This window comes from Sulfuricurvum sp., from assembly GCF_023229695.1.
GTDB lineage: Bacteria > Campylobacterota > Campylobacteria > Campylobacterales > Sulfurimonadaceae > Sulfuricurvum.
Map to the genome: position 1 here is coordinate 57672 of NZ_JALNYS010000005.1, position 114361 is coordinate 172032.

The 114361-nt window shown below is 41.3% G+C and carries 115 protein-coding genes and 1 pseudogene (1 of these 116 running past the window's edge); 59 read left to right on the forward strand and 57 right to left on the reverse strand.

Translation table 11 applies throughout. The annotated features are described in order from the left end of the window. Nucleotides 1-1548: the 5' end (the start) of a type ISP restriction/modification enzyme gene (locus M0P91_RS04465; protein ID WP_295065033.1), read on the reverse strand. It extends 3300 nt beyond the left edge of the window; only the first 1548 of its 4848 coding nucleotides appear in the window; its start codon is at nucleotides 1546-1548; its stop codon lies beyond the left edge, outside the window. 141 nt (nucleotides 1549-1689) lie between these two features. Here M0P91_RS04465 and M0P91_RS04470 point away from each other — a divergent pair, with 141 nt between their 5' ends. Further along, complete coding sequence (locus M0P91_RS04470) at nucleotides 1690-3042, forward strand: hypothetical protein (RefSeq protein WP_295065035.1); 1353 nt, start codon at nucleotides 1690-1692, stop codon at nucleotides 3040-3042. A 141-nt stretch (nucleotides 3043-3183) separates the two neighbouring features. Here the strand turns inward: M0P91_RS04470 and M0P91_RS04475 are convergent, their stop codons facing one another. From M0P91_RS04475 to M0P91_RS04530, 12 genes are all read right to left on the reverse strand, one after another. Continuing rightward, complete coding sequence (locus tag M0P91_RS04475; RefSeq protein ID WP_295065037.1) at nucleotides 3184-3906, reverse strand: abortive infection system antitoxin AbiGi family protein; 723 nt, start codon at nucleotides 3904-3906, stop codon at nucleotides 3184-3186. Then, on the reverse strand, nucleotides 3897-4271 hold the full coding sequence (locus M0P91_RS04480; protein WP_295065039.1) for a hypothetical protein: 375 nt from the start codon (nucleotides 4269-4271) through the stop codon (nucleotides 3897-3899). Before M0P91_RS04480 ends, M0P91_RS04475 begins: the two co-directional genes overlap by 10 nt. Before the next feature lie 99 nt (nucleotides 4272-4370). Beyond that, nucleotides 4371-6314, reverse strand: coding sequence for a type IV secretion system DNA-binding domain-containing protein (locus M0P91_RS04485; protein ID WP_295065041.1), 1944 nt, complete (start codon nucleotides 6312-6314; stop codon nucleotides 4371-4373). 3 nt (nucleotides 6315-6317) lie between these two features. Next, nucleotides 6318-6953, reverse strand: a complete 636-nt coding sequence (locus tag M0P91_RS04490) for a hypothetical protein (protein WP_295065043.1) — start codon at nucleotides 6951-6953, stop codon at nucleotides 6318-6320. A gap of 12 nt (nucleotides 6954-6965) precedes the next feature. Then, on the reverse strand, nucleotides 6966-7949 hold the full coding sequence (locus M0P91_RS04495) for a hypothetical protein (protein ID WP_295065045.1): 984 nt from the start codon (nucleotides 7947-7949) through the stop codon (nucleotides 6966-6968). Next, nucleotides 7946-8371 carry a hypothetical protein gene (locus tag M0P91_RS04500; RefSeq protein ID WP_295065047.1) on the reverse strand — a complete coding sequence of 142 codons (426 nt, stop codon included), beginning with the start codon at nucleotides 8369-8371 and terminating at the stop codon, nucleotides 7946-7948. The genes M0P91_RS04495 and M0P91_RS04500 overlap by 4 nt, the downstream gene beginning before the upstream one ends. A 389-nt stretch (nucleotides 8372-8760) precedes the next feature. Next, a complete protein-coding gene (locus M0P91_RS04505; RefSeq protein ID WP_295065049.1) occupies nucleotides 8761-9006 on the reverse strand; it encodes a hypothetical protein in 246 nt (81 codons plus the stop codon). 11 nt (nucleotides 9007-9017) lie between these two features. Further along, the gene (locus M0P91_RS04510) at nucleotides 9018-9428 is read right to left on the reverse strand and encodes a hypothetical protein (protein WP_295065051.1); all 411 of its coding nucleotides are present in this window, start codon (nucleotides 9426-9428) and stop codon (nucleotides 9018-9020) included. Between the two features lie 289 nt (nucleotides 9429-9717). Further along, nucleotides 9718-10197, reverse strand: a complete 480-nt coding sequence (locus M0P91_RS04515) for a hypothetical protein (protein WP_295065053.1) — start codon at nucleotides 10195-10197, stop codon at nucleotides 9718-9720. 10 nt (nucleotides 10198-10207) lie between these two features. Then, nucleotides 10208-10384 carry a hypothetical protein gene (locus M0P91_RS04520; RefSeq protein WP_295065055.1) on the reverse strand — a complete coding sequence of 59 codons (177 nt, stop codon included), beginning with the start codon at nucleotides 10382-10384 and terminating at the stop codon, nucleotides 10208-10210. After that, complete coding sequence (locus tag M0P91_RS04525) at nucleotides 10374-10811, reverse strand: type IV pilin protein (protein ID WP_295065057.1); 438 nt, start codon at nucleotides 10809-10811, stop codon at nucleotides 10374-10376. The genes M0P91_RS04520 and M0P91_RS04525 overlap by 11 nt, the downstream gene beginning before the upstream one ends. Nucleotides 10812-10898: 87 nt before the next feature. Continuing rightward, nucleotides 10899-11273, reverse strand: coding sequence for a hypothetical protein (locus M0P91_RS04530; RefSeq protein ID WP_295065059.1), 375 nt, complete (start codon nucleotides 11271-11273; stop codon nucleotides 10899-10901). A gap of 209 nt (nucleotides 11274-11482) precedes the next feature. Between M0P91_RS04530 and M0P91_RS04535 the strand changes: the two genes are divergently transcribed. The 19 genes from M0P91_RS04535 to M0P91_RS04625 all read left to right on the forward strand — a co-directional run bounded on the left by M0P91_RS04535 (nucleotide 11483) and on the right by M0P91_RS04625 (nucleotide 26089). Next, nucleotides 11483-11668, forward strand: a complete 186-nt coding sequence (locus tag M0P91_RS04535; protein ID WP_295065061.1) for a hypothetical protein — start codon at nucleotides 11483-11485, stop codon at nucleotides 11666-11668. 946 nt (nucleotides 11669-12614) lie between these two features. Next, nucleotides 12615-13439, forward strand: coding sequence for a replication initiation protein (locus M0P91_RS04540; RefSeq protein ID WP_295065063.1), 825 nt, complete (start codon nucleotides 12615-12617; stop codon nucleotides 13437-13439). Between the two features lie 374 nt (nucleotides 13440-13813). Further along, nucleotides 13814-14245, forward strand: coding sequence for a type II secretion system protein (locus tag M0P91_RS04545; protein ID WP_295065065.1), 432 nt, complete (start codon nucleotides 13814-13816; stop codon nucleotides 14243-14245). 72 nt (nucleotides 14246-14317) lie between these two features. Continuing rightward, nucleotides 14318-14641, forward strand: a complete 324-nt coding sequence (locus M0P91_RS04550) for a hypothetical protein (RefSeq protein ID WP_295065067.1) — start codon at nucleotides 14318-14320, stop codon at nucleotides 14639-14641. A 3-nt stretch (nucleotides 14642-14644) separates the two neighbouring features. Then, the gene (locus M0P91_RS04555) at nucleotides 14645-15034 is read left to right on the forward strand and encodes a prepilin-type N-terminal cleavage/methylation domain-containing protein (RefSeq protein ID WP_295065069.1); all 390 of its coding nucleotides are present in this window, start codon (nucleotides 14645-14647) and stop codon (nucleotides 15032-15034) included. Continuing rightward, the gene (locus M0P91_RS04560) at nucleotides 15031-15441 is read left to right on the forward strand and encodes a type IV pilin protein (RefSeq protein ID WP_295065071.1); all 411 of its coding nucleotides are present in this window, start codon (nucleotides 15031-15033) and stop codon (nucleotides 15439-15441) included. The genes M0P91_RS04555 and M0P91_RS04560 overlap by 4 nt, the downstream gene beginning before the upstream one ends. After that, the gene (locus M0P91_RS04565; RefSeq protein WP_295065073.1) at nucleotides 15438-15896 is read left to right on the forward strand and encodes a type II secretion system protein; all 459 of its coding nucleotides are present in this window, start codon (nucleotides 15438-15440) and stop codon (nucleotides 15894-15896) included. Before M0P91_RS04560 ends, M0P91_RS04565 begins: the two co-directional genes overlap by 4 nt. Next, entirely contained in the window at nucleotides 15881-16345 is a 465-nt protein-coding gene (locus tag M0P91_RS04570; RefSeq protein WP_295065075.1) for a type II secretion system protein, read from the forward strand. The genes M0P91_RS04565 and M0P91_RS04570 overlap by 16 nt, the downstream gene beginning before the upstream one ends. Before the next feature lie 40 nt (nucleotides 16346-16385). Beyond that, nucleotides 16386-16835, forward strand: a complete 450-nt coding sequence (locus M0P91_RS04575) for a type II secretion system protein (protein ID WP_295065077.1) — start codon at nucleotides 16386-16388, stop codon at nucleotides 16833-16835. 12 nt (nucleotides 16836-16847) lie between these two features. After that, nucleotides 16848-17276 carry a hypothetical protein gene (locus tag M0P91_RS04580; protein WP_295065079.1) on the forward strand — a complete coding sequence of 143 codons (429 nt, stop codon included), beginning with the start codon at nucleotides 16848-16850 and terminating at the stop codon, nucleotides 17274-17276. Further along, nucleotides 17273-17746, forward strand: a complete 474-nt coding sequence (locus tag M0P91_RS04585) for a hypothetical protein (RefSeq protein ID WP_295065081.1) — start codon at nucleotides 17273-17275, stop codon at nucleotides 17744-17746. The genes M0P91_RS04580 and M0P91_RS04585 overlap by 4 nt, the downstream gene beginning before the upstream one ends. 13 nt (nucleotides 17747-17759) lie before the next feature. After that, nucleotides 17760-18173: a hypothetical protein gene (locus tag M0P91_RS04590; protein WP_295065082.1), complete on the forward strand. Its 414-nt coding sequence runs from the start codon at nucleotides 17760-17762 to the stop codon at nucleotides 18171-18173. A 235-nt stretch (nucleotides 18174-18408) separates the two neighbouring features. Next, nucleotides 18409-22143, forward strand: coding sequence for a conjugal transfer protein TraG N-terminal domain-containing protein (locus M0P91_RS04595; protein WP_295065084.1), 3735 nt, complete (start codon nucleotides 18409-18411; stop codon nucleotides 22141-22143). 124 nt (nucleotides 22144-22267) lie between these two features. Beyond that, entirely contained in the window at nucleotides 22268-22525 is a 258-nt protein-coding gene (locus tag M0P91_RS04600; protein ID WP_295065086.1) for a hypothetical protein, read from the forward strand. Nucleotides 22526-22527: 2 nt separating this feature from the next. Beyond that, on the forward strand, nucleotides 22528-22767 hold the full coding sequence (locus M0P91_RS04605; RefSeq protein ID WP_295065088.1) for a hypothetical protein: 240 nt from the start codon (nucleotides 22528-22530) through the stop codon (nucleotides 22765-22767). A 2-nt stretch (nucleotides 22768-22769) separates the two neighbouring features. Continuing rightward, complete coding sequence (locus M0P91_RS04610; RefSeq protein WP_295065090.1) at nucleotides 22770-23153, forward strand: hypothetical protein; 384 nt, start codon at nucleotides 22770-22772, stop codon at nucleotides 23151-23153. Nucleotides 23154-23399: 246 nt separating this feature from the next. After that, complete coding sequence (locus tag M0P91_RS04615; protein WP_295065092.1) at nucleotides 23400-23933, forward strand: hypothetical protein; 534 nt, start codon at nucleotides 23400-23402, stop codon at nucleotides 23931-23933. Then, complete coding sequence (locus M0P91_RS04620) at nucleotides 23911-25575, forward strand: hypothetical protein (RefSeq protein ID WP_295065094.1); 1665 nt, start codon at nucleotides 23911-23913, stop codon at nucleotides 25573-25575. Before M0P91_RS04615 ends, M0P91_RS04620 begins: the two co-directional genes overlap by 23 nt. A gap of 10 nt (nucleotides 25576-25585) precedes the next feature. Then, nucleotides 25586-26089: a PH domain-containing protein gene (locus M0P91_RS04625; RefSeq protein WP_295065096.1), complete on the forward strand. Its 504-nt coding sequence runs from the start codon at nucleotides 25586-25588 to the stop codon at nucleotides 26087-26089. A gap of 109 nt (nucleotides 26090-26198) precedes the next feature. Here the strand turns inward: M0P91_RS04625 and M0P91_RS04630 are convergent, their stop codons facing one another. From M0P91_RS04630 to M0P91_RS04660, 7 genes are all read right to left on the reverse strand, one after another. Beyond that, a complete protein-coding gene (locus M0P91_RS04630; RefSeq protein ID WP_295065098.1) occupies nucleotides 26199-26711 on the reverse strand; it encodes a hypothetical protein in 513 nt (170 codons plus the stop codon). 12 nt (nucleotides 26712-26723) lie between these two features. Continuing rightward, nucleotides 26724-27191 (reverse strand): hypothetical protein, encoded by a 468-nt coding sequence (locus tag M0P91_RS04635; RefSeq protein ID WP_295065100.1) that lies wholly within the window; start codon nucleotides 27189-27191, stop codon nucleotides 26724-26726. Nucleotides 27192-27284: 93 nt separating this feature from the next. Then, entirely contained in the window at nucleotides 27285-27686 is a 402-nt protein-coding gene (locus tag M0P91_RS04640) for a hypothetical protein (protein ID WP_295065102.1), read from the reverse strand. Nucleotides 27687-28013: 327 nt separating this feature from the next. Beyond that, nucleotides 28014-28511 (reverse strand): hypothetical protein, encoded by a 498-nt coding sequence (locus M0P91_RS04645; protein WP_295065104.1) that lies wholly within the window; start codon nucleotides 28509-28511, stop codon nucleotides 28014-28016. 117 nt (nucleotides 28512-28628) lie between these two features. Further along, nucleotides 28629-28892, reverse strand: a complete 264-nt coding sequence (locus M0P91_RS04650) for a hypothetical protein (protein ID WP_295065106.1) — start codon at nucleotides 28890-28892, stop codon at nucleotides 28629-28631. Between the two features lie 428 nt (nucleotides 28893-29320). After that, nucleotides 29321-29524: a hypothetical protein gene (locus tag M0P91_RS04655; protein WP_295065108.1), complete on the reverse strand. Its 204-nt coding sequence runs from the start codon at nucleotides 29522-29524 to the stop codon at nucleotides 29321-29323. Next, nucleotides 29508-29948: a hypothetical protein gene (locus tag M0P91_RS04660; protein WP_295065110.1), complete on the reverse strand. Its 441-nt coding sequence runs from the start codon at nucleotides 29946-29948 to the stop codon at nucleotides 29508-29510. The genes M0P91_RS04655 and M0P91_RS04660 overlap by 17 nt, the downstream gene beginning before the upstream one ends. 120 nt (nucleotides 29949-30068) lie before the next feature. Here M0P91_RS04660 and M0P91_RS04665 point away from each other — a divergent pair, with 120 nt between their 5' ends. Further along, on the forward strand, nucleotides 30069-30548 hold the full coding sequence (locus M0P91_RS04665; protein ID WP_295065112.1) for a hypothetical protein: 480 nt from the start codon (nucleotides 30069-30071) through the stop codon (nucleotides 30546-30548). Between the two features lie 179 nt (nucleotides 30549-30727). Here M0P91_RS04665 and M0P91_RS04670 read toward each other — a convergent pair whose 3' ends face one another. The 6 genes from M0P91_RS04670 to M0P91_RS04695 form a co-directional block, all read right to left on the reverse strand. Beyond that, nucleotides 30728-31576, reverse strand: coding sequence for an ArdC-like ssDNA-binding domain-containing protein (locus tag M0P91_RS04670; protein ID WP_295065114.1), 849 nt, complete (start codon nucleotides 31574-31576; stop codon nucleotides 30728-30730). Nucleotides 31577-32004: 428 nt separating this feature from the next. Further along, the gene (locus M0P91_RS04675) at nucleotides 32005-32373 is read right to left on the reverse strand and encodes a hypothetical protein (RefSeq protein WP_295065116.1); all 369 of its coding nucleotides are present in this window, start codon (nucleotides 32371-32373) and stop codon (nucleotides 32005-32007) included. A gap of 9 nt (nucleotides 32374-32382) precedes the next feature. Beyond that, entirely contained in the window at nucleotides 32383-32691 is a 309-nt protein-coding gene (locus tag M0P91_RS04680; protein ID WP_295065118.1) for a hypothetical protein, read from the reverse strand. A gap of 85 nt (nucleotides 32692-32776) precedes the next feature. Then, complete coding sequence (locus M0P91_RS04685) at nucleotides 32777-33229, reverse strand: hypothetical protein (protein WP_295065120.1); 453 nt, start codon at nucleotides 33227-33229, stop codon at nucleotides 32777-32779. Further along, entirely contained in the window at nucleotides 33226-33957 is a 732-nt protein-coding gene (locus M0P91_RS04690; protein ID WP_295065122.1) for a hypothetical protein, read from the reverse strand. The genes M0P91_RS04685 and M0P91_RS04690 overlap by 4 nt, the downstream gene beginning before the upstream one ends. Nucleotides 33958-34020: 63 nt before the next feature. Continuing rightward, nucleotides 34021-34455, reverse strand: coding sequence for a hypothetical protein (locus M0P91_RS04695; protein WP_295065124.1), 435 nt, complete (start codon nucleotides 34453-34455; stop codon nucleotides 34021-34023). A gap of 115 nt (nucleotides 34456-34570) precedes the next feature. On the opposite strand from M0P91_RS04695, the gene M0P91_RS04700 reads away from it, so the two are divergent. Beyond that, nucleotides 34571-34894, forward strand: coding sequence for a hypothetical protein (locus tag M0P91_RS04700; RefSeq protein ID WP_295065126.1), 324 nt, complete (start codon nucleotides 34571-34573; stop codon nucleotides 34892-34894). A gap of 55 nt (nucleotides 34895-34949) precedes the next feature. Here the strand turns inward: M0P91_RS04700 and M0P91_RS04705 are convergent, their stop codons facing one another. The 4 genes from M0P91_RS04705 to M0P91_RS04720 form a co-directional block, all read right to left on the reverse strand. Further along, complete coding sequence (locus M0P91_RS04705) at nucleotides 34950-35351, reverse strand: hypothetical protein (RefSeq protein ID WP_295065128.1); 402 nt, start codon at nucleotides 35349-35351, stop codon at nucleotides 34950-34952. A 2-nt stretch (nucleotides 35352-35353) separates the two neighbouring features. After that, nucleotides 35354-37177, reverse strand: a complete 1824-nt coding sequence (locus M0P91_RS04710) for a hypothetical protein (protein ID WP_295065130.1) — start codon at nucleotides 37175-37177, stop codon at nucleotides 35354-35356. Between the two features lie 69 nt (nucleotides 37178-37246). Further along, nucleotides 37247-37489 carry a hypothetical protein gene (locus M0P91_RS04715; RefSeq protein WP_295065132.1) on the reverse strand — a complete coding sequence of 81 codons (243 nt, stop codon included), beginning with the start codon at nucleotides 37487-37489 and terminating at the stop codon, nucleotides 37247-37249. Nucleotides 37490-37545: 56 nt separating this feature from the next. Beyond that, nucleotides 37546-38193: a ParA family protein gene (locus M0P91_RS04720; RefSeq protein WP_295065134.1), complete on the reverse strand. Its 648-nt coding sequence runs from the start codon at nucleotides 38191-38193 to the stop codon at nucleotides 37546-37548. Between the two features lie 198 nt (nucleotides 38194-38391). Between M0P91_RS04720 and M0P91_RS04725 the strand changes: the two genes are divergently transcribed. Then, nucleotides 38392-39051, forward strand: coding sequence for a hypothetical protein (locus M0P91_RS04725; protein ID WP_295065136.1), 660 nt, complete (start codon nucleotides 38392-38394; stop codon nucleotides 39049-39051). 214 nt (nucleotides 39052-39265) lie between these two features. Here M0P91_RS04725 and M0P91_RS04730 read toward each other — a convergent pair whose 3' ends face one another. Further along, nucleotides 39266-41230, reverse strand: a complete 1965-nt coding sequence (locus M0P91_RS04730) for an FIST N-terminal domain-containing protein (protein WP_295065138.1) — start codon at nucleotides 41228-41230, stop codon at nucleotides 39266-39268. A 183-nt stretch (nucleotides 41231-41413) separates the two neighbouring features. Here M0P91_RS04730 and M0P91_RS04735 point away from each other — a divergent pair, with 183 nt between their 5' ends. Further along, nucleotides 41414-42157 (forward strand): DUF3800 domain-containing protein, encoded by a 744-nt coding sequence (locus M0P91_RS04735; protein ID WP_295065140.1) that lies wholly within the window; start codon nucleotides 41414-41416, stop codon nucleotides 42155-42157. Nucleotides 42158-42401: 244 nt separating this feature from the next. Here the strand turns inward: M0P91_RS04735 and M0P91_RS04740 are convergent, their stop codons facing one another. From M0P91_RS04740 to M0P91_RS04770, 7 genes are all read right to left on the reverse strand, one after another. Beyond that, a complete protein-coding gene (locus tag M0P91_RS04740; RefSeq protein ID WP_295065142.1) occupies nucleotides 42402-44981 on the reverse strand; it encodes a chemotaxis protein CheW in 2580 nt (859 codons plus the stop codon). 197 nt (nucleotides 44982-45178) lie between these two features. Continuing rightward, nucleotides 45179-46615, reverse strand: a complete 1437-nt coding sequence (locus tag M0P91_RS04745; protein ID WP_295065144.1) for a YdiU family protein — start codon at nucleotides 46613-46615, stop codon at nucleotides 45179-45181. A 71-nt stretch (nucleotides 46616-46686) separates the two neighbouring features. Beyond that, nucleotides 46687-48501, reverse strand: a complete 1815-nt coding sequence (locus M0P91_RS04750; RefSeq protein ID WP_295065146.1) for a hypothetical protein — start codon at nucleotides 48499-48501, stop codon at nucleotides 46687-46689. Nucleotides 48502-48509: 8 nt separating this feature from the next. After that, nucleotides 48510-50219, reverse strand: coding sequence for an efflux RND transporter permease subunit (locus M0P91_RS04755; protein ID WP_295065148.1), 1710 nt, complete (start codon nucleotides 50217-50219; stop codon nucleotides 48510-48512). Then, a complete protein-coding gene (locus M0P91_RS04760; protein ID WP_295065150.1) occupies nucleotides 50219-51808 on the reverse strand; it encodes an efflux RND transporter permease subunit in 1590 nt (529 codons plus the stop codon). Before M0P91_RS04760 ends, M0P91_RS04755 begins: the two co-directional genes overlap by 1 nt. Before the next feature lie 9 nt (nucleotides 51809-51817). After that, entirely contained in the window at nucleotides 51818-52603 is a 786-nt protein-coding gene (locus M0P91_RS04765; RefSeq protein ID WP_295065152.1) for an efflux RND transporter periplasmic adaptor subunit, read from the reverse strand. Next, nucleotides 52603-53967: a TolC family protein gene (locus M0P91_RS04770; RefSeq protein WP_295065154.1), complete on the reverse strand. Its 1365-nt coding sequence runs from the start codon at nucleotides 53965-53967 to the stop codon at nucleotides 52603-52605. Before M0P91_RS04770 ends, M0P91_RS04765 begins: the two co-directional genes overlap by 1 nt. A 202-nt stretch (nucleotides 53968-54169) precedes the next feature. Here M0P91_RS04770 and efp point away from each other — a divergent pair, with 202 nt between their 5' ends. The 4 genes from efp to M0P91_RS04790 all read left to right on the forward strand — a co-directional run bounded on the left by efp (nucleotide 54170) and on the right by M0P91_RS04790 (nucleotide 58506). After that, nucleotides 54170-54736, forward strand: a complete 567-nt coding sequence (gene efp / locus M0P91_RS04775; RefSeq protein WP_295065155.1) for an elongation factor P — start codon at nucleotides 54170-54172, stop codon at nucleotides 54734-54736. Between the two features lie 262 nt (nucleotides 54737-54998). After that, nucleotides 54999-56897 carry an RNA-binding domain-containing protein gene (locus M0P91_RS04780; RefSeq protein ID WP_295065157.1) on the forward strand — a complete coding sequence of 633 codons (1899 nt, stop codon included), beginning with the start codon at nucleotides 54999-55001 and terminating at the stop codon, nucleotides 56895-56897. A 303-nt stretch (nucleotides 56898-57200) separates the two neighbouring features. After that, on the forward strand, nucleotides 57201-57767 hold the full coding sequence (locus tag M0P91_RS04785; protein WP_295065159.1) for a DJ-1 family glyoxalase III: 567 nt from the start codon (nucleotides 57201-57203) through the stop codon (nucleotides 57765-57767). Next, nucleotides 57754-58506 (forward strand): DUF1566 domain-containing protein, encoded by a 753-nt coding sequence (locus M0P91_RS04790; protein ID WP_295065161.1) that lies wholly within the window; start codon nucleotides 57754-57756, stop codon nucleotides 58504-58506. Before M0P91_RS04785 ends, M0P91_RS04790 begins: the two co-directional genes overlap by 14 nt. Before the next feature lie 111 nt (nucleotides 58507-58617). On the opposite strand, the gene M0P91_RS04795 is transcribed toward M0P91_RS04790, so the two are convergent. Together M0P91_RS04795 and M0P91_RS04800 are read right to left on the reverse strand one after the other, a co-directional pair. Continuing rightward, on the reverse strand, nucleotides 58618-59574 hold the full coding sequence (locus M0P91_RS04795; RefSeq protein WP_295065163.1) for a methyl-accepting chemotaxis protein: 957 nt from the start codon (nucleotides 59572-59574) through the stop codon (nucleotides 58618-58620). A gap of 155 nt (nucleotides 59575-59729) precedes the next feature. Then, complete coding sequence (locus tag M0P91_RS04800) at nucleotides 59730-60113, reverse strand: PAS domain-containing protein (RefSeq protein WP_295065165.1); 384 nt, start codon at nucleotides 60111-60113, stop codon at nucleotides 59730-59732. A 265-nt stretch (nucleotides 60114-60378) separates the two neighbouring features. Here M0P91_RS04800 and M0P91_RS04805 point away from each other — a divergent pair, with 265 nt between their 5' ends. The 7 genes from M0P91_RS04805 (at nucleotide 60379) to M0P91_RS04835 (ending at nucleotide 69677) form a co-directional block, all read left to right on the forward strand. Continuing rightward, the gene (locus tag M0P91_RS04805; protein WP_295065263.1) at nucleotides 60379-61086 is read left to right on the forward strand and encodes a response regulator transcription factor; all 708 of its coding nucleotides are present in this window, start codon (nucleotides 60379-60381) and stop codon (nucleotides 61084-61086) included. Further along, nucleotides 61083-63962: a PAS domain S-box protein gene (locus M0P91_RS04810; protein WP_295065167.1), complete on the forward strand. Its 2880-nt coding sequence runs from the start codon at nucleotides 61083-61085 to the stop codon at nucleotides 63960-63962. The genes M0P91_RS04805 and M0P91_RS04810 overlap by 4 nt, the downstream gene beginning before the upstream one ends. A 105-nt stretch (nucleotides 63963-64067) precedes the next feature. Further along, the gene (locus M0P91_RS04815; protein ID WP_295065169.1) at nucleotides 64068-66113 is read left to right on the forward strand and encodes an EAL domain-containing protein; all 2046 of its coding nucleotides are present in this window, start codon (nucleotides 64068-64070) and stop codon (nucleotides 66111-66113) included. A gap of 113 nt (nucleotides 66114-66226) precedes the next feature. Next, nucleotides 66227-67537 carry a DEAD/DEAH box helicase gene (locus M0P91_RS04820; RefSeq protein WP_295065171.1) on the forward strand — a complete coding sequence of 437 codons (1311 nt, stop codon included), beginning with the start codon at nucleotides 66227-66229 and terminating at the stop codon, nucleotides 67535-67537. Between the two features lie 56 nt (nucleotides 67538-67593). Then, nucleotides 67594-68859 carry a malic enzyme-like NAD(P)-binding protein gene (locus M0P91_RS04825; RefSeq protein ID WP_295065173.1) on the forward strand — a complete coding sequence of 422 codons (1266 nt, stop codon included), beginning with the start codon at nucleotides 67594-67596 and terminating at the stop codon, nucleotides 68857-68859. Nucleotides 68860-68922: 63 nt separating this feature from the next. Further along, entirely contained in the window at nucleotides 68923-69228 is a 306-nt protein-coding gene (locus M0P91_RS04830; RefSeq protein WP_295065175.1) for a DUF3147 family protein, read from the forward strand. Further along, complete coding sequence (locus M0P91_RS04835) at nucleotides 69228-69677, forward strand: YaiI/YqxD family protein (protein WP_295065177.1); 450 nt, start codon at nucleotides 69228-69230, stop codon at nucleotides 69675-69677. The genes M0P91_RS04830 and M0P91_RS04835 overlap by 1 nt, the downstream gene beginning before the upstream one ends. Before the next feature lie 42 nt (nucleotides 69678-69719). Here the strand turns inward: M0P91_RS04835 and M0P91_RS04840 are convergent, their stop codons facing one another. The 3 genes from M0P91_RS04840 to M0P91_RS04850 all read right to left on the reverse strand — a co-directional run bounded on the left by M0P91_RS04840 (nucleotide 69720) and on the right by M0P91_RS04850 (nucleotide 71645). Beyond that, the gene (locus M0P91_RS04840) at nucleotides 69720-70238 is read right to left on the reverse strand and encodes a hypothetical protein (RefSeq protein WP_295065179.1); all 519 of its coding nucleotides are present in this window, start codon (nucleotides 70236-70238) and stop codon (nucleotides 69720-69722) included. Then, the gene (locus M0P91_RS04845) at nucleotides 70238-71344 is read right to left on the reverse strand and encodes an AAA family ATPase (protein WP_295065181.1); all 1107 of its coding nucleotides are present in this window, start codon (nucleotides 71342-71344) and stop codon (nucleotides 70238-70240) included. Before M0P91_RS04845 ends, M0P91_RS04840 begins: the two co-directional genes overlap by 1 nt. A 70-nt stretch (nucleotides 71345-71414) precedes the next feature. Beyond that, nucleotides 71415-71645: an addiction module protein gene (locus M0P91_RS04850; protein ID WP_295065183.1), complete on the reverse strand. Its 231-nt coding sequence runs from the start codon at nucleotides 71643-71645 to the stop codon at nucleotides 71415-71417. A gap of 111 nt (nucleotides 71646-71756) precedes the next feature. Here M0P91_RS04850 and dnaE point away from each other — a divergent pair, with 111 nt between their 5' ends. From dnaE to M0P91_RS04875, 5 genes are read left to right on the forward strand one after another with little or no spacing between them, the layout of a single operon-like run. Then, nucleotides 71757-75293 carry a DNA polymerase III subunit alpha gene (dnaE, locus tag M0P91_RS04855; protein WP_295065185.1) on the forward strand — a complete coding sequence of 1179 codons (3537 nt, stop codon included), beginning with the start codon at nucleotides 71757-71759 and terminating at the stop codon, nucleotides 75291-75293. 44 nt (nucleotides 75294-75337) lie between these two features. Further along, nucleotides 75338-75583 carry a type II toxin-antitoxin system Phd/YefM family antitoxin gene (locus tag M0P91_RS04860; protein WP_295065187.1) on the forward strand — a complete coding sequence of 82 codons (246 nt, stop codon included), beginning with the start codon at nucleotides 75338-75340 and terminating at the stop codon, nucleotides 75581-75583. Next, nucleotides 75577-75846 carry a Txe/YoeB family addiction module toxin gene (locus M0P91_RS04865; protein WP_295065189.1) on the forward strand — a complete coding sequence of 90 codons (270 nt, stop codon included), beginning with the start codon at nucleotides 75577-75579 and terminating at the stop codon, nucleotides 75844-75846. Before M0P91_RS04860 ends, M0P91_RS04865 begins: the two co-directional genes overlap by 7 nt. 25 nt (nucleotides 75847-75871) lie before the next feature. Next, nucleotides 75872-77110 carry a M18 family aminopeptidase gene (locus M0P91_RS04870; RefSeq protein ID WP_295065191.1) on the forward strand — a complete coding sequence of 413 codons (1239 nt, stop codon included), beginning with the start codon at nucleotides 75872-75874 and terminating at the stop codon, nucleotides 77108-77110. After that, complete coding sequence (locus M0P91_RS04875) at nucleotides 77110-78096, forward strand: HAMP domain-containing sensor histidine kinase (protein WP_295065192.1); 987 nt, start codon at nucleotides 77110-77112, stop codon at nucleotides 78094-78096. Before M0P91_RS04870 ends, M0P91_RS04875 begins: the two co-directional genes overlap by 1 nt. Here M0P91_RS04875 and M0P91_RS04880 read toward each other — a convergent pair. From M0P91_RS04880 to murJ, 14 genes are all read right to left on the reverse strand, one after another. Continuing rightward, entirely contained in the window at nucleotides 78093-80303 is a 2211-nt protein-coding gene (locus M0P91_RS04880; protein ID WP_295065194.1) for an EAL domain-containing protein, read from the reverse strand. The genes M0P91_RS04875 and M0P91_RS04880 overlap by 4 nt on opposite strands. Nucleotides 80304-80382: 79 nt before the next feature. After that, a complete protein-coding gene (locus M0P91_RS04885; RefSeq protein ID WP_295065196.1) occupies nucleotides 80383-81060 on the reverse strand; it encodes a YggS family pyridoxal phosphate-dependent enzyme in 678 nt (225 codons plus the stop codon). Continuing rightward, complete coding sequence (rseP, locus tag M0P91_RS04890) at nucleotides 81057-82109, reverse strand: RIP metalloprotease RseP (protein ID WP_295065198.1); 1053 nt, start codon at nucleotides 82107-82109, stop codon at nucleotides 81057-81059. Before rseP ends, M0P91_RS04885 begins: the two co-directional genes overlap by 4 nt. Beyond that, nucleotides 82106-82660 carry a CDP-diacylglycerol--glycerol-3-phosphate 3-phosphatidyltransferase gene (gene pgsA / locus M0P91_RS04895; RefSeq protein WP_295065200.1) on the reverse strand — a complete coding sequence of 185 codons (555 nt, stop codon included), beginning with the start codon at nucleotides 82658-82660 and terminating at the stop codon, nucleotides 82106-82108. Before pgsA ends, rseP begins: the two co-directional genes overlap by 4 nt. A 153-nt stretch (nucleotides 82661-82813) precedes the next feature. Beyond that, the gene (locus M0P91_RS04900; RefSeq protein WP_295065203.1) at nucleotides 82814-83149 is read right to left on the reverse strand and encodes a type II toxin-antitoxin system PemK/MazF family toxin; all 336 of its coding nucleotides are present in this window, start codon (nucleotides 83147-83149) and stop codon (nucleotides 82814-82816) included. Further along, entirely contained in the window at nucleotides 83136-83390 is a 255-nt protein-coding gene (locus tag M0P91_RS04905; protein WP_295065205.1) for a hypothetical protein, read from the reverse strand. The genes M0P91_RS04900 and M0P91_RS04905 overlap by 14 nt, the downstream gene beginning before the upstream one ends. 153 nt (nucleotides 83391-83543) lie before the next feature. Then, nucleotides 83544-84311, reverse strand: coding sequence for an enoyl-ACP reductase (locus M0P91_RS04910; RefSeq protein WP_295065207.1), 768 nt, complete (start codon nucleotides 84309-84311; stop codon nucleotides 83544-83546). 3 nt (nucleotides 84312-84314) lie between these two features. Next, complete coding sequence (gene dapA / locus M0P91_RS04915; RefSeq protein WP_295065209.1) at nucleotides 84315-85208, reverse strand: 4-hydroxy-tetrahydrodipicolinate synthase; 894 nt, start codon at nucleotides 85206-85208, stop codon at nucleotides 84315-84317. Further along, nucleotides 85205-86464, reverse strand: a complete 1260-nt coding sequence (locus M0P91_RS04920) for a pitrilysin family protein (RefSeq protein ID WP_295065211.1) — start codon at nucleotides 86462-86464, stop codon at nucleotides 85205-85207. The genes dapA and M0P91_RS04920 overlap by 4 nt, the downstream gene beginning before the upstream one ends. Before the next feature lie 42 nt (nucleotides 86465-86506). Further along, nucleotides 86507-87562, reverse strand: coding sequence for a quinone-dependent dihydroorotate dehydrogenase (locus M0P91_RS04925; RefSeq protein ID WP_295065213.1), 1056 nt, complete (start codon nucleotides 87560-87562; stop codon nucleotides 86507-86509). A 101-nt stretch (nucleotides 87563-87663) separates the two neighbouring features. Next, entirely contained in the window at nucleotides 87664-88755 is a 1092-nt protein-coding gene (locus M0P91_RS04930) for a glycosyltransferase family 9 protein (RefSeq protein WP_295065215.1), read from the reverse strand. Between the two features lie 115 nt (nucleotides 88756-88870). After that, a complete protein-coding gene (locus M0P91_RS04935; RefSeq protein ID WP_295065217.1) occupies nucleotides 88871-90649 on the reverse strand; it encodes an ABC transporter transmembrane domain-containing protein in 1779 nt (592 codons plus the stop codon). Further along, nucleotides 90646-92043 carry a cysteine--tRNA ligase gene (gene cysS, locus M0P91_RS04940; RefSeq protein ID WP_295065219.1) on the reverse strand — a complete coding sequence of 466 codons (1398 nt, stop codon included), beginning with the start codon at nucleotides 92041-92043 and terminating at the stop codon, nucleotides 90646-90648. Before cysS ends, M0P91_RS04935 begins: the two co-directional genes overlap by 4 nt. 16 nt (nucleotides 92044-92059) lie before the next feature. After that, on the reverse strand, nucleotides 92060-93463 hold the full coding sequence (gene murJ / locus M0P91_RS04945; protein WP_295065221.1) for a murein biosynthesis integral membrane protein MurJ: 1404 nt from the start codon (nucleotides 93461-93463) through the stop codon (nucleotides 92060-92062). Between the two features lie 305 nt (nucleotides 93464-93768). Here murJ and M0P91_RS04950 point away from each other — a divergent pair, with 305 nt between their 5' ends. The 19 genes and pseudogenes from M0P91_RS04950 to M0P91_RS05040 form a co-directional block, all read left to right on the forward strand. Then, nucleotides 93769-95670, forward strand: coding sequence for a flagellar assembly protein A (locus M0P91_RS04950; RefSeq protein WP_295065223.1), 1902 nt, complete (start codon nucleotides 93769-93771; stop codon nucleotides 95668-95670). Beyond that, complete coding sequence (gene ruvA / locus M0P91_RS04955) at nucleotides 95667-96230, forward strand: Holliday junction branch migration protein RuvA (protein ID WP_295065225.1); 564 nt, start codon at nucleotides 95667-95669, stop codon at nucleotides 96228-96230. The genes M0P91_RS04950 and ruvA overlap by 4 nt, the downstream gene beginning before the upstream one ends. 15 nt (nucleotides 96231-96245) lie before the next feature. Next, on the forward strand, nucleotides 96246-97283 hold the full coding sequence (locus M0P91_RS04960) for a D-alanine--D-alanine ligase (RefSeq protein WP_295065227.1): 1038 nt from the start codon (nucleotides 96246-96248) through the stop codon (nucleotides 97281-97283). A gap of 2 nt (nucleotides 97284-97285) precedes the next feature. Next, on the forward strand, nucleotides 97286-98020 hold the full coding sequence (locus M0P91_RS04965) for an alpha/beta hydrolase (protein ID WP_295065230.1): 735 nt from the start codon (nucleotides 97286-97288) through the stop codon (nucleotides 98018-98020). A 51-nt stretch (nucleotides 98021-98071) separates the two neighbouring features. Then, nucleotides 98072-99451: an AAA family ATPase gene (locus M0P91_RS04970; RefSeq protein WP_295065232.1), complete on the forward strand. Its 1380-nt coding sequence runs from the start codon at nucleotides 98072-98074 to the stop codon at nucleotides 99449-99451. Nucleotides 99452-99462: 11 nt separating this feature from the next. Then, on the forward strand, nucleotides 99463-100113 hold the full coding sequence (locus M0P91_RS04975) for a DUF4276 family protein (protein ID WP_295065234.1): 651 nt from the start codon (nucleotides 99463-99465) through the stop codon (nucleotides 100111-100113). A 27-nt stretch (nucleotides 100114-100140) separates the two neighbouring features. Then, nucleotides 100141-101583 (forward strand): UDP-N-acetylmuramoyl-tripeptide--D-alanyl-D-alanine ligase, encoded by a 1443-nt coding sequence (murF, locus tag M0P91_RS04980; RefSeq protein ID WP_295065236.1) that lies wholly within the window; start codon nucleotides 100141-100143, stop codon nucleotides 101581-101583. Nucleotides 101584-101717: 134 nt separating this feature from the next. After that, nucleotides 101718-102212 carry an HIT domain-containing protein gene (locus M0P91_RS04985; RefSeq protein WP_295065238.1) on the forward strand — a complete coding sequence of 165 codons (495 nt, stop codon included), beginning with the start codon at nucleotides 101718-101720 and terminating at the stop codon, nucleotides 102210-102212. A 197-nt stretch (nucleotides 102213-102409) separates the two neighbouring features. Beyond that, nucleotides 102410-104149, forward strand: coding sequence for a YgiQ family radical SAM protein (locus M0P91_RS04990; RefSeq protein WP_295065240.1), 1740 nt, complete (start codon nucleotides 102410-102412; stop codon nucleotides 104147-104149). Between the two features lie 78 nt (nucleotides 104150-104227). After that, nucleotides 104228-106483, forward strand: a complete 2256-nt coding sequence (locus M0P91_RS04995; protein WP_295065242.1) for a response regulator — start codon at nucleotides 104228-104230, stop codon at nucleotides 106481-106483. A gap of 90 nt (nucleotides 106484-106573) precedes the next feature. Beyond that, nucleotides 106574-106822 carry an RNA-binding S4 domain-containing protein gene (locus M0P91_RS05000; RefSeq protein ID WP_295065244.1) on the forward strand — a complete coding sequence of 83 codons (249 nt, stop codon included), beginning with the start codon at nucleotides 106574-106576 and terminating at the stop codon, nucleotides 106820-106822. Continuing rightward, a complete protein-coding gene (gene trpD, locus M0P91_RS05005) occupies nucleotides 106819-107799 on the forward strand; it encodes an anthranilate phosphoribosyltransferase (protein WP_295065246.1) in 981 nt (326 codons plus the stop codon). The genes M0P91_RS05000 and trpD overlap by 4 nt, the downstream gene beginning before the upstream one ends. Further along, entirely contained in the window at nucleotides 107799-108206 is a 408-nt protein-coding gene (gene tsaE / locus M0P91_RS05010; protein WP_295065248.1) for a tRNA (adenosine(37)-N6)-threonylcarbamoyltransferase complex ATPase subunit type 1 TsaE, read from the forward strand. The genes trpD and tsaE overlap by 1 nt, the downstream gene beginning before the upstream one ends. Beyond that, the gene (gene lptB / locus M0P91_RS05015) at nucleotides 108199-108921 is read left to right on the forward strand and encodes an LPS export ABC transporter ATP-binding protein (protein WP_295065250.1); all 723 of its coding nucleotides are present in this window, start codon (nucleotides 108199-108201) and stop codon (nucleotides 108919-108921) included. Before tsaE ends, lptB begins: the two co-directional genes overlap by 8 nt. Before the next feature lie 6 nt (nucleotides 108922-108927). Then, on the forward strand, nucleotides 108928-110196 hold the full coding sequence (locus M0P91_RS05020) for an RNA polymerase factor sigma-54 (RefSeq protein WP_295065253.1): 1269 nt from the start codon (nucleotides 108928-108930) through the stop codon (nucleotides 110194-110196). Further along, entirely contained in the window at nucleotides 110193-110936 is a 744-nt protein-coding gene (locus tag M0P91_RS05025) for a TIGR02757 family protein (RefSeq protein ID WP_295065255.1), read from the forward strand. The genes M0P91_RS05020 and M0P91_RS05025 overlap by 4 nt, the downstream gene beginning before the upstream one ends. A gap of 94 nt (nucleotides 110937-111030) precedes the next feature. Next, nucleotides 111031-112290 carry a TrkA C-terminal domain-containing protein gene (locus M0P91_RS05030; protein ID WP_295065257.1) on the forward strand — a complete coding sequence of 420 codons (1260 nt, stop codon included), beginning with the start codon at nucleotides 111031-111033 and terminating at the stop codon, nucleotides 112288-112290. Nucleotides 112291-112525: 235 nt separating this feature from the next. After that, nucleotides 112526-113587, forward strand: coding sequence for a 3-dehydroquinate synthase (aroB, locus tag M0P91_RS05035; protein WP_295065259.1), 1062 nt, complete (start codon nucleotides 112526-112528; stop codon nucleotides 113585-113587). Then, nucleotides 113584-114361: pseudogene (locus M0P91_RS05040) on the forward strand (mechanosensitive ion channel family protein); the annotation flags it as partial. The gene aroB and the pseudogene M0P91_RS05040, both read left to right, overlap by 4 nt.

Below are 114361 nucleotides of genomic sequence, written 5' to 3' on the forward strand. Positions count from 1 at the left end.
AATGTCGGTCACTTCGTTGAAAGAGGTGGTGATATGTTTTGAGATTTTGATATTTTGGCAAAATGCAACCGCTCTCTTCATTGGTTCAGGGTCGCTGCTTTTAATAAGTCCTTCATCTCCTAAAACTTGTTTTGAAAGAGCATTGATACAACCAATAAGTTTTGAAGCATCATCCGCATTTATCTCATGGTCTTCATTAGCAACCATTGCTTGCATGGTCGGTGAAATATCTTTATCACTTAGAGTTAAAATGAGAACTTTGTAATCGGTAAGAAGGTCTCTTTCGACTGCTTCACCGAAACCGATACGGTAGATTTCGTCACCATAAGTTTTCTCATCATCCATTGAACAAATGATTGCATCATTTTGTGCTGCTTTTGATTTTGAATCATCAGAATAAAGACGAGGGGTAGCCGTCATGTAAAGACGTTTAGAGGCTTTTATGAAGTTATTATCATGAACTTTGATGAATGAAGAGGAATCTTCTTCAGTTAAAGCAGCTCCAGTAGTTCTATGAGCTTCATCACAAATAATTAAGTCAAAAGTTCCATAGGTCGGGTCTTCTGCTAAAAGTCTTTTTTGGGCTTCAGCGATTACTTCGATGGATTGATAAGTTGAGAAGACAACCGCCATTCCGTCGTTTTTATTATTTCTGATATATCTGAATTGACGAATAATATTATTTATATCGGTTGAGGCTGGCATTGCTAAATCAACAACTGACATACTCTCAGAATCTTCATTTTTAGAAGATTTTTTTGTAATTCTTGAATCAGAACAAATACAAATAGGTTTGATAGGTTCTTTCGCATCGGCTGACCACTCTCTGAGTGTTTGTCCTAAAAGTGCAATGGATGGAACTAGGAAGAGAATTAAACCGTTTCCGTTGGTTTCATTTTCAGCGATTCGGAGGGAAGTAAATGTTTTACCAGTTCCGCAAGCCATAATAAGCTTTCCTCGGCTCTCAACTTGAAAATGGATATTTGTTTTTGTAAGAGCTTCTATTTGATGCTCTCGGAGTTCTTTTTTGGCTGTTCGGGCTAATTCTCCAGAAATTCCGTTTTCTAGTTTCTCCCAATCTACAGGAGCTTCCTGAAGCTCTAAAAGATTTAGGCGTGTAAGGGGTGGTTTTTGGTTTTGGATGGCTTCTAGGGCATTTAAACCCCATTTGTTAGTGGTTGAAATCCAGAGTCTTTGAGTGAAACCAATTGTTTGAAGATTTTCTCCTATAAACTCTCGGCTTGAAGTTGAGAGAAATGAATCTACAGACTTTTTATCAATGGTAGCACTCGCTTGATAACATTTGCATTGGATAGCCCAATAATCGCCTTCATGGGTTAGGGCTACAAGGTCGATTCCAGTGTCTTTTCCTCCAAAGTCTCCCTTTTGAGGAAATTCGTTCCAGAGCCAAACATTTTTAAAGAGGTAAGCGTATTTTGGGTCGGTGTGAAGATAGGCTTGCATGAGCCTTTCGAAGCGGTCTCCCTTGTCTCTTTCTGAAAATGAATATTTTCGATATTTCTCTAAAACATTATCAAAATCAACCACTGCAAAACCCCTAAAATATATAAGTCTATAATAGTATTTAAAAGAGCATAAGCAACGACTTAATTAACGATAAATAGCGGATTTAGCTAATGATTATGTGTTGGAGAGTATTATTATTCATATTTTTGAAGGAATAACTATATGAAAGCCACAACTCAACAAATAGCCGAATTGTTACAGACTGAAATGTTTGAAGATATTGAAAATGTCTTGGAATCAAATATTGGAAGATTCGGAATGATGGAATATCTCAGAAACGAGATAACATCAGCAGAGTTGATTCGAGAGCTTCCACAATTGATAGATATTATAAGAGCAAACACTGCCGAAGAAAGTGTATATTTTGACACTCTTCCTTACAGTGCAAGACAGAATATTTATACTGTTTTAACGGAAATAAATGCTCTTCTTGTTCAAATGACTCAAGGAACAAATAGTTTAGCAACTTTAATTGATAGATATGATTCTTTAAGGGCTGTTGTTTTATCTTGGAGACTTGATTTTAAATCCAAAAAAATACCTTTATATGATTCGAAAATCAAGCAATATAATGAATTAACAAAAAGATTAAATAACCTTATTAAGGAACTTGAAGAGACTGAAGAGAATAGAACTGTTTACAATGAATTGATTGGAAGAATCGAAAAAACAGAAGAGAATCTTCGAGGAATAGAGGATAGGTCTGAAGCAGCTTTGCTGAAAACAACGGAAAATAAAGAGCAAACAGATACAGATTCTGAAGAAATAAAGATTTTAGCTCTTGAGATTAAAAAAATACTAGAACAATCCAATGAAGATTATAAAGAGATTGATGAAACTAAGGAATTTATTACTGAATTTTTTGGAAAAATTGATAAATATTTAAAAAATATGGATGATACTTCACTTAAAATAGAAAAAAATGTAAAAGATTATTCTGATAAAACGACTGAAATCATTAGAAAAAATGAGGAACAAACAAAAGAGATTGACAATCAACTTGGAAAAGCTACAGGTGTAAGTTTGTTCAAATCGTTCCAGGCTAGAAGAAAAGCCTTGAATACAGGTTTGAATAATTGGTTGATTGCGCTGGGAGTTTCGACTGCTGGATTTATTGGTGTTTCAATGTGGATTTTTTATGACGTATCGAATAAAGTATTTGACCCTCTTTATTTCGGAATGAAAATAGCAATTTCTCTTCCATTGTTGTTTGTAATAGGCTTTGTATCGAGTCGATATACAAAAGAGAGAAGACTTGTTGAGGAATATGCGTTTAAAGCCTCTGTAGCTCTTGCATTGAAACCGTATGCAGATTTAATTGAGAATGATAGTTCTGACGAGAAATATAAGGATTTCTTGATTAAAACCATTGAAAATATTTTTGATGCTCCAACTGATAAAGTTTTTGGTTTGGATAAAAAACATCAAGTTAAAGAAGACAAATTTAATTTAGCTGGATTGAATGAAATGGTGGATACAGTTAAAAAAATCAAAGAAACGTTAAAAAGTGAATAAATTCCTTTTTTCGTTTTTGAATTATATTCTCGTTTTTTTGAAAAGTTTGGGTCGGCTTTTTCTCCAGATACTCTTTATTAGAGTTCATCGATTTAAACGAAAATAGAGTAATGTTTTAATTTCCTCCGAAGAGGAATATTTTTAGAAGTCTTCTTTGATTTGTTCTGTAGTTAGGATTCTAGTGGTTAGCCTATCAACATCGTGAGAGCTGTATTTTCCCTTTACATCCCTTAAAAAACTAAAAAACTCACGAATTTCACTATCGTCTTTGATGATGATATATTTTATGTCATTCGGCTCAAATGTCAAAAATATATCTGAAATCATAAAATCATAAGCATCTTTAGTCTCTTCATCTTCATACACTTCTTTGCTGAGGGTGAATTCATTTTTATCTGTATTTTGTGGAACATATCTCCATTCTCTTTCATCTGAAAATCTGTAATTTGGAACAGGGTCTTTACCTTTTCTTTGAAGTGTATTTTCATAATTTTTTATGTAACTATAGACTGTTAGAGCATTTGCCGATGCTTCTTTGTTTTTTTCAGTTGAACGCAATAATTCAAGAATGTTTTCCGAAAAATAAGAATTGCCTTCAATGTATATTACGGGATTTAGTTTCTGTCGAATCGCCCACTCCTTTGTTAATCCTATTCCATAGGAGCCATAGCTATCAATATGCTTTTTGACCTCAGAGAGAGGAATGTCACAAAAGCTAACCATTGGAGCAGCATAAGCTCTTTCTTTTCCTGCAATTTCTATTGTTTCGGTGCAATATTTAATTTTGAAATTATTTTTCAAAATCCCTTTTAAGCTATCTTTGCTTGCGGTGAAATGAATAATTGAACTTGAACTCAATCCCATGGAAATCTCGCTTTATTGGATTTTTGATTATCTTGTTTTATTGGAGGCTCGGACGAATGATGAAACGATATTTGAGGATATATAGGATTGAAAAATCTATCATGAATGAAAGTGTTTTGTTGTGGTGACAATAAATATCCCAAACCAGTATTTTCAAAATAATTGTTTGATTCATTTTGGGAAAGTTTATCAAAAATGTCCTTCATGGCTTGAGATATACTTAATGGTTCAATAGTTTTTTGATACAGTTCTTCGCTGCTCATTCTTGCTAAGGCTTGTATGGTAGTTTCCATTGAAGACGGCATATAGCTCTTTAAATGCTCCGAAATGGAATCTATTTTAATATTGTCAAGTGTTACTTTCACGACAAATCCTTTTGAATTGGAATGTAAAATTATACACCGAAAAAATAAGCCTCTTTTTCGCACCTTAAAAACCTCATACAAGCCCTAAAAAAGGGCTTCTTATGGATTTTGATTCATACTCGCTTTTAACTTCTCTTCAAGAGCTTTTTGATTTTTTTGTTTAATCAATTGCTCTCTTATTTGTTCTTCGTCTGCTAAATTTGAATAGAAACGTCTCATTTTTAAAATCGTTTCATGGTCAAGGTCTGGAAGTTTTCGAGGTATCAATCCTTCTGTTATCAGGTCGGGTTGTCTGTATGTAAAATTGATTTTTGCTACAGGATGCTCACCAACGATTAAGAAAGCTTCGAGAGGTTTTAAAGTATTAAATTCTCCAGGAAGAACAATACGTTTTAATTTCTCTTCATCGGATTCTTGAAGTCTATCTTGACTTACATCCGTTGCAGCACTTGCTCCTTGAGAGTGAGACTGTTTAATACGTCTTATCTCCATTTCGTTTAAGAATCTTGAGAGGAATTCTGCACCATCTGGTTCATTATATTGAAGCAATACTTTTGTTGATAGATGCTGGAATAATTCTCTCATTCCCTCTTTTTTAACTAGCTTTTCTAACTGAGGAAGTGATTGTGTTGCTACTGTTACAGAGTATCCATAGGAACGAGATTCCCCCATAAAGTTTCCTAATTCTTCAATAATCTTTTTCCCTAAAGCATGATTTCCATCACTTCCTAGAGATTGAACTTCATCGAATAACATAAAAATTCTTCTGTCGGAAGGTTGAGATAATGTTGTTCCGATTTTGAAAATTAAAAGAATTAGTTGGGAAAAATATGTTGTATATGCTCCTGCCATTTCTTTTGTATTTACAATGAATAATCTTCTGTCTGGAAATTGGTCAATTGTATTGATAAACCATCTTACGCTGAAGTTTCCTTCGTCATAATAAAACTCTCTTCTACATAATCCTCTTATTGCTTTGTTGATAGAAGCCATAACTGAATTTCCTTGACTATCAAGCCCTCCAACTCCTAATGTAAGTGCATTTAAAACTCCCCCTTGTAATCCATATTTGATAACTGTTTTATCAACTGAAAGAACATTTCTTAGTTGTAATCCCTCTCCGTTGGCTTGAAGAAAGTCAATTAAAACTTTGTTGCTTGGGTTTTTCATTCCTGCAATTTTGATAAGAATTGCTTTCATTACTGCTTGAGCCTGGTCTATAAAGTGCGCTGATTTTGAGTCTGGGTCGGAGGGTACAATTGCTTGAGCAAAGAAATCAACCATTGTTTCATCTATCTCTTCTCCTGGCTTTAAATCATCAAATATGTTCCATCTTAAAGAGTCTTTGTCTCTTGGGTCGAATAGAAAATCTTTACCTGAACCTCTTCGATATAAGAGTTGTGTAAAGTCTGGTTTTCGGTCGTAAACTATCATTGTGCAGTTCATATCTACAATCCCTTTTGAAGTTTTTACTGGTAATCCATTTACCATGTGATAACCTCCAAAAATCTCATTGAAAATGGCTTGTGTCTTGCCTGAACCGACTTTTCCTAAGAAGAGAAAATTTCTTGGAACTTCTTTTGAAGGAATAGGTATTTCTTGCTGTCCGAATATGAAAGTTGCTTCATCTCCTTTCTCTTTTATTGCTTTTTCAATACGAGCTTTTAAGTCTTTTGCCTCAACTCTTTTTGTTCCTCTTTTATGAATAATTTCCTCATCTGCTGTATTGAAAAGCTTTCCGTATGCGTAATAGCTAATAGCTAAAGATGGAAAAAAATATGTTACAAAAGCGGATAAATTATAAAGTAAAAAACCTTTTATTGAATCTCTCCATAGCGTTTCCTCAATTGGTGGCATAGTATCTGGCAGCATATTTTCAAAGTGAATAAAAGGGATTGGGATAATGTCTCTTGTTGTTAATATTCCCAGAAATAACGCTACAAAAAGTGAGAAAATGGACGAGACTTTAACTCGTCTCATCACTTTAATAATGTTCTTTCTGTCAAACCTATTTGACTGTTCTTCGTCTGTCATTTCTTCCATTTTTTACTCCTTATCGAATGGAGTTTTATCCCCTTGTGGAACAAAACCTCTGGTATAATCAATTTCAAATTCGTCTGTATCTTCTTCAAAATCTTCCTCTTCCATTTCTTCAACTATCTCTTTTTGCATGACTTGAGTTTTTAAAATGTCAATTCCATCAGCGAAGGTTTTCCCCTTTGGTTCTTCTTGAAGTTCTGGAGCTGAAGCTTTCACTTCTTCAACTTCTTCCCATTCGTATTCTTTGATTTCTCTTGCTATTTCAACTGCTGCAATTGCCGTTGCTGTTGTTGCTGTTGCTTTTACTGCAAAATTATCTAACTCATTTTTTGGAACAAAATTTTGAGGTTGTGGAACTGATTGTCTTTGAAAATAATTCTCTTCATCGGTTTGGAAAGTGCTTGTTTCATCGGTGGAAGTTTCTTTCTTTTTGAGTAATAGATTTACTAAAACACTTAGAAAAATTATTGTCAATATTAAACTCTCCGCTGCTAAAGCTTCTCTCGTAAAAAAATCTTTTGGATTCTCAAAAGTTGCAAAGAAAACTATTGAGCAAACGATTCCTAAACCTCCAAAAATTAAGAAATTATAATCATCGAAAAACGTGTTTGTTTTGTCTATCTTGTCTTTTATATATTTCATTTTATACTCCTTTTATAGTGATAAACCATCATTTGATTTTCTGCTTTGAACGGCTTCAATTGCTTTTGAAATATCATCTTTTTCACTTGAAGTAGATTTAATTTCATTATGTTTATCGTCAAGCTTACCGTCCATAAGTTTGTCGATTTGTTGGTTGAGGGTTAAGCCTTTTTCGTGAGTTGACTCTTTTGTTTTTGCTATTTCTTTATTGATTTTAGTATTTAGATTTTTATTCAAATCGTGTCTTTGCTTATTGTCTAATGTTTCTTTGACTTGTCTTCCTGCGATTTGCTTAAAGTCTTTCATTTGGTCTTTTGTCATGTTGATAGAACGAGAAGAACCATAGGCTACAACGTGTGCGTGTATGTTTCCTCCAGTTTCTACTTTATCGGTATGAATAGCTATTTTATATTTAAAATCTGCTCCTGTTTTTTCTTTATATTCATCAACTGTTTTTATCACCATCTGAACCATTTCTTCTCTTGAAATGTTGTCTTGTTGTCCTGGGTCAATGACGATTCTTCGGAGTGCTGAAAAGTCTTCATTGTTATCCATTTCCTTTCTTAGTTCATACAGCTCTTCTTTTGATAATCTCTCTCCGTCTTCGTTATAAACATTACTTAAAGACTCGTCTTTTATGTCTTCTGCTCCATGATTATCCATATAATTTATTGATGCTGAAGCGTGTTTTCCGACTGAAGCTTTTGTTGCTCTGTTCCCATCTTTTCCTTTTCGTCCTGCCATAGAAAAATTGGATTTGACAATTACAGTTTGTCCTTTAACGACAACACCTCCTTTGCCTCCTCCCATATTTTGAGCATTAGAAAAACCTCCTGAAGCTTTTCCTCCAGAAGAAGATTTAGAAGAAGAATGTATATGAGGAAGATGTGTTTCTTGGCTCTTAGTTTGAAGAGCTTTGATACCTGATTTTTTAGATTCAATATTTAATTTTGAATGACTTTCTTCTTGTTTTTTAAAAAAATTGTTCGGTTTCATTCAATCTCCTCACCTAAATTATCTTGTTTATATTTCAAGTCTTTCATAGCTTTTTGTATCCCAATTTTTTCAATCTCATAAATATTGTTTTCTTTGAGTTCTTCATTTTGAAAAGCTTTTACTCTTATAAAACCTAGTAGATTTATAGAATAGATTTTTCCCATAAATCGTGTCATATTTATTAAAAGTCCAGCTATTCTATCTGTGTTTTGTCTGTTCTCTTTTCGTATTTCTTTAAGTTCATTTCGTATTGTTTTAGATAGATTTTCTGCTAATAAAATATTGTCTAATCCTCTCATGATTAAGCTCTCAGCTGCATTCGAAAAGTTCTCTCCTGAAACACCAGCATATCCTTCAATCAACTCCATAGTTGATGGTGTAAGCCATACAGTTTTTCCAATTTTATTGTCTTTTTTTGCCATTATATTTTTTCCTTGTTTTGTGAATTTTGACCCAAAATTATGGTATAATTAAGGTTCATTTAAGAATTGTATCTATTACTATGATTTTTTTGTTTTTTTACAGAATAAGGCGTAGCGCAATTCGAAGAGAGTCCCTATAATAAGGGGTTTTAATAGCCTTTCGAGGTGCTATAAGCATCGAAAAGGGCTTAAATGAGGCGGTATCGCCTCGTAGAAAACGCCGTAGGTATCGGGACCCTCTGGGGTAAGCAAACCGTTTACGGGTCGCCTTTATCTGTGCATTAAAAAATAATCCAATCCCCAATAACCCCCTCTCTCCCTCTTCTTTTTTGTATATAAGACAATTTCATAGGAAGAATGGAAGTGTTGGCTATCTAAATAAATTTCACTTACTCAAATATGCTTTGTACATTATTTTTTTTGAAAGAGATTTGTAAAAAAATCGCTAGGACACTAAATGAAATCAGTGAAGTAAAAAATACAAAATCTGATTTCAAAAACTGAAAAAACATTGAGTGATTTTCTTCTCCACTTCCAAAAATAAATGGAAACATATTTTCTAAGAAAACTCTATGCTCTCCTGCAAGATAAACAAACATAGCCCAAGCTATCATGAACGGTAATAATTTTTTCATTTTCTTTCTCCTTAATTGTTGTTGTGGTTCCAAGAGTTGTTAAAAACAATTTCTTCCATGCTTCTATCAGCCTCACTCAATTCTTCTGTCTCAACTCTTTCAGTTTCCAAAACTTTTTCTTCTTCAATTTTCTCTAAACTTTGTTCAGGTTTTTTTTCAATAACAATTTTATTTTTTATTGCAATTAACACAATCGCTTTTGAAATAGTTTTGTCTTCCAATGAAGATTTTTTTTCAGAAAATTTATTTTTAATTTTTTGAATCTCTTCAGCTTCTTCTCTTGATAAAACTTCTAAATCTTTTTTGATTGAACTGTCTAAGTCTCCTAATTGTAATTCTAAAATTGAGTTGATAGCAAAAAGTTGTTTTGCTGTTCCTCCACCCAAAACTTTTTTTATAATGTTTGTTGTAATTTTTTTCATAATTTTTTTCCTTTTTGTTGAATTTGTTGAATGATGATAATTAAAATTTATTCTCATCAAAATGACTAAAATGTTTTAAACCTTTTGTTTAACTCTTTGATTTATTTTCATAAGCATCCTCTTTAAATTTTAAAGACTTTTTTAGAAAAAAAATCTTTACAGAATGTTATAGCAACTCAAAAAAATTTTGAAGCGTTTTTTGAAAAAAGATGAAGGGAAAATTTATTTTGCAGGAAAGAAAAACTTAAAAAGTTTTGAGAGACTTTTAAAATAGTCTCCTTGGTTTTATTTATTCGAATTCGTAAAAGTTTTCATCTGAAAAATCTTCTTCGTCGATAAAAGTATATTTTGAATCAGAAGATATTTTTGTTGTGTCGTTTTCTATTGGTTCTCTTTCGTTTTTTGTTAAAAGTATTTCTTGTTCTCTTTTGTTTTTTGTTAAAAGTATTTTTAAGGCTTTTAATTTTTTATCGTCAAGATTTATTTGATAAAGTTCAATTGCTTTATCTAAAAAACTTTCAGAGTTTGGATAAGAATTTCTTAAAAAATTTTTATACTTTTTAATTTTGCTTAAGCTCAAATAATTTTTTGAGTTATCTGTTTCAGTTTTTAAAATTTTTATGAAAGAACTTGAAATATTCACTTCTTTGACAAGTGCTGCAAGTTTTAAAATTTCTATCTCAGTTTTGTGTCCATTGATTTTGAGTTGGTGAAAGCATATACTGGATTTGCTCGCTTTAAATTGATTTATTATGTCAATGACTCTCATGTATTCTCCTTTACGAATTAAGACCGTACAAGCCGTTTAAATAGCTTTGTATGTTATATAAATTTTCATCAGATAAAATTTCTTTCTCTTTTAAAATGTTTGACACTTGTGAATAATGTTGCTCTGTCTTTTTTTGTTGAGTTTGAATGTAGCCTTTTCGTGCGCTGGAGTAAATATTATTTTCCATAACAAACTCCTTTTCTTGTGATATTCATTTGACCGTCTGTATCACATTGGTCGAAATAAATGACTTCTCCATTAACTTCATCACCTGAGCAATCATCAGAGCCTTCTAAGCTATACTCTTTGTTATTATCGACTACTTCCATTTGAAAACCATACTCACCGTTTGAACATTCTGTTTGAGTTGAAACGGTGTATCCGTTTTTAGTATAAGTTTCATTTTTTAAATCGTTGATAGTTGCTATTTTTAAATTTCTTTCTGCAATTGCGAAAGCGTAGAACTCAGAATTTTTAGCTTTAACTTCAAAAGCTTTCTCTGTAATAGCTGTTCCGTTTTTAATTCCATATCCTGCTAGAATTCCAATTATTGCCGTAGCGAATAATAATTCAACTGTTGTAAAACCTTTGCTCATTTTAGTTTTTGTTTTCATTGACTTTTTTCCTTTATTGTTGATTTGATTTTTTGATATATTGTTATAGTCTTGAGTTCTCAGATAATTCAAGATTGAAAAAGAATTTCAATCTATTTTTAAATTTATTGTTTCCAATAAAAATTGGGCTTCTTTGAATAATGGTGTCAAACTTCTTTGAGTGTGTTTCGCTCCATTGATTTCAATATATTTTTTCTCAAAATACATTTTCTCTAAATTGCAATCAAGAGAAAATCTTAAAACTATTTTTAATCCAATGTTCTCATAGTCTTTTTGAGTATTGAACATTGATTCTGTTTCTCTGATTCTTCTTTTTTCCAATGACTCATAGATTCCAAATTTGTATGAACCTTTGTATTTATCTGTATGTCTGAAAAACATTGATAAAAGATTTTTCAAATCTTCTAATTCTGCTTTGAACTCTGCTAAATTGTCTTTAATATTTTTTTGAATGTATTTCATAAAAAACTCCTATTTTTTAATCTGATAAGTATTTTAATATAGTTTATTAAAATAATGTTAATTATCAGAATAAGAAACATTTTCGAAAAAAATAAAGTTTTTATTTATTTTTCCATGAAGTGAGGAAAAAGATTTTTTATTTCCAAAAAAAAGATTATCTTAATAATCTGTAATATAATCATCCAAAACAAAAAAGGAGAAAATAAAAAATGAAAAAGTATGATGAAGAAATAACGGTAACAAGTATTTCGCTGGAACAATCAGCAGTTGAAAGATTGGATAAAATAAATAAACAATTTGGTTTGAACAACAAATCTAAGGTTATTAACATTATGTTAAAAAATGCAGATGAAGAATTTTTTGTAAAATGTTTTTTATCTCAAGCTAAATCTTAAAAAATTTATAGAGTGTTTTTCGAAACTCTCTAATAAGTTTTCCTCTCCTTTTTAAAAAATCTCAAATATGACACTTTGGACTGAACCAGGACAAAAAAAATTTATTGTCCATAGTTGCTTTTCATAATTTCGATTTAAACGCCTCGAATCTTTTCAATGGACAAATACTCATAAAATGAATAAAAACGTCCTACAATCGAAAATACGATATAAATTTCAACTATTAATAGCCTTTTCTACTCTCTGCGTATGTGTGATTTATTTTTTTCCATATTTTTATTTTTTATTTCTCTTTCTGTAAAAATGTCATAGTTAGCTTTTATCGTCTTAAGATAGTTAAAAAAAAGGGTGTGAGTAATAAACCATGATAAAGAAGCTTTCGCTTCTTGAGAGGTATTGAAGATTGAGTGATTAAGTGTAAGTCGTTTCAGGTTTGAAATTTATCTTGGATAAGTCAAGAAGAATGAAGAACGTCAGTTCTTCTTCATGGCGAAAAATATTCTCCAAGAGTTAAATACAAATCGTTCCTTGGAACGAACTCGAAAATATTAAAAAATATATAAACCTGAAAACTCAAAAAAATAAAATATAAAAAAGATGAGCCTCAAAAATTGCAAAATTTTTGAAAAGACGGAAGCTATTAAAGCTATTATAATACTAGTATATATACTCTAGTAATTATAATATTATAATAAAGAAAGCTATTAGAGGTTCCGAAAACCTCGCTACCGACGAGTGTTCCAGCCACGACCTATGACACTTTCCGCAAAACCTACCTATAATTTTTTCCTGTTTTGGAAAAGAACCTATGACACTTTCCACACGACCTATGACACTTTCCACAAAAAAAACAGATGAAAAAAATCCTTATATGACAAAATAAGATTATTGTCATAGCTTGTGATATACTTTTAAAATATAAGAAATTATTAAGGAGATTTATAAAATGAAAACAGAATTATCAGATAGAAAAATAGTAAGACAATCTCACTCTTTGAACTTTTCAAAATTTAGCTTAAGTGCATTATCTATAGATATATTATTTTTATTTTTTGCTCAAATAGCAAAAGAAGATGAAGAGTTTAAAGAATTTAAAATCACTTTTAGAGAACTTGAGAAAAAGTTAAACAAGAGAATTGACAAAGATTATATTGACAAAGTTTGTGAGGAGCTTTTAACAAACCCACTTAGAATTCAAGAAGAGAAATCTGTACTACGTTGCAATTTCGTTTCATCTGCGAGATATTCGAAAGAAGAATCTTGGTTGCAACTAAAAGTAAGTGACGATTTAAAAGAGCATCTATTAAAAGTAGAAAAAAATTATGTTCTCTCTAATTATTTAAGTATTTCAAAATTAAAAGGCAGCTACACAAAAAGAATTTATTCTATATTGTCTCAATTTAAGAAAACTGGTTTTTATAAAGTTGATGTTGAAAAATTAATGTATATTCTTGACTTGGAAAACAAGTATCAAAAATATGGAGATTTCAAAAGAAGAATATTGAATTCTTCAATGAAGGAAATTAATGAAAAGTCAGACATTGAATTTTCATTTAAAGAAATTACAGAAAATCTAAAAGTTGTTAGGTTAGAATTTTTTATAAAAATAAAAAAAGATTTAGTTGATGATTCTCATGACTTTGTTGATGAATATAATCAATTAATTGCTAAATATGATAAAAAAGCTAAAGAAAAAGGATATGAAGGTTCTTTTTCTCAATATGATGATTCAGCTTATATAGATTCTCTTTTAGAAATCAGACCTTTCTGATTTCCCCCTCTTTTTCCCTTCATTTTCCCTTCATTTTCCTCAATTTTCTTAAAATTTGGACTTTTTCGCTTCAAAAAGTCCATCATTCCAAAATATCTTGAAAAAACTCCCTAAAACACTCTGAGCAAAAAAGTTTTTCTTTTTCATTGACTTTCTTTTTTGTCTCGATTTTTTGTGATATATGGAAGGTTCAGCTCTTTGCTCATTTGTCTGAACCTTTTAAACATTTCTCAAGAGAGATAGCTTCATACTCGTATTAAACTCCTAATTTAATTAAAACCTATCTCTCTTTAGAGCTGTTTTTCAAAAACACTCTGTTGCCCTTAAATTCAATTTATTCAGTCTAGGGTGCTGAAAACAAGGAGAACAAAATTATGAAAAACGTTAAAAAAGGTTTCACATTAGTGGAATTATTATTTGTTATGGCGATTATCGCAATATTAGCTGGATTTGCAATTGCAAACTTGAAAGATTCAACAAGAGTTGCTACTGAAAATAGTATGAAGAATGATGCAAAAAATGCAATCACTCAACAACAAACTTATTTTGCTGGAAATCAAGAATATACTGACTTAGCAGCTGCAAACGGAGCTTGGATTGATGCAAACAATGGTATGGTAACTTCTACCGATGGTGTTAAATTCACTGTATCAAAAGGCAATGTTATTGAAACAACTGGAAATATTGATTGTGGAGATAGCACAGTAGGTTTTTCTGTAGAAATTACAAACGCTACTTTACCAAACGCAACAACTTCTTACAATTCTTGCACAGATGGAACTATCCAAAACGGCGCATTAGTTTAAAATCCCTCCTGGTTTTTTCCAGGTAGAGAATCCTTCAAGGATTTTCTATTAAATTAAAAGAAGGAGGCGTAAATGTCTTGGTATAAATATGATAATAAATCAATGAACGTTTCGGATAAAATTAAATTTTATTCTGCGTGTGTTGGAATAAGCGTAATCGTCTCATTAGGCGTTGTTTTAGCCCCTTTTCTTTATTCTCACGACTATTTACTATCAAAAGCAAAAGAAGACGCTCATAAGGCTCTAATGGGTTTAAACAGTCCGAAGACTGAATATACGACTGAATATTCTTTTGTTGATGTAAAACCGCTTTATGATAATTGCTTTTATATTATCTCTGTTTCTAAATATGATAACTCAGCTGGATATGTAATTTCCGACTCATGCAAGGAGTAAGTCATGAAAAAGGGATTTACTCTCGTTGAAATGCTTATAGTCATGGTTTTATTAGCTGCTCTTCTCGCTTTTAGCATTGATTCTATGAAAAAAACTCCAAATGTTACTTATAAAAATTCCATGAAAAGTGACATTATAAATGCTTCTTTAAATGAACAAAATATCTATGATAATTTTTATGAATATGAATCTGTTGATTTATTTTCTGTTTCTGGAACTGGCTCTCTTGGAGGAAAATATTCTTTATCTCCTTTTAATTCAATGGAAATTGAAACTATCAATTGCTCATCAGGTACAGGATTTTTTATCACGGTTGTTAATGAGAAAATTAAAAACTTTTCTATGACTTTAAATTCGTGCAATCAATCAAAAATTCAAGAGGTGACATTATGAGAAAAGCTTTTACTATGGTGGAACTTTTAACAGTTATGGCGATTGTGGCAATTTTAACAGGTTTTGGTATGGCGTATTTTGCAGAAGCAACGCTCCAGGCTCATATCAATAATATGAGAGTTGATGCAAAAAAGAATATTGAATTTCAAGAAACGTTTTATGCTCTAAATAAATATTATGACGAAATTCCAACAACTTCATATTCAAACTCAAATCTTGGAGGTTTGAGAGGAAATGATGGAAATAAATTTTCTGTATCAGAAGATAATATTTTGTTTGTTGAGGCTTTCGTTTGTGACACTGGAATTCCTGGTTATCGAATTCTTATATCTTCTGATACCGTAACTCATACTGCTATCGAATTTAATAAATGTGAAGACGGAGCTATTCATGAGGTCGTAATATGAAAAAAGCTTTTACGTTAATGGAGCTTTTGATTGTTCTTGTCGTGATTGGTATTGCATACGGTGTCAAAGCGTACAACACAGATAAAAGAATGAGCGATGTCTCTTTAAAATTTTTATTATTGTACGACATGACGATGGCGATAAAAGCTGAAAATGATTTTAATGATGCTCATAACTCTTTTTTCACTTCTTCTACTGACCCGATTTGTGGAGCAGGGCTTTGTTATCCAGATTCTAATGGTTATATGTATGCGAAGGGATACACAGGTTATGCCTCTTATTCTGAGAAAGTGTCTCTTTCTCATGAAAGCACTTATGCTCAATTTTCAACTGTTTCTTGTTCGGATGGTTCGGATGGAGTAAGAATTAGAATGTCTAATATTTATTCTATTGAATACAATTCGTGTCTTTTTGATAAGCCATATTGGACAAATTCTTCTTGGGTGAAACTATGAAAAAAGCTTTTACTCTAATTGAATTAATCATGGTAATGTTTGTTTTAGCTATTTTGACAGGATACGCTGTTTCGAATTTAAAAGAAGTTTCTACAGGTTTAGATGAAGTAGCTATCAAAAAAAGCATGAACACTCTTATTTCTTTTGAAGAAGAGTGTGGGGTTGATAATTTTAATTATGTAAATGATGGGAAGTTTAGATTTTGCAATAATCAACTCGGAGGAGTGAGTGGAATTACTTCTGACGAATTTCCTAAAAATGGTACATTGATTTATAGTTCTAATATCATTTATGGAAAAACATATACTATAAAAAATCTACACAAAACTTTTTATAAAGTGGACTTTTATGGTGTGACTTGTGATGATGGCGAAAAAGGTTATGAAATAAAAGTAAAAAATAAATCGGGCGAAATTATTCAACTATTCAATTCTTGCGTAAATGAATAATTCTTCCTATAACAGTTAAAAAATATGGAGGAAAAGAATTATGAAAAAAGCTTTTACAATGGTTGAACTTTTATTTGTTATGGCAATAATTGCTTCGCTTACAGCGATAGCTGTTCCAAAAATTCAACAGTCAAATCAAAAAAATTTAAAACTGGATACAGAAAGTACAGTTAGAAATGCTTATATCGAAGGCTCTAAGTTAAAAAATCATTTAGATTATGAGACTATAGAAAACGGATGGACGACTGGAGGTTCATACGTTTATTCAAATACAGAAGGAGGTCGTTCTTATGAGATTTTTTTAAATGGAGAATCTTATAAAATTCCTCTTCCTTCTCCAGATACTCAAATAAATTTAAAAACAAATTATGATGGTTCTTATCTCTGTTTATCAATTTATATGAGAAATTCATCAACTCCTCCAAATTTTTATTCTTATGGATTGAATGAGTGTAGAAATTTTAAATCTCCACAGTATTTGACTTGGTAAAAGGAGGATGATATGAATTTATTTGATATTTTTAAAGCTATTTTTACAGGTATTTTAATTTTTTTCTTAATTTGGGGTTTTCAAGAATTGTACTCTTTTACTCATTCAGAAGAACCATCTTTTGAATCTTCTACTGAAATTTCTTCTGAGCCTAGTGCTGGAAATGAGGAATATTATTCAGAGGACGAAGTGGTAGTCGATGAAAATATAGAGGAGGGGGAAGAAACAATTCGTCCAATATATTTTGGAAATAATGAAGAAGGAAAACCTATTTATAAATCTTTTGATATGAGTGGAAACGAAATAAAAAAAGAAGAACAAAATTTGTCCGTTGAAAGCGAAATCAAGGAGTTAAAAGCTCAAATACTTGAACTCAAACAAAACAAAGAAATTATAGAGATAAGAAATGCTTATGGTGAAATTGTGGGAGGCTCAAGATGAAAAAAAGAGGTTTCATACAAATGGAGTTACTAAGTACAATGATTATAGTTTCGACTATGCTTCTTGGCTCCACTGGTTATTACATAATTCAAAAAAAAGCTTATGACGAAGTTGTTTTTAAAGCTGAATCTCAAGATTTCGTAAATGGGCTTCAATATTATCTCGATAAAGACTCAGTAGCCTTTAGAACGGCATTGAATAACGGTTATTCAACTTGTAATACTTTTACAACAAGTCCGACTGAAGGTAATTGTCCTATGAAGATGGGAGCGATTTACGATTGGTTAAAAAAATCAAGAAATGTAAGTCTCGCTCGACTTGCTGCCGTGACTTGTCGTGATTCAAAAACTGGTTTTGAGGTGAAATTAACAAACTCAACTTTGGCTACGTCAAAAGAGAGTTTTTATTATAGTCCTTGTAGATATTCAGAACCTGGGTTGTTTGGCTCAAGTCAATCAAGCTTATTGTAAAGGAGGAATAAAAATGAATTTAATTTTAATAATTATTGCATCTTTGATTTCTACAATGATAATAAATTCTGCGAATAAATTAAACTTTTATGCAAACAGAATTGTTCTCGAAAGTGAAAAACCTTATCTTTTTGAAAAAGAGGAAAGATTAATAAAATTTGGACAAATGGTTAAAAGAAGTGAAACAGGAACAAATTTTTTAAGCAAGTGGAATACAAACGGTTTTGTAAAACCTAATAATTCCAATTTTTACGCTTTTAAAATCGATTCTACAGCTACTAAGCCTTATATAATTCCTTTGAAGGCGGAAGAAGAAATCAGTATGAATGCTTATTTGTGCGGAAATGGAAACATTTCGTGGGGAATTGCCGTAAAAAATAATAAAATGGATTTAAACAATTATTACGAATATCAATCTCCTTGTTGATTTAACCCCTTCGAGGGGCTAGTTGGACTTTTTCGCTTCAAAAAGTCCATCATTCCAAAAACTCTCTAAACTCACCTATATAACTTCATAACTAAATTTTTACAACGGTTTTTTTATGACTTCTAAATCCTAAATTTCTCGAACAAATCCCCTTAATATCCCCTCAAATTTTTACAAACACTAACAATTTTTTTTACAAGGAAACAAAAATATAACAAAAAAGGAGACCAAAAAAATGATAAAAAGATTTTTATTTTTATTACTTATGTTGTCTATACCTGTTTTTGCTGGCTCTGATTATTTTATTACTGTATCTTCATCAGAAGAAGTAGACTGGTACTGGACTGTTTTTAACGCTATCCCTATGATTTTAGGCTCTGACTCATATATGACTTTATTACGATTAGTTTTTCTCATGGGAGGATTTCTCGTTTTAGCTCAAATGGTTTTGAATGCTGGAAAAGATGCTCAGGGAGGGCTAATCAATTTTACAAAATTTCACATCTTAGGAATGGCGGTTCTGACTCTTGCCTTTTCTGACCACAGTACAGTTATTATTAAGGCGGAATATCCAACAACTTATTATAACTCTTATTACAATGCTCCATCTGGAATAGCAATTGATAATATTCCTACGCCTTTGGCTTTTGCTTTCAAATTTTTCAATTCAATGGGAAGAGAAACTGTAGGTTTATTTGAACAAGCTTTTTCATCTGTTTCTCCTGTTCCTGGACAGGAACTTGGAGGAGCTTATTCGGCTCAAAAATATGGTTATGGTTCATCTTTAAGAAATAATCTAAAATTATTGAATATGGATATGGACGGTGCTCTTGGTATGGCACTTGATGAATTTTTTTCTGATTGCGTTTATATTCCTTATTCTTCAAAAGGGATGGATGGACAAGTACATCTTGAAGAAATAAGCAACTCAGACAATATTATTTATCTGATGGGGCAATGGATAAATGGAGGAGAAACAATCGGAGGAGTTGCTGCTGGTGATTATACTGGATACAGAGGTGGAGAACTTATGACTTGTAAAGATTTTTATAATCAACTAACTACTATAGATATTGCTCAATTTTTAGCAAAAGACCATTCTTTAGCTACAAATCCATTAGACCCTTTAGGGAAAATGACAGAACAAGATATGGGTATGTTGTTAAAAAGTAGAGCCGTTCCTGCATCTGATTTTCAACAAATTGCTCTTCAGGCTGGTGTAATGAACTCTATAGCTAGAAATGATTCTCTTCCTACTGGAGTAGTTTATGCTGCTGGAAAACAAAGAGCAGATTTTAATCTAAACAATATCAGTCAAGGATATTATTTAAGTGAAATGCTTCCAGTTATGCAGATGATGCTAAGAGGGCTTTTGTATGCAATTTTTCCATTTATTTTGGTAGTAACACTTCTTCCTGGAGGACTTAAAGTTATTGGTCAATATGGTCAAACGATGCTTTGGGTTGAATCCTGGGGAGTTTTAGCTGCTATCTTAAATCACGTTATTTGTAAATATACAGAAGTGACTGTAGGAGGTGGTTTAACTTTAAATAATTCGGCTGAAATAATGGGAACAACCGCTTCAATGGCTGGACTTGCTGGTTATCTATATGCTTCTCTTCCTGCTCTTTCATGGTTATTATTAAAAGGCTCTGGAACAATGCTTGGTAATATCTCTGGTGGTTTATCTGCTAGTTTTGCAAAAAATGCAAGCACTGCTTCAATAGCAGCTGACAGAAAAGCTCAAGCTTCTCAAGAACAAGTATCAAAAGACTTAGGAAGAGAAGTTTCGATGGCTGAGGCTATGCACTATCAATCAATAGCTTCTGGTATCAAAGAAGGGGCAAACGTAGCTGTTGATAAAACCGCAGGAAATAATAAAGTTGGAGAAAGAGCTAAATATGAAGCCTCTATGCCTTATGCTAATTATGATGAGAAATTGAAAGTTTTAAACGCAAGCAAACCTAGTGAGCTTATTGAATTTGAAAAAACTATGACAGGAAATAATATGGCAAAAGATAAGGCTTTAGTAGAAAATACTACAAGACAAAATTTTACAGATACTGGAATAAATGAAGCTACTGATAAGAAAAACAATAGCTATAACGTTAATAAATATGGGCAAGATGTTATTCAAGATGTTAAAAATTTTGATACAGACAAAAAGAATCTTACAAATCTTGAAGAAAAAAGAGTTCTTCAAGAAAGCCCTCTTGGAGTCGAAGGCGGTATTGTTGCTAAGGCTGGAATTGACAAAACAAGAGAAGTGACTGCTATTAAAGAAAAAATGAAACAAACTGGAGGTTCTACTGACGATATAGGTAAAACCGAAGGAGAAAAGGATAGTTTAGATTTCTCTAAAACTTCTGGTTTTGTTGGTGGAACTACAGTTAAGCAACAAAACGACACTGGAAAACATAATGCTGCTGGAGATAATTCAAAAGCGGAAATTATTAAAAAATGGGGTCAATCAAAAGTTGAAGATTCAAACTTTCATTCTGAAAATAAAGAGAAAGTAGAAAACTTAACAGCTGATAATTTTTACAACAAACAACCTGGTGGTCAAGACAAATATCTTGAGCAACTTAAAAAGTTTGATGTAACAGGTACAAATTCTAAATTTAAGGGAATCGATGCGAACGGAGACAATACGGTTTCAGATAAAGAAATCAAAAAATACGGTAATGTTGAGACTAAACAGAATCAAGCTGATTTTATAACTGAACAACATGAACAAAAAGAGAAAGAAGCTGCTGCTGCGAGAATGAAACACGCTAATGACCCTCGTTTGAGAAGTGGAGCCAATTCTGGTGGTGAATTTGGAAATAATTCAGGTTCAAAACTTGCTGGATATGGAAACGCTATGGTGAATGCAGGAACAACACTTGACCCTTACCAAAAAGATATTGACTTGACCACAAAACGAAATCTTGATAATGAAGGTGTAAATGTTTCAAAATTAGCAGAAAACAAAACTGTTGATGTAGTAGAAAAAACTGCACATACTGAAAATCGAGGAGAAACTGAAGCTACTGCGTTTTTAGATGAAAAAGATAGAAATTATAAAGAAGCATATCAAAAAAATTTAGATGAAGCTCATGAAAAAGGATTGAGTGGAACCGCTGCTATTAATTATGCTTCAAAAGAGACAGCAAAAGATATTAAAATGCACGACTCTGATAATGGAAAACGTCTTTACTCTTCAGAAGTTGCTCTTCAAAAAGAAGCAATAAATGAGAAAAAAGCGGCAATTACTGGAGGAGATAAAAAGGTTGAAGAGTATGCTAATAAAGCTCAAGCTTTGAATGCTTACAAAAAACAAGCAAACAAATTCCCTGCTGGCTCTCCTCAACGTAAAATGCTCGAAACACAAGCAAGTAAGCTTGAAAACGACATGAACGATATAAAAGCTCATGCTGGTGATAAAGGAGCCTTTACACAAAAAGTAAATGCTCTTCATAAGTTGAACAAGCAAGAGAGAGACGTTGAAACGAATGTAGCTAAGAAAATGGAAAGTGAAGGTCACTTGACAAGAACAAAAGACGGTGGTTTACACTTTAGTGATGCAAAAGAAGAATTTGAAAACAGTCCTCACTTGGCAAGAAAAACAGCTGCCCTCAAAGGTGCTGGAGATGCAAACAAACTTGAAACTACTGGTGACGATGGAAAAGATATTGTTAAAACAACAAACAGCAAAGGTGAGTTGGTTACAAATCATAGAGCATCCAAAAAAGGAAATGTTGAAGAAGGTGACTTCAGAAGTGATATTACTTATCATGCAAAAGATAAGCTTGATATTTCCGATGAGGCTTTACAATATTCAACAACTGGCTTAAATGTTGTAAAAGAGGTGACACAATTTGTTCCTGCTGCAAAAGTTCTAAAACTTGGTGGCAAGGTTGATGATGTTGTTGACCCTAAAGAGGTTGCGTCTGCTGCAATGAGAACTAAAATAACAAGAGGTTATTAAAAAAAGGGGTATAAAAAATCCCCTTAATCTTATAAAAATATAGAATATATTCTATATTATCTCCAAAATACTTGATATTATATAGAAAATATGCTATAATAAATAAAAAAGTAAGGAGTTTCAAATGGCTCAAGTAAATATGACTCAAAAAGAACTTAACGATATGTTGGAAAAAGCTGTAAGAAATGGTGTTCAACAAGGTATGAATAGAGGTACTTCTCAATTAAAAAACAAAATTCATCATGAAGCAAGAGGAGCTGCTGGATTCATTATCTTAGTATCTGCTGGTATCATGACTGGCTTATTTGGTTTAGACCATAACGTAATGCCTTTATTATTTGTAGGCGGTGCTTTAGTCCTCGCTGGATTCTGGGTACTTTAATCATGGAAGATAAAATACAAAAAACAAAACTTATTCAAGATACAGAAATTTCTGAGATTTTAGACTGTCATTACACTGGAATAGCAAAGAAAAAAAAGTCAAATAGTTTTGAATACGAGATTATAAGACTTGGCTCAATATGTCACAAATACAATATATCAATTGATAAATTAGAATTACTTTTAAAAGATAATAATCTTGAAAAGGTTTTAAAAATAATAAACATTATAGAGGAGAAATAAAAATGTTAGTCCAGGCTCGAATAAATGATAAAACTTTAGATTTTAAAATAGAAAACACAACCCTCACTGAAGAACAAAAAAAAATCCTCGTACCTCTTTTGCAAAATTGCTGGGATGGTATGGAGAATCCAGACGATATAGAAATTGTTTTTGAGAGAAAAATATCAAAAGATTTTTTCTTCTCCGTGTCTTTTGAAGATACTTTCTTTGCTTCAGCCACTGCAAAATTTTTAAGAGATTTAGAATTAAGAAGAGAAGAACGGTATAAACTCGAAAAACAAAAACTCTTTTCTGAAAGAGAAAAAGAGCTAGAAAAATATTCTCAAGAAGACTTAGACTTTTTAGCAAATATCACTTTTTTAGTAGATAAAGCTCTTTCTGCATAAATTCTTCGTAATTTGGACTTTTTCGCTTCAAAAAGTCCATCATTCCATAAATTCCCAAAACTCAGCTATATAACTTAAATGTAGAAGTTTTTTAATGAAAGCTTCTCGCCTTCCTTTTTTTAATCGTGCATACATGACAGTTTTAATAATAATTCCATTTTTTCTTAAATCGTTTTTTGATTGTACATAAACGCTTTTAAATCCTTCCAGGATTCCTAAATCCAAAAAGGAAGGAGGATTTAACCTATGAAAAAAATTATTATTATGTCGCTTTTAGCTTCTATCGCTGCATTTTCTGCAACTCCAAAAGAAACCGCCATCGCTGAAAAATCATTATTACTTGGTATGCACATTCAAGAGAACAAAGAACAAATTGTAGACCTTGGAAGATTCGCTGCTTTTAAAGAACTTCAAAAACAAATAGAAAACGTTGATTGCAATATAAAAGCTTCAGAAAATTCAGATAGTGAATATTTAAGAGGCTTATGTTCTTTTATCAATAAAAAACAAAATAACGAAAATCACAAAGAAACTTTAGAGGCTATGAATACTCTAGCTTATGCTGCTCTTTCTTCTAAAAAACCAAAATATTATTGTTCTTTTGCGCTTGCTCTTTATACAACAAACGAATGGAATAAGGCTGATTATATCTTAAGAAAAGTTTCGGCTTATGGAAATGATGAAGTTTGTGATATAGCTCGAAATATTCCTAAAAACGCTATCAAAAAAAGCTTGAATACAAGCAAGGACGCTTCGAATGAGTGCGCTATCCAAAAATAAATTCATTTCCCTTATCCTCGCCTTTTCACTCGCTTCTAACGCTTTCGCTGGAACAATCAACGAGGTTTGTTCTGTCTCTGGAGAAATTGATTATTTCCCAATCGGAGACGAAAGAGGTACTTCTGTTTTAACAAAAAAAGAAATCAATAGAGATTGTAATTTAACTATTGAAACTCAAGGGGCTTGTAAAAAATGGGAAACTAAAAATACAACTTTTGAGTTAAGACCATCAGATTACGATACTTACAGAAGTGAGAATCATGAAAGTGCTCTTGGTTCCATCATGGCTATTATGGGGGCTTATAATCAATTAGAGCACCTATGGAGTGGGTGGCATGGTTATTGTGAAACAGGAACTAAAACAGACTTTTCCTGGGCTTCTGACCCTATGTTTTGGGCTTCTTTAGCTATGTCCACTATGATGAGTGGGATGGAGAAAGGACAATTTTTGGCTGATACAGAAATGGCAAGTTCATATAATGCTTTCTCAGCTTCTGCTGGTTCAGGATTTAACTCTATGGCTGCTGGAACTGGAATGAAAGTAGGAGCTAACTTCGGAAAATGTCTTGTAGCTTCAGGTGTGGATATGGCTGCTAATATGTACAATTATTTTGGTGGAGACTCTGGAGACGGAGACTGTGACCCTATAGATGAATTTTGTGGAGGTTCTGGTTCTTTAAATAACTCTCAAGAGAGTGATATTATGACCTTAGACCAACAACAGTATGACGATTTAATAGCTCAACATCCAGAGGCTGCTGACCAAATAGTAATATTAGATGAAGAAAATGGAATCCTTTCTGTAAGATTTAAACAACCTTCGGAAACAGAAGGTTCTGAAGCTATGAATCAAGAAGAGATGAAAAAACTTCAACAAAAAATTAAAGATACACAATTTTTAATTTCAACGGCTGTAGTGACTATGAAAATGGCTGCGTGTGTTGGAACTGGTGGTAAAACTGGCACTACTTCCAATCAAGATACACAAAGTGGAGACCCTAGCAGATTTTCAACGAAAGATGGTATTTCTATGGCTCTTAACGCTATTCCAGCGCAATATTTAGGACCTTATGGAGCTTTGATAAAAGCAGCGTTAGCTATAGTCCTAGAGTTTGCAACTTCATTCAAAAGTGTTGATACTTGTAATGATGAAGAGGATGCTTCAGCAGCAGGAACGAGACATAAAAAGACTCAAGAAAGTCTTCCTTATAATCTTTGTAAATTGACTTCGACTTCATGCGCTGAAAAAGATTTTTTCGGTAGCGGATGCGGATTAGATGCTTATGATTATTGCTGTTATGACCAATTATTAACTCGAATATTGGTTGAACAATTAAAAGCGCAATTAGGGAGAGATTGGAAGCATTGTACAGGAGTTTCTTTAAGAGATTTGAATTATGTATCATTTAGACAATGTACAGACCATGACAAAACTTTCGGGGTAGATGGAGCTAAAGCGACTCAAAATTATAATGTGGATGGAGAATTAACAAATCCTTATAATCCTACAGAATCTTTTCAATATCAAAGAAAATGTATTGATTTGACAGAGTTCAAAGATTATCTAAGCACAACATTTAATCAAGATGTTGATTTCTCAGATTTTGATAATATCTTCTCAGATATAAAAAATCAAAAGTAAGGAGTAAGAGATGAGTTATATTATGAAATCAATTACTCCAGGGGAAAAATTAAAATATAATTTTGATTTGAGTGTTTTTAATTATACCGCCTTTTTTTGGTGGTATTCTCTCGTTTTTGTTATTGTCTTTTTTGTATTTAAAATATTTCATTGGGATATATTATCTCTTAATTTTTTTATAACAATGGTTGCTTTTTACTCGGTATCTTTTCCAAAAATGGTTTCACTGAATTCTATCGAAATGGGTGTGACAAATAGACGTTTTATATATAAAAGCGGAATAGGGGATATTAAAACTCATGAGATAAGATTGGAAGCAATCGAATCTATTCAAGTGGAACAAGATATTTATGGAAGAATGTTTAATTATGGAAATTTGTATATTACTGGAAGGGGTTCTCAGAAAATATTTTTAGAAAAAATAGATTCTCCTCTCGAAGTAAAAGCAGCTATCGAAATAACTTCAGAGGAAAGAGAAAGTAATCTTAAAAAAGGAGGAGAAAATGACTTATGATAAAAAATATAATCAAATGAAAAAAATTGTATGGACTTCTTTTTTTGCTGTTCAAACTTTAGTGATAATTGCATATATTGCAATCCACCTTCCAAAATAAAAAACCCTCTTAAAGGGCTTTTTTCGTATCGGTGACAGTTTCATCGATATTATATAAAAAGAGTCCTTCAATCGGCTCTTTCAAGTAAATAACTTTCATTTCAATTCTTCCATTAACAATAATAGTTTCTTCACCATTTCCTCCAAAAATATCAGGATTAAAATCTTCACGATTTTTCATTATTGGCACTAATCGTCCATATTGAACCAATCCTTGATAACTGTTTATTGGATAACCTACAAGATTATTCATTTTCTCATTAACAATAGCAAAATAAGAATATCCGTTTTGTTTTCCATAGGTTGAAACAGCATATAAAGTTTCTGCCATATATTGATTGTATTGTTTTTCGTATGCTGATTTTTTTAACCAAGCATCATAAATAAATGTAAAAATATTATCATCTTTTTCAAAATCAATTTCAATAACATTTGTTAATTTATCAGATTTAAAATCTATTGTATCAGCAAAAGAAGACGAGGCAAGAGTAAGAATCATTAAGATTGAGTATATAGTTTTCATGGTAAATATCCTTTATTTGTTAATTAGATTTTTGATTTCTTCATCACTGTATGAAGGGTGTTTGTTTCCTACAAAAAGACGATTTGAATAGGCAATAGAACCATCTTTAAGAGTAATTTTTTCAACTTGAACAAAAGTTTGGTCAGCGTAAAACCCCATAATAAAAGGGTCAAGTGCTCCTATGACTATTCCTATTCCAAGTCCTGCGCCCATTGATTGAACTCCAGCTTTTGTAAAACCTTTTGCAAGGCTTTCAGCTCCAGAGCTTAAACCATTTAAAAAACCTTCCGTTCCTTTTTCAGCTATATTCTTTTGAATTTCTACAACTGATTTAGAATAATTTTCAAGTGAACCGAAATACATAATTTCCATAGAAGTAACATTTTCATCTGAGAAAGATTTTGATTTCGACTTGATAATCTCATAATCAGCATGAGCCGACATAAACAATAAAGAGAGAGTAAGTAATAACTTTTTCATGTATATCCTTTTTATTTTATTATAGCATATTTTCTATAAAATATCAACTATATTGATTAAAATATAGCGTATTTGCTATATTTCTTATTTAGATTAAAAATCCAAACCTAGTTCTTGGGCTAATTTTCGAGCGGTCTCTTCAAAACCAAACCAAGCTAAAAGATTTTGATTTGATTGTTCAAGACATAAAAAGTCCGACTTATCGAATTTGTCTCCAAAAATACCAGTTATGGAATCACAACCAATAGAATCAATTGTTTCAGATACAAGCTCATTAATCTCTTCGTCGTGTTCCTTAAAGAACTTTTGAGTTTCAGTGTAATACACCAAAGAAGAAACCATTCCTGAGATGCAACCATTTCTAAAAAGGTCTTCAAAAAAGTCCTCCTCTCTATCTTCATAACAAGTTTCAATCTCTTCAATAATACAATCTTTAACAGCTTCTTCGAGCTTTGTATTTGTTTTAATATTTTTAACGTCTTCGATTGTTTTCATTTGGTTTTCCTTGAATAAAAAGTTTTTCTTGTCGAGTGGTGAGCTTTATCTTTTGCCTTTCCCTTTTTTGAAGGAAAGAACAAAACTCAACTCTCAATCAAGTTTTTCCCGTTTTCGTGTTTCGCTTATCTTGACAGTAGATTTTCAAAAAACCTGGACTAAAAATAAAACCACTTTTATTGATGGTTCATGTTTCTTTGACAATAAAATCAATGGATAGATAAGTGAATAACACTAAAAAAGAATAAGGAAAAGTTTGATGTTGAGTGTCTTGTGATTTCTGAAAGAGAAAAAAGGCGGTTTCTGGAGTCTTAAAAAGACTCTCTTTTAAAAGGGCATTTCGAAAAAAGTATTTACTCTTATGAATAATTCCCCTTTTCTTGCTATGATGAAATTTGAGTTGTCTTCAGAAAAGATAACTTTTGCATCGTACTCGGACATATTTTCAGGTTTTTTCAAATAGGAAGCGACAATCGCTGTTCCCTCGCTATCCCCTAGAAACTTGTTAAATTGTATAAAGTCTCTTAAATCTAATTGATTTAAAGATTCGGCATTGTCGAGAATGAATAAGGTTCCTTCTCCATCATAAACATCTGTAATATATTCAAAAAGTTTTGGGTCAGAAAAAACCGTGATACCTTCTTTGTATTCGAAAATCGGACTTTCGATTTTATTATCATATTTGTATTCACTGTTCTTATCAAAAATAACGACTGATTTATATCCATGTTCGATTGTTAGAATATTTTCTTCAATGAACGCTTTGCTCATCAGGTGAGCATTTAAAATTAGTGTAAATCCTTCTAAGTCTTGTTTTTTAATCATTTGTCTTCTCCTGTTTTAATTTTTTTGATAAGTTTGATTGTTTTGTTTATAAACATATATAAACCAAACAAAAACGAAACTCCCATGAATCCGACTACTAAATATCCTAAAATCATCTTATTCTCCTTGCTTGCAATACATCACTGCAAGTCTTAAATTTTTATCATTAGCTGGAAGAGTCATATCTAACTCTTCACCTGAATAAATTTCAATTTCTTCAACTTCATTCTCAGCAAAAAATATTATTTGCTTTGAATAAGCCCAAAAATCAACTAAATACGCATCTCGTCCTTTTTCTTTGATTCTCTGAATATCTATCACTTCGTTTTCAAGCATGATTTGTGTGAATTCAAAAAATTCTATAACCTCTTTAGTTTTCATTGTTTTTACCTTCCTTATTTTTTAGTAATTTGTTTTAGGAGTGGAATTCTCATAATCTTCAATCATTTTTGATATAGATAGAAGAAATTCCAAATCTTCTTTTGCAGCTTTTTTGCAAGATTCAATTTTCTCTTCATCAAACTGTATTGTTTCAATAGCTTCTTTGATGGTTTTTTCTTTTGTCTCTTTTTTTATTCTCGAAAAAGGTACTGAAAAATAATTATGATGTTCATATTGGTGGAAATAAATATTCTTATCATCATTGTCTTTATAGTTTAAAACTGTTACGCTTACTACATTTATATTTTTTGGTCTTTTTATCTTTTTGTTAAATGTTTAATCTTAAGTGTTCTTTTCTCATCTATGATTCTTCTTGTTCTGTATACTTTCATTGTTTTTACCTTCCTTATTTTTTTGTATATTTTGTTTTAAGAACAATTTTTCGAATAATTCAAGATTGAAGAAAAACTTTTAGTTTTTTCTAAATCAAAATTTATATAATCAAAAAGCTTGGCGTGAGGATATAATTTTCTATCTATTATAAAAAATAAAAATCGCTCTTCTTTTTCGATATGAACAAAAAGAGTATTCTTCTTTAAATCCCAAACTTTGCCTTCAATTTTTTTGTTCATTGTAATATTCCAATTGATTCTTAAATATTTCATGATTATTTAGTTTGACTGAAATTTTTTCAAGCTTACTAATATCTACTCCGCTATCTATTGCCATGAAATAACCATCTTCAATAGGTAATATTTCTTCTGAAAAAAGAACGAATTCTTTTCCAAATTCAAAATATAAATAATTCAAGTCGGTTGAATTGAGTCCATTGTTTAATAAGAATTTCTTTTCTTTTTGAAATACTTTAATTTTATTCATAGTTCTGATTTGTTCTTTTTGAACTTCAGCTATAAATAAATCTCTATCATCTTTGTATTTTTCAGATATTTCTCTCATATCATCCAAGAAACTTCTTGCATCGTTAAAGTTTCTTTCTTTTTTATTGTATTTAATCCCTCTCCAACACTCTATGTATTTTTCAATATCTCGTTTCATTGTTTTTCCTTTTTTTGATATTTCAGTTATAGAGAGCTAGAAGTGAAATATTTTGTTTGTAGCTTGCTATAACCATATATCTCAAAAAAATCCTATGAAAATAGGTAAAGGAAAAAAACAATGAAAAAAGAAAATAAAATTAAGGAAGTTGTGCATTTTTGGATTGAACCAATCTCTGTTTTGATGTTATTTACGGTGCCTTGGGTTATTTTTCATTTTCTCTTTTGTATCACTTACTTTGGAGAAATAAGTGGAAATGATTATTCAACAACATTAAGTAATCTTGGTCTTGACATTATTATTATGGTTTCTCTTTTATTATTTATTAAATTTTTAATAAATAATGAGATTGAATTTATTAAATTGAATTTTGTAAAAAAATATATAAAATCAAAGAAAACGTTTGAAGAAACTTTTTTAGAGAACAAAGATAAAATGATTCAATTATTTAAAAATAAAGAAAATTTTCTTAGTTGTGTAGAATCAGTTAAAAAAATAATGGAAGAAGAAAGAATCATGAAGGCTAAAATTGCTGAATATGAAGCAATTGAAGCTAAAAAATTAGAAGATAAATTTTTAGGGAAAGAAGAAGAGAGATGAGTAAAGATAGCCAAAAATTGGCTTTCTTCATTTTTACCTCTGGGCTTTTTTGGCTATACAATGACCATCCAATCATAGCCTTTGATTTTTTTGTAATCGCATATTTTACGCTCTTTTCTTAATCCCCCTGGGGCTGTGTGGTCGGGCTATATCATAAAAATAATACCTTCAAGCAGTTTTTAGGCTGCTTGCTCCTCTTCATTTTGGAGAGAGAGAAGATAATCATAAGCTTTTTGAGCCTGTGAGAAAATTTTAAATAAATCCTTCGAGGATGCTCCCTTTAACCAACTTTTCAAATATGCTGCGCTTTGTTCGAAGTGTTGGCTGTCTTTGTTTTCGATTTCCATATAAACAGAAAGAAATACTTTTGTAGTCTCTGCCACTAATTCTTCAACTTGGTAAGAAGGACTTCCAAATTTCCCTGTCATATCTCTATTTAGAGCGTTTCCTGTGCTGTGAGCGAGTTCATGAAGCAAAGTTGAGTAATAACCCTCTGTCGATGTAAAACTGTCTTTTGGTGGCATTCCGATAACGTGACGGCTTGGAAGATAATAAGCGAATGTATCTTGAATAATATCAACTCCGCAATTCTCCACAAATTCATCTACCGACGGAATTAAAGCTGTTTCAGTAAATGCTTCGATTGGTAAATCCGTTTGACTGAGATTAAAAATATTATATGTTTTTAACAGTGGAATTGTTTTTGTTTTTAATTCTCCTGTTTCATCGTCTCTCTCTGTGATTTGAATCGGTTTAAAGAAAAATACTGGAGTAGATTTTTCGCCTTTAACGACTCTTCCGCCTCGTTCTGTGATTTGTTTAAATGATAACCAATTATTAGTTTCATAATTTCTATCTTGAGCAATAGCCCATAGAATCCATGTGTTTAAACCGCTGTATGGTCTTTTTGTTATGTGATTCATAGGAAAGGTATTTTTCCAAGGTTTTATCCATGTAGCCGTTGTAGTATCGATTTTCTCGATAAGGTTGTTGAGTGTTTCAGTAAGAAGTTCTTGAGGTGTTGCCATTTTATGTCCTTTAATTTGAAAGATTGCTTTTTTTAGATTCTGAGGGGAAATCTCTTTTCCTTTTTTTTTGAAAAAGTTAAGAGAAAACCAGGCTCTTCGTCTAAAAGCTTGCTTCCTTTGAGTTCTTTCGGGTTTTATGAGTTGAAGCCAAGAAAAAATAATTTAGAAAAATCTTGATGAGAACACTTGTTCGAAGAACAAGCTAACGCAGTGAAGTGTTTATTAATAAATGTGAAGTCAATATTTTTGTCATTTATCCTTTTTCTTAACGTGTAAATGAAATAAAGCTGGAAAAGAACGGGGAAAGCTGATTTGATGATTAGAGGATTTTTTCTGGAGGAGACTTTGATAAAAGAAAGGTTTGGTTTTAAGGGGTGGTGGTCGGGGAAAGGTTGGACTCTAAAAGAGTCCGATTAAAAGAATATTTTTTAAAATCCTCTAAAAAGATTTAAAAGTTTTTGAAATTTGCTATTTCTATAAATTTCGATTTGATAAAGACTGATTTCAGTTTTTAGAAATAAATCAAAATCTATTAATAACGATAAATGATTTTGATTAAACAGGACATCATTCAAAAGAAGGTTGTAATCTTTTTTCTTTCTTTTTTTAAGTGATTCTTTTAGATTGCTATCTTCTGGTGTCATTTTTTTAATAATACTCTCATATCTTTGAAAAGGAATATCTCTTTTTGGAGATAATTTCTTCAGATAGAGAATCTTCTTATTTATCTTTTTTATAAGTGATTCTATGAGAGATATTTGAGTATATTTATCAATTTCTAGCTTTTTGTATGCCATTGGTTTTTCTTAATTATGTAATTGAAATTTTTGTTGAACATTTTTTGTGATTTTCTCAACCACCTCTTGCGTGTAAACGTCTTCCATAATCTTCTTTTGTTCTTGGTATTCATTCCAACGATTGTCTATATATTCTTTGTTTAAATAAGGATTACCAAGAAGGGAAGTCACCAGTGCAATTTTAAATCTTTTTTCTTCTGTTACTTCTTCTATCTCTATATGCATAAAGTCTAATACCATTTTTTCTTTTTCAGATATAAAATCACCTTTCTTGTCTATAATTAAAAACTCTGGTTCTTCTTTTTTAATATTTTTCATTTTGTTTCCTTTACCTTGATTTCAAGGATTTTTTTTGAGATATAAGGTTATAAGAACAAAAAAAGGGAACGAGAAGAAAGGACTCTTAAAAAGAGTCCGAAAAGTTTAAGAGTTGTTTATCTATCTCTTCAGATAGATAAAAATTAAAATCTATTTCGTCGGAATCAATATTTTTATCTTTATCTTTTAAAACCATTTCAAAAATAATATTGTCTAAACTGTAGATAGTAAAAGCTTCTGTTAGGCACGCTCTAGTTCTAATAAAATAATTCAATAAAAAATATTTGTCTTTACATTCTTTTTCTGTTAAATTTTCAATAAATGAAATAAAAGTAATATCGTTAATATTTTTTTTATGTAATCTTTCTTCAATTGATTGATGAAATTCATTTTTTGTAATTATTTGACTTTCACTAATGAAGCTATCATCTAAGAATTTTTGATATTCTTTTTTCTCTGTAAAAATAATAAAATCAATCTTATGTGATTTTCGACAATTATTTAGTTTATTTATTTTGATTTGTCTCTTAAATATCATATAATCTCCTTCTCTTCAATTTCATCTTTAATCTGTTTATAATTTAAAAAATTAGCAATGAACTGATTTTCTCTTTCTTTAAAGCTTTTAAGAGCGTATTCTTTCTCTCTTTCTGATAGTTCATCAAATTTATCAACTTCTAATCTAATAATATAATCATTGAATAATTTTTTCTTCTCTTTCTCAAATTCATCTTTTGATAAACTTTCTTCAACTAAAAGTGCATAAAGAAAATTTAGTTTTCTTTGAGTAATAAAATCTTTACCTTCTTTGAAATAAACGTCCGATTGTGCATCTATAAGTTTTAATAATTTTAGTTTTAATAAAGATGAAATCTCTCTTAAAAGCTTTTTAATTGAAATAAGATTTACATTTTTTCCATTGATTATAATTTCTTGATTCGTTTTAAATTCATCTAAAGATATATCTGCCATATATGTAATTTTTATTTCACATTTAACAAATTTATATTCTTCATAGACATTTAAAATATCAAAATGTTTTTTTTGTATTTCAATGGATTCTTTTGTTGAAAATTGTTTCCACCAAAATTCGGCAACATCTTTTTTATAAACTTCTTTCATGAAAACAAATTTTTCTAATTTTGTTTTCATTTCTTCGAGTTCTCTTTTTACATTTGAAAGAAAAAATAAACTCTCTGAGGTTTTTATTTCTTTAGCATTTTTTATGTGAATATATGATGTTTCTTCTCGTTGTATGAGAACCATCCAAAGCAATGAATGGACGGGCTACTGGCAAGGGAACCATAGAGTTTCTGAGAGATTAGGGGCTTAGGCTGATATAACCCATTGAAAGCCATTATAGGAATCTTCTCCTATTTTTTGAATAGTTTTATTATCTGCTTGTTTTTTTAGCGTTCCACTTAAAGAGCGTTGGATATTGCTAACCAATTCTTTATTTTCGTAATCTAATTTCTTCTTTTTCATAAGTTCTATTGTGATTTCATGGGTAGTTAATGGTGCTTTTGCTTTTCGTAGAGTATCTAAAATCATTGTGAAGCTCTCTCCATGCTTGAAATAATGTTTATTTCCTGTATATCGTTTAGGTTTTATCTTTTTTAGGTCAAACTCTGGGTCAAAAACACTTATAGATATATCTATCCCGTTAATAACTTCTTCTAACTGTTGGACTTTTGTCTTATGGAACTTCAATTCCCCTAATAATTCTTCTTTTTTGGTGATAAGTTGGCTTACGACATGTTGCATTTGTAGGATTCTCCTTATTGATTTATTCAAGGAAAATTATAGTAGGATATGGGCTTTTTATCCCTGTTTTAGGGGCTTACTTTTTGGTGAGTTTGCTACATAATATCGCTAAATAGTGGCTAAAGTAGAAAAAACCAAAACAGAAAAATATAAATCACATATAAAGAAATTTCAAAAAGAGAATGGTTTTGAGATGTCTATGTTGGTTTATAAAATTCTTGAAAAAGAAATAGAACATAAATTCTTTGAAGAAATTGTGAAGGGAATTTTTGACGAAGAAGATATGATTCATCAAATGATAAAAGATTACACTCAAATTCATTGGGACTGGGAAGAATTATTTGTTAATAAAAATATTTATGAGGGATTTGATAAAGAGTGCATTTGCGATATTGTAAATGCTCTTCAAAAAAATCCAAAAAATGTTAAACCCTATTGATTTTGAAGAAGTTCGGAACTTTCTTAAAAGTCCGACTTTTTTGGAGGCTTAGTTTTTAAACGCTATAGGAAATAAAGAAGTCAGCATCTGCATCTTTAATTTTTAAGAAATTTTCCATAAAACATTCTTTCCCTTCCTCGTCTTTCTCAATTATAGTAATTAAGTTTTCAATCTCTTTTTTCTTAACAGGATAAACTTTTTTTGTTTCTCCTTTTTTCTCTCCATAAAAACTAACCATGTTCATAAATTTTGCAAGGCTCTCTTCTTCCAGTTTTTGTTTAAATTCCCAATCAATGTAATGATTTCGATTTGATGTATCAAGAATTATTGTAGTTTTTCGTCTTTTATTGATTTTATTTTCTATAATCCAATCATAAAAAAGCCAATAACCACCTGCTTGAACTGTCAGTTCAATATCTTCACCTTCTTTTTTGTAAAAACTTATGAACATTCCCATTCTTATCTCTCCTTGTGTAAGTTTTCAATTGATTTAAAAAATGCTTCTCTCTCTTTTTTGCTATCTACGACTAGAATATGATAAAAATCAAAAAGTTTAGCATCCTCTCGTATTTTCTCATCCTCTATATCATCGTGATACGAATACATCTTTTCAATAAGTACATCATTGATTTTTTTAACCATAGAGTCTTTTGCTATGGCTGCTGCGATTTCCCCTTCAATAATTTCTCTAATTATTCCAGCAAAATTTTCAAAATCTTCATCAGAGCTGTTTCTTCCAAATATCAATACTTCAACTAATCTATTTCTTTCGTCTTCATCCTGAATAGGTGAATTATTTAGATAAGCTCTTAGTCTTTCAATTTTGTTGCTTTTAGATGCAAGGGTTTTTGTAACAAATTCTAGTTGATTAAAAAATTCATCTCCCTCAATTACTATTGTTTCATCATCGATTTTTATGCTCACTCCAATTAAAATAGCATATCCTTCTTTTTCTCTCGTGTTGTAAGAAATTGAAACCTCTTTTGGTTTCTCTTTGCCTTTTAAATAATTCTCCAAAACACAATTATTTAAACTTTTTATTGCTTTCTCAATTTTTTTAAGTGAACCATAATTTATGAATGCAAAATGTTTTTGATTATCATTTGCCGTAATTCTTCTAAAATCATCATTCAAATAATCTATGACTGTTTTCTTTGCTCTCTTGTTTTTTTTGATATTTTGAGAACTATCGGAGTTTGTTTTGATATTAAAATCAAAATCTGAAGAATCTCCTTTTGCCGTTCTTTTTTCAAGTTCTCTAAGATATTTTTTCTTATCCTCTTTTTTTTCAAGAGAATTGTAAAGTTCGGATATTTTTTTAAAATTGATTCCTATTGACTCTGCTCTTTTTAATATTTTTAATGCCTGAGGAGGTATAGAAGTTTCAATTTCTTCCTGCTCTGTCTCTATGTCTTCTGTGCGCTCTTCTTCCATTTCTATATCTTCATTGATATTTTCAATGTCTTCATTCTCTTCCTCGCTCTCATCTATCAATTCCATAAATGAAATGAATTGGTTTTTAAAAAACTCTTTTGTCTCTTCCTTAAAATGAAAAACAGCCAATTCTTCGAAATTGTCGATTTCATAATCATAGTGTTGAAGTGCTTCGACTTTTTCGATTTCTTCCAATATTTTATTGAAAATATTATTTGTTCCGAATGTTTGCTTTGAATCTAATTCTTGAGCAATGATTTTTATTCGTGAGAAATCCAACTCTTCTAATTTGTTTTTTTCTTTATCAGCAAGCTTTTCTAAAAGTATTTGAACTTTTGAAATCATATCAATATCTTTTTGCTCAATCTCTTTTGCGTAAAAAAGAGAAAATAGCTTTAAGAGCATTTCTAAGTCATTTGGATGAAAAGGTTTTGAGTGAAATTTTGAGAAAGCTTCTCCAAGTTCTTCAAATTTAACTTCTTTGGTGTCAATTTCGATAAGAAAATCTATCTCCCCTTTTGAATACCATTCAATAAAAAGAGCTGCTGCCTCTGGAGTGGCAAAAACATCTTCATTGTTTTTTAATTTGTTCAGAGCAGATGAAAATATTTGTTCTAAATTGCCATGAAGAGGACGAGTGTATATAGAAGAATATTCACTGGTTGTATATATGGTCAATTCTGGATTTTGTATGATTTTTTCAAGGAGTTCTTCTGGAGCAGACAAAATACCGTATTTGTCGAGGCTTCTTACTAAGAAATTGTTTATTAAATTTGATGGAAGAGCTATAGAACCCTTGCCTTCTTTTTTGAGGCTTTTGTAATTGAGGGAAGGGCGAATATAGAGCAATTTTAGCCTTTTAAATAATTTGATTTTGTATAACCATTATTTAACTAATGGTTATTTATTGGTTAAATATTATAGAAATCTATCCGCTTTCATTTGTTTCATGACCGCTTGCAGAACGTAGTCTGTAATCGCTCCTGGATAGTTGTTTCTAATAATATCATGCCATTCTTCGGGAAACTTTTTCAAAAGGACGGCTTTTGAGCCTTCTTTTTGAGTTACTGGTTTATGAACTTTTTGTTGTTCACCTGATTCTTGTAATGCTGCACTTTCGATTGCTAAATCGGTGCTTTCAATGATGCCTTTTCGTGCCATTGTATTTCTCCTTATATTTTCTATTGGTTATTTATAGTTTATATAATGGATAACCATTATATAGATAATTTGCTTTTAATTTCTTCAATTAAAGCATTGATTTCAATTGCTGCCTTGCTGTTTTCTTTGTATTCTTGAACACTTTTACCATTTGTGATTGAGCCGATAAAATCGGTTCTTCGACAAATAACAGAATCAAGAACCTGGAACGAACCGTCTTTTCCTATATAATTTTTTATATCTTCAAGGTTCTTTGTTCTCGGGTCAATGTTATTCAAAACGACAAAAGGGATAATATCTACTCCTGATTTTATTTGAATATCCTTGATGATTTTCTCATAGGTTTTTAAACCCTGAAGTTCAACTGTTGAATTGCTTAGTGGTGTGATAATCATATCAGCTGCTAGAGCTGCCAAACGATTAAGGCTTGAGTCGTAAGCTCCTGTGTCGCATATAATAAGCTTATCGTCATTGTCTAAAGCAATATACTTTTTGAATGACTCTGCATCCTTAAAAGTTTTGATATTTAGATTTTGAAGTCCGACTTGATTTCTCACATAATTTGATAAGGTAATTGTTTGTTGAACGTCTAAATCAACTACTTCGATTTGTTTGTTTAATATTTTTTGAAAAGTGATTGCAAGATTCCAGGATAGAGTTGATTTGCCGACTCCGCCTTTTTGATGATTGATTACTAAAAGCATTTATTCTCCTTCGTTTATTTAATGGTTATTCATTGGTTATCTAATGGTTATCCATTATTTAACCAAAAGTATATCAGAAGATTTTTAAAAAATCTACTTTTAATGGATAAAAGTGTTTGGAAATTTGCAATTAAGAGAAATGAAGAGCTTATAAAGTTTGTAATATAATAAGAGATAAAACAAATCGGGTGAGAATGAATGATTTCCTTTAATGATTTTATTGAGCTATTAGAAAACTATGTTTCTGTAGCCTCTGAAGAGTATTCTGAGTTCGAAAGAACACGACACTCTCATTTCGTTTTTGAAGGGCTTGAAGGTTCTCACAAGAAGTCAATCAAGCATTGGATGAAGGTTTTGGATACTGGAACTCATTCTAATGGTTTATCTGAAGAAATGATGAATATCGGTGAGAGTATTGTTGAAAGAGCTACGACTGAAATCAAAGCGTTTTATTTCGGATTATTAAGTAATGAAGATAAAGTTTTTTTCTTACAAATATTGATGAAAAAAGAGATGAAGTTATTGAAGCTCGATTTAGAGAGATATAAGAACTATAAAAATGGAACTGAAGAAGTTGTGGTTCCAAAAAAACAAGCTGTTAAAAAGCCTGTGGTTGAAAAAATTGTTGAGTATAAGAATATTGTTGATGAAGCTACGATTAAAGCTCTAAGAGCAAAAGAATTTATAACTGTTAAGGAATTTACCATTTTATATAATATGTCAACGAGAACTCAAGCTACCTTGAGGGCAAGAAGGAGAGATAAAAATCCTCTTCCATGTGTTCAATTGGCAAAAAATGGAACAGTGAAGTACAAACTATACGAAGTGGAAATTTGGTTTGAAAATGAAAGAAGATAGGGTTTTGATGCAGTTTGATGCAGAATTAACTACACAAAAACTTCACATATTTTTTTGGATACACCTTGCAAACCACGCAAAATAGGGCGTTAAAAAATGGAATACATCACCGTTATAATTTGATCCCACTTTGCTCGAAGCACCACCGCCTCGTACATGAGGGGAAAATCGCCGTTCACGGGTTTGTGATGAGTGAAGAGGGATTGCGGCTCAGTTATTCGGAGAGCTGATTCTCTTCGTTTTCAAGATTTTGTCCGATAAGAAGGGTGAAGCATGCCCCTTCGGCACTGTTTTTTAGGGTAATACTCCCTTTGAGATAGTGTTTTGCGAGACTCGAAGCGATGTACAACCCCATTCCCGTACCGTGATTTTTCCCTTTGGTCGTGAAATAGGGTTCGAAGACATTGGCAATATGCTCCTTTGAAACCCCTCCGCCGTTATCAAATATTTTGATCGCAATCTGATCGTTTTTCTGCGCGGTGGTGATGATAATCATCCCCCCTTCCTTACGATGTTCGGCAATCGCATCGATGGCATTGTAAATGAGGATCAGAAGGGCCTGAAGGAGAGCATTTTTACGGCTGCAAATCATTTGGGTGAGATTGGTTTGATCGTTAAAAAAGATGTGATGTTTATTGAGGAGTCCGGAGATCAGGGTTTTTACCTCATTCATCAACGTCGCAATGCTGAAGGTGTCTACCTCATTTCCGGGACGCATGAAATCGCGAAAATCGTCAATCGTCTGTGAGAGGTATTGCAACGCCGTATTGGCTTTTTCATAATGGGAATTCATGAGCTCATGGGTCAGCGTTCCGAACTCTTTTTTCATATAGATATCCTGAAGAACGAGGGCAATGATGTTGAGGGGTTGGCGCCACTGGTGGGCGATGATTTCGATCGTCTCTCCGATCGTTGCCTGCCGTGACTGGTGGAGCATGATCTCTTTGCTCCGTTTTTCGGCTTCAATCGCTTTTTCCATATCGGCGGTAATCTCCCGGACAAAGTGACTCATTGCACTTGAGAGGAGCGAAGTGCGGGCATGATGGTTTGTTTCTGCCGTTTTAACCCGATTCTGGGGGAACTCCCCTTCGCTCATCCCCAGTACGGTCATCGTCTGATTCAGAAAAAAATTGCATTTTTCGCACGGTGCATGGAAAAACTCTCCGTAGGTGTAAAAACCGTTGGTCGGAGCGAACCGCTGGAGACGCAGGGTCTCTTGCTCAATATCTTTACCGACCAGCGAGAGGCGGGCGATGCAGCTGTAGATAAAGAGCGATTCGACCGGCTTGTCGTTGAAAAAATCGTTATCGGTATTGGCTCCGCTGATAATCCCCTCACTGTCACCGAAACCGAAACGGACACGGCTCCCCTCCTGCATCGAACCGGCAAAACTGAGTGAGCCGTCATCGTGGCGCACCATAACGGCGCGGGCGATCGGCATCGCTTTGTCGGCGATGATGAGGGGAAATGCCAGTCCGATATCGGGGAGTTTTTCAGCGACCAGTTTCCCCAGATAGCGTTGGTAAATAGCGATAATCGGGGTGTTGTCGAGTTCCCATACCCGGTTTCCGAGGGATTTCGTGATGGTGAAGGTACGTCCGAGCCCGACCCAATTGAAATGAAACTGGTTGTAGACTTTCAGCGCTTTGCCAAAAAGGATCGCCATCACGAAACCGGCGTTGGTACTCCCCTCTTCGGTAAAAACAAAGGTCTCTTTGAAACGGTGATCGTCCGAAGCCATCCCCCCCGCAATGATCAGATGGGGTTGTATTTCGGATATTCCCCGAAGAAGGACCTCTCCGTCGATATGGAGCCCTTCGGAGAAGAGTATGGCCGCTTTCGGCGGGAGAGAGGATCGGCTACAGAGGTTTCGGGTGAGTTCGGCCGCATCTTCGGATAGGTTGGTATTGGTGTAGACGATTGCGGTCTCTATTTGGGTAGCGCAAAACCGACTGACGGTAAGAAGGGTAGGGTGGAAGGTTAAATGCCCTGCATCCACTTTGGCTCCTGCCGTTGAACCGATGATTTTTGCATGGGGAATACGGGAACGGATTCGGGCGATCAGACAATTAATGGCGTCATAGGAATCCAATGAGGTAAATACCTGTACCAAAACCGTTTCGGCCTGACAAAATTCATCACTGATACGATCCGGATCGGTAAAGGTCTGCGTTTTCATACGAGTATTGTACAGTATGAGGGAACGAGAAGTGACGAAATTGATAAAAAAGTGTAATACGATCGGTTAACTTCCTTATGCCATGACCCGGTGTAAAGGGCGGGCGTAGGGTTGAATCAGCCGGGCGGGAATAGTTTAGGAATATCTGTATTAAAATACACAAGATGAACAAATGGGGATAATATGCAATTTATTTTTATAGATGAGACGGGAAATAGTGGGTTTGACCTCGATAATGAAGAGCAACCGTTTCATATTCTCTTTGGTGTTATCATCGAACATCGGACACTTCCTACGATACAAAATGAACTTTTACGCATCGCTAAAAATCATTACGAGTCCTTCGATAAAAGTGATTTTGAGTTCAAAGGATTCGATCTCTACAAAGGTAAAGCATTTAACAAAAATAAAAAAGTAAATGAGCGGATCGCAATCACAGAAAAAGTGTTTGAAATATTTAGGAAGTATGAGCTAAAAACGATCACGATCATCATCGATAAACAGCATCTCAAAAACAAGTATAAAAACCCGATGCACCCCCATCAACTGGCATTTCGTTTTATGGTGGAAAAGTTTGAAAGCTATCTGATTAAAAACCAAAAATTCGGGTTGATGGTATGTGACGAAATCAAAGAACACGAACAAAGCCTCATCGAAGATTTGGAATCGTTCAAACGGCAGGGGACATCGATAGGGAGTTATGACAATATCGTTCCTCAAAACATTTTAGACTCGGTGCATTATGTCAAATCACATAACAGTTGGGGGATACAGCTGAGTGATGTCGGCACTTACTTCGTCAGCAAATATTTTAGATTGCTTATCAAACAAAACACACTACATGAAGAATTATCAAGAAGTGAACTACAAATAAAAGAGATGGTGGAAAAAAATCTGATAGAAAGAGAAATAAAAGTATTTCCCTAAAAGCCATCGAGTCATACGGCTATGTCAGTCCACAACCTAACCCGATGAGAAATTATACAACGAAAAATAAACTTTTAGATAAACGGAGTTAAGAAAAACCGAATTTTTGGTACAAAATTCATAAAATCTTAATTCGCTCCACTTTAGCCATCAATTAAACTCGATATCCGTAAAGGAGAGATTTAAAAGGGAAAATTGCTTCGGTCGAAGAAAAAATCGCCCGAAGCGTTCACCCTTAAAACCTTTATGCCATGACCCGGTGTAAAGGGCGGGCGTAGGGTTGAATCAGCTGGGTGTAGATTTTCGGGATATCGAGGATTGAAATCATTTCGTTTCCGAAATCTTCGGCACGGTCGGGGATAATGACCGCTTTGGTCAGAGAATTCTCATTTTTCAGGATATTATTGTAATGGCTGATGGAGCGAAGCGGAATCTCCGGGCTGCTGTAGATCGCATCGACGGCCAAACCGATATAGACCATCTGGTCGTGGATATGCGCTTTTACGAGGATGATCGTATCGTGCTCTTTGTCGTATCTCTTCTCCATGCCGAGCAATTTTGCCAGAGAGATGACGCTCACCATCCGTTTTTCATAACTGATGACCCCGAGATTGTATTCGCTTGCGTGCAAAATGGTGGTAAGCTCCTGATGGATGAGAGAACAGACGACATTTTTGGATTCGATGGCAAATACCGAACCGCCGATGAAAAAAGTGGAAATCTCACACGTCTCTTCCAAGCCGGCCGCTTTGGGATAAACGTAGGTGCGTTTGGAGGGTTTTTCAATGGATTCTGTCTGACACTCGCCGATGGGACGGTAGAGGAGGGCAATCACATCGTTCTCGTATCCGTTGGTTTGTTTGTATTCGCGGTAGCCGTTCGCGCAGGTCGCCCCTACACCGTAATACAATCCCTCATAGAGGATGATTTGCGCATCACTCTTGCCGCATGCGAGAGTGAGAAGCGAATCGGGGAGGGGAACGGTCGTCCCGACGGTGATGGAGGGATTCGTCGAGGAAAGGACGCAGCCGCTTCGGTCGATGTAGAGGGCGAATATTCCGTCTTTTACCTCATGGGTTTCATTTTTCGGGAGTATATCGTGAAGCATCGCTTTGAGTTGCGGTTCCGAGTCAAAAACGATTCCGATTCCACCGACGCTTTCGTCGTGAAAATTTCGGATGCAGGCGTTGTAGATGTAGGTTGAACGGTGGTTGTAAAACGGGCTGGATTCGAAATACGAAACGGTATACTCTTGCGTCGTTTCGAGACGGAGGGCATCGGACGCCCACGAATACCCCACCTTTTTACCGATGATGGAGGAGTCGTCCGGATTGGAAACAGCGATAACGATACCGTCACGGTTATAGATAAACATGGTGCTGTAGACGGTATAGAGGGTGTTGATATAGCTGAGCAGCTTTCCCATGCTCTCCCGGTCATGATCATCGGTATGGGGTTTGGACAAGATTTTTCTAAAGGTGGTGGTGAGCGCCCACCATCGGCAATCGTTTGCCCGTTCATACAGATTGCGGTCCATAATGTCGATGGCCAGCGAAGATTGAAACTTTAAATCTTCGAGGTAGCGGATGTGCATGGCCGTATTGAGATTGGCCACGGTATGGTCGAAAATCCGTTTGGTCTCTTCCCCCGTTTTGGAGATTTCGTTCAGGAGGGATTTCGTAAACGGATTCTCGTTGTTGGAGGCATTGGCGATTTGTACGTTTCCGTTCCAGACGGTGATGTCAAGCTCGGTTTGGATTTTTTTCGCCTTATCCAAAATGTCGGTGAGTTCTTGAGGAAAATAGGCGGTTGTTTTTGTGACGCTCTCTAAAAATCCGTTTTTTATCAACGCGGGTTTGGAGGAAGAGCGGAAAGCCAGATGGAGGGGAACCATAGCATGTCCGACCCATCCCGGACCGGTATACCCTTGGTAGCCGGTTGTTTTGAGGGCTTTATAGAGATATTCGAATCCCGCATAGTAGGTGAGGTGCGTTTCGTTGTTCCGCGCCTCCAAATTAGCACCGATCGGAACATGATGGGGGGCGGAGGAGGCGATTACCTCCCCGTGCGAATTGAGCATTTCGAGGGAAATATAGGGGTTTTCACGGTTAAGTTTATGAAAAATACTTTTTAACTCATCTTCGAAGCGGAAAACAAGGGACAAAACACCCAGCGGCGTATCGTCTTGGGGATGATTGACACGGTAGGAGTAGATCAGCGAGGGTTTGTTGTGGGTCAGATCGCTGGAACGGAACGTTTCGACATATCCCTGATGGGTTTTGAGAGACTCCTGAATCAGGGGATCTCGCGAGACGGTGAGGGGATTGGTCTCATCAAGCTGCACTAATACTTTTCCCTTGGTGTCGAGGAGGATGATATTTTCATAGACGCTGTATTTGGTGACGTATTCTCGAAAACGTGCTGCGAGGGCCCCCTTTTTTTCAATTTTAATCCGCCGTAGCTCTTCGGAGATCGAAAAATCGGAGGTACTTAAAAAGTGAAGATAGTGGCGGATATCATCATCCGTCGCCAAAAAACCGATATCGGCGGTCCGTTCAAACAAATTACGGATGAGCATGTCGATCGCGGATTGGGCTTTGGATTGAAGTTCATCCAGCGTTTTATTGAAGGTTTCCTGCGTGAGACGCATCAACGGCTCGTCCAGCAGATCTTCGAAGGCTTTGCGGGTTTCGCTGGTGTCCATACCGATATTGGACATGGACCCCAAAAGGGTGAGAAGATCCCATTTGTCCGAAAGCGAACTCATATTTTTTTCGAAATTTTGTACATCGGGCATATAGTCGATGAGGTGGTCACGTTGCATAATAGCTCCTATAAAAATAAATATATGGATTACTTGGATGACAGTATAAAGTTGAATGGAGGTAAAAAAATCGATGTGATGTCTAAAAAATAATCATAAATAGGATTTTGTGAGAAGTTTATGATGAAATCAGGGGTAAAAGTGGCTATTTTTTCATTACAAAGAGGATAAAAAACATACAGAAGTCAATGTGCCCCTCAGGAGGAGCAACTGAGTTTTAAATTTTTGAAGTGCAGCGGGGTGGGGCCGGCGTAACGCTCATATGAGGGGTGTTCGTCATACGGATTTTGCGCGATCTTTAAGAGGGTATTGACGAGGGTGAAATCCCCTTTTTCAGCCAAATCGATAGCCTCTTGGAGGATATAGTTTTTGAGGACGTATTTCGGATTGGTACGTACCATCTTTTCGTGGCGTTCGGAAGACGAAGAGGTGTTGCGTTTGAGCCGTTCATCATAGCGGATCAGCCACTCATTGAGCTGATTCGGGGCTAGCGTAAGGGCCAGTAGGGGAGCTTTGTCTCCGTTATAGCGGCTGAGTGTCCGGAAAAAGGGGGTCATATCGACCCGGCCGTTTTCGAGAACGGAAAAAAGCGATTTTAAAAGGTCGCCGTCGTCGTCTGAAATCGTATCCAGTCCCAGTTTCTGTGTCAGCAAATCCATCAGTTTTCCGGTGAAATATTCGCCGTATCTATCGAGTTCCATCTCCAGCTTATCGGCGCTAATGAGGGGGGAGAGGGCATGGGCGAGCCGGGAGAGGTTCCAATACCCGATGCGGGGCTGGTTGTCGTAGCTGTAGCGCCCTTCGTGGTCGGTATGGTTGCAGATATAACCGCTCTCAAACGTATCCAAAAAGGCGTAAGGGCCATAATCGATCGTGAGGCCCGCAGCAGACATGTTATCGGTGTTCATCACTCCGTGGTTAAATCCGACCGCTTGCCAGTGTGCCATCAATTCCGCCGTCCGCTTGACGATTTCACGAAACATCTTTCGATAAGGTTCCTCCTGATCCAACAAGTGAGGGAAAGATTCACGGAGTAAAAAATCGGCCAGCGATTCAAGCTCTCGAAATCGATGGGTATGAAAAAAATACTCGAAACTTCCAAAGCGGATCCAGGAAGGGGAGAGGCGCAGGACGATGGAACCCCGCTCCCATTTTTCCCGAGCCACGTTTTCATCCGAACTGATAATGGCAAGCGCCCGGCTGGTCGGAATCGCCAGTGCGTGCATCGCTTCGCTCATCAGATATTCGCGGATGGAGGAGCGTAAGACGGCGCGACCGTCGCCTTGGCGGGAGTAGAGGGTTTGCCCCGAACCTTTAAGCTGAAGGTTCCATCCGTTTACCCATCCCAGATTGATCGCCCTTCCGTCTCCCAGACGGGGGACGTAATGACCGAACTGGTGCCCGGCATAACACATGGCGTAGGGGCGCGAACCGTTGAGTGTCAGTGAGCCGTTGAGGAGCGCTTCGAATTCGCCGGCCGACAGGAGTTCGGGATTGAGTCCCAGAAGAGAGGCCGCTTCGGGGTTGTAGCTGACTAAAATCGGATTTTTAAGCCCGGTCGGGGATACTTCGTGATAGAAGATCGGATCCAGATCGAGGTAGGGGGTTTGGAGGGTTAGGTTATCTAGTTTCATAGGAGAGTTTTACCCCAAAAAACTGAAACCTTTCGGGGGAGAAAGACTCACCTCTCTTTTTTAAACTCTATCTAGGCTTCAATGGCGATCTCTTTTTTCTCTTCCACTTTGCGTAGGGTAATTTTGGTTGCCTGAGCATTGGGGGAGAGTGCATGCTCCTGGCGCGTTTTTGGATCGATAAAGGCGATACGGGTATGACCGTTGTAGGGTGCGTGGTGGAGGATAACGGCATGCAAATCGGCCTCATACAGTTTTGCCAGTTCGGCCCGGAGTTCCTTGATTGCTTTGTCTTGTTGGTTAAGCTCTTCCGCAATTTCCTTGAATTTTTCCGCCTCCTCTTTGTATTGCTGAACCCGTACGATATCGGCTTTCATCGGTTGGGTACCGCTTTTTTTCGCATCCATCAGCCGTTTCTGAAATTGCTTGATTCGGGCATTTCGCTCTTTAAAAGTGGTTTGACGGCTTATGAAATCATTTGTTTGTTCGGCCAGATAAGCGGTTTTTGCGGCAATGACCGATTTGATCTCATCGATCTTATCGTGATAACTGCTGATGGCATTGGGATCGATGATGAGATTGTTGCCGTCTCCTTCGATCGTTTGAATTTCGATCCGCTCAAGTGCCGTGATCGTTGCATTGGAGAGGAGGGTGTCGATGTAGACTTTACGGGCGATGATCTCACCCCCCAGCATCTGTTTGACACGGACGATTTCCGCTTCGATTTTCCCCGTTTCGAGAATCTCTATTGTCGCTTCCTTGGCTTTTAAATTACCGCGATGGAGATGAATCGTCGCATTTTCGGTGACGCTGATTTCCGATTTTTTATGGGTTTGCGCTCCGATCGTTACCTCAGTCGCCTGAATTTTGGCATGGCTCCCTACCGTTCCGCTGACATCAAGCTTTTGGACGTCGATGGTGACACCCGAACCGACCGCATCTTTGGAATGCTCCTTTTGATTGATGATGACGTGAATATCCTTTTCCGATCCCGCTTCGATGGAACCGGTCTCTTTAAAGGTGGCCGAAGTGATTTGAAGTTCCTGAGAGATAGTGAAAATTCCCTGAACTCTTCGGACGAACCCGGAGACGGTAGAATAGTAGAGGATACTCTTTTCCCCCTTTTCGGCCCGGATGGTTTTCGTGTCAAATTTGATGTATGCGGCGTATTTAATAACAGGTTTGGGGACGGAGATGAGTTCACCGGTGCAGCTGCGTCCGTTGAGCCCCTGTCTTGGGAGGATGTATTCCAAGATCAAATCGCCGGGTTCTACGGCATCGACGAGATTATTGCTCCGTTTGATTTTTTTGTAGTGGAGCAAAACGGTGTCATTGATCGATGGGCTCGGAGTGTAACACTCTCCGATCGTGAGGCGGTACGGTTTTTTGAGCGGCCCCTCTTTCTGAATCTGAATGAGCATCTTGGTGATCTCTTGGGTCAGTTTCCCCTCACACACATTGATCAGAAATCCGGATCGGAGTTTTTTGCGGCGGATGGCCTCTTTGATCCACTCCTGAACCCCTTTTTTGAGGGGTATGAGGGAAGAGGGATCGATTTGGGCGATCACTTTGGTTTTGGTTTTATCGGCAGCGATGCCGAATCGGAGGTTCAGCGGTATGGCGGAAAGCTCTGCGGGACGGATCCGTATCTCATGCTCTTGATGGATTTGAAAGAGGGCGGAGCGGATTTCCGTTTCGGTGGTGATGGTTAAAAGATCATCTCCCGTGAACTCTTTCCACTCCTTGTCCGAAATTCCTTTGTAGTAGGTTGTTGTTTTGAGAAGATCAAAATCGACCTGATCAACAGGGACTCTGTACTCCTGCGCTTTAATGAGCAGATCACTGTTAATATTGGTCGATGTTTTGGTAACCGGGGTGAATTGGGCCATTCATACCTCTAAGGCTCGAGAATTGAAACACTTTTTCGCTCATGAAAATTAAAATGACGTTCCAGATCGGAGTTGTCGATGAGTACGGGGACGACAATGAGCGAAGCGATAACTGCCGCAATTGTACCAAAAATCAATGAAACTCCAAGCCCCCCGAAAACAGCGTCGCTGGCAAGGAGGGTAGAAGCAAGGATAATGGCTGCTGCGGTGAGAAAAATCGGCTTGGCACGGGTGGCGCTGGCGTAGGCGATGGCCTCCTTTTTATGAAGCCCTTTTTCGACCATCAGCGATTTGGTAAAATCGATCAGCAGCAGCGAATTGCGTGAACTGATCCCGATGAGGGCGATAAAACCGATCAGCGACGTCGCGGTGAGAAAAAAGGTGTCGGCAGTGAAGAGATTCATAACCCAGTGCCCCGCGATCACCCCGATAATGGAGAGAAAACTCCCCAACAGAACGATCCCGCTGAGGATAAAGCTTTTGTAGTAGATGACCATCAGCAAGAAGATCAGCACCAGAGCCGCGATAAAGGCCCCTCCGAGATCGACGAAAGTATCGAGGGTCACTTTCATCTCGCCGTCCCATTTTAACGTGTAGAGTTGTTTGGTTTTTTTATCCATCAATTCGAGGTTAAAAAGGCCGTTTTTGGTAATGTCGTATTCGTCACTGAATTGTTTCAGAATTGCGGTGCGTGCCGCCATCAGCGGATAGACCTGGGAGACCATATCGGTTTCGGCTAGGACGTTTGTCATCTGATGCAGATCTTTCGACATGATCATCGGATTGGATTGGACGGGGACAATATCGATTATTTCGGTAACGGGGACCATCATCCCCATCTGATTCATCAGCTTGAGGCCCGAAAGCTTCATCTCAATCGCCACTTTGTCGTGTGAAGCGAATTTTTTCCCCTCTTGAGAGAGGGTGAGATAGATCGGGATTTGATCGGTCGCTTTTTGGGAGTTTTTAACGGCGACTTCCATCCCCTCAAACGCCAGATACAAAATATCGTTAACCTGTTTGACGTTTAATCCCGATTTGGAAATTTTATCGGTATTCACCCGCACTTCGAATTTATCGTATATCTCGTCTTGCATGATATCGATATCGACGAGGCCGTCGGTTTTTTGAAAAATCGTTTTAACCCGTTCGCTCAGATGACGGATCCCCGCTGCATCGCTTCCGTAGATTTCGGCTACCACCGCCGCCATCGTCGGAGGTCCGGCAGGGGGTTCGATAAATTTAATATTGGTTTGGGGATAAAGTGCTTCACATTTTCCCTGAATGAGCGGACGAAGACGCTGTACCATCATATAGGAAGGTTCGTCGCGATGGTGTTTTTTGGTCAGATTGAGGACGATTTCGGCAAGATTTTCGGAATTTTTAAAGTGCGATCCTTTGATAAGCCCCGCGAAATCGAGAGGAGAACCGCTCCCCAGAAAAACTTCGGCATCAAGCACCTCTTTTTCATTCTGGATGATGTCGACAACGCATTCGCTCACCTTTTTGGTCTCTTCGATCGAACTGCCGTTGGGCAGATCGATATAGATGCTGTAGGTGTCGTTGTTTTTTCCCGGAAGCATTTTGGCCAATACGAGCTTAGTCGGGATAAGGGCAACGGCAACGATAAATGCTGCCAGTGTCAACCCCAGAACCCCCTTTTTTTTGACCGGAGAGTTGAGAACATTGAACAGGTAATTTTCAAATTTTTTATACATCAGTGAGCCTCGGTATGGGGATCGGGTTTTTTGAGGAGCCGTACCGCCAGATACGGGGTAAAAATATAGGCAACGAAGAGCGATGCCACCAGTGCGACGGGGACATTGGCCGGGATCGGTTTCATAAACTGCCCCATCATTTGTCCCACAAACGCCATCGGTACCATCGTGAGGATAATGGCAAGGGTCGCAATGTTGGTAGGGGCTCCGATCTCATCGGTCGCTTCGATCATCAGCTGATCGACATTTTTTTCATGCGCATCGGGTGCATGAAAATGGCGATGGATATTTTCGATGACGATAATCGCCGCATCGACCAAAAGTCCCAGACTCAGCAAAAAGGCAAAAAGGGTGATCCGGTTGATGGTTTGTCCCGTAATGTAGGCGACAAAGAGGGTAATCGCCAAAATGGCCGGTACGGTCAGAGTAACGATCAAAGACTCCCTCCATCCGAGGACGAAGATGAGCAAAATCGCGATGATCACGATCGAAAGGAGAAGATGAAATACCAGCTCATTGACCGCTTCATTGGCCCGTTCACCGTCGTTGCGGGTGATGATGTAGTTGATCCCCTGAGCTTTCATCTGTTCTTTGTATTTGGCAAGCTCCTCTTTGACCGCTTCGGCGATAACGACGGCATTCGTCCCTTGCAGCTTGGAGACGGTGAGGGTGACCTGATTTTTGAGAGGGGTGAAGGTCCCCTCTTCGGTTTTGGAGGTGACGAGCGCCGATTTGAAGTTTTGGATATCCTCACCGTCGGTGACGGTGGCAACATCACGCAGATAGATCGCGGAACCCATGTATTGCGCGACGATGATATTGCCGACGTCTTCGACGCTTTCGATGGCGTTGCGTACCCCGATCATGACGATTTTATTATCCTGAGTTTTCCCCTTGATTTCGGGGACGTTATAGGCGAGAGATTGCACGGCCTGAACGATCTGTCCCAGAGAGAGGTTGTATCCGGAGAGGCGGTTGATATCGACTTGGACAGTGTATTGATGTTTTTTTGCCCCTTTGACATCGGTAACGGCGACGTTGGGGAGGCCGTTGATATGGTGCTGGATATTTTTAACCCGGTCGTACAGAATCGTAGGATCTATTTTAGGATCATTGGAATAAAAAGCGACCGAAACGATGGGGATATCGACATCAATGTCGAGCGGTTTGATAATCGGCTGCTGTGCTCCTTTGGGGAGGATGGAGATGTTTTGCATAATTTTGTCGTAGATTTTGAGGTTGGAATCCTCTTTTTGTTCTCCGATGTAAAAGGCGGCGTTAATCACGGCGACATTGTCCATGGCCATTCCGTGGATATGTTCGATCCCTTTTACCTCTTTGAGTTTACGCTCTAGGGGTTTAATGATGATATTTTCGACCTCACTGGCCGTGGCACCGGGGAGGGCGATAATGACGGTAGAACCGCTGACGACCATTTGCGGGTTCTCTTCTCTGGGCATCAGCATCAAGGCGATGTAGCCGATGAGAAATAAAAAAATACCGAGTATCGGGGTCAGCGGATTACGGAGAAACCCTTTTGCCAGTTTGCCGGCGGAGTCTTTAGGCTGATAGGAGTGTGATAGGTACATTGTGCTTTCCTATTCGATATCGACGGTGGCATACATCCCCGGATAGACGGCTTGTTTGGCTTTGAACGATATTTTGATTTTAAACGAGTGAGTCACCGGATTGGAACTTGGGATGACCGAACTGACCCGCCCGATCCCCACAAATCCGACCGAAGGGATGGACACTTTGACCTGTTTGCCGATAGGGACCAGTCTGAGACTGCTTTCGGCAACTTCCGCATCGATTTTCAAATCGCTCAAATCGGCCAATACGATCGCCGGCATCCCCGGCATCGCCATCTCTCCCACTTTAATGTTTTTGGAGACGACAACACCGCTGTTGGGGGCACTGACATTGAGATAGTTGTATTGGTTTTTAACCTCTTTGAGGCGCGCTTTGGCCTGATTGACCTGACGCTCCGAAATACGGATCATATTATCAAGATTTTTTCGGGCCAGTTCGAGATTTTCGACTTCGTATTTTGAGACCATGTCCTGCTGAAGAAGACGCTTGTGCCGTTCCAGATTCAGTTCCAGATTTTGGTACTGGTTTTGGTACATCTGGAGGGAGAGTTCGGCTTGGGAAATCCCCATCTCCACTTGGGTTTTGGCCGAATCGACCTCTTTGGAATCGATCGTATAGAGGACGTCGCCCCGGCGGACACGTGAACCTTCCGAGACATTAACCGAGGTGACAAATCCCATATTCCGGCTTGTAATCATTTTTTGGTTATCGCTGATAACACTTCCCGAGAGGGTCAGTGCCGCCGCGCTCAGTGATCCGCCGAGGGCAAGAAGAGTGATCCATACTTTCATTATTTGGCTCCGTTACTAAGTTTTTCGAGGGCAAATACCCGTTCGTTTCGTTGATTTTTGACCATTTGGAGGGTTAGCACTTTTTCGATCTGCTGGGATTGTTTAATAATGACGTCGTTCATCGATACCAAATGCTCATGATAGCGCCCCTCGTAATTTTTGTAAATTTGGTTTGAAAGTTCAAGCTCTTTTTCAAGGCTTTTGATCTGGGAATCGAAACTTTCGATTTCGGTACGAATTTTATCGTATTGGAGTGTGATCCCTTTTTTTGCCAGTTCCACCTGAGTCGCGGTTTTCAGTTTTTCAATGCGCGCTTTTTCCAGTGTCGCTTGATCAACATTCCCGTTGAAAAGGTTCCAGCTGAGTTTCGCACCGACGGTGAAGGCTTTATGATCGGAAAAATTTCCCAAAAGGGTGTTGTCCGCACTGCTCGCTTCTGCGAATGCCCCGATTTGTGGAAGAAAGGGGGCATTCGCCGCCTCGACCATTTTACCCCGTATTTCCAGCCCTTCGGATGCTTTTTGAAGGTCGATATTATGGGCAAGTACCTGCGACTCATCCAACGATGACGATGCCATATCATCGGCAGGAAGGGTGATTTCGCTCACCTCCTGATTCAGGAGAAAGCTAAGATAGCGGTAGAGGAGTTTTTTGTTCCCCTCCATCTCGATCAGGGTCCGTTCGACATTCGCTTTTTTGGCCTCTACTTCGAGAAGATCCACTTTTTTGGCATACCCCTCTTCAATCATTTTTTTGGTGGTACGTTCCAGTGTCGTGACGTTGTCGCGTATAATGTTCATTTGATCGATGGAGTGCTGAATCAGCGCCATGTCGTAATAGCTTTTACGCGTTTCGTAGATTTTTTCGGTTTTGATTTTTTCGGAATCGAGTTTTTTGATCTTTTCCATTTTTTCGGAGATATCGGCGTAGCTGCTCAGTTTCCCCCCGGTGTAGAGGGGGAGTGTATAGGTAAGCTTGCTTTGAAAATAGTTTTGGGAACCGGGGTAGTTTAATCTTTGGGGCGGGGTCGTGTAGTTGGGTGTCCCCGCCATAAAATTCGTCATAAACTCTTCGGCTCCGAAATCGCCGAAAGTCGCTTCCCGTGAACTGAGTTTGAACCCGAAAACATTTCCGGCGTCATTCGAACGGATGGCACTCTGGGTAAAATCGAGTGAGCCGTAGTTGTAGCCACGGGCTGCCGTGAGATCGGTATGGGCACTCTGGACCTCCAAAGCGCTTGTTTTAATTTCAAGATTTTGATTTTCAAGCAGTTCGAGTGCCTGAGGAAGTGACAACCCTGCGCCAAAGAGGGTACAAGAACTCAGCAGTAGTGAAGCACTAAGTACACGTGAAATCATAGACATCCGTATAATCCTTGAGTGAAGTATTTGTGACACTGATTAATAATATAAGTATTATTGTACATTCTAACAAGTTTAAAGTAAATAAAATAGATACAATAAGTTGATGTATCATAGCATAGAAATAGAGCTCAGGGGAAAAGGTTTGAATTTCGGTGCCGTTTCGGGTAAAATTCGCCTCAAATAAAGCTTCCAAGGAATGAGCATGGCAACAATCGGCATGGGCGATATCAAAAAAGGGGTACGCCTTGAGATTACGGGTGTTCCGTATAAAGTAGTAGAATTTCAACACGTCAAACCGGGTAAAGGGGCGGCATTCGTCCGTTGTAAAGTGAAAAGTTTTCTAAACGGCAAAGTGATCGAAAAAACGATCCATGCGGGGGATAAATTCGAAGTACCGAATTTGGTACACACAACGATGCAGTTTTTGTATGATGATGGCGAAATGCTTCAGTTTATGGATAACGACAGCTATGAGCAGCTCGGCCTTAGCTATGAGCAGTGCGACGACGCGATGAAATGGATCAAAGACGGCACCAACGTGCAGATCATTTTCCACAACGGCAATGCGATCAGTGTTGACGCTCCGGAAATCATGGAACTTAAAATCGTCGAAACTCCGCCAAACTTCAAAGGCGATACCTCAAGCGGTTCTAAAAAACCGGCAACTCTTGAAACCGGCGCCGTAGTACAAGTCCCTTACCACGTCTTAGAGGGTGATGTTATCCGCGTTAACACCGTCGAGGGCGAATACATGGAGAAAGTGAAGTAATTCATTTTTTTACCTCGTTCACCCTGAGTCAGTCGAAGGGTGTCTTGACCTCTATTCTCTCTTATTCCCGACTTGATCGGGAATCCATCTTCATTTTTTCTCATTGACATTCTTTTTCATTACTTTTGGTTTTTACGTATAATGAGGCTAAAAATATTTTGTTACTGCAATAGAGGTTTGAATCCAATACAAAATTGTGAAATAACTAGTTTGGTGGTAGAAGATGGTAAAATAACTAAAATGAAAGTAAAGAAATAAGCAGATGGATATTGTAGAGAAAAACTTAGCCATTATTGAAGAATGCATTCAGACTAAGAGTTATCAAGAAGTTGAAACTGAGCGTTTTGAACTAAAAGATTTATCAAGAGGGTGGGGTGATGATTGGCAAAAAAGTGTATGTGCTTTTTTAAATACTAACGGTGGAATAATTATTATTGGAATAAATGATAAAAATAACTCCAAGCCTCCTCATTATAAATTTATGGGGTATGTCAATAGTTCTGATCATGAAAATTATTTAAAAGATACTTTGCCAAAATTGTTTAAAGATAGAGATGGAAAAGTATTAGATTTGACTATAAATAATATTTTTAGATATGAGATTCGTCCTTTTTTAAGCGGAAACGTAGTTGTGGTTTATGTAGAAAGTCTACCGGATGATGAAAAATTTGCTTACTATCAAAATGTAGCCTATAAAAGAAGATTGACCGGCGATTATCCACTGACAAAGGGTGAAATTGAAGACTATGAAGAGCTAAAAAGAGAAATTATCACGGATAAAGAGTTGAGTATTGTTAAAAATGCGACATTGGATCAACTCAATATCGATACGTTGAATCAATATATTCTGAGATATAACAAAGGAAAAAGTAAAGGTGAGACCTTAAAGGCTGATTTGAACGGTGCTTTGTCTTTTTTAACCCGTCAAGGTTTTGTGCGTGAAAATAGCCCAACTTTATTGGGTATGCTGGTTTGTGGTAACGATGTAGAAAATTACATTCAAGGAAAATGTGAAGCAGATTGTTATGTTGTATCTCCGCATAAAGTTGCTGAGAGTAAAGAGATAATCAATGACAATATCATCGGACTGATAGAAAGAACAACTAATTATGTATGGCGTAATATTAAGGTAGGTATTGGCTATTCTAAAGGTGGAACGGCTGAACCTGAATATCCTGAAGAGCTGTTACGCGAAAGTATCAATAATGCATTTGCACACAGAAATTACAATACAGATCGTTTTATCATCATTGAAATTAGACCTAATGATAGTTTAATGATTAGAAATCCTGGTGCATTTGAACGTCGTCAGCGGATAATATTGGACTCAGAGTATGGAAAAATTAGACGAATCGTACCCATACAAGTCGCTAGAAATCCAAAATTAACGCATCTTTTGAAAAGTTTTGATTTTTGGGAAGGGAAAGGACGAGGGCTGACATCATTAATAGATGCTTGTTTAGAAAATCAAATTGATGTCCCTTATTATGTACTTTCTGACGGTGAAATTAAATTATTTATTCCAAAAGGAAAAGTATATGATAATGAAATGGATCTTTGGTTAGGTAGTTTTGCCGGTTATATTTCTAAAAAATTGGGTAGAGAATTAACGTTTGATGAAAAAATAATGTTGAGCTTTTTTTATAAATCAGAACGTCTAAATAGAATTGAGCAGTATACCATCTTACTCACTATGGATAATAATCATAAAGATGTGATTGCAACACTTGAAGAAAATAAGTTGATATTTAAAAATTCAGTAAGCCCTGAAATTTATCCAATCTATCAAGTAGATAGAATTTTAATGAAAAAAGAATTTTCGAATGAACTCAAAGAAATTTATGGTGAAGAGGAATGGAATAGTTTAAAGCAAGATTATCAGGATGTTTTGAGTGCTATCTATCGTCATAATATGTATTCATCTCCATTAGAAATAATCAATGCAAATAATATGGGAAATTTCTTATATTTCGAAAAGAACAAAGCAGTCAATGATCCGAAAGCGTTTGAAAATTATAAAAGAAGAATTAGAAATATTTTTAATCAATTGGAAATAAAGCAGTATATATATCGAAAAGACAAAAAAAACAAAGAAGAAAAAGGAAAGCCAAATTTTGTAATTAATACTGATTTTAAACAGATTGGTACGTTGTTTAATTGAGGATGATATTGTTCTATGGGTTATTTCGGCGAGAAAAGCAATCAAAAGTGAACAACAAGCCTATCATGCAAGGAGCAGAAAATGAAAAAAGTGTACGATTTAAGCAAAACTGAACGGGGGGTAGTTCTATGTACCACTCGAAGAGTTTGAAGCACCTATTTCGAAAAAGATGTAGCGGCTTTTCTATGGAAAAAGTACAGGGGGAAAAAGAGACGCTTCAAAGCGTTATTAATGAATTGTTACGGGAAGATATCTAGATTGCAAAGAAAATGTTAGTTTAAGTCGAAAAAAAGGAGATCATAAATGTCAAAAGTTCTTGTGCCGATCGCGACCGGGTTTGAAGAGATTGAAGCGGTTGCGATGATCGATGTGATGCGTCGCGGAGGGATAGAGGTGATCGTGGCGTCGCTGGATGAGCAGCTGCTGGTCAAAGGGGCTCATGGGATTATGATTCAGGCGGAGCGTCCGATAGAGGGGATAAGCGCCGATCAGATCGACATGATTGTCCTCCCCGGAGGGTGGGGCGGTACGAAAGCGCTGGCGTCGGATTTGGCGGTTCAGATATTGCTTCAGGAGATGGATAGCAAGGGGAAAGCGATCGGGGCAATCTGCGCCGCTCCGTTTGCCCTCTACACCGCAGGGGTCCTTAAAGAGGGGTACACCTGTTATCCGAGTGTTGAAGAGCAGATCGAGGTAGAGGGGTATCAGGGGAACAAACATGCCGTGATCGAGACGGAGAATATCATGACGTCACGGGGACCGGGTACAGCGATCTGTTTTGGTCTTGCCATCGTCAAAAAACTTGCGGGGCAGGAGACCTATGAGGCGCTTAGGGGCGGTTTGCTGGCGGATTACTGTGCGCATCTCTAAGATCCTCCCCCTCCTTGCCCTGAGCCTTTCAGCTCAGGCTCAAGTGCATCTCTCCTCCGACGAACACTATTCTCAGGAGCAGGCGTATGAATATTGCCGTGATCTGGGTCCCTCATGGCGGATGATGAGTATCAGCGAGCTGTACGCCCTCCCCAAAACCACTCTGTTTCAAAGCGGCTACAGTTACTGGTCCTCCGACAAAACCGGATCGGATAAGACGGAAATCGGGACGGGGAGTGAGGGGGACGGCGGCATTATCGCAATGGTCGGTTTCAGCTTTTATCCCAAAGAGCGCAATATTACCCTCTCTCCGGGGTGGAAAAAGATTGCCGCAGCCTGTAGGGACGAACCGGAAACGCAACGCAACCGCAATTACCGTCTAACCCCCGAAGGGACGCTAGACCCTGCTTCCGCCATTGTGTGGCACCCGTTCGATGCGACCGACAAGCGGGCAAAGTATACGCAGGAGCAGGCGAAAGAGATGTGCGAGAATCTTACCCTCTCGGGGCGCACCTGGCGTCTTCCGAGTACCGATGAGCTCTACGGTATCGTCGATTACGATTTCACCCGTCCCACCGTGAATATGAAGTTTTTCGGTCCGATGATGCACCGCTACTATTGGACGGCGGATTCTTTGAATGAAAAAGAGGGGTATGTAGTCGGATTCAAACTCGGCTCCGTTGCCACCGTTTCCAAAAAAGAGTCGGCGTACGCGCGGTGTGTGAGCGATAACGAGTAAAATTTTCAATCGGATACGGCTTTACAATAGGGGAAAGTGATCGGTATTTTTCTCGCTATTGTATTGACTGCTCTACAAAATCGGGAACATCGTATTTGAAAAATACCCCCTTTAGTACATTGCATCCATCGTATGGATGAGATCATACATTTGTTGATCTAAAGTTTCGACATGCTGTGTCAACATCACCATCTCATTCATATTTTCGTTTAAAGTATCACTGTTATTACTGATGGACTGAATTAAAAAATTGATGGTTTCGGAACTAGCTGCAAGACTTATTTGTGTACGTTCGGCCAGTTTTCTCACTTCATCAGCAACAACGGCGAATCCACGTCCATGATCACCGGCCCGCGCCGCTTCGATTGCGGCATTGAGTGCAAGAAGATTTGTCTGATCGGCAATATCGCGGATGGTGATTAAAATCTCTTTTGTTTCACGCGCATTTTCGGCCAACATTTGTAGATTGTCAAAAAATCGCTGTTCCTTGGATGCGACAGAGTGAATTAATGCTGAGGAGAGCCTCATTGTTTCGTTAAGCTGGAGGAATCGGGTATCTCGTAACGCTTTGAATTCTCTGATTTTGGCATCAAGAGCTTCTTTGGCTTCATGATTTTGGAGTTCCATAGAGAGCAGCGCATTTCCGAGGTCATTAACTTTTTGACATAACAATTCCATTTTTCCATGGGTATAGATTTGCAAGCGGGTTTGATATTTTCCTTCTTCAAGAGCCGTTAGAACCTGTATGATGTCATCGATACTGTTTTCGATGACATCAAGCATAGAATTCATCGTTTTTTGTAACAAATGAACATGTGGTGTTGTCGTATCATTGGTTGCCCGACATTTATAATAGCCGTTTCGTACTTTATCCGCCAGCAAAACCATTTCGCCGGCTGTTTTGATATCATTGAAAAGTCTCTCTTCATATGCGTGTGCAATCGTGTTGAATTGTTCTTCTATACTTCCTGAACGTGCCGAGATCGGGATGAAATGATTACGTTTATAATCGATAAGTTGGTGAAAACTCTCGAAGTGTTGACTAAGTTCGGGAATTTTTTGGGTCATAGGCTGATACAGTATCCAGATTGAAGTTGTGAGAGTTACAGCAGATAGAGCTAAAAGAAAGAGTGGGTTTTTGGTAAAATACCAAAAAATAATAACAATGCTACTGAACAGTAGTAAGCTGAGTGATGGAATCAATCTATTTTTCATAGGCTGCTTCATTTTTTTGTATAGTGATCGAAGGCAGTTCGGATTTCTATTGCGTTTGCTTTTCGACGGCATGAAATGTACCCGCTTTTTCCGTCTTTGTACCCGACATTTGGATATACGGTCGCAAAAACCCAATAATACCCACCATCTTTTGTTTTATTTTTGATATATCCTTTCCATATATTTCCCCCTTTGAGCGTTTTCCATAGCGCTTGGAATGCTTCTTTGGGCATATCCGGATGGCGGACGATACTATGCGGTTTTCCAACCAGTTCATGGAGGGTATATCCGGCGATTTTACAAAAATCTTCATTGGCAAAAACTATTTTTCCGTGTGCATCGGTTTGAGAAACTAGAAAATCCGTATCTTCCAATAGGTATTCTTTCTCCATGTATCCCCTTTTAATCGGTTAAGATTCAATGCAATGGTACATTTATAGAAGAGAGGAAACGGTCTTAAAAATAACCTATTTTTATTACTAGTATGTGACTTATGCAAGGTGCGCGTAATGGGTGAGCTGCGATAATACGATAAAGTCAATGGGACGGCGAGGGGTTTGGAGTCAAAAGTAATATGACCGATACATGACTAATATCATGTTAAAATCTATTGAGGTGATTACAATGCATCTATAAAAAAGAGGAAAGATTGTGACAATGGTTCAAAACATGTTGCTGCTCAAAGATAAAAATGTCTTGTATGCCGAGGATGACAATATTACCCGAAGAGAGACTTCGGATATATTGGGAATGCTTTTTGATAAAGTTTACGTCGCCTCAGATGGCGAGGAGGCCTATCGGCTGTATGAAGATGAGCGTCCCGATCTTGTTATTACCGATATCAAAATGCCTAAAAAAGACGGATTAGGTCTTGTTCGTCAGATTCGTAAAGAGAGCTATGCGATTCCCATTATCCTGATGACCAGTTTTGTCGAGCAGGAGATGCTCCTGAATGCCGCCAATCTTTCGATTGACGGCTATCTGGTAAAACCGGTAGAACTTGAAAAATTGACTTTCACGATTTGTAAGGCAATACAGCGGGCCAATAAAGAGTTGGGGTTGATTGCACTGGGCAAACAGCTCTATTACAACTCCGCTACTCAGGAGCTTTACCGAAACGGATCGGTTGTGGCGTTGGGGGGAAAAGAGCATGAACTTTTGCAGCTGCTTATCAAAAACAGACACAGAACGGTTACCAAAGAGGAGATAGGGGCGGGCTTGTGGCCGCTTGATCCGATATGCGAATCGGCGATCAAAAATATCGTGTTGAGATTGCGGAAAAAACTGGGGATCGAGATCATCATCTCCGTTCGGGGGGTCGGATATCGGCTTGACATCCGAAATCTTTCCCGTCCGGGTATATGAAACCGCTTTTTCCGGCAGGATTGCTGGTTCCCGTCGTTTTGTCCGCCCATATCACTGCCGTCGAACTTAGCTCCTGTCTGGCCGTTTTGGCATCGGGCGGGGTTCTCCTCTCGGCGTATCTTCTCTACCTTGTAAAACAGCTCAAAAAGGAGCGCGATCAGGTTCTCAGAAAACAGGAGACCGACTCGAAGATCCTTTTTCTACAGTCGCGCTACGCTTCGATGGGAGAAATGCTCGGAAACATCGCCCACCAGTGGAAACAGCCGCTCAATGCCATCGGTACGATTCAGAACAACATAAAAGCCGCCCTCATTTTTCAGGGGGAAATCTCCAAAGAGAAACTTTTGGATTCGGTTGAAACCAGTTTTAAGCTACTTCAGCATCTGGCTGAAACCATCGATACGTTTTATAGTTTTTTGGCACAACACCATAATGAGAACAAAAATTTTCTCATTACCGATGAGCTATCTAAAATCCGTAAAATAACCGAATATTCGTTTGAAAACAGCCGTATCCGCCTTTATTTCGAGCTGGAAGCGAATCCGACCATTCAGGGCAACCCTAACGAATTTACCCACGCGATACTCAACCTTATCCTCAATGCCAAGGAGGCATTTGACGGGAGAGAAACCGATGTTCCAACAATCACCGTTCGGGTCGAAGAGGGGGAAACAAAGTGTATCATCCGGGTTGAGGATAATGCGGGGGGGATTCGTATAACGCCGATCGGTATGGTTTTTGATCTCCATTTCACTACAAAAGAAGAGGGGTCCGGGCTGGGTTTGTTTATGACCAAAAACATCGTTGAAAATCGATTCGGGGGGAGTATTGATGTTTGCAACGCAAACGGCGGAGCCTGTTTTACGATAGAGCTCCCTTATGCTGAATACGGTGAGCGTTTCAGCAATACGTTCTTACCCGGTAAAAGACTCTCGCTGGAGCGGATCAATCAGCTCTCCCGTAAAATCATCGAACTCGAAGAGGTCGAAAAAACTCTCCAGAAATGGGCCGATATTTTTAAACATGCCCGTTGGGGAATCGCACTGCATATCGGGATCAGCAACCGCTTCGAAGCAACCAATGCCGCATTTAACGCACTGTACGGATACACGTCCGAAGAATTAAAAAAAATGAGTGTAGGGGAGCTCCTTGCACCGGGGTTCGCAACCGCCATTTTGGAGATTCAGAAAGAGGCTTTTGAAAAAGGGTATGCGGTATTTGAAACACTTCATAAGCGTAAGGACGGAAACCTTTTCCCCGTCATTATCGAGTTGATTGTTATCAAAGATGAAGAGGGGGAAATACTCTATCATATTGCCAACGTCTGGGATATGACGGAACAAAAAGAGGCGGAAGAGAGGCTGTTGCTGAAAAAATTCGCCCTCGATCATATCAAGGACGCCGTCTTTTTGATCGATGAAAACGGAGATTTTTATTATGTCAACGAGGGAGCGTGTCGTGCACTGGGATATACCCAGGAGGAATTCGCGGGGATGAACGTCGGAGATGTCGATCCTGATTGGCCGAAAGAGCGATGGCCGGAACACTGGGGGATTCTTAAAGAGGTCGGGAACATGACGATGGAGCTTAAACATCGACGTAAAGACGGTTCCGTTTTTCCGGTGGAGGTGAGTACCAACTACATCGAATATAAAGGGAGGCACTACAATATGGCGATCGCCCGAGATATTACTGAACGAAAAGTTGCCGAAAAAGATCTTTTAATCATCGAAAAAGCGCTGAATAATACAAACGAAGCGACCTATATCATGATGGGAAGGCGCATCGTCAAGGTGAATGAGGGGGCTTGCCGGATGACCGCCTATGCGCGCGAAGAACTCGAACGGATGAGCATATTCGAACTTGATCCCGACATAGATGAAGAGAGGCTGAGCCTCAATATCTCTCATATGCAGATAAACAATCAAAGCCTCCGTTTCGAAACCAGACATCGTACGAAAGAGGGAGTTTTCCTCGACGTTGAAATTGATACAAGTGTATTCGAGTATGAGGGAACTCTCTATTCGTTCTCGGCGGTTCGGGATATCACCGAACAGAAAAAAGTCGAAGAAACGATCCGAAATCTAAACGGTATCCTCGAAAGAAGGGTGGAAGAGCGTACCGTCGAACTTCAAAAAGCGCTGGAATTCAATGAAGGGATTATCAACGCCATTCCGGATATGCTTTTTGAAATCGCTCCGGAGGGAACCTATCTGAATATATGGGCACAGAATCAGGAACTGCTGGTCGCTCAAAAAGAGATGCTGATCGGTAAAAACTTTAAAGAGGTTCTCCCTCCCGATGTTGTCGATATCTCGTTTCAAACCATGAAAGAGGTGGATGAAAAAGGGTTCTCTCTGGGCAATACGTACAGTCTGGAGTTTCCTGAGGGGAAACGATGGTTTGAACTTTCCGTCACCAAAAAAGAGTCCAGCGGAACCTATATCACCCTCTCTCGCGACATTACGGAACGTAAACAGGCGCAAGAGGAGGTGCAAAAGCTCAATGCCACGCTAAAAAAAGAGACGCAAAAGCGGCTTAGACTTCTGGAGACGGCCGTTAATAACGTCAATGACGCCATCTACATCGTCGCAGACGATCACTCGATAACGTATGTGAACGATACGGCAACGAGAATGCTGGGGTATACCCGGGAAGAATTTTTACGGATGAAAGTTTACGATTTCGACGTATGTGCCACCTTAGATGAGCTTGATACTATTAGGGAACGTATCAACACGCAGAAAAATATTTCATTCGAAACCAGACACAAAACCAAAGAGGGACGGATCTTGGAGGTAGCCATTTCCACGACCTCATTTGAGTATGATCATGTGTCGTTTAGACTGGCGATCGTTCAGAATGTAACTGCCTGAAGAGCGTTTTGAGAGGTTTGTATACCGTTCAATTCCTAAACGGATATAAGGGCAACCGAATCGGTGTGACCCGAATATGACCGTCGTAACGGTATGATCTTTTTTATGAAGAGACTGGAATCTATTTTTAATAACCTGCATATCGGTGTAGCGGTTTGCAATGCCGCAAACAACCGTATAGAGAGTGTTAATGCCGTATTTGCCAGAATTCTGGGATACGAACCGGGTGAATTGACCGGGGCATTGATGGAGGATATTTTTACTGTTGAATGTATGCTTCGCTTTGGAGCGTATAAAAACACTATCTCTGAGTGCTCTAATCAGGGTTTATTTGAAACAATCCATCAACACAAAGATGGAGTCTCCCTTTTTCTGACCATCCATGTTTCAGCCACGAAGGATAACGAGAATAACGTTGAATACTTCATTGTGAATCTAACCGATGTTACCAAATGCAAGCATCAAGAGCTTCTTTTAGAACAAAAAGAAGCCTCTTTGAAAGAGGTTCAAAAGATTACTAAAATCGGAAGTTGGGAATTTTGTTTTAGCACGATGACGCTGCTGTGTTCGGATGAAATGTACCGTATTTTTGAGATAATTTTCGATGAATCCCCTCCATCCTATCCCGATTTTATTGAGGTTATCCATCCGGATGATCGAGAGAGAGTAGTGCGGGTGTATCACAAATCGCTCAATAATGAAACATCCTATGATCTAACCCATCGGCTATTATTGAACGATGGACGGATTAAATACGTTCGTGAATGGGGTAAGAGCTATTACGATCCGTCAGGCAATCCGGTGCGTTCTACCGGTATGGTACAAGATGTCACCGAGCGTACAATGATTGAAAAAAAAGTTGAATTTATAGCCCATTATGATGCTCTTACGGGGCTTCCGAACCGTATTCTTGCGAAAGACAGAGCCGAACAGGCAATCGCATATGCCCATCGAAACGGTTCCAGAACGGTATTTCTTTTTATCGATCTTGACGGGTTTAAAACCGTCAATGACTCTCTGGGACATTCGGTAGGGGATACGATGTTAAGAATGGTTACTCAACGCTTAAAAGAGCATATTCGAGAAAGTGATACGATGAGCCGGCAGGGGGGGGATGAATTTCTCCTAATTTTTTCGGATATAGCCAGTATATCGGATGTTGTCATCCTAACAAAAAATCTTCTCAAAGAGTTTGATGAGCCGTTTGTCGTCAACACCCATCCTCTCGCATCCTCGGCATCCATCGGGATTGCCATTTACCCTGATCACGGCGATACATTTGAAGTGTTGCTGCAAAACGCCGATACGGCGATGTATAAAGCCAAAGAGTCGGGCAAAAACACCTATTGTTTTTATGACCCGCAAATGAATCATAATCTGATCGGTAAATTCAAAATGCAAAACGATCTCAAAATCGCGCTACAAAACAGCGAGTTTCTCCTCTATTACCAACCGCAAATCGATTTGGCTCACCATAAGGTTAGCGGGGTCGAAGCGCTGATACGGTGGCGGCATCCGCAGATGGGGATGATACCGCCGATGAGTTTTATCCCCGTCGCGGAATCGACCGGTCTGATTGTTCAGATCGGCGAATGGGTCATTCGGGAGGCATGCAGACAAGCTGCCCTCTGGAGTCAGCAGGGGATGAGTTTAACCGTTGCCGTCAATATCTCTGCCATACAGTTTAAACAAGGAGATTTGGAAGCCGTCGTCAGAGAAGCGTTGTCCGTATCAGGTCTGGATCCCCGATATCTGGAACTTGAACTCACCGAATCGATCCTCATCCACGATACCGAAAACATCTATCAGACCGTGCAAACACTCAAAGGGTTGGGGATACAGCTCTCTATCGATGATTTCGGTACGGGGTATTCAAGCCTCTCTTATCTCAAACGGTTTGCCGTCGATAAACTTAAAATCGATCAATCGTTCGTCCGGGATATTTTGCAAGATCAGGAAGATGCCGTTATCGTTCGGACCATCATCCAAATGGCCAAAAACCTTAACCTTAAAACGATTGCCGAAGGGGTAGAAAACGGTGAGGTATTCAATCTTATCCGCGAGTATGGATGCGATGAGGTTCAGGGATACCATTTTGCCGAACCGATGAGAGCCGAATCGGTCGAAACGTTCTATTTGGGATGGAAGTGAATAAGTGGCGCATAATCAGCTATAATGTCACCATTACAACGGAAAATCCGTACGCTCTGTCTAATCTCTGCACATTTTCTCCGCTTGAACCATTCTAAGGAAACCCATTACTAATGTTATTTACCGAACTTAACCTCTCCGCTCCGATTCTCAAAGCGGTCACCGAAGAGGGTTATACCACCCCGACCCCTGTCCAGGCACAGGCGATTCCCCCGATCTTAGAAGGGCGTGATATGCTTGCCGGGGCCCAGACGGGTACCGGAAAAACGGCGGGATTTACCTTGCCGATGTTGGAGATCCTCTCCCGTAAACCGTTTAATCCCAAAGCGCCGCGCCACGTTCGTGTCCTTATTCTGACACCGACACGTGAACTTGCCGCGCAGGTAGGGGAGAGCGTTAAGACGTACGGAAAATATCTCCCCTTTAAAAGTGCTATTATTTTCGGCGGTGTCGGAATCCAGCCGCAGATCACGGCGTTGCGTAACGGAATCGATATCCTCATCGCGACTCCGGGACGGTTGCTTGATCATATGTCGCAGGGGACGGTCGATTTGCGTCATGTGGAGATGCTGATTCTAGATGAAGCGGACCGAATGTTGGATATGGGTTTTATCAAAGATATTCGCCGTGTTATTTCGGCATTACCGGCCAAACGGCAAAACCTCCTCTTTTCGGCGACCTACAGCGATGAGATCAAGACGCTGTGCGAATCGATTTTGCGCAATCCGGCCATCGTCGAAGTGGCACGCCGCAATACGTCGAGCGAACTGGTGACCCAACGGGTAATTTTGGTGGACTGCGCTAAAAAGAGTGCTCTCTTTGGCCATTTGGTCAAGGAAAATAAATGGGAGCAGGTTCTCGTTTTTACCCGTACCAAGCATCAGGCCAACAAACTCTCCGATTATCTCCAGAAAATCGGCGTCTCGGCGGCGGCCATCCACGGTAACAAAAGTCAGGCGGCCCGTACCAAAGCGTTGAGCGATTTCAAAGCGGGTGCGGTCAAAATCCTCGTCGCGACCGATATTGCGGCGCGCGGATTGGATATCGACCAGCTTCCCCATGTCGTTAACCTCGAACTCCCCAACATTGCCGAAGATTATGTCCACCGTATCGGACGTACCGGACGTGCGGGCAATGAGGGGGAAGCAATCTCCCTTGTGTGTGTCGATGAGTATGATTATCTCAAAGGGATTGAACGGCTGATTAACCGTAAACTCGATCGTGATATTATCGAAGGGTATGAGCCGGATCCGTCGATTATGGCGATGCCGATCGTGCAAGGGCGCGGAGGCGGCGGCGGACGCGGAAATTCACCTCGTCCCGGCGGCGGTAAACCACAAGGCGCCAAACCCCAAGGGGGGCGTAGAGAGCCTCAAAAACGCGACAGCTCATCTCATCGCAGCGAGAGCCGACGCGGTCGGTAATATACCGATGTCTTGAGTCGTAGTATAATTCGATATTTAAACATACAGAGGTCAGTGTGAGTCACGATACATCCCTAAATCAGCAAGCTTTACTCTATCATGAGGGGCCTCGCCCCGGTAAAATCGCCACCTGCATTACGAAACCGTTTAAAACGCAGCATGACTTGAGTCTGGCCTATTCTCCCGGTGTAGCCGCTCCGTGCCTCGAAATCCAAAAAAACCCCGAAGATGCCTACCGTTATACCGCCAAAGGGAATTTGATGGCCGTTATCTCAAACGGTACGGCGGTTTTGGGGCTGGGCAATCTGGGGGCATTGGCCTCCAAGCCGGTTATGGAAGGAAAAGCGATTCTGTTCAAGCGGTTTAGTGATTTGGATGCTTACGATATCGAAGTGGATGAGACCGATATTGAGCGCTTTTGCGATGTGGTTGCGGCGATTGCCCCGACATTCGGAGGGATCAACCTCGAAGATATCAAAGCCCCCGAGTGTTTTGAAATCGAACGGCGGCTGGTTGAGCGGCTGGATATTCCGGTCATGCATGACGATCAGCACGGTACGGCGGTCATCTCCTCGGCCGGTATTCTCAACGGATGTCTTATTACCGGACGCTCTGTGGAGTCGCTGAAAGTGGTCATTATCGGAGCGGGCGCCGCAGCGATCAGCTGCGGACGGATTTATCGCTATATGGGAGTTCGCGAGATTTATATGTCCGATTCCAAAGGGCTAATCCATGCAGGACGAAACGATCTCAATGCTTACAAGAGAGAGTTTTCCGCACCCGAGGGGATGACGCAAGAAGAGGCATTTGCCAATGCCGATGTTGTCGTAGGTCTTTCGGCTCCGGGAAGCTTTACGCTGGAGGATATTGCCCGCATGGCACCCGATCCGATCATCTTTACCCTCGCCAATCCAACACCGGAACTTTTTCCTGAAGATGTCCGAGCGACGCGCCCGGATGCGATCGTCGCCACCGGACGGAGCGATTATCCTAATCAGGTAAATAACGTTTTGGGCTTTCCGTTTATTTTTCGCGGAGCGATGGATGTTCGGGCTAAAACAATCAATCTGGAGATGAAGGTTGCCGCTTCCCACGCGCTGGCGGAATTGACACGCCAAGAGGTTCCGGAGTATCTCAATGAGATTTATGGGACACAGCTGGCTTTCGGCAAGGAGTATATTATCCCTAAACCGTTTGACAAACGGCTGATTGTTGAAGTTTCGGCGAGTGTCGCGGAAGCGGCGGTCAAAAGCGGAGTGGCTCAAATCGGGTCGTTTGATCTGGAAGCGTACAAGCAGGTTCTCTCTGAGCGTTTGACGTAACATTGAGGAGATGGGACGATGGCGTGGCTATTTGTTAAATACTTACTGACCGCAGGTATTATTATGTTAATCTCTGAAACCGTTAAACGAAGCGAAAAAATGGGTGCTTTATTCACCGCTTTGCCGATAATAACCTTTAGCGTTTTGATCTGGATGTATCTGGAAAAGGAGCCGATGGAAAAGATCGGCAATTATATGGGATATCTTTTTTGGTATGTATTGCCGACCTTGCCGATGCTGTTGATGTTTCCCCTCGTGTTGGGAAAGATCGGGTTTTGGCCGACACTCGGATTATCGGCTCTCATGACGATCGGATGTTTCGGAGTCGAAGTACTGGTGTTGAAACGGTTCGGAATTGAGCTGCTCTGATGATGAAAATTCTTGTTGACGCCGATGCGTTTCCCAACGCCCTCAAAGAGATATTGCTGCGCGCCGTTTTAAAACGGAAGATCGCGACGATCTTTATCGCCAACAAAAGGATTTCCGTCCCCGATGTTCACCATGTATCGATGGAAGTGGTGGCACAGGGGCCCGATGAAGCCGACCACCGGATCGCCGAGCTGTGCTGCGCGTACGATCTGGTCATCACCGCCGATATCCCTCTGGCGGATCGGATCGTCACCCTCGGTGCCGTCGCCCTCGATCCGCGCGGGACAATCTACGATGAGAACAATATCAAGCATCTTCTGGCTATGCGCAATCTGATGGAAGAGCTTCGCAATAACGGAGAGATCACCGGAGGCCCCTCTGCGATCACTGAAAAAACGGTGAGAGCGTTTGCGGATGGACTTAATAAACTGCTCTCTAAGCGGATGTAAACTTTTTTTGTTCCCTCTTTTAAGTGGGAAGGAGATCAACGACTAAGTAGTAAATAGCCAATCAAAAACACCATTTTCTCTCATACGCTCTATTTCCGGTAAATTACATTCTAAATGCGTATTTTGCCAATCTAACAAATCCCCAGTTGGACAATCTTTAATTAATTTTTTCCCAATATGTTCAAATTTTGATATTTTAAAGTATTTTTTTAATGCTTCGCTTTCTTTATGATTAACCCCAAGTATAAAAACTCTTTCCGAATATTCTGGAGGAGTAATTTCATTTAATCTTCTTGTTCTCTTTTCAAAAGACGATAATGACGTTTTATCTTTATCATCAAAATCCATCAAAAGTAGAATATGACATTTTGGATATCTTTTTAAAAGATGTATGTTATTTTCAAGGTCATCAAAAACTTTTGCCCATCCACGTGAAGGTTTTTTGTCATCAATAACTCGTTCATTAATATTGAATGAATTTTTAATACCATTTAAAATACTTCTGTATGGATCATCTTCCAATAAAACAACTAAATGTTGTTCCTCTCGTCTAACTCCCATTATCGTTCCAATTCATCATTATCAAAAGCATCAATTACTGTATGACTGTCATACGAAATATTTTCCAAAACTTCTATTCTTGTTGGAGATAAATGAGATGATCTACTAACAACAAATATATTATGATCTGAAAAATTATTCACGACACGTTCATTATGGGAAGTCATAATTAATTGTGCTTTACTTCCAGAAGCTTCAAATGACTTTCTAAAAGTAGTAATAAAATGGTTTAATTCTTTTAAACCCACAAAATTATCCGGTTCATCCCACAAGCATAATGTAGTTGGATTATTCATATGAGCAGCGATTACTGTAGCCCCTAAAAAGAATATCTTTTCTCCATCCGATAGTTGTGAAAAATTCAATGGAAGATTTTGATTGTTGTCTTTAAAAGTAAATGTTAATCCCCTATCATCTCTTCCCAATGTTTCAAACTTAAATACTTCAAGATCTGGCATTCGAAATTTAAGAAAATCAAATATAGTTATATATAAACTTGGATTTGATGATAACAACCATCTTGCCCAGTCAATAATATTTTCACCTTCTCTTGAAACAATTGCACTCTCAGCTTTGGACAGATCACTAAAATGTCTTGGAAAAGGGGATAAAATAATAATATTTTTAAGCCAATCTCTAAAAATAGCCAAAGGTTCATTCTCTGATTTTACCGAAATAAGAGGAAGCCCGATATGATGCCAATCTAATAAAAAATGGCTAGAGTCATTGAATGATGTTTGTCCCCCATTACGTTGAAAAATAGCTTTATTGTTAACTAATAGACTTTCATTTTTTATTCTTGGGTAGATAAAACCATCAGGAAATTCAATAGAGAGCTTATAACTAAAGTTTTTCTTCTCAATCAGTACATCTAATTCGAATTCAATAGGAAGATGTTTATTTCCATGATTAAAACTGGTTTCATTAATTAAATCTTTTAACGATGTAACACCTCTACCGATTTGTTGAAAAATTTCTATTACATCAAATATTGTTGTTTTTCCAGAGCTATTTTTACCAAGTAAAAAAACTGAATTCAAACCCTCAAGCTTTAATTCAAAATTTTGTAAACATTTAAAATTATGTGCATATAGTCTTTTTAACATGGATGACACACTCCAATTGAGTTATAGATAAAAATAGTATTATTTTAGCGTAAGAAAACTATATAGAGATCTATTGCTCAAAACGGGCTTTAATTTTTCGAAAAACATCGTTTCCGTCGATGAGGTTCACAGCACCTTTTTCGATGGATGCGACGCGAGAATCAATCTCTTGTTTCCACAACTCTATGTCGTGATGCAGTGGATTGAGACTGTTTAAAAGCTTCTCAATCAGCTTTGTTTTGAGATCGATAGGCATTGAGTCCACTTCGGCTAACAGCTGATGGGTATCAAGCGCGACCATATTGAACCTCATTGTGTGTGATGGTGTCATTATAGCATTTGAAATGGTTAAATCAGATATTAATTGCTCATAGACTATAATCATTTTACATTTTTTCAAGGTTTTTTTTTCATGAGCATCCCCCCCTTTACCCACCTCCATCTCCATACCGAATACTCTCTTCTCGACGGTGCCAACAAAATATCGGCGTTAGCGGCACGGGTTAAAGAGTTGGGGATGACTTCGGTCGCGATGAGCGATCACGGCAACATGTTCGGGGCGATCGATTTTTACCAGCAGATGCGTTCTGCGGGACTCAAACCGATCATCGGGATGGAAGCGTATATCCATAACGGCGAAGAGTTAGGGGATAAAACGATCAAACAGCGTTTTCATGTCTGTTTGTTTGCCAAAAACGAAACGGGTTATAAAAACCTGATGTATCTCTCTTCCCAAGCCTACATCAACGGCTTTTACTATTTTCCCCGCATTAACAAACAGCTTCTGCGTGAGAACTGCGAAGGGATCATCTGTACTTCGGCGTGTTTGCAAGGGGAGATCAACTGGCACCTCAATACCAATAACGAACGTAATATCAAAAACGGTGCCGGAGGGTACGACGAGGCCAAACGGATCGCGTTAGAGTACAAAGAGATATTCGGGGACGATTTTTACATGGAGATCATGCGCCACGGGATTGCCGATCAGCTTTTTATCGACGAGCAGGTGATCCGACTCTCACGGGAGACGGGGATTAAACTCGTTGCCACGAACGACACCCATTACACCTATGCGGGCGATGCACAGTATCATGAAGCGTTTATGTGTATCGGGATGAATAAACTTTACGACGACCCCAAGCGGATGCGCCACTCGGTCCATGAGTTTTACATCAAATCGCCCGAACAGATGGCCCGCCTCTTCGCCGATATTCCCGAGGCGCTCTACCATACGCAAGAGATCGCCGACAAATGTCAGCTGGAACTGAAACTGGGGAACCCGACCCCGCCGAATTTTAAATTTACCGAAGAGTATGCCCGCGAAGAGGGGCTGGAAATCGATAACGACGACGAATACTTTATCCACCGCTGCCGGATCGGTTTGGAGGAGCGGCTTATTCATGTCCCGAGCGAGCGTCATCAGGAGTATCGCGACCGTCTTGAATTTGAGATGGATGTCATCAATCAGATGAAATTTCCCGGCTACATGCTGATCGTTTGGGATTTCGTTCGCGAGGCGAAACGGATGGGGATTGCCGTAGGGCCCGGACGGGGTTCGGCAGCGGGGAGCCTCGTCGCCTACTCTTTAGAGATTACCGATATCGATCCGATGAAATACGACCTGCTGTTTGAGCGTTTTCTCAATCCGGAGCGGGTATCGATGCCCGATATCGATATGGACTTTATGCAGGCGCGGCGCGGCGAGATTATCGATTATGTCGTCCGTAAATACGGGCGTGAGCAGGTGGCGCAGATCATCACCTTCGGTTCATTGCTGGCCAAAGGGGTGATCCGTGACGTCGCCCGTGTTTTGGATATGCCCCTCTCCCAAGCCGACATGATGGCCAAACTGATCCCGGACGAATTGGGGATCACCCTCAACGGCAAGACCAAAGGGGGAGAGTTCAAACCCGGAGCGTTCCAAAAAGAGCCGAAGATACAGGAACTTGTTGAAAGTGATGCACAGATCGCACGGGTATGGGAATTTTCCAAAAAACTCGAAGGGCTCAAGCGCAATGCCGGGATGCACGCGGCGGGGGTCGTCATCAGTAATGAACCGCTGTGGAAAAAGACCCCTATTTACAAACCCTCGGGGGAGGAGACGTTTGTCACCCAGTATTCGCTCAACTACCTTGAAGATATCGACCTGATCAAATTCGACTTCCTCGGACTCAAAACCCTCGACGTCATCGACAGCGCGATCAAACTGATCAAAAAGCGTTACGATAAAGAGGTGGATTGGCACGCCATCGATGAGAACGATCCCGAAGTGTACCGGATTATCCAAAGCGGCGATACGATCGGGATGTTCCAGATCGAGAGTTCGGGGATGCAGGATTTGAACAAACGGCTTAAACCGAGTAATTTCGAGGACTTGATTGCGGTACTCGCTCTCTATCGTCCGGGACCGATGGAATCGGGGATGCTGGATAGTTTTATCGAGCGTAAGCACGGTCGTGAAGTGATTGAGTACACCTTTGCCTCGATGGAGCCGATCCTCAAACCGACCTACGGGGTCATCGTGTACCAAGAGCAGGTCATGCAGATCGTCCAAACGGTCGGTGGGATGAGTCTCGGCGGTGCAGACATCGTTCGCCGTGCGATGGGGAAAAAGAAAATCGAAGAGATGCAAAAGTACAACAAGGAGTTCAGTGAAGGGGCGCAAAATCAGGGTCTGGATTACAAAAAAGCCTCCGAACTCTTCGATCTGATCGAAAAATTCGCCGGATACGGGTTTAACAAATCCCACTCGGCGGCCTACGCAATGGTCACCTTTCAGACGGCATGGCTCAAGACGTACTATCCGCAGGAGTTTATGGCAGCATTGCTGACGTCGGAAAAAGACAACACCGACAAAGTGGTCAAATACATCGACGAAGCCAAACGGATGAAAATCTTCCTCGGCGCCCCCGATATCAACCACTCCCAACTTGAATTCTCCGCGATCAACAAAGACGATCAAGATCAGATTCTCTTCGGTTTAGGGGCGATCAAAGGGGTCGGCGAAGCGGCGGTCGAATCGATCCTCGAAGCGCGTTCTGAGGGGGAGTTCAAAGACATTCAAGACTTCATCAACCGCATCGAACCCCAAAAAGTGAACAAGAGGGTGATCGAGTGCATCATCAAAGCCGGAGGATTGGACGGCTTCGGATACTCACGCCGTGCGTTGATCGAGCAGGTTGAGATCATGGTGGAGACGGCAAAAAAAGGGTCATCACTCAAAAAAGAGTCCCAATTCAGCCTCTTCGGGGATGATGCAGAGGTGACGACGGTCGAATTGAACCTCAAAAATTACGACGAGTATGACCTTAAAGCACTCCTCGATTTTGAAAAAGAGACCCTCGGATTCTACGTCTCCGGTCACCCCCTTGACAACTTCCGCGATCAAATCGACGCGATTAACTATACCCTCTCCAGCGAGGTCGAAAACATCGCCGACGGCTCCAGCGCCATTTTCATCGGAAAAGTCGAAACGATCACGAAAAAGATGTCGAAAAAAGGGTCAATGTTCGGTTTGGTCAGCCTGATGGACTTCCACGGCAATATCGAGGTGATGCTCTTCAGCGACAGGGTTGATCAGCTCGAAGCGATGGATCTGGACGAACCGATCGCGTTCAAGGTCAAGGTAACCCACACCGAGATGTTCACCCGCATCAGCGTCACGAAAATTATGACCCTGAACGAGGCGAAAAAAGAGGCGAAAAAGGTGGAGACCAAAATCGTCGAAAACCTCCCGCCGCAGGAAGCGTTGCAGTTACGCATCCGCCTCAGTGACAACCTCGAATCTCTTGAAAAGCTCTATACCCTCGTCCGCCGCCACCCGGGACGCCGTGAGATCAAACTCGTCATCGTCTCGAAACTGGCCGATGTCGTCATCGATTCGGCGATTCGGGTCGATAACAAGGTGATTGAAGAGTTGAGTGCTTTGGCAGATGTGGATGTGATTTGACAAAGCGTACGCTTTTAGGTACGATTTGTTACTAAGGAGCATCTATGACCAAAGTTATCACAGCCAGTCAAGCTCGATCGGACATTTACAATCTCATCGATGAGACGGCACACAGCCACGAACCGATCATTATCACAGGTAAGCGTCACAATGCCGTTATGCTCTCCCAAGAGGACTGGAAAGCGATCGAAGAGACGCTGTATCTCAATGCTATCCCTCATATGGCCGAATCGATACAAGCGGCTTTGAATGCTACCGACAGTGAATTTAGCGAATCGGTCGAATGGTAAGCTACAAAATACTCTACAGCAAAGAGGCGCAAAAAGATGCGAAAAACCTCTCTGCCGCAGGATTGGCCGACAAAGCGAAAGAGCTGATCGAGATCATCAAATGCAATCCGTTTCAAACTCCTCCCAGCTACGAAAAACTTGTCGGTAATCTCAGTGGAGCCTATTCGCGCCGTATCAATATCAAGCACCGTTTAGTGTATCAGGTGATCGAAGAGACCAAGACAGTAAGAATTTTACGGATGTGGAGCCATTACGGCGAATGATTTATACTATAACAGGACAATAATAATGCGCGAATTTAACGAAGAACTGATGAATTTTATCGATGCGTCTCCGACTCCGTTTCATGCGGTCGCTATGATGGAAAAATCGCTGGAGGCAAAAGGGTTTAAAAAACTCGATGAGTATGAAAAATGGGAGCTGCAAGATGGAGGCGGATACTACGTTACCCGTAACGATTCCTCCTTGATCGCGTTTACCTATCCTCCCTCAGCCGAAAAAGGGTACACGATTATCGGGGCTCATACCGATTCTCCCCATCTGCGTTTGAAGCCCAATCCGGTGACCCAGAGTGCCGGGACGATCCGGTTGGGGGTGGAGCCGTACGGCGGGGTATTATTGAATCCGTGGTTTGACCGTGATCTCAGCCTCGCGGGGCGAATCGTCTATCTGAACGGTGCGGGGGAGCGTCGGGAGAAATTGATCGATTTCAAGCGTCCCATCGGTGTCGTCTCCTCACTCGCGATTCATCTTGACCGGGATGCCAACTCGTCGCGTTCCATCAATGCACAGACCGATATCGTCCCGTTGATCGGGTGCGGGGAGGCGTTTGATTTTGAATCGTGGATACTGGAGGAAGCGGGGATTCGCGGCGGGAAACTTCTCGCCCATGAGCTCAGCTTTTATGATGTCCAAAAAAGCTCATTTTTAGGGGTTAAGGAAGAGTTTATCACGTCGGCGCGTTTGGATAACCTTTTGAGCTGTTTCGTGGCCCTGCGTGCGGTTATGGAGTCACAAACGCCGATGATGATCTCGTGCATGGATCACGAAGAGGTGGGGAGCGATTCGCATGTTGGGGCAGGGGGGACGTTTCTTGAAGAGGTGCTTCGCCGCATTGCGGGGGACGATTTTTCATTACTGATGCGTAGATCGTTGATGGTATCGTGCGACAACGCCCATGCACTCCACCCGAATTTCCCCGCCAAACATGAGAGTGAGCATGCACCGCTACTCAATCGCGGAGTCGCGGTCAAGATCAACGCCAATCAGCGCTACGCCACCAGTGCACGGACAATGGGACGTTTCGTTCAGTGCGCCGAAGCGATCAACACCCCGACACAGACGTTTGTCACCCGAAGCGATATGGGGTGCGGCTCTACGATCGGTCCCATCACGTCAACTCGTCTGGGAGTCGAGACGATCGATGTCGGGGTCCCGACGCTGGCAATGCACTCGATCCGTGAGCTTTCGGGGACGGAAGACGCTTATGGCCTCTTCAGGATCCTCGTACAGATCGGGGAATACTGATGTCAGAGATGATCTCTGCCGAAGAGCTTAAGGCCCTGATCGATCAAACCTACAAAGTTGAGGAGGAGTACGTCGCTCTTCGCCAATCGTATGCCCATCTACAATCGACGATCGAGCAGGTGATCGAGTTTTTACCCAATGCAATCTGGATTGTCGAACCGGACGGTTCGATCTTTTTGCAAAACTCCCAGGCCAAAGGGTTGGATAAACTGTTCGAAACCCTCCGATGGGATGAACAAGATTATGAGGTGGCCTTTGAAGAGCGCTCCTTTTTGATCAAGTCAGCTCTTCATAATGAAAAGCATCTCCTCAGTGCCACCGATATAACGGACCAAAAGCGCAAAGAAAACCTGGCGACGATGGGGCAGATGGCGGCCCATCTTTCCCATGAAATTCGCAATCCGATCGGGTCGATCGCTTTGCTGGCATCAACCTTGATGAAGCGGGTCAAGGAGGAGAACAAGCCCATCGTCACCGAGATCCAAAAATCGTTGTATCGGATTGAGCGGATCATCAAGGCGACGTTGATGTTCTCCAAAGGGGTCAGTGCTCAAAAAGGGTCATTGCGCTGGTGGCAGATTCGCGAAGCACTCGAATCGGCGATCGGCTATTACAGCTACGGAAAAAAAATCGATTTTTGTTTTCCGGATGATGATTTTGATCTGGTCGGGGATCTGGATCTGCTGGTGATGCTGTTCAGCAATTTTATTTTCAATGCGGTGGATGCTATTGAGCTGGATGAGAATGAGGATGGGGTGATCGAGCTCACGTACCGTTGCGATGAACGTTATCATATTTTTGAGATCTACGACAGCGGGATCGCGATCGAGAATAAAAAATGGCTGTTTGAGGCGTTTAAAAGTACAAAAGAACGGGGAAACGGATTGGGTCTGGTTCTGGCGAAAAACATTGCTCAGGCACACGGAGGGGAGATCACCGTGTGCGAAGGGGAACGCAAAGGGTTTTGTATTACCCTTGCCCGCTAGAAGAGCGGTTTGGGTTCGCTGATGTAATACCCTTGCACGTAGTCAATATCGAGCTCTTTGCATTTGGTATAAACACCTTCGGAGTGGACGAATTCGGCAACGGTTTTTAGTCCCAGCCGTTTGGAAAAATCGGAGATCGCACCGACGAGGCTTTGGGCATTGGTGTCGGTATCGAGATTGCGGATCAAGGAGCCGTCGATTTTGAGAATGTCGACATCAAGCTTCATAATATGGGCGAAATTGGAGTATCCCGTACCGAAATCATCGATGGCAATGGTGCATCCGTACTGTTTTACCTGTGCAATAAAGGCAGAGACTTCCGAATAATTTTCAATCCCTTCACTCTCCAGCAGCTCAAAAATCAATCGGCTTGAATGGGGGGATTGGCTTAACTTATGCATCAAAAACTGACGGGTAGAGGAGTCTAAAATATCATCGACCGAGAGATTGATGGAGTAGGTATGCGGGGTCGATTCGAGTATGTTAAAAATGGAATCGATGACAAAACGGGAGATGTGCGAATAGAGTCGCGATTGACGCGCTGCGGGGAGAAAGAGGGCCGGTGAAACGATTTCCCCTTCCTCTCCGATCATCCGAATCAGCGTTTCGTATTCGATGACTGCTCCGGTGTAATCCACAATCGGTTGAAAGTGGAGAGCAAAAAGGTTCTCTTCGATCGCTTTTTTGACCTTTTTACTCCACAAGATATTATTTTCGTACTCTTTTTTAATTTGCATGATCTCATCGTAGAGCATATAGCTAAGGTGCCGTTTTTTGGCCGCTTTGAGTGCAATATCGGCATTGACCAGTAAATTGGTCGAGGTACTGGACGGATCGTAGAGGATCGCCATCCCCACCGTAAGGGTGATGTAGATATTGGCACCGTCAAGATCGTAATGTTTGGCCTGCAAGTGATGGATGATGGAGAGACGGGTGGCGTCTAGTTCGGATGAGGACATCGGTTCGGTGAGGGCAATGGCATACTCATCGGAGGGCATTTTATAGAGATTCATCGGAAAATGGCAGGTCACCTCCTGAATCGAATGACCCAGTGCCAGAAGAATCTGATCCCCCATCGCATGGCCGTAAAAATCGTTGATCTCTTTGAAATTATCGATATTTAAAAGGATAAGGGCATAAAAACGGTTGTGTTCCATATCGCGAATCAGAGCAGAACGATTCGGCAGATCGGTCAAATAATCACTGTGGAGCTGGTGTTCAAGTTTGAGATTGAGCTCACGTGCGATCACGGCGTCACGGTTGATACGACGGATTAAAATCTGGAATCCGTAATGGAGAATGATCCCGATAAAGGCGAGCAAGATTACGCTGACGATGAGGAGATTACGAATCTGCTCCTCATAATCGAGGACATCATCGGTAATGTCAAACGCACAGGTCATCATGGCAACCGTTTCGTTATTGAAATTGATCAGCGGGCGTGAGGCGATAATGTAATGGCGGTGGTTAATCTTGTATCGTTTGCTATGGGAAAACGAAAAAGAGGAGGGTAAATTTTCAAATAACGGGTCGTTTGAGGAGATCAGAGAGTAGCCGTGATAACTTTTTTTGATCGCTTTGGGGAGGAGGGCACGGAGTTTTTGAGTATCAAACGCGATGGCACTTTTGATCCCCGAGTGAAGATTAAGCCGTTCTTGGACCCGATTGAGACTGGCCGATGTCTGGATGATTCCGATAAACGTATTGTCTTTGAAAATGGGAATGATCGTCACCAGCGCAACATCGTATAGGGTGACATCGAGGGAAGTGATCGGCTTTCGCATTGCGATAGCATGGGCCAGCATCGGACGTTTTTTGGTGATGTTATCCCCAAATTTATGAGGGTCCTGCATCCGTAAAAAATGGGTTCCGTCCGCACGGATAAATCCGGTCAGATCCACTTCGTTACGCTCTTTGGCTTCTAGAAAATAGGGGATGGACAAACGGTAGAGCTCATCCCGGTTTCCGGTTTCAAAAGCATCGACAATCGCACGATTGGCTGCAAGTTTACACGCAAACGAGCTGAGCCCTTTTTGGGTGTCGAGCATGGCAAGTTCAAAGGAGCTTTTTAAAAGGGCACGATGGGCAGCGGTCTTCTCGTCTAAAACATTTTTTTTATCATCACTTATTGTGATAATAAAAATAGCTATGAGAAGGGTAACCAACCCCATCGAGAAAAGCGTTGCACGTCTTTTTATTTGCTTCACTTATCACCTTTTTATAATAAACGTCTGTTTTATATTATAACATAGGTTTGAAGGTTTAGTGTGACGATAAAAGGGATGGTTAAGATTTTGGAAATAAAATTGATCCCAAACGGACCAGTGTTGAGCCGCATTCGACGGCAAGTTCAAAATCACTGCTCATCCCCATCGAACAGATGGCGGCTTCCGGCAGGTCATCAAAAAGAGCGCGGGTTGTTTCAAAACTTTTCCGGACAATTTTTTGATCGTCCGTATGGGCACCGATACTCATAATTCCCTGGAGACGGATATTGGGGCATTCCGAAGCGATTTGGGCATAGCGCTCTAAAAATTCTTCGGGGAAAAATCCCGATTTGCTCTCTTCGTACGCGGAGTTCACCTGAACCAGTGCTCGTAACGTCTGATTCTCCCGAACCAGTCTCTCCTGAAGGGCGTGCGCAAGTTCGATTGAATCGAGGGAGTGAATCAAGTGGGGACGAATGGCTAAGAGGGCGTTGATCTTGTTTTTTTGGAGAGTCCCGATGAAATGCCATTCCAAAGGGAACTCATCGAGTATATCGGCTTTGGTTTTAAGATCTTGGACCTTATTTTCGCCAAAGGCGCGTTGGCCGATACCGTAGAGAGAACGTATTGCATCGGCATCCACGTATTTGCTTGCAGCGACAATCTTGACGATGTGGTGGTCATTGAGACGGAGACGGGCTTTTTCGATCCGTTCGATAATGCGGTCGAAGTGACGTTTGTATTCGAGTGTAGTCATTGCATCAGCCTTGTAATGTCGTTATAGAGCCCAAGGGTCATGAGTCCGAGCAAAATAATCCATCCGCCGATGGTCAGCTGGGTAATCAGGGCCTCGCTTGGAGCTTTGCGGCGGATCATCTCATAGAGATTGAAGAGGATATGCCCCCCGTCCAGAGCGGGGATGGGGAGAAGATTCAGTACCCCGAGATTGACCGAGATAAAGGCAGAGAAGAAAAAAAGGCTCATCCATCCGTATGCGGTTGCGTCTGCAGTAATTTGAACGATACTGACTACCCCTCCGAGCTCTTTGGCGGGGACGACACCGGTGAGGAGTTTTTCGAGACTTTGGAAGATCATGAACGATGCGTTATAGGTCTCTTTGCTTGCGTAAACCAGAGTCTCTACGGGGTTAAGGTGCAGGGTATGGCTCTCTCCCGATGGGGCGATCCCTACCATCCGCTGCCGGATCGTCTCTTTAAAAATATTCCGGGAGTCGGTTATCCGAGGGGTGAGGAGGAGTTGGTGAACCATTCCGGAACGTTCGACCTGAATACTTAGCACCCCCTCCGAGGTTTTAATCAAATCGGAGAGTTCATCCCAAGTAGCAATCTTGGTCCCCCCGATCATGAGGACTCTGTCCCCTTTTTGAAGCCCCGCTTCGGCAGCCGGGGAATCTTTGACGATGTTTCCGATGATCGGTGAAAGGGTTTTAGGACCCCCCGCAGCAATCGCAAGAAATAAAAACCACGCAAGGAGAAAATTGGCCAGAGGCCCTGCAAGGAGGATGATAATCCGCTGCCACGGTTTTTTGGTATTGTAACTGTCGGAATCAAAGCTGAGGAGAGAAGGATCAAGATCGTCTTGACCTTTCATCTTGACGTATCCCCCCAGCGGGATGGCGGAGATTTGCCAGCGGGTCCCCAGCCAGCTAAAGGAGGCGAGTTTTTTTCCGAAGCCGATGCTGAACACTTCGACGTAGACCCCGAAAAAACGGGCGGCGCTGTAGTGGCCGAGTTCATGAAAAAAGATGAGTGCCGACAAGACACCCAGAGAAATAATCCAACTCATGCATGATCCTTAGAACGGTAGGCTTTGGCAAAACCGACGAGGTACTCTCCGCCGGAGTAGAGGGTTAACGCTACGGCAATCCAGAGTAAAGGTTCACCGCCGTTCCAGTGCATCAGTAAAAACCCGATGGCAATCATTTGTGCGACCGTTTTGACTTTACCGGCAAAAGAGGCGCTGACATCGATCCCCTCGGAGAGGGAGAGGGTACGCAGACCGGTAATAAAGAGCTCTCGGACGATAATGATATAAATGGCCCATGCTGATGCGGCACCTGTCATCATCAACCCCAAAAAAGCAGCGAGGGTGAGCATCTTGTCGGCGAGGGGATCGAGAATCTGCCCTATGATCGTGATCTGATCGAGTTCGCGGGCGACGTAGCCGTCGAAGAAATCGGTTACCGAAGCGATAACAAACAGCAATGAGGCGGTGTAGTAACTCCATGTAATGTGCCAGCCGTTGTCGGTGAACACTTGAGGGTTGAGGATGATCCAGAACATCACCGGAGCGATGAGGAGGCGGGTAAAAGCGAGGATATTGGGGATATTGAACAAAAAAACCCTTTTGCGTATCGAGAATTGTTTGATTTGCGTGATTATAGCCAAAAATGATGGCGAGGAAATTACTTTCCCCATATTTCAGCGTCAGTTAAAAAAGCAGCTTTTTGTTCTGCATTTTATACTTTATTTGTAATGGATAGAAATAAACTAACCGATCAGCTGACAAAGTGATTTTCGAATAATCTGTTCCTCTTCTAGTGTAATGGACGCTATTTTTTCTTTGATCCGTATTTTTGAGAGTGCGCGTATTTCATTGATACATGCATCAGAAACTTTATCCAATTTTTCCCGTATGGGGAGCGTTAAACGGTAAGGCAACGCATCCGCTTCGATCGTTGTCGAAAGCGGTATCACGATAACGGTAGAAAGAATACGGTTATCTTCATCCCCGCTTATAATGATCGCCGGACGCAATTTGCCTATTTCTCCCCCTTTTGCGGGGTTAAAATCGATGAGACAAATATCGTTTTTAGAGTATTCCATCCGCTATACTCCCCTCCTCGATAGGGTCTTTTGCCTGTGCTTTTGCGATACGTTCCAGCAAAGAGCGTTTTTTTGCCTTTTCAACGGTGTCGATAAATACGGCAAACTCTTTTGCCATCGATTTCGGGACAAAATAGCCTACCTCTACTTTTTTTCGACCGTCAATGATATGAACGATTTCATCTTGATAAGCGTAAAGCGTTTCCGGTTTTCGTATCTCTGCTAATGTTGCTTCAATCATACAAATCCTTTTGACAAATCTATTTGAAAAAAATTATAGCATAATGTATAAATATTGGTTTGTGTGATTTGTTTTAGTGATCTATTACTTGGAAAGGATGGAAAGGGGATGGATTCCGTATCGAGTACGGAATGACGGAGAGAAGAGCGGGGATTAACGAAAGGTGGTCCCGCCGTCAACGATGATCGTTTGACCCGTGATCCAGCCCGCCTCTTCGGTACAGAGGAAATAAACGGCACCCGCGATGTCGTTCGGGCTTCCCATGCGGTTGAGGGCTGAGCGTTTGATGGTTTCGGCTTTGACCTCTTCGTAGTTGGTAAACGCTTTGAGGGCGTCGGTATCGATCGGGCCTCCGGAGACGGCATTGACGCGAATATTCATTTCGCCGAGTTCGACCGCCGCGTAGCGTGCCATCGCCTCGACGGCCGCTTTGTTGGTACCGTGACCCGCGTAGTTTTCGATGTAGATCAGGTTTCCGGTACTGGACATGGTGACGACGGCACCGCCGCCTGTTTTTTCCATCCGTTTTGCCGCTTCTTGGGTTCCGACGACGAACGCGTTGACGGTGGCGGTGTAGATGTTGTTCAATCCGCGCGGTTTGAGACGCATGAATTTACCGTATCCGCCGACGACCGGGCGGCCGTAGATCATCGCGTTGCTGACGAAAAAGTCGATGCGGTCGAAATCGGCATCAATGGCTTCAAAAAGGGGTTTGAATTCATCCGGCTCTAAAATATTGAGGGGATAGGCACGGGCTTTGACGCCGTATTTGCTCTCCCACTCCTGCGCTAAAATTTTAGCCGTTTCGGCATTGGAATTGTACGTAAAGGCGATATTGACCCCTGCTTGCGCAAATCGTTCCGCAATCGCCTGTCCGATCCCTTTGGTAGCTCCGGTGATAACAAGTGTTTTACCTTTCATCAATCATAATCCTTTAATCGTGTAGTTTTGCATAACGGCTTCGAGTCGTTTCATATTTTCGCTGCTCGGCGCAACGAGAGGGAGACGATACTCCAGCGTATCGATGAGACCGGCGATGTACATGGCCGCCTTGATCATCACCGGATTGGATTCAATAAAGAGCGCTTTGTTGATCGGGAAGAGGAGATCATTGATCGCTTTGGCTCCCATAAAGTCACCGGACAACGCTTTGGTAACCAATTGGCTCTTTAGATCGGGCAAAAGGTTGGAGGTTACCGACGTGATCCCCGCTCCGCCGTTTGCCAGTATGGGATAATCGATCGCATCGTCTCCGGAAAAGACTTTCAGTTCGGGACGGCGTGAGAGGAGTTCGATGGTCCGTTCGATGCTCCCCGTCGCCTCTTTGATACCGTAGATGTTTTTGACGTCGTCAAAGAGGCGAATAACGGTATCGGCGCTGATGTCAACGACGGTTCGTCCGGGGACATTGTAGAGCATAAAGGGCAGATCGCTGACCGATTCGGCAATCGCTTTGTAGTGTTGATAAAGCCCCTCTTGGGAGGGCTTGTTGTAATAAGGGGCAACGGAAAAGATCGCATCGACACCGCATTTTTGTGCCGTTTTGGCCGCTTCGATCGCTTCTGCGGTGGAATTGCTTCCGGCACCGGCCAAAACTTTCGTCCCCGTGTTTCGGCACACTTCAACGGCGATCTCTATGCAGCGGCGGTCTTCGTCGTAGGTCAGCGTTGCACTCTCCCCGGTCGTACCGACGGGGCAGAGCGCATCGATCCCGTGCCTGATTTGTCGTTTGATCAGATCGGCATATTTTTGCTCATCCAATTTGCCATTTTTGAATGGCGTTATTAATGCTGTGGTTGAACCGGTGACAATGTTCATTTTTTGCCTTTTCTCAAAATAAGGGTGGTTGATTTATGAGGATCAAGGTAGTGTCGGGCAACTTGTTGGATATCCTCTGCGGTTAGGGCATTGATGGCCTCTTCATAGTTTTCAAGCGGTTTAATGTCGCCGCGAGCCAGATAGCTTCCGAAAAGATCGGCGACCGAAGTGGAACTCTCTAAGGAGTAGATAAAATCGGCTTTGGTGTTGATTTTGATTTTATCGATTTCAGCTTGTTTGGCCGGTTTCTTTTGGAGAGAACGGATAACGTTCCAAATCTCCTCTTCGACGCTCTCGGCTTTAACTCCGTTGTTGCAGACGGCCAAAAAGAGGAAAACGCCCGAATCGATATTTTCCATATTGTAGGCAAAGATCTGGTTGACAAGCCGTTTTTCATCAACGAGAATACGGTTGAGTTTCGAACTTTTGCCGGAACTGAGCATCTCGCTCATCCCGGAGAGTTTGGGTTGGTCGGGATGTTGAAAATTGGGGATCGGAAAGCTGATCGCCAACATCTCCACTTCACTCTCTTTGTTGACCATGACACGGCGGGCACCGTCTTGTTCGGGTTCAACGGTTTTGACGGTCGGGATATCGAGGGTGTTTTGGATAGCCCCGAAGTGTTTTTGTGCTTCGTCGAAAACCGTTTTGGGGTTAATATCACCCGTTACGACCAAAATCGCATTTTTGGGCTGATAGTAGGTTTGGTGGAATTTTTGGATATCTTCGAGGCTCCAGGTTTGAATATCGTTCATAAACCCGATCGGCGTCCAGTGGTAGGGGTGGTAGATATAGGCGCTGTTAAAGAGACGAAAATAGAGATATCCCATCGGGTTGTTGTCGGTTCTCCAGCGGCGCTCTTCGGCGACGACGTTCCGTTCGGGCTGAAATTCGTCGTCTTTGAGATTGAGGTGCTCCATCAATTCGGCAAACAGCGAGAGAGATTTCGGGAGATTTTCATTACTCGATTTGATGTAATAATGGGTAAAGTCAAAACCGGTGGAGGCGTTATTCAACCCGCCGATGCTCTTGACCTCTTCGTCAAATGCACCGGCTTTGAGATTTTTGGTCGATTTGAAATTCATGTGTTCGAGCATATGGGCGATACCGCTTTTTCCCATTACTTCGTTTCGGCTTCCCACTTTATAAAAAATATCGGTTGAGATAACTTTGGAACCGCTACCCATCGGAATAGCGACGACCTGTAACCCGTTATCGAGGGTTGTTGTTTCGTAATGAGGCAAAGATGAGGCCATAAGGGTTCCTAACGTAAAAAATATCGGTATTAAAAGTTTCATTTAACGGTCAGCGCCGATGGCTTGGGTGATCGAGCTAAACCCGTCTTGTGCGATCAAATCGATGAGACCGCTGTTGATCTCTTCGATCACTTCGGGCCCTTTGAAAACAAGGGCGCTGTAGAGCTGGACGAGAGAGGCCCCGGCACGGATACGTCGGTACGCCTCTTCGGGGGTGGAGATGCCGCCGACACTGATCAGAGTGGTTTTGCCGAACAATTCTCTGGCAATCGCATCAAAGATGTAAAAGCTCCGTTCGCGCAGTACTTCGCCGCTCAGACCGCCGATCTCTTCGGGTTCGGAAACCAGTGAATAATCGATCGTCGTATTGGTTGCGATAATCCCGTCGGCTCCGCTCTCCACCGCATGGGCACAGAGGCTGACGGCCTGATCTTCCGACATATCGGGGGCAATTTTAAGGAGGATCGGTTTTGTGGTAAGGGCTTTGGCTTCACCGAAAAGTTGTGAAATAAACGCCTCATTTTGCAGATCGCGCAATCCCGGAGTGTTCGGAGAGGAGATGTTGATGACCATGTAGTCGGCATAGTTGTGAAGCGCTTTGATCAGGGTCGTGTAGTCCTTGATGGCATTTGCATCGGGGGTGATTTTGTTTTTTCCGATATTGACTCCGATCGGGGTGCTGAAGGGGTAGATATTTTTAAGACGGTGGGAGATACGGAACAATCCGTCATTATTGAATCCCATCGCATTCTGGAGTGATTCCTCTTCGATATGGCGCCAGAGGCGGGGGCGGGGATTGCCTTCCTGAGGTTTTGGGGTAAGGGTGCCGATTTCGGTAAAACCGAAGCCCATCGCCAATACACCGTGGAACATCGTGGCATTTTTATCGAATCCCGCCCCAAGTCCGACGGGGTTGAGAAATGTTCGTCCGAAAAGCTCCTGAGAAAGGGAGGGATGGGTGACAAAATTTTTGGCAATCCAACTGTTAAAGAGGGGAGTACAATAACCGGCACTTCGTAAAACGGCAGCTGCAAGAGTGTGAGCACTTTCCGGCTGTAGTTTAAACAACCATGGTTTGAGAGATTCGTAATCGATCATTAGACCCCGCCTCGTATGCAAAATATTGGTGCGATTATACTCAAAAAAGGTTGAATACTTTGTTAACGTATACCGCGAAGCGTGGAGAAAAAAGGGGAAAATTACCGATTTTTCTCAGGGAGCGAACGCAAATGTTCGGATACAAGGGATGCGATCTCTTGCGGTGTATGATCGGCTATCGTAACGGAGCGGTCGTATTCTCCGAGGGTTCCGTAGAGTGTCGGGGTACTTGCTTTGAACAAGGCGACGGTCGGAACCATCGACGCGCTGGCCAAATGCATCGGTCCCGTATCGCCGCACACAAACATGTCCATTTGAGAGAGCATGGCCCCTAAACGTCTGAGATTGGATTCCAAAATAAAACAGAGAGAGGCGTCCAGTTTCTCTTTAACATCGGGGGAGAGGATATCGATAAAGAGTGCTTCGGGATGGAGCTGTCTCATCTGTGCGTACCAAGCACTCCACCATCCGTTATCGATCTTTTTTTCAAATCGGGCATCACGGAACATGCCGATGATTTTACCCCCCTCTTTTCGGAGGCAGCCTTGGTCGGCAAGACGTTTTTGCAGCTCTTTGAGCCCTTCGGAACGCTCGAATGGGCTCAATGCGATGTCCATTTTCTGGGGGTAATCATCGGGGCGGTTACCGAATGCTTCCATCAAATAGAGGGGTTTGAGCGCTTCATGGATCTGCCCGGAGGGGAGGGTGACGGTGTGGGTGGAGGGGGACCAGTTACCGGGGGCGTCAAATCCGAGTTTGTAGGTTCCCCGTGCCAGAAAAGCGGCTCCGCGATCGCTGGCAGATCCTATATTCAGATTAATGACGAGATCGTAGCGGGTTGAACGCAGATGGCGGATATAGCTCAGGAGGGAGAGGGGTTCTTTGAGCAATTTTCGGGGAAAGTCAAAAACATTGTCGACGGTGCTGAACCCTTTTAACAGCGGTGCGGGGTAGGCGGCGCCGATGAGGATATCCATCTTCGCATCCGGAAAACGTTGCTCCAGAGCGCGGAGCAGCGGGGTTGTAAAAAGGATATTTCCGATACGGTAATTGACCCGTATAACGAGAATCCGATGGATTTCATCGACCGGAATTTTTTCGTGGGTCGTGTGAACGGGGATAAGCGTGGTCAAAACACTGTTTAGAGCGTTTTTAATTTTTTGCCGGAGACGCGAATGGAGCGGTAAACCCATAATAGACCTTTATGATTTTTATACAAAATTTTTTTATAAGCTGACCTTACGCACCTTGCTTTAGCAAGTACGTAAAGGGAAATGAATCTCACGCATCCGAAAGATGCGGGTAGCTTCAGGGGGTTGTAGGGACTTTAGTCCCTGCCACTTTACGGGCTTCGCCCGAAAAGTGGGTAACATCAGCTATGACGCCGAGGGTTCGGCTCAGACGCTGATATTCGGCCGAGTGTTCCAACAATTCGTGATGCGTTCCGCGTGAGACGATACGCCCCTGCTTGAAAACCAGAATGGTATCGGCATGTTCGACGGTGCTGAGGCGATGGGCGATTAAAATCGTAATTTTGTCTTTGGTATACGCTTTGAGTGCGTTTTGTATCCGCCGTTCGCTTTCGTTATCGAGGGCACTGGTTGCTTCGTCGAGAATCAGAACCGACGCTTTTTTGTAAATGGCCCGGGCAATGGCGATCCGTTGTCTCTGGCCGCCGGAGAGATTGGCACCGAATTCGTCCATGACGGTATAGATCCCCTCTCGGAGGGATTGGGCAAATTCGAGGGCATCGGCATGTTTAAGCGCATCGATGACCCGGGCCTCATCAATCTCATGCCCGTAAGCGACATTGGCGGCCAAGGTGTCTTGAAAAATGTAAACCCGCTGTGAAACCACTGCGATGTGGTTGCGCAAAGAGTGCTGAGTCAGCTCCGTAATCGGGATATTATTGATCAGAATTCTCCCCGCTGAGGTGTCATAAAAGCGGACGATGGCATTGATAAGGGTGCTTTTTCCCCCTCCGCTGTCTCCGACAAGGGCAATGGTCTGGTGCTCATTAATCTCCAGATTGATCCCGTTTAGCGCCTCTTTTTCATCGTACGCGAGGGAGACATTGTCAAAACGGATCGATCGGATCGGTTTGTCGAGTACGGTAGAGCCGTCTTTGATCGTATCGGTCAGGTCCAAAACGGCAAAAATACGTTCGCTTGCCGCAAGGGCATCCTGCATTTTCGCATAAATGATCCCGACACCGCGAGCCGGTTGGAATGCGAGCCCTACGGCGGTAAAAAAAGAGAAAAATTCCCCCGGCGTCATATGGCCGTTGATAACCTCTTTTCCCCCCATATAGATGACCGTAGCGAGCCCTATCGAGGCGATAATCTCCAAAAGAGGGGAAACAAGCTCATTCGTATAGACCGCTTTCATGTTGATTTTGAACAGATGCCAGTTCTCTTCTTGAAAACGGTCCATCTCATAGCGTTCGGTGGCATTGACTTTGATGATTTCGGTGTTGTTGAACACTTCGGTCAGGCGGTTGACCATATCGGCATTTTTCTCTTGTGAACGGTGAGAGAGCCTTTTAAGCCTTCGGGTAATTTTGATCAGGGGGAGGACGAGGAGGGGTAAAACGACAAAGGCGTAAAACGCGAGTTGGGGATTGAGATAGATGACGTAACCGACCAGCGCAATGACGGTGAGGGTTTCACGGATAAATTCGGGGAGCATATTGGAGACAAAGTACTGGACACGGCTGTTGTCGTTCGTGATGCGGGAGATCATCTCACCGCTTCGGTTGGCGTGAATGTAGCGCATATCCATATAGAGAATTTTTTCCAGTAACACGGCGCGCAGCTGAGTGACGATATGGAGTCCGATATAGTTTGTGTTGACCGATTGGATATAGCGTCCGACCGATTTGATGACATAAATACCGATCAATCCCAACGGGATCACGATCAGCATCGCCGAATTTTTTTGGATAAACATATCGTCGATCATCGGTTTCATGATGTAGGCGGTGGCCGAAGTGGCGGATACGGTTAAAATGATCCCAATAAAAACCCAAAAATAGTGAAGTCTGAAATTTTGAATGTACGGCCAGTACCGTTTAAACGCATTTTTCAATCTCGTATCTCCCAAAATGTCCCGGATGGGGTATCCATAATTGCAATTCCCAGTACGGTGAGCTGATCGCGAATCGCATCGGAAGCGGCAAAATCTTTTATTTTTTTGGCCTCCGTTCGCTGGAGGATCAGCTGATTGATGGTCTGTTTTTTGGCGTCGTCCAATCCGAATTGAAAATACTCAAACGGATTTTGCCCTCCGAACCCCAATACATTCTCTATGACCTGTAACGAAGAGAGAAGTTTTTGACGGTACCCTTTGTCTTTTGGATTGAGATCAAGCATTTCATTGGCGGACGTGGTGAGTTCATCAATCAGGGCGTAGGCTTTTGAGACGTTAAGATCATCTCCGAGCGTCTCAAGCAAAGCCGTTTCAAATTCGCTTTTTATCGTGTCGGCATTTAATCCGAAGAGCCGTTTTTTGAGACGGTACAGACGGTCCAAACGCCGTTTGGATGCGATCAGATCTTCTTCGTTAAAATTAAAATCTCCGCGATAATGGGTGCTCAGGAGATAAAAACGGAGCACCTCGCCATCATACACGTGAAGGGCATCTTTGAGAAAAAAGCTGTTTCCCAGACTTTTTGACATTTTTTCCCCGCCGACGGTGATAAATCCGTTGTGCATCCAATAAGCGGCCAGCTCATGGCCGGTGGCGCAGCGGGTTTGGGCCGCTTCGTTCTCGTGGTGGGGAAAGAGCAGATCGGCCCCTCCGCCGTGAATGTCGATCGCATATTTCCCGTTTTTCGCGCCAAACGTGTGTTCGATCATGGCCGAACACTCCAGATGCCATCCGGGACGTCCGGGGCCGAAAGGGGAATCAAACGAAACACTCCCGTCGTGTACCGCTTTCCAGAGGGCGAAATCGGCGTCATGCCGTTTCTCGGAGACTTTGTCGACACGGCTGATGTTTTCGTTGCTGTGGCGGTTTGAGAGGCTCAGATAGCTCTTGTCGCTGCCGGTATCGAAATAAATGTCACCGTTAGAGATCACATAGGCATGTTTTTTGGCCAGCAGGTTTTGGATCATCACGATCATGGGTTCGATCGACTCGGTCGCTTTGGGTTCCAGGGTGGGGGGACGTACCCCGATCGCCCCCATATCCCGGTGATACGCCTCGCTGTAGCGTTCGGCGATTTCGACGGTGCTGATCCCTGAATCGCGCGCTTTGTTGATGATTTTATCGTCGATATCGGTGATGTTGCGTACGTACGTCACCTCATACCCTTTGGCTTCGAGTACACGGCACAGAAGATCGAAAACCAACGCACTTTTGGCATGCCCCAGATGGGCATCGTCGTAAACGGTCGGGCCGCAGACATAAAGCGATACCTTCCCTTCTATCAAAGGCTCAAATTTGAGTTTTGTTTTTTTTACACTGTCGTATAGGTACATTATATCCTCTCCTGTTTTAGCGAATTAGGTGTAATACATATTGGTTTAGATAATAAAACAGCACGCCGAACAGGGTCATTCCCGCGACAAAATAGAGGGATAATTTCGTTTTCAGAAGATCAAAAAACAGGTTCCAACCTACCTCTTTGACGGTGAGAATCAGCTGTACGGCGCCGCCGATGCTTCCCGCCAAGGCTAAACCGGCGGCACCCATCGGCTTCATCAGCAAGAGAGAAAAAATGAGATTGATCCCAAGCGAGAGGGCGGCAATTTTCGCCGCTTTCATGTGTTTGTGCATCGAATAAAGGTAGAGGGAAAAAAGCTTTGCCAGTCCGAAAGGGATCAGCCCCACCATGTACATCATCAAAACATCGGCGGTGTTGCGGGTGTCTTGAATCGTGAAATTTCCTCTCTCAAACAACAGCCAGACGATGGGTTCGGCTAACAGCACCCCCCCTAAAACGGAGAGCCCCAGCAGAGCGCTGAGAAGCCAAAACGATTTGTGGAGATTTTTATAGGCGAGGGAATGGTTGTCGTTTTTGATCGCTTTGGCGATGGAGGGGAACAAAGCGGTCGTGATGGCAAGGGCGATAATGGCAAAAGGGAGTTGAAAAATCCGGTTGGCATAAAAGAGATACGATACGGAACCTGCCACCAAAAACGAGGCAAGAGAGGTATCGATAAAGGAGGCGATCTGGGCGGTGGAATTGCCCAAAAGGGAGGGGAAAAAGAGAGAAGAGAATTTAGACTCTTCGGTTTTGACATTTTTGGTTTTTCGGTATTTCCATCCGCCGACGAGAAGTTTTAAGAGCCCTTGGCGGCGGATGGAATAGAGATGGGTAGCCACCTGCAGCAAACCGCCGATCAGAATGGAAAAACTAAGGGCGTAGACGATGGTTTTCGGATCGCTTTGACTAAATAGAAACAATGCGGCAACCATCGCAATATTGAGCCAGACCGTCGAAAAAGCGGTTGTGAAAAAATGCTCTTTGTGCTGCAGCAGGGTCCCTAAAAACGTTACGATGAAAATGAGATCCAGATACCAGAAATTAATGGCCGTAAGGGGGGCCGTCTGAGCAATCAGATCTTCGCCCCAATCCCATGCGAGTAGTTTGGTGAAAAACGCGGGGAAGAGGGTCACCAAAAAAGACAAAGCGACGATAAAGGCCATAAAGCGGATAAAAATCGCAACCGCAAAAACGCTTTTTTGACTCGAAGCGATATAGGAAGGGATAAAGCTTTGGGTAAAAGAACCTTCCGCAAAAATCCGGCGAAAAAGATTAGGGAACTTAAAGGCCATTAAAAAAACATCACTCCATACATTCGCTCCCAGCGCAGATGTCATCATAATGTCGCGCGCAAGTCCCGTGACACGGGAAATAAGGATGCCGAACGAGTTGGAGAAAATCGATTTGAACATAGTGATTGCAGTGCCTGAAATTAAAGTTTTACGCAATTTTAACGAAGATGTGATTAAAATAGGCTCACTGTTTAACTGACCTTACGCACCTTGTCTAAATAAGTGAGAAAAGGGTTGGTAATTTCCCGTATCCGAAAGATACGGGAAGCTTTAGGGGGTTGTAGGGACTTTAGTCCCTGCCACTTTCCGGGCTTTGCCCGAAAAGTGCGTAACATCGCTTTAGGGGGTTGTAGGGACATTAGTCCCTGCCACTTTCCGGGCTTTGCCCGTAAAGTGCGTAACATCAGTGTTTAAAAAGGGAAAGTATGGGGCTGTTTCATAAAGAGGGAGAGGTTGAACCGTCGATAGCTCCGATGGTACCGATTGTCATCCGTACCGGCAATGTTGCCAAAGAGCTGTTGCAGGTCGCCTCAAGCCATAAAATTTCGGTTCACTCTTTGGATTTTAATCTTTTGAACACCCAGACCTTTAGCCATATGCGGATCGAGGGACAAAGCGAAGATTGGATCGAACTCACCGCCGATGAAGTGAAAGGGATTACGGAAGACCTTTTTCTCAATCCGAAATTTGAGATCAAACAGATTTATGAGATTGAAATTTTTGAGATAACCGAGCACGCTTTGATTGAGACGATTGAGATGTCGATCGGGGGGAATACGACCCTCTGTAAAATCTATCTGACGATCAAAGCAAGAAGCGTTGCCCGCTATTACGAAACCTTCGAACGCGATTTTCTTCATACGCTCCGAAAGAAAAAGCTTCGTGCCAATGTGTTGATTGATTTATTCGATTCGATGATGAAAAAAAATTTCGACCCTTTTTTTGCAAAGATAAAAGTCTCCGGAGAGTACCGTTTTGAAGAGCAGGAGCGGTTTTTGATCGCGGAGGGGTACGATCCGATCGTGACGATCAACGATCAGTTGATTTTTCATTACGATGAAAAAAACAAACATCGGGATGAAAAGGAGCGGATTGATTACGCGAATCGGGGATATCTCCACAGTGTCTCGGAAAATGACCTTTTGATTGAGTACGTCAAACCCAAGAAAGGGGAGACCGGACGAAACTGTCGCGGTGAAGCGATTATTCCCAAAGAGCCGTTGGTCCGGAATGAACCGACGTTTACCGTGGGGGAGAATATCAAGGTGATAGAGACCCCGGATAGTATCGAATACCGCGCTAAAACAAGCGGCTATGTGACGTATGAGGGGGGTGTCTATGATATCCGGGTCGAGATGGACATTACCGAAATCAGTTTTAAGACGACCGGTTCCATTGAATCGAAGCTGGATGCGGACGTTTCGATCAATGTCAAAGAGAAAGATCTCTTTAAAGATGCCATCGGAATGGGGATGGAGGTTACCGTAAACACGATCCATATTGAGGGGAATGTGGGGACGAATGCTAAAGTGACCGCCCACAAAGCGACGATTGACGGGCAGGTGCATCAGAGTGCCGTCGTTACGGCCGATGAGTTGACGATTAACATCCATAAAGGGACGGCATACGGTAAAGAGGTCCACATTACCCGTCTGGAACACGGAATCGTTGAAGCGGAGAAAGTGACGGTAATGCAGGCGACCGGAGGAAAAATACGGGCTAAAGAGATTATTATCGAAGTTTTGGGTTCGCATGTCAAAATGACTGCTTCGCATACGATTGAGATTATGCACTTAAGCGGAGGGGAAAACCAGTTTGTCATCGATCCGCTCCTGAACGAGTCGAGGGAAAATCTGGCCAGTCAGGATAAAAGTATCGAAGCGGCCAAGCAGACCCTTCGCGCGGTCAAAAAAGAGCTGGAAGGGTATGAGCAGACATGGTTGGAAAACGCTCCGGCAATGGATGAGCTGAAACAGAAACTTCTCCGTTACAAGACAAACGGGGTGACGATGCCTGCGGCATTTGTCCAAAAGTATCGGCAATTTCAGGAGTTTAAACAAAAACTCGAATCGTTGAGGAGTGAATATCAACAAAAAGAGGATTACTACGCATTGTTAAACAGTAAACATATTGCCTTGCAAAATGAGATATTTGATGCCCGGGTGATCAACCACAGTACCTGGAAAAATTATAACGAGATCATTTTCAAATTGATCGAACCCAATATCGACGTGTTGTACGTTCCGATCGAAAACAGCGTAGAAAACACTCTGGGACTCCATGAAGATGCCGACGGACATTTCTCGATAAAGGTGATGCACAAATGATTGTAGGATTAGAGGGGCTTATTGAGGCAAAAGAGACGGCATTTGTCCATTTGAATGTCGGCGGCGTCGTTTACGAAGTGTTTATTTCGCTCCATACCTATGGCGAAGTGGGGGGTGAGCGCTGCAAGCTTTACACGACCCATATCATACGCGAAGATGCCCAACAGCTTTACGGATTTTCGCAGAAAAGCGAGAAAATACTGTTTGAAGGGATGCTCAAAATCAACGGAATCGGTCCGAAAGCGGCCCTTGCCATTTGTAGCACCTTTACGCCGGAGCAGTTTGCGGGTATTATTTCATCCAAAGATGTGAATGCGCTCAAGAGGGTACCGGGGATCGGACCCAAAAGTGCGGCACGAATCATGGTCGAACTGGCCGGATTTGATGCGGTACTTTTAAACTCCGGAGGGTCGATAAGCTCTGCCGCGTCCGAAGCCTCCATGGCACTCGAATCGCTTGGATTCAAACGAGAACAGATTGCCAAAGCGCTAAGCGCTTCCAGTGCAACCGATACCGCCACTTTGGTCAAAGAGGCGCTGAAACAACTACAAAAACTCTAAAAGGGAATTACGACTATGAAATTAGCACTTTTATTCGGCGGCGCCAGCTATGAACATGAGATCAGTATCGTCAGTGCGATTACGGTTAAAGAGAAGCTGAGCCGGTTTGAGCTCACTTTTATTTTTTGCGATCAGGATCACCGGTTTTATTTGATTGATGGTGCCAAAATGAAAGCGGTGACCTTTTCGCGCGGCGAGCACCGAAAAATGCCGAAACTGTTATTGACCCAAGGGGGGTTTGAACAGCGGGGGATGTTCGGTTCGAAGCTTCATGATATGCCGGTACTCAATATCATCCACGGCGGCGACGGAGAGGACGGTACGATTGCGTCGATGATGGACTTTTACGGTATCCCTTTTATCGGTCCTAGAAAAGAGGCGGCAATGCTCAGTTTTGACAAACATTACACCAAATGGCTTGCCGAATCGGCAGGGATCAAAACATTACCCTATGAGGTGCTGCACAAAGGGAAAAATAGCCTGATTCAGACCCCCTACCCCTTCATCGTCAAGCCTGCGCGTCTGGGAAGCTCTATCGGAGTCAGTATCGTGCGGGAGGCAAGCGAACTCGATTATGCCCTTGACGTGGCATTTGAATTTGACAATGTCGTATTGATTGAGCCTTTTATTTCGGGGGTAAAAGAGTATAACCTTGCCGGTTTCAGCGCCCGAGGGGAGATCACCTATTCGATTGTGGAAGAACCGCACAAAAACGAGTTCCTCGATTTTGAGAAAAAATACCTCGATTTCGCCCGCTCTTCCAAAGTGGCAGAAGCTTCGATATCTCCGAAACTGGTTTCTCAGCTTCAGGATGCTTTTCAGGCGATTTATTTGCCGTTGTTTGAAGGTGCATTGATCCGTTGCGACTTTTTTGAGATTGATGGGGAAGTGTATCTCAATGAAGTGAATCCGATACCGGGTTCGATGGCCAATTATCTGTTCGAAGATTTTCAAGGGTCGATCCAAAAACTTTTGGGTGCGTTGCCCGATAAGAAAGAGATTCGGGTTCACTACAACTATATCCACTCTATCTCTCAAGCCAAAGGGAAATAAGGGTGGCGGCAAAAACAGTACAGTACAAACACCATACGTTCTCGATCAGTTACGAGATCGTAAACCCGTCGGCCCATTACGATATCGTTTTTTTACACGGCTGGGGTTCCCATAAAAATCTGATGAAGCACGCTTTCGGATCTCATCTGAGTGCGTTTCGCCATATTTACATCGATATGCCCGGATTTGGAAACAGTACCTGCAACATGGCGTTGACGACGGACGATTATGCAACGATTATCGAATCGTTTTTACCGCAGATCGGCGTCTCCAAATCGGTGATTCTGGGGCACTCTTTCGGGGGGAAAGTCGCAACGCTTCTGAACCCGGACCTGCTGGTTTTGGTCGGTTCTGCCGGAATTTTAGTCCCCAAACCGTTTACAATCCGTGCCAAAATTTTTCTCTTTAAACTGCTGAAATTCACGGGACTTTCCCGTTTGCGCCGGTTTTTTGTCGCACCCGATGCGGCGGGCTTGAGCGAACCGATGTATGAGACCTTTAAACAGGTCGTTAATGAAGATTTTACCGATAAATTCAAAGCTTTCAAAGGAAAAGCCCTGTTGTGCTGGGGACGTCAGGATACGGCTACACCGCTGTGGACGGCCGAAAAAATCGTTGAACTGATCCCGGATGCCCATCTTGCCGAATATGACGGTGATCACTATTTCTTTTTGGAACAGGGGGGATTGGTTGCCAAAGAGATTGAGAAAACGGTTTTGAAACGTTTGGAACACTAGCGTTATTAAAGAAATGGTATAATCAGATTAAATTAAAAGAAGATTAAAACTATGATTACAAAAATAGAAATAGATGGTTTTAAAACATTTCAGAATTTTTCGATGGAATTTTCTCCATTTACCATTATTGCAGGACCGAATGCATCGGGTAAAAGTAATCTCTTTGATGCACTATCACTTCTTACCCGTCTTGCCGAAACCGATTTAAAAACAGCATTTAGTGAACAGCGCGGTGAAGCGATAGAACTGTTTACAAAATTTGATAATGATTTTGCTGATGAAATCTATTTTGGCGTAGAGATGCTTGTGGATAAAAAAGTTCGTGATAACTGGGGTGGTGAATCCGAACTAAAATATACGCGATTACGATATGAACTAAAGATAAGACGAACGATAAATGAGCGTGGGATAATTGATCTGGCTGTTATATATGAATCTTTAGTCAATGTCAAACATGATGATGATGTATGGCTAAAAAAACATATAAAACCTCAAGTGATAGAGATATGGAGACCAAAAGTTTCAACAGGTCGCAGAGGTAAACCTTATATCTTAACAGAAGACAGAGAGGGGACAGTAACGATTAAGTTACCTCAAGACGGGAAAGCAGGTGGGAAAGAAACACCTGCAAATGCAGTATTGCAAACCGTTTTAAGTGGGATTAATTCGGTAGATTTTCCTCATGTTTTTGCGGCGAAAGAAGAGATGCGCAAATGGCGTTTTTTACAGCTCAGTCCTGACGCATTGCGCAAACCAAGCCCTTACATGGCGAAAGATAGTATTTCACATAATGGAGATAACTTAGCCGCTGCACTCCATCGTATCAAAAGTGAAGACTCTTACGCGATCAAAGATATTGCAAGACGTTTGAATAATCTTCTACCGACGATAGTAGATATAGATGTCTATGATGACAGTGCAAATAAACAATTTATTGTAAAAGTTAAAAATGACGATGGGAGAGAGTTTTCATCCCGTGTTCTCTCGGAGGGAACTTTGCGGCTTTTGGCTCTCTGTGTTTTTCTGTATGATGAGTCTTTTGGCGGACTTTTGTGTTTTGAGGAGCCGGAAAACGGTATCCATCCGTTTCGTTTGAAAGCGATGGTTGAATTACTCAATGATTTAAGCATTGATTTTGACGACATGGATATGCCCCTTCGTCAAGTTTTGGTCAACACGCACTCTCCTGTTTTAGTAGGTGAAGTTTTTCAACTGAAAGAGAATCAAAATATTTCAGTATGGTTTGCAAGGTTGATAACAAAAATTACAAAACATGTTGACGGTATGAAAAAACTTCATGTCACCAAAATTCTTCCGGTTGTCTCTGATAATCAGGGGAGTTTATTTCACGATGAAGTAGAAGAAAAAATTACACAGGCAGATATGAGAAATTATCTCCAATCTGCTCACTTTCCTGATGAAATGATGTAGGGTAGTTACAAGTGAGTCAGATTATAACTATCGGTTACATCGTAGAGGGTTCGACGGATGTACGATTTTTGGAAAACATCATTCGTAGAACGTTTGAAGATATTGCCTTATTGTGTGAACGAGAGATAGAGATTTATTCAGTAATATCGATAAAAGCGGATAGAGGGAATGGTTTTGTAGCGCAAATTCAAGAGGCGATCAAAGATGCGGATAAGCAGGGGATAGAGTTTGTTTGTGTTCACTGCGATGCAGATGATAGAGATGATGTGCACGTTCAAGAACATAAAATTATACCTGCGTTTGAGGCATGTGAAAGTTTTAGTAGTGAAAAAAATATAAAACTTTTATCCTTGATTCCTGTATATATGACAGAAGCATGGATGTTGGCTGATACATCAGTTTTTAAAGATGAAATTAGTTCTCGATTGGATGATCATGCGTTAGGAATTGATAGAGTGCCGGAAAGTTATAATGATCCAAAAAAAATTATAAAAGAGGCAATTAGAATATCTCAACAAGGTATAGCTCGAAGGCGTCAAAAGCTTGATATTGCCGATTTGTATTCTCCTTTAGGACAAAAAATCTCTTTGGATTCTTTAAAACGGTTGCCTTCCTATCAAAAGTTTTTTCAAAGAATAGATGAATTATTGCGATACGATTGAAAAAAATCTAATTAAGGGATTAAAATAATGGATTACGGACAACTGGCCGCACTGGTCACCAATATTGTTTTCGTGATGGGATTGGGGTGGTATCTGATTACCAACCTCCAATGGTACGATTACCGGATCGAGAGGGTTGTGATGCGTCATCACAAAACATGGTGGCATATTGCCTATTTTATTCTCCCTTTTATCGCCTATTATGTAGCAGGGAAATTTTTTATACCGATTTTTTGGTTGCTCTATCTTCCGGCATTGATTTTATGGCATCGGAAGCTTGACAAGAAGGTGGTATTGACATGGCGGGTGAAGCGGTTTTTGATCCTTCTCGCTTTGCTGACCCTCTTTTCGGATTTTATCATCACCTTCAAAGCGTTGAGCGAAACGTACGGCCTCTTTATTCCGTTAGCTTTTGCGTATGCGGGATCGCTCGGGATGGAGAAGTTTTTATTTCAGGCGTATAAGCGTGAGGCCAAGAAAAAAATCGGTTCTATGCGTGATCTGACGATTATCTGTGTCACCGGAAGCTACGGGAAAACGTCGATGAAAAACTTTATCGCGCAGGTATTAAGCCAAAAATACAAAGTTTATGCGACGCCGCGCAGTGTCAATACGCTGGGGGGGATTATCCGTGATGTAAACGAATCGCTCCCTTCCGATACACAGGTCTATATTTGTGAAGCGGGGGCTCGTGAAGTGGGGGATATCTATGCGATAGCACAGCTATTGCATCCTCAGATTGTCGTAGTAGGCAAAGTGGGGCCTCAGCATCTGGAGTATTTCAAAACGCTGGAGAGGATTCAGCGGACGAAGCTTGAAATAATCCATTCGGATCGTTTGAAACGGGCCTTTATCCATACCTCCGTGACGGATGAGCCGCACGAAAAAGTGACCTTTTTCGGGAACGATGTCCAAAACCTTGCAGCAACGCTGGAGGGGACCGATTTTGAGCTGGCGGTGGAGGGGAAATTGACCCATTTTCATACGTCGGTTCTGGGGGGGTTTCAGACCATCAATATGAATGCGGCGATTTTGATTGCATCCGAGATGGGGATGCAAACCCAAGAGATCGTTGGGGCAATCGAAAAACTCAAAAGTGTCGAACACCGGCTTGAACGGATCGATGCGGGGGGGAAAATTATCCTCGATGACGGCTATAACGGCAATATCGACGGGATGCTTGAGGGGATACGGCTGTGTTCGCTTCATCCGGGACGAAAAGTGATCGTGACCCCGGGGTTGGTAGAGAGTACCGAAGAGCTTAACTCCGAGCTGATTCGTGCGATAAACGGTGTATTTGACATTGCAATTATCACGGGTCAGCTTAATGCGGCGCAATTTGAAAAAGAGTTGAATACTCCTCAAAAAATTATGTTGGCGGATAAGGCTCAGATGGTTAAAACCCTCGGTGAAGTAACCCGTGCCGGTGATATTATCTTGTTTGCCAACGATGCACCGAATTTTATTTAGTACATAATTTATTTTCCGTTCGTCCGGAGTTTAACGAAATATCGCTTTGCGAGTGTTACCCTGTTTTTACTCAAAGGGTGGCCCATGATTCGACAAGCACGAACGGAAGTGGAATTTTATATAAAAGGTTTTCAATGGAAAATATTTTATACGCCCCCTGGCGCACCGACTACATCACGGGTCAAAAAATTGAGGGGTGTGTGTTCTGTCATATCAGTACCCATGAAGAAGATGATGAGACTCTTCATGTTTTGTATCGTGACGAGCATTGTTTTATCGTGATGAACCGTTATCCGTATACACCGGGCCATTTTATGATTATTCCCCACCGTCATACCGATTCACTTGAAGTGCTTGACCCGGTTGTTTGGCTCCATATGAGCACGTTGGCTCAAAAAGGGGTCCGAATGCTCAAAGAGTCTTTCGGTGCACACGGTGTGAATCTGGGGATGAATCTGGGACGTGCCGGAGGGGCAGGGATCGCGGAGCATATCCATCTTCATCTCGTTCCCCGGTGGGAAAGAGATACCAATTTTATTACCGCAATTGCCCAGACTCGGGTTTATTCTACCGATTTCGAGGTTATTTTCCGTCGTTTGAAAGAAGCGTCGGAAAACTATTTTTTGTAAACCTTACCCTTTCTTTTTACGGGTGAGGACGAATCCCATAATGGCCGCCAAGGCAATCAGGAGGATAATATCGGTCGTACTTGTTGCTAACTCTTCAATCATAATACTTCTTTCCCATAATCTTGATTATCTTTGTATGAAACTATTATAGCGTACCCTGAACCTCTTTGTAAGAGAAATCGCCGTACACTTCGCCTATGAAATCAATACCCCCTGAATACCTTCAATACCTCCCTACCACACGCGCTGAGATGGATTTGCGCGGATGGGATCGGTGCGATGTGATCCTGATCTCCGGCGATGCCTATATTGATTCACCCTTTATTGGGGTTGCCGTTGTAGGGCGGATTTTGGAACGTGAGGGCTACAAAGTCGGCATTATCGGGCAGCCCGATATCAACACTGACGATGTGATGCGTTTGGGAGAGCCGAAACTTTTTTGGGGTGTGAGCGGCGGAAGCGTCGATTCGATGGTCTCCAACTATACCGCAACGAAGAAATTCCGTAACAGTGACGACTATACCCCCGGCGGTGTTAACAATGCCAGACCCGATCGCGCGACGCTGGTCTATACGAACTTGATCCGTAAATATTTTAAAAATACGGTTCCCATCGTGTTGGGCGGGATCGAAGCGAGCCTGCGTCGCGTGAGCCATTATGACTACTGGACGAACAAACTGCGCAAACCGATCCTCTTTGATTCCAAAGCCGACTATCTGATTTACGGGATGGGGGAGGGGGCGATTGTCGCTCTTCCTAAAGCGTTAGCCTCCGGTGAATCGCCTCATAACATTCGCGGGGTGTGTTATATTTCCAAAGAGCCTCGTGAGGGGTATCTGACGTTGCCCTCTCATGCAGAGTGTTTGGAAAACAAAGAGCGTTATATCGATCTCTTCGATCTATTTTACAACCATAATGACCCTATCTCAGCAAAGGGGCTGTGTCAAGAGGTGGACGGGCGGTACAGTATCCAAAACCCTCCTGCCGACTATCTGGATGAGAATGAGATGGACGCCGTATCTGCATTGCCCTTTACCCGTGAGCTTCACCCCTATCATCGGCCGCAAGGGTCGGTCAAATGTCTGGAGACGATCAAGTTTTCCATCATGACGCATCAGGGGTGCTGGGGGGAGTGCAACTTCTGCGCGATCGGTGTCCATCAGGGGCGCACCATCCGTACCCGTAGCGAGGAATCCATCCTAAAAGAGGCAACCCAGTTTACCGAGTACAAAGATTTCAAAGGGATCATCGGTGATGTCGGAGGCCCTACCGCCAACATGTACGGTTATGAGTGCAACAAAAAACTGAAACACGGTACGTGCGATCATCAGCGCTGCGTCGATGATACCCACCTGTGTAAATCGATGAAGGTCGATCACACCCGTGTCATCAATCTCCTCCGTCGACTGCGGGAAGTGCGCGGGATCAAAAAAGCGTTTGTCGCTTCAGGGGTACGGTATGATCTGATCAACGAAGACAAACGAAACGGATATGAGTATCTCAAAGAGATGGTGAAACATCACATCTCCGGACAGATGAAAGTTGCCCCCGAACACACCTCCGATCATGTTTTGCATCTGATGAACAAACCGGGGAAACAAACCCTCGTCGATTTTAAAAAGCTCTATGATCGTTTGAACAAAGAAGAGGGAAAAAAGCAGTTCTTGACCTATTATCTGATCGCCGCCCATCCGGGATGTACCGAGAAAGACATGCACGATTTGAAACGCTTTACGACCGAGGAACTCAAGATGAACCCTGAACAAGCACAGGTCTTTACCCCCACGCCGGGAACGTACTCTGCGGTGATGTACTACACCGAGATGGATCCGCAAACACGTAAAAAAATCTTCGTCGAAAAAGATACGGCCCGAAAAGAGAAGCAAAAGAAAATCGTGGTGGAAAAAGAGAGTTTTAAAAGCGGGTTTGGGAGTTAATTTACGGGTATACGGTTTTTTTAGACGGAATCCAATATACTATTCTTTTATATTATATAAAACAGATGGGACGTTGCAATGGTTAGAGGGTTGATACTGGGATTGATGATTGTCGTTGAGGTGGCATGGAGCGGTGAAAAGTACCGGAAAATCATTGTCGCATCCTCTCCCACACAAGAATATGCCGAAGCGATATTGAGCCATCTGAACGACTCGGTCGGTTCCGTTGATGAGATTCAGCAATTAGAGAAGAAATTTGCTTTTCATTTTGTCTCGCGTCCTTCCGGGAACTACTACATCGTTACGATAGAGCCTTTCGGCAACCGCGATGTTTTGAAAAAAGTCTATGAAACGGTCCGAAAAGAGTATCCTGATGCGTTTATCAATGAATATGTGACCGATGCAACCCTACTTCCCCCCTCATCTGAGCCGAAATCTCTTCTCCAACCGATTAGCGCCACTGCCTCTAACGTTTCGGTTAAATCCAGTACCGAATCCGAACCGATTACCCCTGTACGTTCTCTCCCTTCGGTTGTATTAAAGCCCTCCAACCCTCCTGCTCCTCTCCTCAAGCCCGAAATATCGGAGACAAAAAACCGCTCGCTTTTACCCGAATGGGGAGTCGGAATGCTCGGATGGATTCTGGCTTTAGCGGGGGGGATACTTCTGCTAATCCGTCAGCGCCGGTACCGTGAGTTGACCCAATCGATGCGTGAACTCAAAATGACGATTGAACGCAAAGAGCTGTTTATGGCAAAAATCAGCCATGAACTTCGTACTCCGCTCAATGCCATCATCGGATTGAGCCATATTCTTGCCCAAACGGGTCTTAACCGTTACCAAACCAAAGAGGTTGAGCGTATCCGGCGTTCCGGGGAGATGGCGGTTCAGATTGTCGGCGATATTCTGGAATTTTCAAAAATATCGTCGGGTGTCTTATCGGTAGAAAACAGTGTCTTTAATCTTCAGGAGATGCTTGATAATGTGTCGGATATTATTTTAGAGAAAGTTCATGCAAAGAAAATTGAGTTAATCTTTGATATTGATCAGCGAATTCCGCAACAGGTGGTTGGAGATTCACTCCGTTTGAGTCAAATTATTATCAACCTTTTGACCAATGCGATCAAGTTTACGGAGGAGGGGAGCATTACTTTGTCGGTCAAAAAAGTAAAGGTAACGGGACATACAATGGTATTGGAATGGACGGTTACCGATACGGGGATCGGGATCAGAGAGGATAAAACGGCGGAGATATTTAAAAGTTACGTTCAGGCCGAAGCCTCTACCGCACGTGTGTACGGAGGGATGGGGCTTGGCCTGTCGATCGCCAAAGAGCTGGTGGAACTGATGGGGGGATCGATCAGCGTTTTAAGTGAATTCGGAAAAGGGAGCAGTTTCGTTTTTACGCTCAACGTGCAGGTATTGGATCCCGAAGACATACGTAACTATCGTCTCCCCTCTACCTCCCTGATGATGAACAAACATGTTTTAGTGATTGACCCCAGTATCAAGGCGGTCAATGTATTGAGACACATGTTGAAATATTTCCATTATACCAGTTTTGTTGTTGCCTCGGTAGAAGAGGCGGTCCAATGGGAGAATGACAAATACGATGCCATTTTTGTGGATCAAACTTTATTGACCGAAGAGACGGTCGAACAGTTGAAACTTCTGAAAACAGAACGAAACATCCGTCTGGTGGTGATGGGGACGATGGAAATCGTGGATGAATCGTTTAGCAATCTCTATTTAGAGTTTGATTACTGCCTCTCCAAGCCGGTTACCCCCAAACAGGTGTACGACACGATTATCGCACTATTCTCCGATGGGGAAACCAGTTATCCTAAAAAATATTCTGAAAACAAAAGTCATTTCAAAGAACATATTAAACAGTTGGCCGGAAGCCGAATTTTATTGGTTGAAGACAATTTGATCAATCAAAGGGTGATCCGCAGTTTGCTGAAAGGGAGCGGTATAGAGATCATAAGTGTTCAAAACGGTCGTGAAGCGTTAAAAACCATTCAAAATGAATCACCGTTCGATTTGGTCTTGATGGATATCAATATGCCGGAGATGAACGGATACGATGCGACAAAAGCGATACGCCTCCTTCCAAAATTCGATGGTTTGGCAATTATTGCCCTGACCGGAGATGTATCGAATAGCGATAAAACAAAAGCGTATGATGCCGGGATGGATGAGGTACTGGAGAAACCGATCAATATACAAGAATTTTACTCTATTTTGCTCCGTTTTATCGGTCCCCATTTCGGTGTTTACACCAGTGACTTCAGATCGGAGCCTGATAGCAATTCGGAATCCCCCGCGCCGTAAGTGCTATCTGGAACAATTTTTGCGCCTTATCTCCATTTTAGCTTTTATCCTCTACAATTGAGACTTCAAAATCACTATCACGGATTAATTTTGCGAATTGATAAATTTTTAAATGCGGTCAATCTGACCAAACGTCGTGCCGTAGCTCAGGATATGATTGAAGAGGGGGTCGTGTATCTAAACGGCAAAGCGGTGAAGGCGTCTAAAAATGTTGCAATCGGCGACGTGATTACTTTGGTTTATTTGGAAAAGGAGCTTCGGTATGAAGTGCTTTCGCTTCCTACCATTAAATCAACCCCGAAAAGCCAGCAGCATCTTTACGTAAAGGAGTTGGTATGAATCCGACCCGAAAAGATTTCGAAGCGCTGTTTGAACATCGTATGAGCGATGAAGAGATGCGGGATTTTTTACTCTCGATGCCGTTAGACGCTTCGACCTCTGCATCGATGATCGCTACTGCCGCTGAAGTGATGCGACGCCATTCGATCCTTCTTGACGTCCCTTCACCGTTAAAAGAAAAATTGATCGATGTCGTCGGAACGGGCGGAGATAAGAGCGGAAGTTTTAATGTCAGTTCAACCGTTTCGATCCTTTTGGCCGCAAGCGGATCGTATGTTGCGAAGCACGGCAACCGTTCCATCACCTCCAAATCGGGAAGTGCGGATGTATTGGAATATTTGGGGGTTAAACTCGATTTAACGCTTCAAAACAGTATTAGATTGCTCGAAGAGACCGGATTTGCTTTCCTATTTGCCCAATACCACCATCCGGCAATGAAGTTTATTATGCCGGTACGCCGTTCGATTCCTGAGAAGACGGTGTTTAATATTCTGGGGCCTCTGACCAATCCGGTAGGACTTTCCAAGATTCTTCTCGGGGTATTTGATGAGGTTTTTGTCCCAAAAATGGCCGAGGCGGCCAAGGAGCTGGGGATGAAATCGGCGATTGTCGTCAGTTCGCGGGAGAAAATGGATGAGATCAGCATCAGCGACATTACCTATGCTGCCCAGCTCAAAAACGGGGCAATACACTATTTTGAAATCGATCCTGAGGCCGTCGGAATCAAAAAAGCCCCTTTCGAAGCGATATTGGGAGGGGATGCGCACCTCAATGCTGAGATTTTAATGAATGTTCTCAATAATCAAGGGACAGATGCACAGCGCGATATGGTTTTGATCAATGCCGCTTACGCCCTTATTGCCGACGGCATGGCGCGGGATATCCAGGACGGAATCGAGATAGCGAAAGAGACTCTCCTATCGGGGCGTGCATCCGAAAAATTCAAACAGATTATTGCGGTCTCTTCCAAGCTATGATGAAACTTACTCAGGGCGAATTGCCGCAACTGTGTCGTACGATAGCCGATAAACTTCCCTCGGGGGGCGTTGTCATCTTGCAAGGGGATCTTGCAAGCGGCAAGACGACGTTTACGCAGGCGTTTGCCGCGTATTTGGGATTGGATGAGGCGGTTACCTCTCCGACCTTTTCCCTTCAGCAGGTGTATGGGGCGAACCTCTACCATTATGATCTTTATAATTACGGGTTTGAGAAGTTTTTATCGTTAGGGATGATGGAAGAGTTGGAGCGTGAGGGGTACCACTTGATCGAATGGGGTGACGCAACCCTTATCGGATGGCTTAAACGTGCGGGTATCGAAACGGTGATTGTCAAAATTACAAAATGCGATCCGTCATCGCGATGGTATGAGGTGGAATATGCATGAATTAAAAGTGGAGAGTCTGGTCAAAACGATTAAGAACCATGAAATCGTCCGGGGTATCAGTATGGAACTTCATACTGGGGAGGTCGTAGGGTTACTCGGCCCGAACGGTGCGGGTAAAACCACCACGTTTTATATGATTTGCGGTCTTGTTGAAGCGACGGAGGGGAGAGTCTTTATCGACGGTGTCGATGTATCACATTTTCCGTTGCATCAGCGATCCCAGATGGGGATAGGATATCTGCCGCAGGAAGCATCGATTTTTAAAGATTTGAGTGTCGAAGAGAATCTTTTGATTGCCGCACAGGCGGGAAAACTGGATAAAGAGACGGCACAGCAGCGGATTGAAGAGCTGTTGGAGATGTTCAACATCGAACCGATTCGAAGCCGTCGGGGGATCAATCTCAGCGGCGGCGAACGCAGACGGGCGGAGATTGCACGGGCATTGGTCAATAAACCCCGTTTTTTGTTGCTCGATGAGCCGTTTGCCGGGGTAGATCCCATCGCCGTCATGGATATTCAAAGTGTCATTACCCAGCTGGTTGAATACGGCATCGGGGTTCTGATCACCGACCATAACGTCCGCGAAACGTTGGCCGTCTGCGATCGTGCCTATGTCATCAAAAGCGGTTCCTTGCTTGCATCCGGTACCAGTGATGAGATCGCTCACAATCCGGATGTGCGTCAACACTATCTCGGTGAATCGTTTAAGTTCTAATTGCCTATGCTACGGGTTAAAACGAGTGTTGAAGCGAAGAATAAACTCTCCAATACCTTACGCAATTGGTTGCCGATTCTCCATTCGAGTCTGAGTGATCTCGGAGAGGTTATGGCTCCGTTTGTGGAGTCCAATCCTCTGATCGAAATTAAATCGGGTTTTGAAGAGTCGTTCGAAGCGAAAATTCCGAAAAAAATTCAGCAAGGGTATATTCAAAACTCCCACAGCGAAGCGATTGAAGCCCTTACCGTTCAACACAGAAGCTTGTATGAGATTTTAGAAGAGCAGCTGGATAGCTCCTTGTTCCCGACACCGATCTCCCGTGCGATTGCCCGTCATGTCGCCGAAAATCTGGATGAGGGGGGGTATTATGAGGGGGAGTGTGAGCCGTTATGTAAAGAACACGCGATCACTTTCGAAGAGTTTGAAAAAGTACGTCTGCGCTTTATCCATCTCGAACCGGTAGGGATCGGTGCTCGCGATTTGCGTGAATCGTTTGTTTTTCAGCTTGAATCGGCACAGATCAGCGACAAAGGGTACACTCTGGCGCTGGAATTAATAGAGCATCTTGAAGAGATAGGACGGTATCGTAAAGCGCCCCATTTTGATGAGGCGATGCGGGTTATCGGGAGTTTCAAAAATCCCCCCGCACTTGATTTTTGTGAAGATTCTGCCCATGTTGTTCCCGATATTTTTATTTTTACCGATCCTGAAGAGGGGATCGAAGTAAAATTAAACGACCGTTATTACCCCGCCGTTACGATTGATAACGGTTACGGCGTCGATCATCCCTTCGTCCGCGAGAAGATCAAAGAGGCTAAAAGTCTGGTGGATGCACTGGAGATGCGTAAAGCGACCCTTTACAAAGTGGGCTTGATGATTGTGGAGTATCAATACGATTTTTTTACGGGCGGCCCGATCCGTCCGTTGACCCTGAAAACCCTTGCCGATGAATTCGGGCACAACCCTTCGACCATTTCACGTGCCATTGCTAACAAATACATTGCATGCGACCGGGGAGTCTATCCGATGAAAGATTTTTTCACGACAGCCATTGACGAAGATATCTCAAATGCATCGATTAAAGAGTATGTGAGCGAATTGGTTAAAAACGAATCGCACAAAAAACCGCTCAGCGATATGAAACTGCTGGAATCGGTTCAAACCAAATTCGGTGTCGCGATGGTACGCCGTACGATTGCTAAATACCGAAAGCAGCTGGACATTGCCGGCTCAAGTGAGCGTAAACAGCTCTATATGCTGGGGCGCGTGTGAGAGAGATCCAAGAGCGTCTGAACGCCGAGGCGGTCGCACGTAATTGTGAAGATGAACTCTCAAAAGGGCATCCCGATCCGCTGATGGTGGCACGCCGATACGGTGATGAAACGGTGGCGCTGGCATGTGCCTTGTTTTCGTACGGAAGTGCGGTGGCCATCGTCAAATTTTTGGAGAGTCTCGATTTTTCCCTTCTGGAGCAGGGGGACTCCGAGATTCTCAGAGGGTGTCAAAACCGCTATTACCGTTTTCAAAACAGTGAAGACTGCGGGCAGTTCCTGATTACGCTCAAGCGGTTGCGGGGAGTAGGGGGAAGCGGGCGGATTTTTGAAACCGGATACCGCGAAGGGGGGATTATCGGCGGGCTTAATCTCCTGATCGAGACCCTCTATTCGCTCAATGGCTACCGCAGTGGCGGGTACACGTTTCTTATCGGAAAAAAAGTGGAACATCTCCCTAAAGCGAGTGCAATGAAACGGTGGATGATGTATCTGCGGTGGATGGTCCGCAAAGACCGTCTGGACATGGGGCTGTGGAAGGGGATCAGGAACAGCGATTTAATTATGCCGATGGATACCCATACTTTTAACGTTTCACGCCGTCTCGGGCTCCTCAAACGGAGCCAATGCGATCTGAAAGCGGCCATGGAGTTGACCGAAATGTTAAAAACATTCGATCCGCAAGACCCGGTTAAATACGATTTTGCCCTCTACCGTTTGGGGCAGGAGAAAAAAGGGTGATCAATCTGTTTGATACATGGATTGTGGTAGAATCTCCGAAAATTACGGGCTTTGCCCAAAAAGTGCGTAACATCAGTTAAAGAAGTATCTTTTTATGAAAAAAATTTTAATTATCAGCGACGGCGCTATCGGGCACCACTTTATTGAGCGTGTCATCGGTACGTACACCTCCGAAAACCTTTATTATGTCGTGGAAGTGAAGGGGAGCGGTTTCGGCGGTTTCAATCCGGCGCGCTTTAAATTTTTTGAATTTGATCCTACCAGTTATTATAAAATTGCCAATTTGCTTAAAATGGATTTTTCCCAAGTGATTTTGGCCATGGATAATCCGATCGATCTTGAGCATACGATCAAAAATATCCGACTGATTAAACCGGCACTTCGCATTATTGCCCTTGATTTGTGGAATTCGAAAAACGGCGATGAAGATATCGAATGGGTCAATATGCATGAACTTATTGCGGCCAATTTGATCGATTACCTCCCGAATATCCCCATTTTAGCTCAAAACATCGGTTTAGGATCGGGCGAAATCATGGAGGTGCTGGTCCCCTTCGGAAGTTCGTTTGTGTACCGTCATATCGGTTCGATTGAACAGAAAAATTGGAAAATCGCCGCCATCTACCGTAATCGTGCTCTGATTATCCCCAGCGACAACAAAATGATTCAGCCAAACGACTCGCTGGTTTTGGTCGGCGATCCGGCCGTATTGCGTTCGGTTTACCGGGCCATCAAACGGGAACTCGGGCAGTTTCCGGCCCCTTTCGGAAGTAAACTCTATCTTTATATTGATATGGCAATCGAGAGGGCATCGACGATCATGCCGCTGGTGCGCCGGAGTGTTTATATTCAGAAAAAACTCAAAAAACCGTTAATTATCAAAGTGCTTAATCCCGGAGATATTGATGTTCTGCGGATGATAAAAGCTTCGGCGCAAGGAGAGGTAAAAATCGATATCGAATACGATTCTAATGGGAGTCTGTCGATTATTAGCGATGATATTAAGAGATATCATATTGGCCTCGTATTGGTTTCTCAATCGATTTTCAGCCGTAAATCGATTCGAAAAAAGCTCTATTCGTCTCATGTACCGGTACTGAAACTGGCCGAACGGTCGTTTTCGGGATTGAAAGAGTCGGTCGTTATTTTGGACGAAGAGAATCATATCGAACATATTTCGACAACGGTTTTTGACGTCGTTTCGCAGTTCGGATTTAATCTGGAACTGATCGATTACCAAGCAGTGAGGGGGAGTACAAAAAAGAGATTATCGACCATTTCAATAATCTATCGACGATCTTCTCCAAATCGATCCGTGTCAGCCGTGAAGATCAAAATCCGATCCGACTGCTGAGAGAAAAAGATAACTTTCTACAGTGTCTCCCTTTCACAACAAAGATGTTCGCTTCACCGCTGCAGCGACTTCTTGCGACCGATTCACAAACCCTCTATACGAAGCTTGGCACCTACCACCAGCTTTTTATTCCGACACAGATTTAGTCCTCTTTCACGGAGTTCCCCTCCGTTTTTTAAGTCACTTTCGAGTATTATATATTCAATACTCCACTCCATTTATTTAGGTTTTTTTTATGAAGATTGACATTACCCTTAAACGTATGATTGACGATTCCTACCCTATCCATATCGGCGGATTGCCGCCCATTGAATTTCCCGGAAAAGTGGCGATTCTGACCAATCCGAAAGTGGCGGGTTTGCATTTGCCTAAACTTCTGGGTTCTCTGAAGGCAAAAGAGGTTTATATCATAACGATTCCGGACGGTGAACAGTATAAAACGCTTCAAACGATCGAATTTATTTTAGATCGTATGTTTGACCACCGGTTGAACCGAAAATCGTCTCTGATCGCTTTTGGCGGAGGGGTGATCGGTGACATGGGGGGATTCGCGTCGAGCCTTTATAACCGTGGAATCGATTTTATTCAGATACCGACGACCCTCCTCTCTCAGGTGGATGCGAGTGTCGGGGGAAAAACGGGGGTGAACAACCGTTTCGGCAAAAATCTGATCGGCGCATTCCACCAACCCCGCGCCGTCTATATCGATCCGACTTTCCTGAGTACGTTGCCGGAACGGGAGTTCGGGGCCGGTGTGGCCGAAATCGTCAAGATGGCGGTGACGTTCAACCGTTCATTTTTTGAGTGGCTGGAGGCAAACGATCTTCGCGAAGGGGAGAATCTGGAGATTGCGATCAAGCAGGCCGTAGAGACAAAAGCCCGCGTCGTCGAAGAAGATGAAAAAGAGCAGGGGCTGCGTGCCGCACTCAATTACGGCCACACCTTCGGGCATGTGATCGAGAATGAGACCGCGTACGCAACCTATCTGCACGGCGAGAGTGTTGCGATCGGAATGGTGATGGCGAACGATCTGGCATCTCAAATTGGTTTGATGCATGTGGATGAAGCGGAGCGTGTAAAAGCGGTATTGGGCAAATATAATTTGCCTCTCTTTTACGATATCCCGGATGTTGAAAAGTTCTACCAAGCGTTTTTTCTGGATAAAAAGTCTGCCGACAGTGCAATTACCTTTATCCTCCCTCACGGAATCGGCGATGTGGAGATTACCGACACCGTTTCGCCCGAAACGGTCAAAGAGGTTCTTGGACGCTTTCAGACGAAGGTATTGGCGGTATGAAAACTTTTTTAGCCTTTTTTCTTGCCGTCTCGCTTTTAAGCGGTTCTCTTTATGCCGTTTCGGCCAAAGAGGAAAAAGCGCTGCAAGCACAGGCCGATGCGGAAGCGAAAGCAGCCGAGATTCAAAAAGCGCAGGAGGAGCTGGCTAAGACCAAGGAGCTGCAAGCGGAGCTGGAAAAAATTCAAAAAGAGCTCTCACGCGGGAGCAGCATCTGGATTAAAAGTTATAACTCGTATATGGCCTATCAGGAGACGCGTAAAAGTCTTCGGGGGGTAAAGCGGCGGATGTTGGAGCTGCAGGGGAAAAGTTCAACCGTTGAGTACAAACTCGAAATTGAAGCCCTTCAAGCCAAAGAGAAAATTTTGAGCGATCAGGTGGAATTGCTCAAAGGGCAGGGGACATCGCCGTTTCTTTCCCTTTTGAAACCGGATGAAGCGGGAGATTTACCGACGATATCCAACCCTTTTGATATTGTGACGGGCCTTTCGTATGTCAAACGTCTGAACAGTCAGTACAAAGATTACGTCTTGCGCGAAGAGGAACTTCAGGACCTGATAGCGCTGCTCGAACGTCAGGTTGCCATTTACAAAGATCTGATGCGGCTCAATCCCAAAGGGGATTACGAGGTGGAGCTTGAAGCGATACTGCTGCAAGCCGAAAAATTCAAACTGGCGCTCGATACCTTGATCTCAACGGCCGAGGTGTATGAAAAACGGCTGGAATCCACCGAAGCGAAGATCAATAAGGAGATCAAGGATCAGATCTATAAACTGT

Coding starts and splice junctions, on each gene's coding strand:
- M0P91_RS04470 (WP_295065035.1), top strand. CDS start 1,690: ATGAAAGCCACAACTCAACAAATAGCCGAATTGTTACAGACTGAAATG.
- M0P91_RS04475 (WP_295065037.1), bottom strand. CDS start 3,906: ATGGGATTGAGTTCAAGTTCAATTATTCATTTCACCGCAAGCAAAGAT.
- M0P91_RS04485 (WP_295065041.1), bottom strand. CDS start 6,314: ATGGAAGAAATGACAGACGAAGAACAGTCAAATAGGTTTGACAGAAAG.
- M0P91_RS04490 (WP_295065043.1), bottom strand. CDS start 6,953: ATGAAATATATAAAAGACAAGATAGACAAAACAAACACGTTTTTCGAT.
- M0P91_RS04495 (WP_295065045.1), bottom strand. CDS start 7,949: ATGAAACCGAACAATTTTTTTAAAAAACAAGAAGAAAGTCATTCAAAA.
- M0P91_RS04500 (WP_295065047.1), bottom strand. CDS start 8,371: ATGGCAAAAAAAGACAATAAAATTGGAAAAACTGTATGGCTTACACCA.
- M0P91_RS04505 (WP_295065049.1), bottom strand. CDS start 9,006: ATGAAAAAATTATTACCGTTCATGATAGCTTGGGCTATGTTTGTTTAT.
- M0P91_RS04510 (WP_295065051.1), bottom strand. CDS start 9,428: ATGAAAAAAATTACAACAAACATTATAAAAAAAGTTTTGGGTGGAGGA.
- M0P91_RS04515 (WP_295065053.1), bottom strand. CDS start 10,197: ATGAGAGTCATTGACATAATAAATCAATTTAAAGCGAGCAAATCCAGT.
- M0P91_RS04520 (WP_295065055.1), bottom strand. CDS start 10,384: ATGGAAAATAATATTTACTCCAGCGCACGAAAAGGCTACATTCAAACT.
- M0P91_RS04525 (WP_295065057.1), bottom strand. CDS start 10,811: ATGAAAACAAAAACTAAAATGAGCAAAGGTTTTACAACAGTTGAATTA.
- M0P91_RS04530 (WP_295065059.1), bottom strand. CDS start 11,273: ATGAAATACATTCAAAAAAATATTAAAGACAATTTAGCAGAGTTCAAA.
- M0P91_RS04535 (WP_295065061.1), top strand. CDS start 11,483: ATGAAAAAGTATGATGAAGAAATAACGGTAACAAGTATTTCGCTGGAA.
- M0P91_RS04540 (WP_295065063.1), top strand. CDS start 12,615: ATGAAAACAGAATTATCAGATAGAAAAATAGTAAGACAATCTCACTCT.
- M0P91_RS04545 (WP_295065065.1), top strand. CDS start 13,814: ATGAAAAACGTTAAAAAAGGTTTCACATTAGTGGAATTATTATTTGTT.
- M0P91_RS04550 (WP_295065067.1), top strand. CDS start 14,318: ATGTCTTGGTATAAATATGATAATAAATCAATGAACGTTTCGGATAAA.
- M0P91_RS04555 (WP_295065069.1), top strand. CDS start 14,645: ATGAAAAAGGGATTTACTCTCGTTGAAATGCTTATAGTCATGGTTTTA.
- M0P91_RS04560 (WP_295065071.1), top strand. CDS start 15,031: ATGAGAAAAGCTTTTACTATGGTGGAACTTTTAACAGTTATGGCGATT.
- M0P91_RS04565 (WP_295065073.1), top strand. CDS start 15,438: ATGAAAAAAGCTTTTACGTTAATGGAGCTTTTGATTGTTCTTGTCGTG.
- M0P91_RS04575 (WP_295065077.1), top strand. CDS start 16,386: ATGAAAAAAGCTTTTACAATGGTTGAACTTTTATTTGTTATGGCAATA.
- M0P91_RS04580 (WP_295065079.1), top strand. CDS start 16,848: ATGAATTTATTTGATATTTTTAAAGCTATTTTTACAGGTATTTTAATT.
- M0P91_RS04585 (WP_295065081.1), top strand. CDS start 17,273: ATGAAAAAAAGAGGTTTCATACAAATGGAGTTACTAAGTACAATGATT.
- M0P91_RS04590 (WP_295065082.1), top strand. CDS start 17,760: ATGAATTTAATTTTAATAATTATTGCATCTTTGATTTCTACAATGATA.
- M0P91_RS04595 (WP_295065084.1), top strand. CDS start 18,409: ATGATAAAAAGATTTTTATTTTTATTACTTATGTTGTCTATACCTGTT.
- M0P91_RS04600 (WP_295065086.1), top strand. CDS start 22,268: ATGGCTCAAGTAAATATGACTCAAAAAGAACTTAACGATATGTTGGAA.
- M0P91_RS04605 (WP_295065088.1), top strand. CDS start 22,528: ATGGAAGATAAAATACAAAAAACAAAACTTATTCAAGATACAGAAATT.
- M0P91_RS04610 (WP_295065090.1), top strand. CDS start 22,770: ATGTTAGTCCAGGCTCGAATAAATGATAAAACTTTAGATTTTAAAATA.
- M0P91_RS04615 (WP_295065092.1), top strand. CDS start 23,400: ATGAAAAAAATTATTATTATGTCGCTTTTAGCTTCTATCGCTGCATTT.
- M0P91_RS04620 (WP_295065094.1), top strand. CDS start 23,911: ATGAGTGCGCTATCCAAAAATAAATTCATTTCCCTTATCCTCGCCTTT.
- M0P91_RS04625 (WP_295065096.1), top strand. CDS start 25,586: ATGAGTTATATTATGAAATCAATTACTCCAGGGGAAAAATTAAAATAT.
- M0P91_RS04630 (WP_295065098.1), bottom strand. CDS start 26,711: ATGAAAACTATATACTCAATCTTAATGATTCTTACTCTTGCCTCGTCT.
- M0P91_RS04635 (WP_295065100.1), bottom strand. CDS start 27,191: ATGAAAAAGTTATTACTTACTCTCTCTTTATTGTTTATGTCGGCTCAT.
- M0P91_RS04640 (WP_295065102.1), bottom strand. CDS start 27,686: ATGAAAACAATCGAAGACGTTAAAAATATTAAAACAAATACAAAGCTC.
- M0P91_RS04645 (WP_295065104.1), bottom strand. CDS start 28,511: ATGATTAAAAAACAAGACTTAGAAGGATTTACACTAATTTTAAATGCT.
- M0P91_RS04650 (WP_295065106.1), bottom strand. CDS start 28,892: ATGAAAACTAAAGAGGTTATAGAATTTTTTGAATTCACACAAATCATG.
- M0P91_RS04655 (WP_295065108.1), bottom strand. CDS start 29,524: ATGAACAAAAAAATTGAAGGCAAAGTTTGGGATTTAAAGAAGAATACT.
- M0P91_RS04660 (WP_295065110.1), bottom strand. CDS start 29,948: ATGAAACGAGATATTGAAAAATACATAGAGTGTTGGAGAGGGATTAAA.
- M0P91_RS04665 (WP_295065112.1), top strand. CDS start 30,069: ATGAAAAAAGAAAATAAAATTAAGGAAGTTGTGCATTTTTGGATTGAA.
- M0P91_RS04670 (WP_295065114.1), bottom strand. CDS start 31,576: ATGGCAACACCTCAAGAACTTCTTACTGAAACACTCAACAACCTTATC.
- M0P91_RS04675 (WP_295065116.1), bottom strand. CDS start 32,373: ATGGCATACAAAAAGCTAGAAATTGATAAATATACTCAAATATCTCTC.
- M0P91_RS04680 (WP_295065118.1), bottom strand. CDS start 32,691: ATGAAAAATATTAAAAAAGAAGAACCAGAGTTTTTAATTATAGACAAG.
- M0P91_RS04685 (WP_295065120.1), bottom strand. CDS start 33,229: ATGATATTTAAGAGACAAATCAAAATAAATAAACTAAATAATTGTCGA.
- M0P91_RS04690 (WP_295065122.1), bottom strand. CDS start 33,957: ATGGTTCTCATACAACGAGAAGAAACATCATATATTCACATAAAAAAT.
- M0P91_RS04695 (WP_295065124.1), bottom strand. CDS start 34,455: ATGCAACATGTCGTAAGCCAACTTATCACCAAAAAAGAAGAATTATTA.
- M0P91_RS04705 (WP_295065128.1), bottom strand. CDS start 35,351: ATGGGAATGTTCATAAGTTTTTACAAAAAAGAAGGTGAAGATATTGAA.
- M0P91_RS04715 (WP_295065132.1), bottom strand. CDS start 37,489: ATGGCACGAAAAGGCATCATTGAAAGCACCGATTTAGCAATCGAAAGT.
- M0P91_RS04720 (WP_295065134.1), bottom strand. CDS start 38,193: ATGCTTTTAGTAATCAATCATCAAAAAGGCGGAGTCGGCAAATCAACT.
- M0P91_RS04725 (WP_295065136.1), top strand. CDS start 38,392: ATGATTTCCTTTAATGATTTTATTGAGCTATTAGAAAACTATGTTTCT.
- M0P91_RS04730 (WP_295065138.1), bottom strand. CDS start 41,230: ATGAAAACGCAGACCTTTACCGATCCGGATCGTATCAGTGATGAATTT.
- M0P91_RS04735 (WP_295065140.1), top strand. CDS start 41,414: ATGCAATTTATTTTTATAGATGAGACGGGAAATAGTGGGTTTGACCTC.
- M0P91_RS04740 (WP_295065142.1), bottom strand. CDS start 44,981: ATGCAACGTGACCACCTCATCGACTATATGCCCGATGTACAAAATTTC.
- M0P91_RS04745 (WP_295065144.1), bottom strand. CDS start 46,615: ATGAAACTAGATAACCTAACCCTCCAAACCCCCTACCTCGATCTGGAT.
- M0P91_RS04750 (WP_295065146.1), bottom strand. CDS start 48,501: ATGGCCCAATTCACCCCGGTTACCAAAACATCGACCAATATTAACAGT.
- M0P91_RS04755 (WP_295065148.1), bottom strand. CDS start 50,219: ATGTATAAAAAATTTGAAAATTACCTGTTCAATGTTCTCAACTCTCCG.
- M0P91_RS04760 (WP_295065150.1), bottom strand. CDS start 51,808: ATGTACCTATCACACTCCTATCAGCCTAAAGACTCCGCCGGCAAACTG.
- M0P91_RS04765 (WP_295065152.1), bottom strand. CDS start 52,603: ATGAAAGTATGGATCACTCTTCTTGCCCTCGGCGGATCACTGAGCGCG.
- M0P91_RS04770 (WP_295065154.1), bottom strand. CDS start 53,967: ATGTCTATGATTTCACGTGTACTTAGTGCTTCACTACTGCTGAGTTCT.
- efp (WP_295065155.1), top strand. CDS start 54,170: ATGGCAACAATCGGCATGGGCGATATCAAAAAAGGGGTACGCCTTGAG.
- M0P91_RS04780 (WP_295065157.1), top strand. CDS start 54,999: ATGGATATTGTAGAGAAAAACTTAGCCATTATTGAAGAATGCATTCAG.
- M0P91_RS04785 (WP_295065159.1), top strand. CDS start 57,201: ATGTCAAAAGTTCTTGTGCCGATCGCGACCGGGTTTGAAGAGATTGAA.
- M0P91_RS04795 (WP_295065163.1), bottom strand. CDS start 59,574: ATGACCCAAAAAATTCCCGAACTTAGTCAACACTTCGAGAGTTTTCAC.
- M0P91_RS04800 (WP_295065165.1), bottom strand. CDS start 60,113: ATGGAGAAAGAATACCTATTGGAAGATACGGATTTTCTAGTTTCTCAA.
- M0P91_RS04805 (WP_295065263.1), top strand. CDS start 60,379: ATGGTTCAAAACATGTTGCTGCTCAAAGATAAAAATGTCTTGTATGCC.
- M0P91_RS04810 (WP_295065167.1), top strand. CDS start 61,083: ATGAAACCGCTTTTTCCGGCAGGATTGCTGGTTCCCGTCGTTTTGTCC.
- M0P91_RS04815 (WP_295065169.1), top strand. CDS start 64,068: ATGAAGAGACTGGAATCTATTTTTAATAACCTGCATATCGGTGTAGCG.
- M0P91_RS04820 (WP_295065171.1), top strand. CDS start 66,227: ATGTTATTTACCGAACTTAACCTCTCCGCTCCGATTCTCAAAGCGGTC.
- M0P91_RS04830 (WP_295065175.1), top strand. CDS start 68,923: ATGTTAATCTCTGAAACCGTTAAACGAAGCGAAAAAATGGGTGCTTTA.
- M0P91_RS04835 (WP_295065177.1), top strand. CDS start 69,228: ATGATGAAAATTCTTGTTGACGCCGATGCGTTTCCCAACGCCCTCAAA.
- M0P91_RS04840 (WP_295065179.1), bottom strand. CDS start 70,238: ATGGGAGTTAGACGAGAGGAACAACATTTAGTTGTTTTATTGGAAGAT.
- M0P91_RS04845 (WP_295065181.1), bottom strand. CDS start 71,344: ATGTTAAAAAGACTATATGCACATAATTTTAAATGTTTACAAAATTTT.
- M0P91_RS04850 (WP_295065183.1), bottom strand. CDS start 71,645: ATGGTCGCGCTTGATACCCATCAGCTGTTAGCCGAAGTGGACTCAATG.
- dnaE (WP_295065185.1), top strand. CDS start 71,757: ATGAGCATCCCCCCCTTTACCCACCTCCATCTCCATACCGAATACTCT.
- M0P91_RS04860 (WP_295065187.1), top strand. CDS start 75,338: ATGACCAAAGTTATCACAGCCAGTCAAGCTCGATCGGACATTTACAAT.
- M0P91_RS04865 (WP_295065189.1), top strand. CDS start 75,577: ATGGTAAGCTACAAAATACTCTACAGCAAAGAGGCGCAAAAAGATGCG.
- M0P91_RS04870 (WP_295065191.1), top strand. CDS start 75,872: ATGCGCGAATTTAACGAAGAACTGATGAATTTTATCGATGCGTCTCCG.
- M0P91_RS04875 (WP_295065192.1), top strand. CDS start 77,110: ATGTCAGAGATGATCTCTGCCGAAGAGCTTAAGGCCCTGATCGATCAA.
- M0P91_RS04885 (WP_295065196.1), bottom strand. CDS start 81,060: ATGACTACACTCGAATACAAACGTCACTTCGACCGCATTATCGAACGG.
- rseP (WP_295065198.1), bottom strand. CDS start 82,109: ATGAGTTGGATTATTTCTCTGGGTGTCTTGTCGGCACTCATCTTTTTT.
- M0P91_RS04900 (WP_295065203.1), bottom strand. CDS start 83,149: ATGGAATACTCTAAAAACGATATTTGTCTCATCGATTTTAACCCCGCA.
- M0P91_RS04905 (WP_295065205.1), bottom strand. CDS start 83,390: ATGATTGAAGCAACATTAGCAGAGATACGAAAACCGGAAACGCTTTAC.
- M0P91_RS04910 (WP_295065207.1), bottom strand. CDS start 84,311: ATGAAAGGTAAAACACTTGTTATCACCGGAGCTACCAAAGGGATCGGA.
- dapA (WP_295065209.1), bottom strand. CDS start 85,208: ATGAACATTGTCACCGGTTCAACCACAGCATTAATAACGCCATTCAAA.
- M0P91_RS04920 (WP_295065211.1), bottom strand. CDS start 86,464: ATGGCCTCATCTTTGCCTCATTACGAAACAACAACCCTCGATAACGGG.
- M0P91_RS04925 (WP_295065213.1), bottom strand. CDS start 87,562: ATGATCGATTACGAATCTCTCAAACCATGGTTGTTTAAACTACAGCCG.
- M0P91_RS04930 (WP_295065215.1), bottom strand. CDS start 88,755: ATGGGTTTACCGCTCCATTCGCGTCTCCGGCAAAAAATTAAAAACGCT.
- cysS (WP_295065219.1), bottom strand. CDS start 92,043: ATGTACCTATACGACAGTGTAAAAAAAACAAAACTCAAATTTGAGCCT.
- murJ (WP_295065221.1), bottom strand. CDS start 93,463: ATGTTCAAATCGATTTTCTCCAACTCGTTCGGCATCCTTATTTCCCGT.
- M0P91_RS04950 (WP_295065223.1), top strand. CDS start 93,769: ATGGGGCTGTTTCATAAAGAGGGAGAGGTTGAACCGTCGATAGCTCCG.
- ruvA (WP_295065225.1), top strand. CDS start 95,667: ATGATTGTAGGATTAGAGGGGCTTATTGAGGCAAAAGAGACGGCATTT.
- M0P91_RS04960 (WP_295065227.1), top strand. CDS start 96,246: ATGAAATTAGCACTTTTATTCGGCGGCGCCAGCTATGAACATGAGATC.
- M0P91_RS04970 (WP_295065232.1), top strand. CDS start 98,072: ATGATTACAAAAATAGAAATAGATGGTTTTAAAACATTTCAGAATTTT.
- murF (WP_295065236.1), top strand. CDS start 100,141: ATGGATTACGGACAACTGGCCGCACTGGTCACCAATATTGTTTTCGTG.
- M0P91_RS04985 (WP_295065238.1), top strand. CDS start 101,718: ATGGAAAATATTTTATACGCCCCCTGGCGCACCGACTACATCACGGGT.
- M0P91_RS04990 (WP_295065240.1), top strand. CDS start 102,410: ATGAAATCAATACCCCCTGAATACCTTCAATACCTCCCTACCACACGC.
- M0P91_RS04995 (WP_295065242.1), top strand. CDS start 104,228: ATGGTTAGAGGGTTGATACTGGGATTGATGATTGTCGTTGAGGTGGCA.
- trpD (WP_295065246.1), top strand. CDS start 106,819: ATGAATCCGACCCGAAAAGATTTCGAAGCGCTGTTTGAACATCGTATG.
- tsaE (WP_295065248.1), top strand. CDS start 107,799: ATGAAACTTACTCAGGGCGAATTGCCGCAACTGTGTCGTACGATAGCC.
- lptB (WP_295065250.1), top strand. CDS start 108,199: ATGCATGAATTAAAAGTGGAGAGTCTGGTCAAAACGATTAAGAACCAT.
- M0P91_RS05020 (WP_295065253.1), top strand. CDS start 108,928: ATGCTACGGGTTAAAACGAGTGTTGAAGCGAAGAATAAACTCTCCAAT.
- M0P91_RS05030 (WP_295065257.1), top strand. CDS start 111,031: ATGAAAAAAATTTTAATTATCAGCGACGGCGCTATCGGGCACCACTTT.
- aroB (WP_295065259.1), top strand. CDS start 112,526: ATGAAGATTGACATTACCCTTAAACGTATGATTGACGATTCCTACCCT.